Origin of the sequence: Aeromonas sp. FDAARGOS 1414 (assembly GCF_019047065.1) — a bacterium.
Classification (GTDB): domain Bacteria; phylum Pseudomonadota; class Gammaproteobacteria; order Enterobacterales; family Aeromonadaceae; genus Aeromonas; species Aeromonas veronii_A.
Genome location: NZ_CP077210.1, coordinates 2,985,038 through 3,098,851 on the forward strand (window position 1 = coordinate 2,985,038; position 113,814 = coordinate 3,098,851).

Annotated in this window: 106 protein-coding genes and 1 riboswitch (2 of these 107 only partly in view); of the genes, 47 read left to right on the top strand and 59 right to left on the bottom strand. The window is 58.9% G+C overall.

The window, feature by feature from the left end:
• Window positions 1-215, top strand: the 3' portion of a protein-coding gene (gene pqiB, locus I6L44_RS13340; protein WP_216952071.1) for an intermembrane transport protein PqiB. It extends 1,435 nt beyond the left edge of the window; 215 of the gene's 1,650 nt are visible here — the last part of the coding sequence; the start codon falls outside the window, past its left edge; its stop codon occupies window positions 213-215.
• Window positions 212-781 (top strand): membrane integrity-associated transporter subunit PqiC, encoded by a 570-nt coding sequence (locus I6L44_RS13345; protein WP_042656389.1) that lies wholly within the window; start codon window positions 212-214, stop codon window positions 779-781. The genes pqiB and I6L44_RS13345 overlap by 4 nt, the downstream gene beginning before the upstream one ends.
• Window positions 782-860: 79 nt before the next feature.
• Here the strand turns inward: I6L44_RS13345 and rlmD are convergent, their stop codons facing one another.
• Window positions 861-2,213, bottom strand: a complete 1,353-nt coding sequence (gene rlmD / locus I6L44_RS13350; RefSeq protein WP_216952072.1) for a 23S rRNA (uracil(1939)-C(5))-methyltransferase RlmD — start codon at window positions 2,211-2,213, stop codon at window positions 861-863.
• A gap of 273 nt (window positions 2,214-2,486) precedes the next feature.
• Between rlmD and I6L44_RS13355 the strand changes: the two genes are divergently transcribed.
• Window positions 2,487-4,211, top strand: a complete 1,725-nt coding sequence (locus I6L44_RS13355) for a proline--tRNA ligase (protein WP_216952073.1) — start codon at window positions 2,487-2,489, stop codon at window positions 4,209-4,211.
• 94 nt (window positions 4,212-4,305) lie between these two features.
• On the opposite strand, the gene I6L44_RS13360 is transcribed toward I6L44_RS13355, so the two are convergent.
• From I6L44_RS13360 to I6L44_RS13370, 3 genes are all read right to left on the bottom strand, one after another.
• Window positions 4,306-4,986, bottom strand: a complete 681-nt coding sequence (locus I6L44_RS13360; protein ID WP_201994735.1) for an SDR family oxidoreductase — start codon at window positions 4,984-4,986, stop codon at window positions 4,306-4,308.
• A 31-nt stretch (window positions 4,987-5,017) separates the two neighbouring features.
• Window positions 5,018-5,650, bottom strand: coding sequence for a TIGR04219 family outer membrane beta-barrel protein (locus tag I6L44_RS13365; protein WP_005354809.1), 633 nt, complete (start codon window positions 5,648-5,650; stop codon window positions 5,018-5,020).
• A 95-nt stretch (window positions 5,651-5,745) separates the two neighbouring features.
• Window positions 5,746-6,195 (bottom strand): copper chaperone PCu(A)C, encoded by a 450-nt coding sequence (locus I6L44_RS13370; protein ID WP_005335782.1) that lies wholly within the window; start codon window positions 6,193-6,195, stop codon window positions 5,746-5,748.
• A gap of 90 nt (window positions 6,196-6,285) precedes the next feature.
• On the opposite strand from I6L44_RS13370, the gene I6L44_RS13375 reads away from it, so the two are divergent.
• Window positions 6,286-7,035 carry an enoyl-CoA hydratase-related protein gene (locus tag I6L44_RS13375; RefSeq protein ID WP_157161485.1) on the top strand — a complete coding sequence of 250 codons (750 nt, stop codon included), beginning with the start codon at window positions 6,286-6,288 and terminating at the stop codon, window positions 7,033-7,035.
• Between the two features lie 18 nt (window positions 7,036-7,053).
• Here the strand turns inward: I6L44_RS13375 and I6L44_RS13380 are convergent, their stop codons facing one another.
• Window positions 7,054-7,482: a DUF2753 family protein gene (locus tag I6L44_RS13380; RefSeq protein ID WP_216952074.1), complete on the bottom strand. Its 429-nt coding sequence runs from the start codon at window positions 7,480-7,482 to the stop codon at window positions 7,054-7,056.
• Between the two features lie 284 nt (window positions 7,483-7,766).
• Between I6L44_RS13380 and I6L44_RS13385 the strand changes: the two genes are divergently transcribed.
• A complete protein-coding gene (locus tag I6L44_RS13385; protein WP_157161483.1) occupies window positions 7,767-8,426 on the top strand; it encodes a CatB-related O-acetyltransferase in 660 nt (219 codons plus the stop codon).
• Window positions 8,427-8,520: 94 nt separating this feature from the next.
• Here the strand turns inward: I6L44_RS13385 and I6L44_RS13390 are convergent, their stop codons facing one another.
• Complete coding sequence (locus I6L44_RS13390; protein WP_216952075.1) at window positions 8,521-9,228, bottom strand: ParB-like protein; 708 nt, start codon at window positions 9,226-9,228, stop codon at window positions 8,521-8,523.
• Between the two features lie 184 nt (window positions 9,229-9,412).
• Here I6L44_RS13390 and I6L44_RS13395 point away from each other — a divergent pair, with 184 nt between their 5' ends.
• Window positions 9,413-11,017, top strand: a complete 1,605-nt coding sequence (locus tag I6L44_RS13395) for an ABC transporter substrate-binding protein (RefSeq protein ID WP_216952076.1) — start codon at window positions 9,413-9,415, stop codon at window positions 11,015-11,017.
• 118 nt (window positions 11,018-11,135) lie between these two features.
• Window positions 11,136-11,450 (top strand): hypothetical protein, encoded by a 315-nt coding sequence (locus I6L44_RS13400; protein ID WP_216952077.1) that lies wholly within the window; start codon window positions 11,136-11,138, stop codon window positions 11,448-11,450.
• A 69-nt stretch (window positions 11,451-11,519) separates the two neighbouring features.
• Here the strand turns inward: I6L44_RS13400 and dusA are convergent, their stop codons facing one another.
• On the bottom strand, window positions 11,520-12,506 hold the full coding sequence (gene dusA, locus I6L44_RS13405; RefSeq protein ID WP_216952078.1) for a tRNA dihydrouridine(20/20a) synthase DusA: 987 nt from the start codon (window positions 12,504-12,506) through the stop codon (window positions 11,520-11,522).
• Window positions 12,507-12,643: 137 nt separating this feature from the next.
• On the opposite strand from dusA, the gene zur reads away from it, so the two are divergent.
• Genes zur through I6L44_RS13420 form a run of 3 tightly spaced genes read left to right on the top strand, consistent with a single transcriptional unit; the run spans window position 12,644 to window position 13,788 of the window.
• Entirely contained in the window at window positions 12,644-13,102 is a 459-nt protein-coding gene (gene zur / locus I6L44_RS13410) for a zinc uptake transcriptional repressor Zur (protein WP_160882369.1), read from the top strand.
• A complete protein-coding gene (locus tag I6L44_RS13415) occupies window positions 13,092-13,553 on the top strand; it encodes a chemotaxis protein CheX (protein ID WP_005343179.1) in 462 nt (153 codons plus the stop codon). The genes zur and I6L44_RS13415 overlap by 11 nt, the downstream gene beginning before the upstream one ends.
• A gap of 4 nt (window positions 13,554-13,557) precedes the next feature.
• Entirely contained in the window at window positions 13,558-13,788 is a 231-nt protein-coding gene (locus tag I6L44_RS13420) for a hypothetical protein (RefSeq protein ID WP_160882368.1), read from the top strand.
• 73 nt (window positions 13,789-13,861) lie between these two features.
• Here I6L44_RS13420 and brnQ (I6L44_RS13425) read toward each other — a convergent pair whose 3' ends face one another.
• From brnQ (I6L44_RS13425) to I6L44_RS13435, 3 genes are all read right to left on the bottom strand, one after another.
• A complete protein-coding gene (gene brnQ / locus I6L44_RS13425; protein ID WP_254204297.1) occupies window positions 13,862-15,139 on the bottom strand; it encodes a branched-chain amino acid transport system II carrier protein in 1,278 nt (425 codons plus the stop codon).
• A gap of 429 nt (window positions 15,140-15,568) precedes the next feature.
• Entirely contained in the window at window positions 15,569-16,828 is a 1,260-nt protein-coding gene (gene brnQ / locus I6L44_RS13430) for a branched-chain amino acid transport system II carrier protein (protein ID WP_019445729.1), read from the bottom strand.
• A gap of 236 nt (window positions 16,829-17,064) precedes the next feature.
• The gene (locus I6L44_RS13435; protein ID WP_216952080.1) at window positions 17,065-17,775 is read right to left on the bottom strand and encodes a tRNA1(Val) (adenine(37)-N6)-methyltransferase; all 711 of its coding nucleotides are present in this window, start codon (window positions 17,773-17,775) and stop codon (window positions 17,065-17,067) included.
• 119 nt (window positions 17,776-17,894) lie between these two features.
• Here I6L44_RS13435 and srmB point away from each other — a divergent pair, with 119 nt between their 5' ends.
• Window positions 17,895-19,118, top strand: a complete 1,224-nt coding sequence (gene srmB / locus I6L44_RS13440; protein ID WP_216952081.1) for an ATP-dependent RNA helicase SrmB — start codon at window positions 17,895-17,897, stop codon at window positions 19,116-19,118.
• A gap of 284 nt (window positions 19,119-19,402) precedes the next feature.
• Here the strand turns inward: srmB and I6L44_RS13445 are convergent, their stop codons facing one another.
• From I6L44_RS13445 to rnr, 6 genes are all read right to left on the bottom strand, one after another.
• Complete coding sequence (locus tag I6L44_RS13445) at window positions 19,403-19,858, bottom strand: GNAT family N-acetyltransferase (protein ID WP_042032604.1); 456 nt, start codon at window positions 19,856-19,858, stop codon at window positions 19,403-19,405.
• Window positions 19,859-19,914: 56 nt separating this feature from the next.
• The gene (locus I6L44_RS13450) at window positions 19,915-20,487 is read right to left on the bottom strand and encodes a Crp/Fnr family transcriptional regulator (RefSeq protein WP_139495086.1); all 573 of its coding nucleotides are present in this window, start codon (window positions 20,485-20,487) and stop codon (window positions 19,915-19,917) included.
• Window positions 20,488-20,489: 2 nt separating this feature from the next.
• The gene (gene rlmB / locus I6L44_RS13455; RefSeq protein ID WP_216952082.1) at window positions 20,490-21,239 is read right to left on the bottom strand and encodes a 23S rRNA (guanosine(2251)-2'-O)-methyltransferase RlmB; all 750 of its coding nucleotides are present in this window, start codon (window positions 21,237-21,239) and stop codon (window positions 20,490-20,492) included.
• Window positions 21,240-21,502: 263 nt separating this feature from the next.
• A complete protein-coding gene (locus I6L44_RS13460; protein WP_216952083.1) occupies window positions 21,503-23,902 on the bottom strand; it encodes a hypothetical protein in 2,400 nt (799 codons plus the stop codon).
• 26 nt (window positions 23,903-23,928) lie between these two features.
• A complete protein-coding gene (locus tag I6L44_RS13465; RefSeq protein WP_216952084.1) occupies window positions 23,929-26,769 on the bottom strand; it encodes a hypothetical protein in 2,841 nt (946 codons plus the stop codon).
• 740 nt (window positions 26,770-27,509) lie between these two features.
• The gene (gene rnr / locus I6L44_RS13470; RefSeq protein WP_042052453.1) at window positions 27,510-29,897 is read right to left on the bottom strand and encodes a ribonuclease R; all 2,388 of its coding nucleotides are present in this window, start codon (window positions 29,895-29,897) and stop codon (window positions 27,510-27,512) included.
• Window positions 29,898-30,031: 134 nt separating this feature from the next.
• On the opposite strand from rnr, the gene I6L44_RS13475 reads away from it, so the two are divergent.
• Entirely contained in the window at window positions 30,032-31,054 is a 1,023-nt protein-coding gene (locus I6L44_RS13475) for a GGDEF domain-containing protein (protein WP_019445736.1), read from the top strand.
• Between the two features lie 131 nt (window positions 31,055-31,185).
• Here I6L44_RS13475 and ompA read toward each other — a convergent pair whose 3' ends face one another.
• Entirely contained in the window at window positions 31,186-32,223 is a 1,038-nt protein-coding gene (ompA, locus tag I6L44_RS13480; protein WP_005335824.1) for a porin OmpA, read from the bottom strand.
• 265 nt (window positions 32,224-32,488) lie between these two features.
• Entirely contained in the window at window positions 32,489-33,526 is a 1,038-nt protein-coding gene (locus I6L44_RS13485) for an SGNH/GDSL hydrolase family protein (RefSeq protein ID WP_216952085.1), read from the bottom strand.
• Between the two features lie 254 nt (window positions 33,527-33,780).
• Between I6L44_RS13485 and I6L44_RS13490 the strand changes: the two genes are divergently transcribed.
• A complete protein-coding gene (locus I6L44_RS13490) occupies window positions 33,781-34,167 on the top strand; it encodes a YgiW/YdeI family stress tolerance OB fold protein (RefSeq protein WP_005335826.1) in 387 nt (128 codons plus the stop codon).
• An 85-nt stretch (window positions 34,168-34,252) separates the two neighbouring features.
• On the opposite strand, the gene mltC is transcribed toward I6L44_RS13490, so the two are convergent.
• The 3 genes from mltC to mutY form a co-directional block, all read right to left on the bottom strand.
• Window positions 34,253-35,356: a membrane-bound lytic murein transglycosylase MltC gene (mltC, locus tag I6L44_RS13495; protein ID WP_042052484.1), complete on the bottom strand. Its 1,104-nt coding sequence runs from the start codon at window positions 35,354-35,356 to the stop codon at window positions 34,253-34,255.
• A gap of 117 nt (window positions 35,357-35,473) precedes the next feature.
• A complete protein-coding gene (locus I6L44_RS13500) occupies window positions 35,474-35,746 on the bottom strand; it encodes an oxidative damage protection protein (RefSeq protein ID WP_005335828.1) in 273 nt (90 codons plus the stop codon).
• 8 nt (window positions 35,747-35,754) lie between these two features.
• Window positions 35,755-36,807 (bottom strand): A/G-specific adenine glycosylase, encoded by a 1,053-nt coding sequence (gene mutY, locus I6L44_RS13505; protein ID WP_100652745.1) that lies wholly within the window; start codon window positions 36,805-36,807, stop codon window positions 35,755-35,757.
• 237 nt (window positions 36,808-37,044) lie between these two features.
• Between mutY and I6L44_RS13510 the strand changes: the two genes are divergently transcribed.
• Window positions 37,045-38,283: a multifunctional CCA addition/repair protein gene (locus I6L44_RS13510; RefSeq protein ID WP_216952086.1), complete on the top strand. Its 1,239-nt coding sequence runs from the start codon at window positions 37,045-37,047 to the stop codon at window positions 38,281-38,283.
• 118 nt (window positions 38,284-38,401) lie between these two features.
• On the opposite strand, the gene I6L44_RS13515 is transcribed toward I6L44_RS13510, so the two are convergent.
• Together I6L44_RS13515 and I6L44_RS13520 are read right to left on the bottom strand one after the other, a co-directional pair.
• Complete coding sequence (locus I6L44_RS13515; RefSeq protein ID WP_005335834.1) at window positions 38,402-40,000, bottom strand: BCCT family transporter; 1,599 nt, start codon at window positions 39,998-40,000, stop codon at window positions 38,402-38,404.
• Between the two features lie 9 nt (window positions 40,001-40,009).
• On the bottom strand, window positions 40,010-40,537 hold the full coding sequence (locus tag I6L44_RS13520) for a hypothetical protein (protein ID WP_216954452.1): 528 nt from the start codon (window positions 40,535-40,537) through the stop codon (window positions 40,010-40,012).
• 163 nt (window positions 40,538-40,700) lie between these two features.
• Here I6L44_RS13520 and I6L44_RS13525 point away from each other — a divergent pair, with 163 nt between their 5' ends.
• The gene (locus I6L44_RS13525) at window positions 40,701-41,180 is read left to right on the top strand and encodes a MarR family winged helix-turn-helix transcriptional regulator (RefSeq protein ID WP_216952087.1); all 480 of its coding nucleotides are present in this window, start codon (window positions 40,701-40,703) and stop codon (window positions 41,178-41,180) included.
• Between the two features lie 71 nt (window positions 41,181-41,251).
• On the opposite strand, the gene I6L44_RS13530 is transcribed toward I6L44_RS13525, so the two are convergent.
• Window positions 41,252-41,833, bottom strand: coding sequence for a YjaG family protein (locus I6L44_RS13530; protein WP_216952088.1), 582 nt, complete (start codon window positions 41,831-41,833; stop codon window positions 41,252-41,254).
• 162 nt (window positions 41,834-41,995) lie between these two features.
• On the opposite strand from I6L44_RS13530, the gene I6L44_RS13535 reads away from it, so the two are divergent.
• Complete coding sequence (locus I6L44_RS13535; RefSeq protein WP_216952089.1) at window positions 41,996-42,940, top strand: D-2-hydroxyacid dehydrogenase; 945 nt, start codon at window positions 41,996-41,998, stop codon at window positions 42,938-42,940.
• A 72-nt stretch (window positions 42,941-43,012) separates the two neighbouring features.
• On the opposite strand, the gene mepM is transcribed toward I6L44_RS13535, so the two are convergent.
• Window positions 43,013-44,350: a murein DD-endopeptidase MepM gene (mepM, locus tag I6L44_RS13540; RefSeq protein WP_216952090.1), complete on the bottom strand. Its 1,338-nt coding sequence runs from the start codon at window positions 44,348-44,350 to the stop codon at window positions 43,013-43,015.
• Window positions 44,351-44,609: 259 nt separating this feature from the next.
• Between mepM and I6L44_RS13545 the strand changes: the two genes are divergently transcribed.
• Together I6L44_RS13545 and I6L44_RS13550 are read left to right on the top strand one after the other, a co-directional pair.
• Window positions 44,610-45,908: a LapD/MoxY N-terminal periplasmic domain-containing protein gene (locus I6L44_RS13545; RefSeq protein WP_216952091.1), complete on the top strand. Its 1,299-nt coding sequence runs from the start codon at window positions 44,610-44,612 to the stop codon at window positions 45,906-45,908.
• A complete protein-coding gene (locus tag I6L44_RS13550; RefSeq protein WP_216952092.1) occupies window positions 45,905-46,846 on the top strand; it encodes a TAXI family TRAP transporter solute-binding subunit in 942 nt (313 codons plus the stop codon). The genes I6L44_RS13545 and I6L44_RS13550 overlap by 4 nt, the downstream gene beginning before the upstream one ends.
• On the opposite strand, the gene I6L44_RS13555 is transcribed toward I6L44_RS13550, so the two are convergent.
• Together I6L44_RS13555 and znuA are read right to left on the bottom strand one after the other, a co-directional pair.
• A complete protein-coding gene (locus I6L44_RS13555; protein WP_042052461.1) occupies window positions 46,841-47,515 on the bottom strand; it encodes a transglutaminase-like cysteine peptidase in 675 nt (224 codons plus the stop codon). The genes I6L44_RS13550 and I6L44_RS13555 overlap by 6 nt on opposite strands.
• 67 nt (window positions 47,516-47,582) lie before the next feature.
• Window positions 47,583-48,521: a zinc ABC transporter substrate-binding protein ZnuA gene (gene znuA / locus I6L44_RS13560; protein WP_167557648.1), complete on the bottom strand. Its 939-nt coding sequence runs from the start codon at window positions 48,519-48,521 to the stop codon at window positions 47,583-47,585.
• Between the two features lie 93 nt (window positions 48,522-48,614).
• Here znuA and znuC point away from each other — a divergent pair, with 93 nt between their 5' ends.
• Together znuC and znuB are read left to right on the top strand one after the other, a co-directional pair.
• Window positions 48,615-49,391 (top strand): zinc ABC transporter ATP-binding protein ZnuC, encoded by a 777-nt coding sequence (gene znuC, locus I6L44_RS13565; RefSeq protein WP_216952093.1) that lies wholly within the window; start codon window positions 48,615-48,617, stop codon window positions 49,389-49,391.
• 21 nt (window positions 49,392-49,412) lie between these two features.
• Entirely contained in the window at window positions 49,413-50,192 is a 780-nt protein-coding gene (gene znuB, locus I6L44_RS13570; protein ID WP_005354863.1) for a zinc ABC transporter permease subunit ZnuB, read from the top strand.
• Window positions 50,193-50,201: 9 nt separating this feature from the next.
• On the opposite strand, the gene I6L44_RS13575 is transcribed toward znuB, so the two are convergent.
• Window positions 50,202-51,092 (bottom strand): LysR substrate-binding domain-containing protein, encoded by an 891-nt coding sequence (locus tag I6L44_RS13575; protein WP_040067029.1) that lies wholly within the window; start codon window positions 51,090-51,092, stop codon window positions 50,202-50,204.
• A gap of 91 nt (window positions 51,093-51,183) precedes the next feature.
• Between I6L44_RS13575 and I6L44_RS13580 the strand changes: the two genes are divergently transcribed.
• The gene (locus I6L44_RS13580; RefSeq protein ID WP_005335858.1) at window positions 51,184-52,041 is read left to right on the top strand and encodes a DMT family transporter; all 858 of its coding nucleotides are present in this window, start codon (window positions 51,184-51,186) and stop codon (window positions 52,039-52,041) included.
• A 3-nt stretch (window positions 52,042-52,044) separates the two neighbouring features.
• Here the strand turns inward: I6L44_RS13580 and I6L44_RS13585 are convergent, their stop codons facing one another.
• A complete protein-coding gene (locus I6L44_RS13585; RefSeq protein ID WP_216952094.1) occupies window positions 52,045-52,632 on the bottom strand; it encodes a uracil-DNA glycosylase family protein in 588 nt (195 codons plus the stop codon).
• A 99-nt stretch (window positions 52,633-52,731) separates the two neighbouring features.
• Here I6L44_RS13585 and rarD point away from each other — a divergent pair, with 99 nt between their 5' ends.
• Window positions 52,732-53,622, top strand: a complete 891-nt coding sequence (gene rarD, locus I6L44_RS13590; RefSeq protein WP_216952095.1) for an EamA family transporter RarD — start codon at window positions 52,732-52,734, stop codon at window positions 53,620-53,622.
• Here the strand turns inward: rarD and I6L44_RS13595 are convergent.
• The gene (locus I6L44_RS13595) at window positions 53,604-54,338 is read right to left on the bottom strand and encodes an ABC transporter substrate-binding protein (RefSeq protein WP_216952096.1); all 735 of its coding nucleotides are present in this window, start codon (window positions 54,336-54,338) and stop codon (window positions 53,604-53,606) included. The two genes, rarD and I6L44_RS13595, sit on opposite strands and share 19 nt — an antisense overlap.
• Before the next feature lie 45 nt (window positions 54,339-54,383).
• Between I6L44_RS13595 and I6L44_RS13600 the strand changes: the two genes are divergently transcribed.
• Entirely contained in the window at window positions 54,384-54,728 is a 345-nt protein-coding gene (locus I6L44_RS13600; RefSeq protein ID WP_216952097.1) for a GIY-YIG nuclease family protein, read from the top strand.
• 79 nt (window positions 54,729-54,807) lie between these two features.
• On the opposite strand, the gene pspG is transcribed toward I6L44_RS13600, so the two are convergent.
• The 4 genes from pspG to I6L44_RS13620 form a co-directional block, all read right to left on the bottom strand.
• Window positions 54,808-55,026, bottom strand: a complete 219-nt coding sequence (gene pspG, locus I6L44_RS13605; protein ID WP_216952098.1) for an envelope stress response protein PspG — start codon at window positions 55,024-55,026, stop codon at window positions 54,808-54,810.
• A 45-nt stretch (window positions 55,027-55,071) separates the two neighbouring features.
• Complete coding sequence (locus I6L44_RS13610; protein ID WP_124241612.1) at window positions 55,072-55,278, bottom strand: PspC domain-containing protein; 207 nt, start codon at window positions 55,276-55,278, stop codon at window positions 55,072-55,074.
• A 2-nt stretch (window positions 55,279-55,280) separates the two neighbouring features.
• Entirely contained in the window at window positions 55,281-55,943 is a 663-nt protein-coding gene (pspA, locus tag I6L44_RS13615) for a phage shock protein PspA (RefSeq protein ID WP_216952099.1), read from the bottom strand.
• Window positions 55,944-56,154: 211 nt separating this feature from the next.
• Window positions 56,155-56,883, bottom strand: coding sequence for a 1-acylglycerol-3-phosphate O-acyltransferase (locus tag I6L44_RS13620; protein ID WP_005343125.1), 729 nt, complete (start codon window positions 56,881-56,883; stop codon window positions 56,155-56,157).
• A 185-nt stretch (window positions 56,884-57,068) separates the two neighbouring features.
• Here I6L44_RS13620 and I6L44_RS13625 point away from each other — a divergent pair, with 185 nt between their 5' ends.
• Window positions 57,069-57,446: a hypothetical protein gene (locus I6L44_RS13625; protein ID WP_216952100.1), complete on the top strand. Its 378-nt coding sequence runs from the start codon at window positions 57,069-57,071 to the stop codon at window positions 57,444-57,446.
• Window positions 57,447-57,664: 218 nt separating this feature from the next.
• Window positions 57,665-58,408: a DsbA family protein gene (locus I6L44_RS13630; RefSeq protein ID WP_216952101.1), complete on the top strand. Its 744-nt coding sequence runs from the start codon at window positions 57,665-57,667 to the stop codon at window positions 58,406-58,408.
• A gap of 136 nt (window positions 58,409-58,544) precedes the next feature.
• Here the strand turns inward: I6L44_RS13630 and I6L44_RS13635 are convergent, their stop codons facing one another.
• Window positions 58,545-58,973 carry an EF-hand domain-containing protein gene (locus I6L44_RS13635; RefSeq protein ID WP_216952102.1) on the bottom strand — a complete coding sequence of 143 codons (429 nt, stop codon included), beginning with the start codon at window positions 58,971-58,973 and terminating at the stop codon, window positions 58,545-58,547.
• Between the two features lie 286 nt (window positions 58,974-59,259).
• Here I6L44_RS13635 and I6L44_RS13640 point away from each other — a divergent pair, with 286 nt between their 5' ends.
• The 7 genes from I6L44_RS13640 (at window position 59,260) to I6L44_RS13670 (ending at window position 65,895) form a co-directional block, all read left to right on the top strand.
• Window positions 59,260-59,544: a DnaJ domain-containing protein gene (locus I6L44_RS13640; protein WP_005343121.1), complete on the top strand. Its 285-nt coding sequence runs from the start codon at window positions 59,260-59,262 to the stop codon at window positions 59,542-59,544.
• Between the two features lie 23 nt (window positions 59,545-59,567).
• Window positions 59,568-60,110, top strand: a complete 543-nt coding sequence (locus I6L44_RS13645) for a hypothetical protein (RefSeq protein ID WP_128834221.1) — start codon at window positions 59,568-59,570, stop codon at window positions 60,108-60,110.
• A 12-nt stretch (window positions 60,111-60,122) separates the two neighbouring features.
• The gene (locus tag I6L44_RS13650; RefSeq protein ID WP_005343119.1) at window positions 60,123-60,890 is read left to right on the top strand and encodes a hypothetical protein; all 768 of its coding nucleotides are present in this window, start codon (window positions 60,123-60,125) and stop codon (window positions 60,888-60,890) included.
• An 11-nt stretch (window positions 60,891-60,901) separates the two neighbouring features.
• Window positions 60,902-61,804 carry a hypothetical protein gene (locus tag I6L44_RS13655; RefSeq protein ID WP_216952103.1) on the top strand — a complete coding sequence of 301 codons (903 nt, stop codon included), beginning with the start codon at window positions 60,902-60,904 and terminating at the stop codon, window positions 61,802-61,804.
• A 524-nt stretch (window positions 61,805-62,328) separates the two neighbouring features.
• Window positions 62,329-63,816, top strand: coding sequence for a peptide MFS transporter (locus I6L44_RS13660; protein ID WP_254204222.1), 1,488 nt, complete (start codon window positions 62,329-62,331; stop codon window positions 63,814-63,816).
• 693 nt (window positions 63,817-64,509) lie between these two features.
• Window positions 64,510-64,911, top strand: a complete 402-nt coding sequence (locus I6L44_RS13665) for a hypothetical protein (protein WP_216952105.1) — start codon at window positions 64,510-64,512, stop codon at window positions 64,909-64,911.
• 12 nt (window positions 64,912-64,923) lie between these two features.
• Window positions 64,924-65,895 carry an alpha/beta hydrolase gene (locus I6L44_RS13670; RefSeq protein WP_216952106.1) on the top strand — a complete coding sequence of 324 codons (972 nt, stop codon included), beginning with the start codon at window positions 64,924-64,926 and terminating at the stop codon, window positions 65,893-65,895.
• 36 nt (window positions 65,896-65,931) lie between these two features.
• On the opposite strand, the gene parC is transcribed toward I6L44_RS13670, so the two are convergent.
• The 6 genes from parC to nudF all read right to left on the bottom strand — a co-directional run bounded on the left by parC (window position 65,932) and on the right by nudF (window position 72,874).
• Window positions 65,932-68,226, bottom strand: coding sequence for a DNA topoisomerase IV subunit A (gene parC, locus I6L44_RS13675; protein ID WP_216952107.1), 2,295 nt, complete (start codon window positions 68,224-68,226; stop codon window positions 65,932-65,934).
• Window positions 68,227-68,297: 71 nt separating this feature from the next.
• The gene (gene parE, locus I6L44_RS13680) at window positions 68,298-70,208 is read right to left on the bottom strand and encodes a DNA topoisomerase IV subunit B (RefSeq protein ID WP_005363090.1); all 1,911 of its coding nucleotides are present in this window, start codon (window positions 70,206-70,208) and stop codon (window positions 68,298-68,300) included.
• A gap of 132 nt (window positions 70,209-70,340) precedes the next feature.
• A complete protein-coding gene (locus I6L44_RS13685; protein ID WP_139741668.1) occupies window positions 70,341-70,928 on the bottom strand; it encodes a YqiA/YcfP family alpha/beta fold hydrolase in 588 nt (195 codons plus the stop codon).
• A 12-nt stretch (window positions 70,929-70,940) separates the two neighbouring features.
• A complete protein-coding gene (cpdA, locus tag I6L44_RS13690; protein ID WP_041202814.1) occupies window positions 70,941-71,759 on the bottom strand; it encodes a 3',5'-cyclic-AMP phosphodiesterase in 819 nt (272 codons plus the stop codon).
• A 22-nt stretch (window positions 71,760-71,781) separates the two neighbouring features.
• Window positions 71,782-72,231 carry a DUF1249 domain-containing protein gene (locus I6L44_RS13695; RefSeq protein WP_005335899.1) on the bottom strand — a complete coding sequence of 150 codons (450 nt, stop codon included), beginning with the start codon at window positions 72,229-72,231 and terminating at the stop codon, window positions 71,782-71,784.
• A 1-nt stretch (window position 72,232) separates the two neighbouring features.
• Window positions 72,233-72,874, bottom strand: a complete 642-nt coding sequence (gene nudF / locus I6L44_RS13700; RefSeq protein WP_005335901.1) for an ADP-ribose diphosphatase — start codon at window positions 72,872-72,874, stop codon at window positions 72,233-72,235.
• 304 nt (window positions 72,875-73,178) lie between these two features.
• Here nudF and tolC point away from each other — a divergent pair, with 304 nt between their 5' ends.
• Window positions 73,179-74,501 carry an outer membrane channel protein TolC gene (tolC, locus tag I6L44_RS13705; RefSeq protein ID WP_216952108.1) on the top strand — a complete coding sequence of 441 codons (1,323 nt, stop codon included), beginning with the start codon at window positions 73,179-73,181 and terminating at the stop codon, window positions 74,499-74,501.
• A gap of 116 nt (window positions 74,502-74,617) precedes the next feature.
• Here the strand turns inward: tolC and hldE are convergent, their stop codons facing one another.
• Window positions 74,618-76,045, bottom strand: a complete 1,428-nt coding sequence (hldE, locus tag I6L44_RS13710; RefSeq protein WP_216952109.1) for a bifunctional D-glycero-beta-D-manno-heptose-7-phosphate kinase/D-glycero-beta-D-manno-heptose 1-phosphate adenylyltransferase HldE — start codon at window positions 76,043-76,045, stop codon at window positions 74,618-74,620.
• Window positions 76,046-76,274: 229 nt separating this feature from the next.
• Between hldE and lpxL the strand changes: the two genes are divergently transcribed.
• The 7 genes from lpxL (at window position 76,275) to I6L44_RS13745 (ending at window position 84,449) form a co-directional block, all read left to right on the top strand.
• Complete coding sequence (lpxL, locus tag I6L44_RS13715) at window positions 76,275-77,198, top strand: LpxL/LpxP family Kdo(2)-lipid IV(A) lauroyl/palmitoleoyl acyltransferase (protein ID WP_216952110.1); 924 nt, start codon at window positions 76,275-76,277, stop codon at window positions 77,196-77,198.
• Window positions 77,199-77,826: 628 nt separating this feature from the next.
• Complete coding sequence (locus I6L44_RS13720; RefSeq protein WP_216952111.1) at window positions 77,827-79,749, top strand: PTS mannitol transporter subunit IICBA; 1,923 nt, start codon at window positions 77,827-77,829, stop codon at window positions 79,747-79,749.
• A gap of 37 nt (window positions 79,750-79,786) precedes the next feature.
• Entirely contained in the window at window positions 79,787-80,932 is a 1,146-nt protein-coding gene (locus I6L44_RS13725) for a mannitol-1-phosphate 5-dehydrogenase (protein ID WP_216952112.1), read from the top strand.
• Between the two features lie 133 nt (window positions 80,933-81,065).
• The gene (locus tag I6L44_RS13730; RefSeq protein ID WP_005354914.1) at window positions 81,066-81,587 is read left to right on the top strand and encodes an MltR family transcriptional regulator; all 522 of its coding nucleotides are present in this window, start codon (window positions 81,066-81,068) and stop codon (window positions 81,585-81,587) included.
• 190 nt (window positions 81,588-81,777) lie between these two features.
• A complete protein-coding gene (locus I6L44_RS13735) occupies window positions 81,778-83,565 on the top strand; it encodes a sodium:proton antiporter (protein ID WP_216952113.1) in 1,788 nt (595 codons plus the stop codon).
• Window positions 83,562-84,134: a DNA-J related domain-containing protein gene (locus tag I6L44_RS13740; protein ID WP_216952114.1), complete on the top strand. Its 573-nt coding sequence runs from the start codon at window positions 83,562-83,564 to the stop codon at window positions 84,132-84,134. The genes I6L44_RS13735 and I6L44_RS13740 overlap by 4 nt, the downstream gene beginning before the upstream one ends.
• A 66-nt stretch (window positions 84,135-84,200) precedes the next feature.
• Window positions 84,201-84,449 carry a hypothetical protein gene (locus I6L44_RS13745; RefSeq protein ID WP_005343091.1) on the top strand — a complete coding sequence of 83 codons (249 nt, stop codon included), beginning with the start codon at window positions 84,201-84,203 and terminating at the stop codon, window positions 84,447-84,449.
• Window positions 84,450-84,609: 160 nt separating this feature from the next.
• Here I6L44_RS13745 and dmeF read toward each other — a convergent pair whose 3' ends face one another.
• The gene (dmeF, locus tag I6L44_RS13750; protein ID WP_216952115.1) at window positions 84,610-85,569 is read right to left on the bottom strand and encodes a CDF family Co(II)/Ni(II) efflux transporter DmeF; all 960 of its coding nucleotides are present in this window, start codon (window positions 85,567-85,569) and stop codon (window positions 84,610-84,612) included.
• 71 nt (window positions 85,570-85,640) lie between these two features.
• On the opposite strand from dmeF, the gene I6L44_RS13755 reads away from it, so the two are divergent.
• The 3 genes from I6L44_RS13755 (at window position 85,641) to I6L44_RS13765 (ending at window position 88,239) form a co-directional block, all read left to right on the top strand.
• On the top strand, window positions 85,641-85,916 hold the full coding sequence (locus I6L44_RS13755; RefSeq protein ID WP_216952116.1) for a metal/formaldehyde-sensitive transcriptional repressor: 276 nt from the start codon (window positions 85,641-85,643) through the stop codon (window positions 85,914-85,916).
• A 127-nt stretch (window positions 85,917-86,043) separates the two neighbouring features.
• Window positions 86,044-87,240: an amino acid aminotransferase gene (locus I6L44_RS13760; RefSeq protein ID WP_164536035.1), complete on the top strand. Its 1,197-nt coding sequence runs from the start codon at window positions 86,044-86,046 to the stop codon at window positions 87,238-87,240.
• Between the two features lie 66 nt (window positions 87,241-87,306).
• Window positions 87,307-88,239 carry a LysR family transcriptional regulator gene (locus tag I6L44_RS13765; RefSeq protein WP_216952117.1) on the top strand — a complete coding sequence of 311 codons (933 nt, stop codon included), beginning with the start codon at window positions 87,307-87,309 and terminating at the stop codon, window positions 88,237-88,239.
• A 63-nt stretch (window positions 88,240-88,302) separates the two neighbouring features.
• Here the strand turns inward: I6L44_RS13765 and I6L44_RS13770 are convergent, their stop codons facing one another.
• From I6L44_RS13770 to I6L44_RS13785, 4 genes are all read right to left on the bottom strand, one after another.
• Window positions 88,303-88,626, bottom strand: coding sequence for a DUF1820 family protein (locus I6L44_RS13770; protein ID WP_216952118.1), 324 nt, complete (start codon window positions 88,624-88,626; stop codon window positions 88,303-88,305).
• Between the two features lie 124 nt (window positions 88,627-88,750).
• Window positions 88,751-89,635 carry a YjjW family glycine radical enzyme activase gene (locus I6L44_RS13775; RefSeq protein WP_216952119.1) on the bottom strand — a complete coding sequence of 295 codons (885 nt, stop codon included), beginning with the start codon at window positions 89,633-89,635 and terminating at the stop codon, window positions 88,751-88,753.
• A 10-nt stretch (window positions 89,636-89,645) separates the two neighbouring features.
• Entirely contained in the window at window positions 89,646-91,172 is a 1,527-nt protein-coding gene (locus I6L44_RS13780; protein ID WP_216952120.1) for a YjjI family glycine radical enzyme, read from the bottom strand.
• 164 nt (window positions 91,173-91,336) lie between these two features.
• A complete protein-coding gene (locus I6L44_RS13785) occupies window positions 91,337-91,816 on the bottom strand; it encodes a murein L,D-transpeptidase family protein (RefSeq protein ID WP_031227763.1) in 480 nt (159 codons plus the stop codon).
• Between the two features lie 279 nt (window positions 91,817-92,095).
• On the opposite strand from I6L44_RS13785, the gene I6L44_RS13790 reads away from it, so the two are divergent.
• A complete protein-coding gene (locus I6L44_RS13790) occupies window positions 92,096-95,263 on the top strand; it encodes a S41 family peptidase (protein WP_203119331.1) in 3,168 nt (1,055 codons plus the stop codon).
• Window positions 95,264-95,278: 15 nt separating this feature from the next.
• Here I6L44_RS13790 and I6L44_RS13795 read toward each other — a convergent pair whose 3' ends face one another.
• Complete coding sequence (locus I6L44_RS13795; RefSeq protein ID WP_203119333.1) at window positions 95,279-96,571, bottom strand: ferric reductase-like transmembrane domain-containing protein; 1,293 nt, start codon at window positions 96,569-96,571, stop codon at window positions 95,279-95,281.
• 308 nt (window positions 96,572-96,879) lie between these two features.
• Between I6L44_RS13795 and I6L44_RS13800 the strand changes: the two genes are divergently transcribed.
• Window positions 96,880-97,113: a hypothetical protein gene (locus I6L44_RS13800; RefSeq protein ID WP_216952121.1), complete on the top strand. Its 234-nt coding sequence runs from the start codon at window positions 96,880-96,882 to the stop codon at window positions 97,111-97,113.
• 99 nt (window positions 97,114-97,212) lie between these two features.
• Here the strand turns inward: I6L44_RS13800 and I6L44_RS13805 are convergent, their stop codons facing one another.
• The 4 genes from I6L44_RS13805 to I6L44_RS13820 all read right to left on the bottom strand — a co-directional run bounded on the left by I6L44_RS13805 (window position 97,213) and on the right by I6L44_RS13820 (window position 103,404).
• Window positions 97,213-98,262, bottom strand: a complete 1,050-nt coding sequence (locus I6L44_RS13805; protein WP_216952122.1) for an HlyD family secretion protein — start codon at window positions 98,260-98,262, stop codon at window positions 97,213-97,215.
• On the bottom strand, window positions 98,262-99,602 hold the full coding sequence (locus I6L44_RS13810; RefSeq protein ID WP_216952123.1) for a glycosyltransferase: 1,341 nt from the start codon (window positions 99,600-99,602) through the stop codon (window positions 98,262-98,264). The genes I6L44_RS13805 and I6L44_RS13810 overlap by 1 nt, the downstream gene beginning before the upstream one ends.
• Window positions 99,595-100,938, bottom strand: coding sequence for a diguanylate cyclase (locus I6L44_RS13815; RefSeq protein WP_216952124.1), 1,344 nt, complete (start codon window positions 100,936-100,938; stop codon window positions 99,595-99,597). Before I6L44_RS13815 ends, I6L44_RS13810 begins: the two co-directional genes overlap by 8 nt.
• Window positions 100,939-101,559: 621 nt before the next feature.
• On the bottom strand, window positions 101,560-103,404 hold the full coding sequence (locus I6L44_RS13820; protein WP_216952125.1) for a M3 family metallopeptidase: 1,845 nt from the start codon (window positions 103,402-103,404) through the stop codon (window positions 101,560-101,562).
• 273 nt (window positions 103,405-103,677) lie between these two features.
• Between I6L44_RS13820 and I6L44_RS13825 the strand changes: the two genes are divergently transcribed.
• The gene (locus I6L44_RS13825) at window positions 103,678-105,360 is read left to right on the top strand and encodes a methyl-accepting chemotaxis protein (protein ID WP_216952126.1); all 1,683 of its coding nucleotides are present in this window, start codon (window positions 103,678-103,680) and stop codon (window positions 105,358-105,360) included.
• A 265-nt stretch (window positions 105,361-105,625) separates the two neighbouring features.
• A riboswitch (cyclic di-GMP riboswitch) is annotated at window positions 105,626-105,711 on the top strand.
• Between the two features lie 65 nt (window positions 105,712-105,776).
• The gene (gene gbpA, locus I6L44_RS13830) at window positions 105,777-107,198 is read left to right on the top strand and encodes an N-acetylglucosamine-binding protein GbpA (protein WP_216952127.1); all 1,422 of its coding nucleotides are present in this window, start codon (window positions 105,777-105,779) and stop codon (window positions 107,196-107,198) included.
• Window positions 107,199-107,356: 158 nt separating this feature from the next.
• On the opposite strand, the gene I6L44_RS13835 is transcribed toward gbpA, so the two are convergent.
• The 7 genes from I6L44_RS13835 to I6L44_RS13865 all read right to left on the bottom strand — a co-directional run.
• Window positions 107,357-108,193, bottom strand: coding sequence for a transporter substrate-binding domain-containing protein (locus tag I6L44_RS13835; RefSeq protein ID WP_040067363.1), 837 nt, complete (start codon window positions 108,191-108,193; stop codon window positions 107,357-107,359).
• Window positions 108,190-108,951, bottom strand: coding sequence for an amino acid ABC transporter ATP-binding protein (locus tag I6L44_RS13840; RefSeq protein ID WP_040067361.1), 762 nt, complete (start codon window positions 108,949-108,951; stop codon window positions 108,190-108,192). The genes I6L44_RS13835 and I6L44_RS13840 overlap by 4 nt, the downstream gene beginning before the upstream one ends.
• Complete coding sequence (locus tag I6L44_RS13845; protein ID WP_216952128.1) at window positions 108,948-109,610, bottom strand: amino acid ABC transporter permease; 663 nt, start codon at window positions 109,608-109,610, stop codon at window positions 108,948-108,950. Before I6L44_RS13845 ends, I6L44_RS13840 begins: the two co-directional genes overlap by 4 nt.
• A 90-nt stretch (window positions 109,611-109,700) precedes the next feature.
• Window positions 109,701-110,366 (bottom strand): amino acid ABC transporter permease, encoded by a 666-nt coding sequence (locus tag I6L44_RS13850; RefSeq protein WP_216952129.1) that lies wholly within the window; start codon window positions 110,364-110,366, stop codon window positions 109,701-109,703.
• A complete protein-coding gene (locus I6L44_RS13855) occupies window positions 110,363-111,574 on the bottom strand; it encodes a threonine synthase (RefSeq protein ID WP_216952130.1) in 1,212 nt (403 codons plus the stop codon). The genes I6L44_RS13850 and I6L44_RS13855 overlap by 4 nt, the downstream gene beginning before the upstream one ends.
• Before the next feature lie 194 nt (window positions 111,575-111,768).
• A complete protein-coding gene (gene cbl, locus I6L44_RS13860) occupies window positions 111,769-112,716 on the bottom strand; it encodes an HTH-type transcriptional regulator Cbl (RefSeq protein ID WP_040067353.1) in 948 nt (315 codons plus the stop codon).
• Between the two features lie 123 nt (window positions 112,717-112,839).
• On the bottom strand, window positions 112,840-113,814 hold the 3' portion of the coding sequence (locus I6L44_RS13865; RefSeq protein WP_216952131.1) for a sulfate/molybdate ABC transporter ATP-binding protein. The gene runs 93 nt beyond the window's last position; 975 of the gene's 1,068 nt are visible here — the last part of the coding sequence; its start codon lies off the right edge, out of view — the gene reads right to left on this strand; the stop codon is at window positions 112,840-112,842.

Below are 113,814 nucleotides of genomic sequence, written 5' to 3' on the forward strand. Positions count from 1 at the left end.
CGCTCAACGAGAGCCTCAAGCAGTTGCAGGAGACCCTGCAGGCCTATGATGCCCAGTCGCAGACCAATCAGGACCTGCGCCAGTCGGTGCAGACCCTCAATCAGTTGATGCGCGAACTGCAGCCGCTGGTGCACTCCCTCAACGAGCAGCCCAGCTCGCTGATCTTCGATCGCGCGCATCCATCGGACCCTGAGCCCAAGCGAGGCAAACAATGAAAAAAGAGATCCTGACGCTGGCCCTGCTGGGCCTGCTGGCGGGTTGCAGCAGCCAACCAAGCCTGCACTACTACTCGCTCGATGCCGATAGTCAGCAACCCGTGACGGCCCCGGCCCAACCGCAGCACCAGCTGGTGCTGCGCCCGGTGGCGCTGGCCAGCCAGCTCGACCGGATCAGTCTGGTCTATCAGCTGGAAGGACAAGAGCTCCACTTCACCGAGTACCATCGCTGGGCTGGTGCGCTGGACGATCAGCTCAACCAGCTCACCCTCAATGGCCTCTCCACCCGCCTGCCGGGCTGGGTGGTGCGGCAGGATGGCGCCCGCAAGGGGCCGGTGCTGACCATTCTGGTGGAGCGCTTTCAGGGCCGTCATGACGGCAGCGCCGTGCTGAGCGGTCGCTGGCGCCTGCTGGCGGAAGATGGCACCGTGCTGCGCGATGCTCCCTTCCGTCAGGAGCGGGTACTGCCGGCCGATGGCTATAACGCGCTGGTGAACGAGCTGGGTCAGGGCTGGCAACAGCTGCTCGACCAAATCGCCGCCGAAGTGCGCCAGAGCGCCAGCTAATCGGCCATCCGCCGATTGCAGAGATAAAAAAACGACGCCAGCTGGCGTCGTTTTTTTGTGGGCAAGAGTCGGGGGCGACTTATGCCTTGGCGGGCAAGCTCAGGCGGGCAACCGCTTCCACATGCATGGAGTGCGGGAACATATCGACCGGCTGCACCTCGTCCAGCACGAAGCCCTGCTTGACCAGCCAGGCAAGGTCGCGGGCCAGGGTCTGCGGGTTGCAGGAGACATAGACCAGACGACGGGGCGCCATAGCGACCAGGGTCTGCAGCACCGCCTTGTCACAGCCTTTGCGGGGCGGATCCATTACCACCACATCAGCGGTCACACCTTGGGCGTGCAGCTCGGGCATCAGCTGCTCGGCCTTGCCGACGTGGAATTCGGTGTGCTCGATGCCGTTGAGGGCGGCGTTGCGGCGGGCATCGCTGATGGCGCTCTCCACCGACTCGATCCCGACTACCTTGGCGGCCTTGCCAGCCAGGAACAGGGAGATGGTGCCGATACCACAATAGATGTCGAACACCGTCTCGTTGCCGGTCAGCTCGGCATACTCGAGGGCGCTGGAGTAGAGCACATCGGTCTGGGTCGGGTTGTTCTGGAAGAAGGAGAGCGGCGAGATCTCGAACTCGAGTTCGTGGATCTTGTCGCGGATCACCCCTTCGCCCAACAGCACCCGGTTGGTGGCGCCCAGAATGCGGTTGGTGCGCTCATCGTTGATGTTCTGCACCAGGGTAGTGACCGGCAGATCGCTCAGGGCTGCCAGCAGCTCGGCTTCGAACGGTAACTCCTCGCCCAAAGTGACCAGCACCACCATCAGTTCGCCGCTCTTGAAGCCCTTGCGGGTCATCAGGTTGCGCACGCAGCCGCTGTGGTTTACTTCGTCATAGGCGGCGATGTCATGCGCGCGCATCCAGTTGCGCACCCGGGCGTTGAGCTCGACATGCAACGGATCCTGCACCGCACAGTCATCGGCGGTGATGAGATCGTGGGAGTACTTGCGATAAAAACCAATCTCGGCACCGGCGTCACAGCCACGCACCGCATATTGCGCCTTGTTGCGATAGGCGAACGGGCTCTCCATGCCAAGGATATCCTTGACCGGGGTGTCACCCAGCCCGACCTGCTCCAGTGCGCTCTGCACCAGTGCCTGCTTGAGCTTGAGCTGGGCCGGATAGGCCAGCGGACGTACCTGACAGCCACCACACTCGGTGTTGGGGCAGAAATCGGCAACCCGATCGGCAGAAGGCTGGAGCAGCTCGGCAACCTTGCCGTGCAGATAGTTCGGCTTGACCTCGGTCAGCTCCACCAGCGCCTGCTCACCGGGCAGCAGACCTTCGACAAACAGGGGGCGATCGAACAGGCGTCCTTTGCCATCTCCTTTGTCGGTCAGTTCCAGGATCTCGATCTGGTGTTGATGTCCCACTAACGGCATGAGCGGCTCCAAAAGTACTAAAAATGGGGGGTGATGAACGCGGCAGAGCCATGCCCATCGAGAAAAGGTGGCAGAGTTTAGCGGAGATCCGGCCAAATTGCAGGCATAAAAAGCCTGCTTGTTGCAATGGTCATTGCCCTGACCATCTGCCGGGCGTTGCCACCTTTCGGGTTGCGGCAAATTTAGCCCTTGGGCCATAACGCCCAGCCTGTTAAAATTCCGCCCTTGAAATTATCCTGGGCCCCGCGCCCGTTCTAGCTAAGGTCTACCGCGATGCGTACCAGCCAATATCTGCTTTCCACTCTCAAGGAAACCCCCTCCGACGCTGAAGTTGTCAGCCACCAGCTGATGCTGCGCGCCGGGATGATCCGTAAACTGGCCTCCGGCATGTATGCCTGGTTGCCAACCGGTCTGCGGGTACTGAAGAAAATCGAGAACATTGTTCGCGAAGAGATGAACAATGCTGGTGCCGTCGAAGTCTCCATGCCGGTGGTACAACCCGCCGAGCTGTGGCAGGAGTCCGGCCGCTGGGATGACTACGGTCCCGAGCTGTGCCGTCTGACCGACCGTCACAACCGTCCCTTCGTGCTGGGCCCGACCCACGAAGAGGTGATCACTGCGCTGGTGCGTTACGAAGTGAACAGCTACAAGCAGCTGCCGCTCAACCTCTACCAGATCCAGACCAAGTTCCGCGACGAAGTGCGTCCCCGTTTCGGCGTGATGCGTGGCCGCGAATTCCTGATGAAGGATGCCTACTCCTTCCACATCGACAAGGAATCTCTGGTCGATACCTACGAGAAGATGCACGCAGCCTACTGCAAGGCGTTCACCCGCATGGGTCTGAACTTCCGTCCAGTGCAGGCCGATACCGGCTCCATCGGTGGTACCGGTTCCCACGAATTCCAGGTGCTGGCCGAGAGCGGTGAAGACTTGATCGCCTTCTCCGACAGCTCCGATTACGCCGCCAACATCGAGATGGCCGAAGCGCTGGCACCGGCTGGTGAGCGCGCTGCCGCCACCGCAGCCCTGACCAAGGTTGCCACCCCGAACGTCCACACCATCGACGAAGTGGCCGCTTTCCTGAGCGTGGCACCGACCGCCATCGCCAAGACCCTGCTGGTACTGGCAGAGGAAGATGAGCACGGCAAGCAGGCCGTCATCGCGCTGGTGCTGCGTGGCGACCACGAGCTGAACGAAATCAAGGCTGAGAAACTGGCTGGCGTTGCCAACCCGCTGACCTTCGCCAACGACGAGCAGATCAAAGCTGCCGCCGGTTGCGATGCAGGTTCCATTGGCCCGGTCGGCTTTGCCGGTCGCATCATCGTCGATCGCAGCGCCGCCCATCTGGCGGACTTCGTCTGCGGCGCCAACGAGACCGGCTTCCACCTGACCGGTGCCAACTGGGATCGCGACATCGCTACCTACGAAGTTGCCGACCTGCGCAACGTGGTGGAAGGCGACCCGAGCCCGTGCGGCCAGGGCAAGCTGCTGCTCAAGCGCGGCATCGAAGTGGGCCACATCTTCCAGCTGGGTACCAAGTACTCCGAAGCGATGAAGGCGAGCGTGCTGAACGAAGCTGGCAAGTCCGTCACCATGGAGATGGGTTGCTACGGTATCGGGGTTTCCCGTCTGGTGGCCGCAGCCATCGAGCAGAACAACGACCAGTACGGCATCATCTGGCCGGACGCCATCGCCCCGTTCGAAGTGGCCATCGTGCCGATGAACATGCACAAGTCCGAGCGCGTGGCCGAGCAGGCGCAACAGTTCTACGCCGAGCTGAAAGCCGCTGGTGTGGACGTGCTGTTCGACGACCGTAAAGAGCGCCCGGGCGTGATGTTCGCCGACATGGAGCTGCTGGGCATCCCGCACGCCATCGTCATCGGCGATCGCGGTCTGGACAACGGCGTGGTGGAGTACAAGTGCCGCCGCACCGGCGAGAAGCAGGAAGTGGCCATCAGCGACATCATCGCCATGCTCAAGGCCAAGCTGGGCCGTTAATTCCGCCCTCTTACCTGAATAGAAAAGCGCGCCGTTTGGCGCGCTTTTTGTTTCTGTATGTTCTGACGACGGCAACCGGATGGCGGTTTTCGCCTCAGGGATTACGACCGATAAAGAGATCGGTCACGTGGCAACTGCTTCTGGCTTCCAGCGCGTCGAGCATATAGGCCGCCGCATCTTCCGGGGTCATGAAGCCACTCGGGTCCACGTGATCCGAGTTGGCCCAGAATTCGCTGCGGATCCCGCTCGGATAGAGATTGACCAGCCGCAGTGGCGAGCCTTTCAGCTCGGCGCGCAAGGATTCGAGAAAGCCGCGCATCCCCCATTTGGAGGCGCAGTAGAGGCTCTCGTTGGCCTTACCCACCTGAGCGGCGGAGGAGAGCACATTGGCCAGCACTCCGCCTTTCTCACCGATAAGCCGCACCGTCTGCTGGGCCACCAGAATGGTGGAGATGAGATTGCTCTCCACCACCCGGCGGATCTGCTCGGCGGTGTAGACACCGACCGGGCCAAACTCGCCCACCCCGGCGCAGTGGATCACCATATCGGGCAGGCCGCCCCACTCCACCGCAGCAGCGAAGGCGACGTCAACCTCTTCATGGTGCGCCAGATCGGCGGCGATGCCGATCACCGCGCTGCCGAGCAGTTGCTCCTGCTCCTGCAGTCGCTGATAACGGCGCCCCATCATGGAGACCTGATGGCCCCGCTCAACCAGTCCGATAGTCAGCGCCCGGCCGAGACCGGAACCGGCACCTGTCACTATGATGTGGCCCATTATCGCTCCTCGTCGTCAGTCGACGGTCAGATTAGAAAGTGAATTCGCCGCCCATGAACCAGCCATCAACAGACTGGTCGATATTGGCGAAGTCGACCTTGGCTTCACGCCAGCCGGCACGCAGCTTGATCGGCATGGAGGAGAACTTGTAGGAACCACCCAGACGGTAGTCATAGTTGTCCGCATCGTGAGTACGCAGATCGCCGAAGAAGGCGATGCCGGTGCCCGGGATCTTCACTTCGCTGCCGGCATAGGCCATCAGGGTATCTTCGTCATAACCCTTGCGACCGAAGTAGACCTGCTCACCATCGTAGTGACGGCCGGTCATACCCAGATCGATCTTGAACAGATCGTTGTTGAACAGACGGTAGTAGAGGCTCAGATCGTAGGCAGTCAGATCGTTCTTGAAGTTGCCGCCGGAGGTGCTGAAATCGGAGACTTCAAACTTGGCGTTCGGCAGGAAGATGATGCCGTGTTCCAGTTGCAGATAGCCGTTCCAGTTGTAGCTGTCGTCATAGCTGCCATCAGCACTGGTGCCATAAGCCTGACCACTGCCCTTGGCGGCCCATACGTCGGCACCGGCGGCAAAACGCCAGTCGTCAGCGGCCATGGCACTCTGGCTGCACAGAGCCAGCACAAAACCGGCAATCAGCGTCTTTTTCATTACGTCACTTCCTCTTGCATACATGGAAAAGAGCACTATTTTACTCGGTGCAGCCAAAATACCCAGCGTCAATCCTGAACAAACGACGACAAATGTCAGTGCTTCATATGCTTCATCTCTGCCATCGGCTCAATCGGCTTCACCGGCAGTGACAGATCCAGCTTCTGACCATCGTCCATGGTGAGGGTGAGCGGGAAAGGGGTCTGCTCGGAGAGCGTGCCCACCTCGAACAACATGATGTGCAGGCTGCCCGGTTTCAGCACCGCTTCGCCCTTGGCCGGGATCTCGATATTCTCGACCTGACGCATCTTCATCACGCCATTTTCGTGCAGGTGAGTGTGCAGCTCGGCACGCCCCGCCGCAGCAGAAGCCGCCGCCACCAGCTTGACCGGCTGGTCGGCGTCATTCTTCAGCACCATAAAGGCGGCAGTGTTGGGGGAGCCCGGCGGCAACAGGCGCACATAACCGTCGACAGCCTCGACCTTGGCTAGTGCAGGCGCCGTCATACCCAGAACCAGCAGAGAATAAAACGCACGTTTAAACATGGTTGAAATCCTTTTATGATGTTGTTAAACGGCGCCAAGGTTACCCCAGCGGAAACCTTTTTTGCACCTTTCAATAACAAGGATTTAGACATGGCCCCCATTCTCATTGCCGAGCAGCAGGATGGCTTGCTCACCCTGACCCTCAACCGCCCCGACAAGCGCAACGCCCTCAATACCGAGCTGTATCAACAACTGGTGGCTGCGCTGCGAGAGGCGGCAGCCGATGAGGAGGTGCATGTCCTGCTGTTGCAGGGGCAGCAGGATTGCTTTACTGCGGGCAATGATCTGGCCGACTTTATGGGCAAGAGCTCGCTGGAGCCCGACGACCCCATCCTGCAGTTCCTCCACACCCTGGCCGATTTCCCCAAACCCGTGATCGCCGCTGTTGCAGGCCCGGCGGTGGGGATTGGCACCACCATTTTGCTGCACTGCGATCTGGTCTATCTGGCGGATAATGCCCGCTTGCAGCTTCCTTTCGTCGAGTTGGGGCTGGTGCCGGAGTTCGCCTCCAGCCTGCTGCTGCCGCGTCTGGTGGGACACCTCAAGGCGGCAGAGCTGTTGCTGCTGGCCGAGGCGATTGATGCCGAGGAGGCGCTGCGGCTCGGGCTGGCCAACAAGGTGGTGGCGGCCGATGGAGTGCTCTCCTTTGCCCGCGAGCAGGGGCTGAAGCTGGCGGCCAAACCGCCCAGAGCGCTGCAAAAGAGCAAGGCGCTGCTGAAACAGGAGCTCAAACAGGCGGTGCACTTTGTCATCGATCTGGAGGCGCGCGCCTTCGCCCAGGCACTGCAAGGGGAAGAAGCGCAACAACGGATCGCCCAGAAACTCAAACGGCGGAGCTGAGCTGCCGCTCAACGCCAGTCAGTTGAGTCGAAAACGGCCGATCAGCTCGCAGCCCTGCACCTTGTCCTGCAGCTGGATCAGCCGGGCAATTTCCGGATTGGGGTGGCGCTTGAGAAAGGCGAGCAGGGCCCCACGGCAGCAACCCAGCTCGCTGATCAGTGCCTCGCACTCCCGGTTGGGGCATTGTGGCACCAGCGCCGTCACCAGCTCGGAGGCGAGCTTCAGGTAGCGCAACTCGTAAGTCGGCTCATCCATCGCCCGCCAGAAGTCGGCCAGCCGATGACAGGTGGCGACCCGCATGGTGGCCAGTTCGGGCAGCTCGACCTGGGTCATCTCGTAAACATCCCCCAGCGCCTGCTGATAAAAGCAGATCGCCGCCCCCAGCGAACCGGCCTGCCAGGCACGCTCCGCCTCCAGCATGTATCGTTGCCAACTTTGCGGTGTCATCTCGCTCTCCCGAGTCCGTCATGGTGGGAGTGTTATCATGGCTAATTGAGAATAAATATCAACCAGATGGTTAGTGCAGGATCTCTGCGCAACCTTGGCAAACCCGGCGCCCGACCTTATGATCGCGCCCTTCCCTCTTCTTTGGAGCACACCACAATGCGACCTCGCCTCCCGCAGATGCTGGGCTGCTCCCTGCTCTGCGTGCCCCGCATGCTGGTCTGGATCTATTAGCTGCGCTCAAGCGAACGCAACCCATCCGATCCATTCAGCAAAGGAGTACCAGCATGAACACCTGCCAACACTGGTCGCAGGTCGAATACCTGCACCTGACGGTGACCAACCCCAATATCTGCCTCAAAGGGCAGCACAGCTACTACTCGGGTGCCTGGGATGGCCCCTTCGAAGAGGTGGCGGTGCGCTACCTCCATGGCGATCCCTTCAGCCGCAGCCCGGAAACCGGCTGGGAGCCGCTCTGGCATATCGACCGGCTCCATATCGGCGACTATGTGCAAATTGCCGCTGGGGTAAAGATCATCATGGGCGGCAACCACACCCACAACACGGCCTTCATCAGCACCTATCCGTTCGCCGATCTGGCGGCGCTCAAGCGCAGCTACCGCCCCGCTGGCGATACCCGCATCGGCAACGATGTCTGGATCGGCATGGAGGCGATGATCATGCCCGGCGTCACCATCGGCGACGGCGCCATCATCGCCGCCCGTTCGCTGGTCAATCAGGATGTACCACCCTATGCCATGGTGGCGGGCACCCCGGCCAGGGTGGTGCGAATGCGCTTTGGCGAGGAGGAAATTGCCCGGCTACAGGCCCTCGCTTGGTGGGATTGGCGGGATCAACAGGTCAACGATCTGCTAGCGCTGATCCAGCAAGGTGACGTCGCCCTGCTTGAACAGGCGGCTGCCCACTGGGCGGTGCGCCATGAGTGACCACCGCTAACCAGTAGCTGACAGCATAAGGGCGACCCTGGGGTCGCCCTCTTTTATCTCCGGCATGCTCTGGATGCCGTCATCGCACATCCACTCACTGCGCGCTTTTGGACTGGTTGAGGCTGCACTGCTTGCCGGGATAACCGGGCAAGTCACTGGCATCGCTGCCGCAGGCGAGCCGTTTGGCCTGTTGCAGGCGGGCGGTCAGATTGGAGTTATCGACAGGCATCCACTGCATCTGCTTGCCGAGCCAGCTGGCCCAGGCAAACTCGACGAAATAGACCTGTTTGTCCTTGCGAAAGTAGCCCGCATCCTGCAGCAGTCCGGCCAGGGTGCGATAGGGGTAATCAGGCAGCTTGTCGATACTGGTCGGCAACTGCTCCGGGGTCAGCGGCTGCCCCTTCTCATCCTTGAGCCAGGCCCAGTGGTTGTTCTGCATCTGGCTCCAGAAGTTGGCTTTGTCCTGCAGACGGCCAATCACCTTGACCCGCGCATCCTTGACGCCCTGCTGCCACAACGCCTTGGTGAGATGGTGTCTGTCCACCAGCCAGTAGCTGCCATCCGGTGCAATCACCACGGGGATCTCTTTCTTTTTCATCAACTTGTCGAGCTGCTTTGCGCTCATGCCCGCCAATGTGGCCTGGGTCTCATCAACCTGGATCTGGCCGACGCCCCCCTGAGTCGGGTGCAAGGCATCGATGCCGATCTCGCACCAGTTGCCCACCGCCGTGTCGCTCTGGCACGGGGCCAACGCCCAGGCACCCTGGCTCAACACACAGGCCAGCAATAACCATGCTTTCATCGTTTGACACTCCTCACCACATTGAACTGCACAGACGCCGGGAACGCTCTTCTACCCCGATTGGGAGTGAGAGTCGAATGCTGGCGGTCAGACCAGCAAACGGGATATCATGATTTCCCATCTGTCGGCGATATTTTCTCGCCGAGTTTTCTCCCCGCTTCACACTATTTGAAGGATCCGACCCATGAAAGGATGGACCCCCTTGCTGGCCCTGCTGGGCTGTGCTGCTGTCCAGGCTGCCGATATTCCCGCCGGAACACAACTCGCCGCCGAGCAGATTGTCGTTCGCCACCTCAAGGATGAACCTGCGAGCCTGAGCCCGCTCAAGCTGGTCGGCCTGCCGGAGTTGCAGGTACTGCGGGATCTGTTCGAAGGGCTGCTGACCCAGGGGCCGGATGGCAAACCGGTTGCCGGGGTGGCGGCCAGCTGGGAGAACAAGGGCAACCAGTTCTTTACCTTCCATCTGCGCCCGGATGCGCGCTGGTCCAACGGCGATCCGGTCAAGGCCGGCGACTTCGTCTACGGCTGGCGCAAGCTGGTCGACCCGAAAGAGGCGGCCACCTTCGCCTGGTTTGCCCAGCTGGCCCGTTTCGACAAGGTGGACGAGATAGTCGCTGGCAAATTGCCTGCCAGCGAGCTGGGGGTCAAGGCCCTCGATGATCACACCCTGCAGGTGACCCTCTCCCAGCCGGTGCCCTACTTCCTGAACCTGCTGAGCCACCCCAGCCTGTCGCCGCTCCATCAGGCCAGCATCGAGCAGTACGGCAACCTGTGGACCCAACCCGGCAAACTGGTGGGCAATGGTGCCTTTGTGCTGAACCATCGGGTGGTTAACGAGAAGCTGGAGCTGACCCCCAACCCTTATTACTGGGATCGGGCCCATACCGTATTGACCAAGGTGATCTTCATGCCGATCAATCAGGAGAGCGCGGCGACCAACCGCTACCTGGCTGGCGATCTGCATATCACCGAATCCTTCCCCAAGGAGCAGTACGACAAGCTGAAGCAGCAGATCCCGAATGAGGTCTATACCCCGGATCAGCTCGGCACCTACTACTACGCCTTCAATACCCGTCAGGCACCACTGAACGATGTGCGGGTGCGCAAGGCGCTCTCCTACACCATCGACCGCGCACTGATCGCCGACAAGGTGCTCGGTACCGGCGAGAAACCGGCTTATCACTTCACTCCGGATGTGACCGCCAGCTTTACCCCGGCCGCCAACCTGCTCTCCACCAGCAGCCAGCCGGAGCTGGACAGCAAGGCCAAGGCCCTGCTCAAGGCGGCCGGTTACGGCCCGGACAAGCCGCTCAAGCTGACCCTGCTCTACAACACCGCGGAAATTCACAAGAAGATGGCACTGGCGATTGCCAGCATGTGGAAGCAGAAGCTGGGCGCCGAGGTCGAGCTGACCAATCAGGAGTGGAAAACCTATCTCGACAGCCGCCAGAGCGGTCAGTTCGAGGTGATCCGCTCCTCCTGGGTCGCTGACTACAACGACCCGTCAGCGTTCCTCGGCCTGTGGGGCACCCGTCACAGCGGCAATATGGCAGGCTTTGCCAATGCCCGTTATGACCAGCTGCTGGTAGAGGCGGCCAGCACTCAGGATGCCGCCAGCCGCAGCAAGCTGTTTGGCGAGGCGGAAGCGATCCTGCTGGATCAGGCCCCCATCGCCCCCATCTACCAGTACACCAATGCCCGCCTCATCAAGCCATGGCTCAAGGGCTACCCCATCAACAACCCGGAAGATGTGGCCTACAGCCGCCAACTCTACCTCGTCAGACACTGAGACCGGCCACAACGATGCGAGGCCCCGCAGGGCCTCGCTATTGATACTGTTCACACCCCGATTTCCAGCCTAAAATGCCGCCCCTTCTGTTCAATTAATCTTCAATCCCCACTCAGTCATGCGCTACCTGATACTGCTCTCGTTGTTGTGGACCCTGCCTGCACAGGCCAATAGCGAATCCCAATGCCAGCAAGAGTTTGTCGGCTGGATGCTGCATCAGCAGCAACAGTTCAGTGATCGCAAGTCTGACAAGATGGAGCGGCGCCGGGCCGAGCGGGCCATCGATCTTGCCCGGCAGGAGTACGACAAGCAGGCCAGCTTCTGCAAGACCATGCAGCTTGTTCGTGAATACAAAGATGGCGATCCACGTTTTACTCCGCGCCCCGGAGAGATACACGACTACAGTACGGCTTCTGACAACACATCAGGGTGACCCTGACCAGAAAAACCAAAAGCGCGTCGATTGACGCGCTTTTTGTGGTTCTTGCCCTGACAAAGCGGCTTATTCGGCCGTCTCGCTGCTGGCAAACTCCGGCACCTTGGCCATGGCATCCAGCACCACCTGAATACCGGCGCCCGGCTTGCAGGCGTTCTCGCTCAGGTGACGGCGCCAGGCGCGGGCTCCCTGCATATTCTGGAACAGCCCCAAAATGTGGCGAGTCATGTGGGAAAGGTAGTTGCCCTTGGCCAGCTCCTGCTCGATATAGGGCAGCATCATCCGCACCACCTCGTGGCGGCTCGGCACGGCGTTGTTCTGACCGAACACCAGATTGTCCACCTGCGCCAGAATGTAGGGGTTCTGATAGGCTTCACGCCCCATCATGACGCCATCGACGTGTTGCAGGTGCTCCAGAGTCTGCTCCATGGAGGTGACGCCGCCGTTGAGGGCGATGGTCAGCTCCGGGTAATCCTGCTTGACCCGATAGACGCGGGGATAATCGAGGGGCGGGATCTCGCGGTTCTCCTTGGGGCTCAGGCCGCTCAGCCACGCCTTGCGGGCATGGACGATAAAGGTATCGCAACCGGCATCGCGCACCTGTTCGATAAAGGTCTGCAGAAATTCGTAGGAGTCCTGATCGTCGATGCCGATACGGGTCTTCACCGTCACCGGAATATCGACCACATCGCGCATTGCCTTGACGCAGTCCGCCACCAGCGCTGGTTCGCCCATCAGGCAGGCGCCAAAGCGACCGTTTTGCACCCGATCGGAGGGGCAGCCGACGTTGATGTTCACCTCGTCATAGCCGCGCTCCTCGGCCAGCTTGGCACAGCGCGCCAGATCGGCCGGATTGCTGCCCCCCAGCTGCAGGGAGATGGGGTGCTCCTGCTCGCTGTAACCCAGATAATCCCCCTTGCCGTGGATGATGGCGCCGGTGGTCACCATTTCGGTATAGAGCAAGGTCTGGCGGCTCATCAGTCGATGAAAGTAACGGCAATGCCGATCAGTCCAGTCCAGCATGGGGGCGATGGAAAAACGCTGCGCCTGCATAAAAATCATCCGGGTTGGCTAAAGAAAGGGGCGGATTTTATCACAACGTGAAGCAGCCCCAGAAAATGAATTTTGTCGCCGCGCCATGCGAGGCCCTGTGATAGTATCCGGCTAATAGAAAGGGTATCTGCGCGATCATGAATCAAGACCAACTTTTACAACGAGCCGAGCGACTCTGTATACAGCGAGGGATCCGCTTCACCCCGACCCGACGTCAGGTATTTCGCCTGCTGGCGGCACACGGCAACGCCATCAGCGCCTATGATTTGTTGGCCCAGCTGCAACAAACCGAAGCCAATGCCAAGCCGCCAACCGTCTATCGGGCACTCGATTTTTTGCTCGAACAGGGCTTTGCTCACAAAGTGGAATCGCTCAACGCGTTTATCTTCTGCTGCCACTTCGATCACGCTCACCCGATGCAGCTGCTGATCTGCGACGAGTGCGGGGATGTGGTCGAACTTCACGATAGTGCAATAGATAGCGCGTTTTCCGAGCAGGCCCACTTGCATGGCTTTACGATTACCAATAAGACAATAGAGGCACATGGCCAATGTGCTCGCTGTACGCCCACTGTAGGAAGTCATCATGAAGGCTGATTTTGTAAATCCGTTCCTGCTATCTCTGCTCAATGTGCTCTCGACCATGGCACAGCTGGAACTAAAACCGGGCAAACCGAAACGCAAGATGGATGAGCTGGCGCGCGGCGACGTCTCCGGTCTGATCGGCATGGTCGGCCCGCAGACCCGCGGCTCCCTCTCCATCAGCTTCGAGAAGGGGCTGGCGCTGGAGATCATGCGTCGCATGCTGGGGGAAGCTCCCGCCTCCATCAATGAAGAGGTGACCGACATGGTCGGTGAAATCACCAACATGGTGACCGGCGGAGCCAAGCGGATGCTGGGCGAGAAGGGCTACGAGTTTGACATGGCGACCCCCATCATCGTCTCCGGCCCCAACCACACCATCACCCACAGGGCCGATGGCACCAAGATAATGATGCCGTTCGAATCCGATTTCGGTCGCGCCACTATCGAAATTTGCTTCGAGTAATCCTATGTGGAAAGCATTGAAATGGATTTTCATCTGCTGGGCACTACTGTTGATCCTGTCGGACATTCAGATCAGCACCTCCCTCTACAAGTACGAAGATAACCGGGTTCTCATCAACTTCCCGCGCTGGGAAACCAAACAGCCCTGGGGCACCTTCGAGTGGCATGCCGGACGGGTAGAAACCCACTGGTATGGTCTGGATGGCAAACCCAAGCCAGCAGGCCCGCAAATCTGATCCGGTAACGGATCCGGCAGAAACAGAAGAGGCCAGCAGATGCTGGCCTCTTTGCTATCTCGTTGATCCTGAATCAAGCCGCTTCGGCAGCCAGCTTTCCGTTTGGTCGCATCAAGATGCCAACGATGCAGGCCAGCAGAGTTGGCAGCAGCCAGGCAAGTCCCTTGTCGAACAGCGGCAGGAAGGCAAAGCCGTCCATAGCCATACCAGCAGCGCCCAGTCCGTCCAGACAGCCAAACAGGAAGGCGACCAGCAGCACGCCACGAAACGCCAGCCGTGGCTGGGCAAACCACCCTTTGAGGAAGGTCACCAGCACCAGTGCAATGGCAACCGGGTAGATGGCTACCAGCACCGGGATGGAGAGACTGATAAGCTCACTCAGCCCCACATTGGCCACCAGCGCGCAGAGAGCCCCCAGCAGCATCACCCACTTGTGGTAAGTCCAGCCAGTCAAATCTTGGAAATAATCGGCTCCGGCACAGAGCAGGCCTACTGCACTGGTAAAACAGGCCAGAGTGATGATGGCCGCCAAAATAAGCTGCCCAGGCTGACCAAACAGGCTCAGGACGTAGGCATTGACGATGGCACCGCCGTTGCTGATGTCGCTCGCCACCCCACCGGCACTGTTGCCAAGCTGGAAAAGGGAGAGATAGACCGCCGACAACCCGACCGCCGAGATCAGGCCCGCAATGGTGAGGTATTTGAACTGGCTGCGATAATCCTCGATCCCCTTCTGGCGCAGCAACCCGATGATCAGGGCGCCAAACATCAGGGATGCCAGGGTATCCATGGTGTTATACCCCTCCAGCATCCCCTTGGTGAGCGGAGCGCTGATGTAGTCACCGCTGGCATCGGGCATGGTACCCTGCGGCGCGATAAAGACCCCGACCGCCAGAATAAGCAGCATCGCCATCAGGGCGGGAGTCAGGTACTTGCCAACCGCATCGAGCAGTTTGCCCCGATCGAGCGCCACCATGATCACCAGCGCAAAGAAACTCAGGGTGTAGATCAGCAGCCCCTCATGACCGGTATCGCCAAGCCAGGGCTTGAGGCCCATCTCGTAGGCGACCAGACCGGTGCGGGGAATGGCAAAGGCGGGCCCCATGATGATATAGATGGCGATGGCCAGCGCCGTCGCTGCCCCGGCGGGCAGATAGCGGGTCATTCCGGTCCAGCCACTCGCGCCGCCCCCCGAACTCCCCTTGGCCACCGCAATCAGGGTGATCAGCGGCAAGCCCACTGCCGTTAGCAAAAAGCCGCACATGGCGGCCAGCAGATGCTCACCGGCCATAAAACCGGCCAGCGGCGGAAAAATGATATTGCCAGCCCCCAGATAGAAGGCAAACGTCATAAACCCCAGTCCGAATACGTCGGACAACTTCAATGATTTCGTCAAACCCAACCTCATCTGCCTTATCAGCTTGTTATTGATTGCACCCACTGCCTGGCAGATAACCGGTAACAATGTCTCTTGCTTCTCTCTCGTACGGATACCGGACAAGAATTGCGCATTCAGCATAAAGAAAAGGAATCAAACCTCAATCGCAAATTAATATATTGAAACAATTTAAACAAACAGAATTAATCACCAACAAATTTGCCCCTCTCAAAATGATGCAAAGAGAGATTGAGCAAAGAGGCGAGAACAGGCAGCAAAAGCGCGGAACAGGCAAGCGTCACCGGCAGTGACCATCACAACCCGGCAAAACACAATGCAGAGTGACGGAAAACAAAAGAGCCTGCACGGGGCAGGCTCTTGGCAATATCAGATCGGGAGTGATCAGGCAGCTTCGGCAGCCATCTCGGTCGGACGCACCATCACACCAACTACGCAGGCCAGCAGGGTCGGCATCAGCCAGGCGAGGCCCTTGTCGAACAGCGGCAGGAAGGCAAACGCATCCATCTTCATACCGGCAGCACCCAGACCATCCAGGCAACCGAACAGGAAGGCAACCATCAACACCCCACGGAACACCAGACGGGGGCGGCCGAAGTAACCCTTCAGGAAGGTGACCAGCACCAGCGCCACGGCAACCGGATAGATGGCAACCAGCACCGGAATGGAGAGGCTGATCAACTGGCTCAGACCCACGTTGGCCACCACGGCACAGATAACGCCCAGCAACACCACCAGCTTCTTGTAAGCCATGCCGGTCAGATTGTGGAAGAAATCGGAACAGGCAGAGATCAGGCCCACGGCAGTGGTGAAGCAAGCCAGAGTGATGATGGCCGCCAGAATGAACTGACCCGGCTGACCAAACAGGCTCAGTACGTAGGCGTTGACGATGGCGCCACCATTGCTGACATCCGTCGCCACACCGGCTGCCGTGTTACCCAGCTGGAACAGGGAGACGTACACCACGCTCAGACCAACGGCAGAGATAAGGCCGGCAATGGCCAGATACTTGAACTGGCTCTTGTAATCGTTGATGCCTTTCTGGCGCAGCAGATCGACGATCAGGGCGCCAAACATCAGGGACGCCAGGGTGTCCATGGTGTTGTAGCCTTCCAGGATCCCTTTCACGAAGGGGCTGTTCTGATAGTCACCGGACGCATCAGGCATGGAGCCTTGCGGTGCTACGAATACACCGATCGCCAGAGTCAGCAGCAGCAGCATCAGTACCGGAGTCAGGTATTTGCCGATGGCGTCCATCAGCTTGCCCTGGTTCATGGAGACCAGAATGGCCACACCAAAGAAGATCACGGTATAGGCCGCCAGACCCGCTTGCCCCATATCACCGATGAACGGCTTGAGGCCCATCTCGTAGGCAACCAGACCGGTACGGGGCGCGGCAAAGGCCGGGCCGATGATGATGTAGATGGCAACGGCCAGCGCAGTCGCGACACCGGCAGGCAGCAGTTTGGTCATGCCAGCCCAGCCGTTACCGGCTTTCGCCACGGCCAGAATGGTCACCAGAGGCAGGCCCACGGCAGTGACCAGGAAGCCAAACATCGCCAGGGAGAGGTGCTCACCAGCCATGTAACCGGCCAACGGCGGGAAAATGATGTTACCGGCGCCCAAGTAGAAGGCGAAGGTCATAAACCCTAATCCGAGTACATCGGACAATGTGAGTGATTTCGTCAAGTTCAACCTCGTCTGTCTTGTAAATTATTGCTTGTTATAGTTTTTATCGGTCGCTGACCGGGTGTGTTCAGGGGGTATAAAAAAAGAGCCCCGCATGTTTTTTCATCGCAACCAGTGGTTTTAGCTGGTCTGGAGCGGGCGCTCGATCTGGAACCAGCATAATGGCGTGAAAAAATAGTTCAAGACGAAATTTACATCTTCAAATAGAAGGGGTTGGTCAGTTGGATATATCTGTCGGAATAGGCCCCATCAGCAGAATGGATCACAATTTCACCCCTCTCACACCTGTTTAATCCTCTGCCAAGTAGCAATAAAACACGATTTGCCTCTTTACCCTCTCTGGTGATAACAGCTGTATAACAAATGCCATGCAGATCATAATTCGCCGAAATGCATAAAATTTCATCGGCCATCGCCGTCGGCAGCACCAGCGCCACCTGCCCGTTCAGGCTCAACAAACGATCGCAGGCCGCCAGTAATGCGTGGCTGTCGAGGGCGCCGGTATGGCGGGCCAACGCCCTCGCCGGATCGCTAAATGACTGGCCTGCCACGAAATAGGGAGGGTTGGAGACGATAAGATCGTAAGGGGCAGCCTGATAATCCTGAATGGCACTCTCTATGACGGTTACCCGATCGGCCCAGGGAGAGGACGCCGCATTCTCCCGCGCCTGGCTGGCCGCATTAATATCCAGCTCGACCGCATCAAGACGACAGTCAGATCTGCTGCGCTGGGCCAGCATCAGGGCGATCAGGCCGCTGCCGGTGCCGATATCGAGCACTCGACGCGCCTGTTCGACCGGCGCCCAGGCACCGAGCAAAATGCCATCGGTACCCACCTTCATGGCGCAGCGATCGTGATTGATATGGAACTGTTTGAAGGTAAATCCGCGACTACGTCCCATCTGGTCCCCGTCATCTGCAAAAATGGTGGGCGATTATAGCGGCTAAGACACACTCACCAATAGGAGCCGACGAGATAATCGCCTATAATCTGCCGTTTCCTTAATGACCGAGTATTGCCATGAGCCAGTCCTTTGATGATTTCGACCTGCACCCAGCCCTCAACCGGGCCTTGGCCGAGATGGGATTCACCCGCCCCACCACCATCCAGCAGATGGTGCTGGAGCCAGCCCTGGACGGCCGCGATATTCTGGCATCCGCTCCGACCGGTACCGGCAAGACAGCCTCTTTCCTGCTGCCGGCACTCCAGCACCTGCTGGACTTCCCGCGCCGCAAGCCGGGCCCCTGCCGCATGCTGATCCTGACCCCGACCCGCGAGCTGGCGCTGCAGGTGACCGCCCACGCCAAGGCGCTGGCGGCCCATACCAACCTCAGCATCGAAACCATCATCGGCGGCGTCAGCCATGAAGAGCAGCTGCCTGCCCTGACCAAGACCACCGACATAGTAGTGGCCACCCCGGGCCGTCTGCTCGAATACATCGAGAAAGAGGAGTTCGAGAGCCACGACATCGAAGTGCTGGTGCTGGATGAAGCGGACCGCATGCTGGACATGGGCTTTATCAAGGATGTGAACCGCATCGTGGAAGAGGCGCGCTACCGCAAGCACACCATGCTCTTCTCCGCCACCCTGGAAGGTGCCGGCCTTGAGAAGTTCGCCAACGAGATCCTCAAGGATCCGGTGGAGCTGCACGCCGAACCGCCCCGCAGCGAACGTCGACCCATTACCCAGTGGATCCATCTGGCTGATGATGCCGCCCACAAGCTGGCGCTGCTGACCCATATTCTGAAAGATCAGGAAACCCAGAAAGCCATTATCTTCGTCAAGACGCGCGAGCGTCTGGCGGAGCTCTCCGGCCAGCTGCAGGCTGCGGGTATCTCCTGCGCCTGGATCCGTGGCGAGATGGAGCAGAGCAAGCGTATCGAGTCGATCCGCAAGTTCCACGAAGGGGAAGTACCCTTCCTCATCGCCACCGACGTCGCCGCCCGCGGCATCGACCTGCCGAACGTCAGCCATGTCATCAACTACGACATGCCCTACGGCGCCGATGTCTACGTCCACCGGATCGGCCGTACCGGCCGCGCCGGCAACCGTGGCTGTGCCATCAGCCTGGTGGAAGCCCACGACATGGCGATGGTCGCCAAGATCGAGCGCTACACCGAAGAGCGCCTCAAGCGCCGGGTGATCGACGAGCTGCGCCCGAAACACAAGGAAGCGCGGGTACCGGTGAAGAAGAAAAAGCCGGTCGACAAGAAGAAGTCCGCCAAGAAGAAAAAGAAGAAGTGATCGCCTGGCGATAAAGAGAAGGGCCATCCCGCGGGATGGCCCTTCTGCATTCTGTCTATCTGGCCAATCGGAGCTGTATTGCTCCGGGCTCGCCACCGCCGTTGCAGGGCTATTTGCAGCCAGAACGGCTCACTATAAATTTAATTTATGGGTTTTAGCTGAATGCTCTAACCAAAACTTATAGTGAACCTCATCCGATCATCAGGGCATCAATTTGCCCGTCAGACCCCCTGTCGGGCCATCGCCCGATCCGGGCAATGAATCACGCGAATGCTGCCGGCCTGTCAGGCCACCGTCTTGCGCATGCCGATATGGGGGATATCGTCCTCGACATACCCCTCCCCCTCGGCCACAAAACCGTGCTGGCCGTAGAAGCCTTGCAGATGGGCCTGCGCCCCCAACCAGATGCTGTGGGTCGGCCAGCGCGCCTCGCACGCCTTGACCCCCTCGCCGATCAGCTGGTGACCGAGACCACCGCCGCGCGCCTTGGGTGAGGTCACCACCCGACCGATGGCGGCGCCACTCTCGTCGCCGATGCCGGGCGCCATGATCCGCGCATAGGCGGCCAGCAGATCGCCCTGATAGCCGAGCAGGTGCCAGACCCCTTCGCGGCGATCGAGCCCGTCCAGATCCTGAAAGGGGCAGGTCTGCTCCACCACGAACACCTCGGCCCGCAGCGCCAGCAACTCATACAACTCGTCAGTGGTCAGTTCAGACCAGGGTTTCAGGATCCAGTTCATAGGCAACTCCTTATCAGTTCGGCCTGCCAGCATAATCGTGGCGCCAGCGCCCTGCATTAACCTTTGTTAAGTTCTTTCAGTCGCTTGCGAATGCGGCTCAGGCTGATGGGAGTAATGCCAAGATAGGCGGCGATCTGGTGGTCGGGCACTCTGGCATCGAGTGCGGGAAAGCTGTCGAGAAAGTGCTGATAGCGCGCCTGCGGGCTGCCGGTCAGCAGCAACTGCTCCTTCTCCTCCTTGATGCGCAACTGCACCTCCAACAGGTGCTGATACCAGCGCGGCCAGCCGGGCAGCTGGCGCAGGTCGGCCAGACTGAACAGCTGCAGATGGCAGGGTTCCAGCGCCTCCACGCTGTAGCGGGCTGGCTCGCCACTGAGCAGGTGGTGAAAGTCGAGAAACTCGTCCCCCTCCCAGTAGAACTCCTTGATGTACTCGCGGCCATCCTCCAACACCAGCTTGGCCCGCAGCAGCCCCTGCTCCACCCTGACCAGCAGATCCGGGCTGTCGCCAGCGTGCCAGAGGCAGCTTTTTGGGCTGAGGGTCAGCGGGCGGGCAAAAGAGAGGAGGCGCGCGGCCTCCTCTTTATCTGCGACCTGCGCCCAATCGAAGGGGGGTCTGTCAGTCAGCATGATTAACCGCGACGCTGACGCACGGCTTCAAACAGGCAAACGCCGGTTGCCACCGAGACATTGAGGCTGGATACCGCCCCCGCCATCGGGATGCTCACCAGCTCATCGCAGTGCTCGCGGGTCAGACGGCGCATCCCCTTGCCTTCAGCTCCCATCACCAGCGCCATCGGGCCGGTCAGTTTGGCCTGATAGAGGTCGTGATCGGCCTCGCCAGCGGTGCCGACAATCCAGACGCCGCGCTCCTGCAATTCGCGCAGGGTGCGGGCCAGGTTGGTGACCTGAATGAGCGGCACCACTTCGGCCGCGCCACAGGCAACCTTGCGCACGATCGGGGTCAGGCCGGTGGCCTTGTCCCGCGGCACGATGACAGCATGAGCCCCGGCAGCATCGGCGCTGCGCAGGCAGGCGCCGAGGTTGTGCGGGTCAGTAACGCCATCCAGCACCAGCAGGAAGGGCTGGTTCTCATGTGCCGCCAGCTCGTCCAGCAGGCTGGCCAGATCGTGCTCGGCGAGCTTCGGCGCCTCTTTCACCCGGGCCATGATGCCCTGGTGATTGTTGCCTTCCGCTTTGTCATCAAGGGTCTTGCGGTTCACACTCTGCACGCGCAAGCCGAGGGACTCCAGCTCGGCCAACAGGGGTTGCAGCCGGTCGTCATCGCGCCCCTTGAGGGCCCACACTTCGATGAAGCGCTCGGGAGTGCGCTCCAGCAGCGCGGTGACAGCGTGAATGCCGTAGATCAGTTCAGTACTCATGTTCAAGATCCGTAGGTCGGGTCGCATAAATGCGCCCCGAAGAAAAATGGCCGTACCGGCAGCCTGACCACCATGATGCTGGTCTCGTCACCGGTCGCTAAATGATGACGCATCATACCAGAGACGCCGGCATCTAGGGAGGAGGAAGCTGCTCGGCCAAGCGCCTGCCGCTATATCGAGCTCTTCAGTGGCTCGTGGCGACAAGCCAATCATGGCCTGTTAGCCGCTACGCGGTGCTCAAAACGGTGGGTATCCCAACTTCACTACCTGACATCGTGAAAGCGATAAATCCGCCCATTCTCGTTCACCTCCGCCACCTTTCTCAAAGCCTCCGCTGGCGACAAACCGAACTTTCGGGTTAACACAACGAACAGATGGTAGAACTCGGATTTCAAATCCGCGGCGAAGATCCCCGGATCATCAGATCCCAGACAAATAGACATAGGGACATCACCTTTAATTGCCTCACCCGGCAAACCCATCCAACGAAAGATATGATGCTCGCTAACATCTCGATACTGGCTGATACGGGTATTGCTGGTCGGAGGGCACTCAATCGCGATGTTTCGGTCTGCCATTTTTGCCATCACCGCCTGTTGCAACGAAACTAACGCCTCATCCGGTAAATATTCCAGGGTGACATCAATGTATTCATTTCGCTGCTTTCGCACATTGTCATCTGTCAGCCATTGCCGATACAGCTTCAGCGGCCTTTTCATGCCCGCCACTTTAGCCAACTCTCTAGCGCGCTCGTACTCTTCCAACCAGAGGGATTCGGGCTTTAATGGCCCATCCAATTCACCCAGCAGACCTTCCGATTCAGCCAACACGCCTCGCAAATCAAACACCTGCTCAAGGGTGGTAATCGAGATCTCGTCTTCCAGCGAAAACACCTTATGGGCCAAACGAACCGCTTCAATAGCTGCATCACTGGCGTAACGCAGTAGCTGTGGATGATTGCGAAGTTCCCGCCAGATAAATACCAAATCGAGCAATCGCGTCTCTTTAGTCATGGACAGAGACGATGGCAAAGAGCGTTTCCAGATGTTAGGCGTGATGCCAATGGCAGTGCAGTGACCAAGACGGTCACCATTACGCAACGGCAAAAACCTCAAGGCATCATCAATGGAGCGAATACCACTGATCAGATGCGGGAAGTCCTCGCCAACATGATAGGTAAAATGAGCAATACCGGATTTGGCCAGCACCCGAAACAAGGGACCAAACAATTCCGGTGGCGCGTGCATCTCATTGGCAGCGGCATCCACACCTCGAATCCAGCGGGTCAAACGTGGCTCATGATTCAGGATCTCCATCAGGATAGCTGCCTGATTTTTTACATCCTTGAACAGCAACGCGTAGGGATAGACTTCATCCTTTTGGGGCTTTTTCTTGATGAAGTGCGGCACCAGCGCTAGCTCGGCACATATACTGTCAGGCTTAACCTGCTCAAGATTATCTAGCACCTGGGTGATATTGAGTGGCTGGGGATGTTCCCAGTCTACGGTCATGTGACCTTTAAGGTATTCCCAATACCCACGCAAAACACTGAAGATCAGTTTTTGCATTTTGTCGGGGTCGCTCTTCGGAGCAAAACGCCCTTCCAGATAACGCACCTGAGAATACACGCCGGCACCATGTGCATGTTTGAAACGAGACAAATAAGATTTCTCGGTTTCTTCTCTCAGCTCAGTCATGGTGTATTTCTGGAACTGATCAAACCCGAAAAAATCGTCTCGCTGAACCAGCAGGGTCAGATACTGATTCTGAATTAGCAGGTAAATCCAAAGCAGTCGTTCCAATCCTTCTGGCGCACCATAGCGCCATTTTTCCAACAGCCCGCTTAGCCAGCAAAATTCAGACTCCTGACTGTATTTGTCATCTGTTGGCCAAACCGTCGTAAACCCGTACTCCTGGTCATTATGCAGAATGGTGCTGTCCGCCAACTGCTGCGGGTGCTGCAATGACACAATCCAATCAGGCAACACCATGCCCTGAGCTACCCGGCAAAGAATTTCGCGAATATTACAGGCGATCTGCAAACGATCCCTGAAGATGACAGGCGTCAGGGAGGGATCAATCTGGGCACAGAGTTGTTTCATCTCTTGAACCGCCCAGCCCTTCTCGAAATCTCTGACTGTCACTTCTGGGTGTTTGAGTGCATCCAACCAACACTCTTCCGCACTGGTACTGCCATTCAGATGTTGATGAGTTTCGTTCAGCCGCTCACGGGTAAGGTAATCCTCAACCGCCGGATGATAGGGATACAAAGGCCAGCGAAAGTTGTAATCCTGACTGGCAGGACCAGGATTAAACACATGATGGCACGCCAGAATCGGCAGACACGACACCCTACTCATCAAGGTTTGCCATTCCGAGAACAAAGCAAGATCGGTTTTGGGGCCACCTTTCTCGTTTTTAACAAATTTTTCAGCGATAAAACGCAAAGCCGCAATTGGGCCAAGTTTCATATTTCGCTGTTTGAGTTGTTGTGCCAAGGATGACCAAGCCGATTTGGCTACATGATCAGGCAAGCTACGCGTCTGCTCGTATTGAGCTAGGAACACAGATGACTCCACCCTGTCATCAAGTGATACCTCATCCAACGAGACGTTACTCAGCCGATGCAATAGTACTGTCGAGTTAAGAAGAAACCTTTCCATACCCAATCCTTAAACAATTACCAGCATTATTTATCTGCCACTGGATTAGCTGGGGTATTCTCACTTTCATTCTTCTTCTTTGATTCATATGGTGCAGCAGCAATACCTGAAACATTCAGAAATCTAAATCCCAATACAGGTTTTGAAGAATTTAAAGACTCCACAGCACTAAAGTTGACCTTATCATTAAATCCATCGCCAATAATTTCATCTAACAGAGCAAGAAGATTTTTTTCCTGTTGAGAGAGCAAATGATCCGCCGAATTAATACTACCCAAAGGAAAAATAAATGGATGCACTAATGGACACTTTAAAATAGAGTAAAAGATCGGATGAGTGCTGCTTATATTCGAGAGTTCTCCCATCGATTTCAATTTAGTCACTAACTGACCAACTGATGTAATCGGGTTCTGCTTAAAATTCACAGAAATACGCGAAACAGAACTATCGCAAACTCTATGATATGCATCCTCTTCCACTAAAACAGCATGAAGAAAAGCCAATACATTGAAGCGCATAATTTTTGCAGCATTAGTGTGCTTCGCATATTTACCCTCAAACGCCAAGGGATCATTACCCAGCAAAGACTTATGTTTTTCTGCAACGTTTGATAGATTGAAAAATAGCCGAGTCCAAATCTTACCTATGAGCATGGATGATGGTTTTATTTTGGAGGATATTCGTCTAACAAGGCGATTCCATTTTATTAGCTGAACTATGGATTCATTGACATCCTGCTCATCAACAACATCCAGCTCCTCAACCTCTTCGCCAGCTCCTTTTTCAGCATATTTAGACCACAACGGAGCAACACAAGTCGGTTTTGCAAGAACCTTTATAACGGCCTTTCTAAATTGTTCATTTTCAAAAGTTATTTTTTTATATATATCAGGGAGCTTTGAAGCATCTGTATCAGCTATTTCAATTTCAGAAACACCAGTGTCGACATCTGCAAGGTCAGCAATTGCACCAATGAGATTAAAGACGGACAGAAAATCAGTCGGAGACGGCGTCAAGGCGGAACTCAAAGATGCGGCAAGTGCAACCTTTGCAAGCCCACTCTCTGCATTAATATCAAGCGCACGGTAGTCTGCTTTTTTTTTCTTACTCATGTGAATCATACCAAGATACACACCGGGAGACGTATTCGGACTTCCATCATCAGAAATAACAGCGCAACTTCTATTAGCCCAATTTGTTACGCTTTCACGCCGCCCAATGGACATATATGATTTGAATTCAATATCCGGAGGTTGTCGATAGCGCCCCCCCTGATTTCCAACTGATTTTTGAACACTATCAAAAAGACTAACACTACCACAACCGACCAACATTAACTGAAGAAGCTGGGAAAGCCCCCCATCACATAGAGCACTCACTTGGGATGCTAGATATACAGAGCAATTTCTAAGAGCTTCATTACTCGATTGAGGGCGAAGATAAAATCCAGTATTAACCTCCTGATCTTGGAGAGAATATCTAAAAACATCATCACACAACGAATCCATCCCAATACGATGCTGCTCATAGTTCAACCCTGCTCGATATATACTACTAAGCATGGCACCATACAACGAATCCCGCAGGAGCATACTTTTAGAAAGCGTTGAAGCTTGCAACCGAGAATAGTAATCCTGCATAACTTGCATCAACAACCTGACAGGCTGCTTCAAAAGCTCATCAACATACATATCAAGATCGGAGCCAGTTCGTATGTTTAGACCATTCGAGACAATATTCTCTAAAGCACTCCGAACCGAATTAACCTTTACTCCATCCTCATCTTTACCGTATACAACGCTAATGTTTTCGCAACCATTTTCTCGCCCTTTTTCGCCAACCAGTTGCAACATAGTTTTGAGCTGTATTCGTTTCTGCACAGGAAACAGCTTCAACAAATACTGCTGTTCAAGATGCTCCACCATATATCCTCGCTCGGCTAGGCGGGCACTCTCTTTTTCCTGATCGAGCAAGGTTTTACTGTAATTTTCGTATTGCTTACCGCGGATCAACTGGGAATACAGACGCAAATCGCCAGTCGCCACCACCACCAACTTCTGACTATTTAAAAACCTGCGAATGGATTCAAGCACATCCCAACCCGTATCAAACTGGGTATCGATATCATCGAACGAGATCAAAATAGCCTTGCAGCCGAGGATCTTACACGCGCATTCAACAAGCAGGTCAAAAATCTCGGCTAAATCCTGACCACCGATGGAGTAGTCAAGCTGGGCATCCAGCTTCAAAGCGTCACTGAAATATTCTGGCTTGTATTCCTTGTCGGTCAGCAAATGCAACCCGCGCTTCAGTTGCCCCAGATGATTCTGCCAACGCTCTTTATGCTCTTTATGGTTATTAGATGACCAGCTCTCTTTTAACTTGTCTGATACCATCTTATTCAAGCGGGCTGTCACCGTGACCAGAATAGGTTCATGACGCGGCAACTTGGTTGGGTCGATGGTCGGCAGACACTTGATGCTCACGCTGGCACCACTTGTGTCACCATTTAGTGATTTGACCACGCTATTGATAAAAGTGGTTTTACCTGCACCACGAGTACCATCAACAAAGAACACATTACGGCCAGACTCATCAATAACCCGTGTTACATTCGTAGGCTTATCAGCATCTGCCGGGGTAACCGAATCTCGAATGCTCTCAACCAACTGATCACGCAGCGCTTTCTGGATCAGATCTCCGTCTTTGGTACTGCCAGGAAGATTGGAGGCGAACAAGTCGATGATGATGTCGTAATTTTCTTGATTTTCAGCCTGCTTGGTATCAGTCATATCGGTATCGATCCAGTCATTTTGTTTTTTGGCCAGTCTGTACATCAGAACTGGCGCTTTAAATTTAAACAGCATTGACTGCTGCAATGCTCAAGATGGAAAAATGGGGCACCCGCCTTGCTGAGCACCTCGTAGCAGCCCACAGACCAGCAACCAGTCACCCCAGTCACCCCAGTCACAGGTGGGCATGGTATTTTCCCCCTGTAAATCGCCGAGGCGGGTTGAGCGGGTCAGTAGTAATTAACATGGACACCCATCGTTGTTCGGCAATCAAATCGAGAGGGTTACATTTTGATGGGATGTAATGGGCATTAATCGCTTATCAATTCAATTTGATCTGCGTGACAGACTCCAGCCTGCAGCTTTTAACCTGCGATGTGGTGCTGGCCTGGCTCATGTTGCCAAACGGCTATGTTAGCGAGCAAAGCGGGGGAGGGAAGAAGGAGATGATAGTTTCCTGAGCAAGATCAATAAATTAATCGGCTTGGGGAGTACCGAAGTAGAGCAGCAAGACTAAAGGGGCAAAATGAAAAATAGGACACACCCACCTTTCCACGCGCCTCGTAGCGGCCAATAGCGTGGCAATCGCGCAGGGATTGTGTTCCTAGCCATAAGCACGGATCTTGGCCGAGCGCCGCCCAGAATCTGAGTCTCCCCTTCTCGCTGACCATAAAAAATCCGAACCCCGGTAACAGGGTTCGGATTTTTTTTTCGTTTCCGGGACTATCAGGCGCTAGGGAAGATAACCCGGGGCCATCACATCAGCCCCTTACTACCTCAGCCCGGGTCGCCGGACCTAGGCCATGGCCGAGGGCTTATCCCTTGGCCTTGTCGCGCGCTTTTTTGCTCGGTCGTCTGTTGCTCGGTTTGGCGCGGCCACCCTTGTCGGATTTGCCGTGATCCTTGCCCTCTTTACGTTTTTCGTGGCGTTGGGCGCTCTTGGCCTTCTCTTTCTTGATCTCGGCCTGCTTGCGCGCCATCTCTTTGGCGTTCTTGCCGGTGGCCTTGAGCGGCTCTTCCACCATCACGAAGTCGATCTTGCGATCATCCAGGTTCACGCCCATCACCTTGACCCGCACCTTGTCACCCAGACGGTAGCGACGGCGGAAGTTCTCGCCGATCAGCTGCATGTGCAGGGGATCAAACTGGTAGTAGTCGTTGGTGAGGGTGCTGACGTGCACCAGACCGTCGATGTGGATCTCCGCCAAACGGACGAAGAAACCAAAGCCGGTGACGCTGGCGATGACGCCGTCAAACTCGTCACCCACGTGATCCAGCATGTACTCGCACTTGAGCCAGTCGGCCACATCACGAGTCGCATCGTCGGCACGGCGCTCGGTCATGGAGCAGTGCTCGCCCATCGGGTCCACTTCTTCCAGCTGGTAGTGATAACCACCGCTCGGGGTCCACTTGTGGCGCAGGTTGCCCTGTTGCTCCTTGGCGGTCTGATACTTGATCGCCCGGTGCAGGATCAGGTCGGGATAGCGACGGATCGGCGAAGTGAAGTGCGCATAGGACTTCAACGCCAGACCGAAGTGACCGATGTTGTCAGCCTGATAGATGGCCTGACGCATGGAGCGCAGCAGCATGGTGGAGAGCAGCTCCGCATCCGGGCGACCTTCAAACTTGGCAGCCAGCTCGGCAAAGTCTTTCGGCTCGGGCTCAAGGCCGCCTTTAAGCTCCAGACCCAGTTCGGCCAGGAAGTCACGAAAACCGGTCAGACGCTCTTCACCCGGACGGTCGTGCACCCGGAACAGGGCTGCGGCTTCGTTCTTCTCGATGTAGCGGGCGGCAGCCACGTTCGCCTGGATCATGCACTCTTCGATGATCTTGTGGGCGTCGTTACGCACCAGCGGCACAATGCGGTCGATCTTGCGCTGGGCGTTGAAGATGAAGCGGGTCTCCTCGCTCTCGAACTCCACCGCGCCGCGCTGGTGACGGGCATGCTTGAGCGCCTTGTAGAGGTTGTTGAGCTCTTCGATGTGGCCCACCAGCGGATCATACTGCTGGCGCAGCTTGGGATCGCCGTCGAGGATCGCCGCAACCTTGGTGTAGGTCAGACGGGCGTGAGAGTTCATTACCGCTTCGTAGAACTTGTAGCCGGACATGCGGCCAGCGGCGGAGATGGTCATCTCGCACACCATGCAGAGGCGGTCAACTTGCGGGTTCAGGGAACACAAGCCGTTGGAGAGCACCTCCGGCAACATGGGCACCACGAACTCGGGGAAGTAGACGGAGTTGCCACGCTGATACGCTTCGGCATCCAGCGCCGTGCCGGGCTTCACGTAAGCGGAGACATCCGCAATGGCAACCCACAGACGCCAGCCGCCACCACGCTTGGCTTCACAGAAGACAGCGTCATCGAAGTCACGGGCGTCTTCCCCGTCGATGGTCACCAGCGGCAGGGCGCGCAGGTCGATGCGGCCCTCTTTGGCTTTCTCCGGCACCTGCTCGCCGAGGCCGGCAACCTCTTTGGTCACCTCTTCCGGCCAAGTGTGCGGGATACCGTGGGTACGCAGGGCAATTTCGATCTCCATGCCCGGCGCCATGTTCTCGCCCAGCACTTCCAGTACGGTACCGACGGCATTGATGCGGGAAGTGGCACGCTGGTTGATGCGCACAACCACGACCTGGCTCTGGCGAGCCCCTTTGTTTTCCCCTTCCGGGATGATGATGTCCTGGCCGATACGGCTGTCATCCGGCACCACGAAACCAACGCCATTCTCGACGAAGTAACGGCCGACAATGTCTGCCTCACGGGACTTGAGCAGGCGCACCAGACGCGCTTCCTGACGACCCTTGCGGTCAATCTCGGTCGGCTGCACCAGCACGTAATCGCCATGCATCAGGCGTTGCATCTCTCGGTTGTTCAGATACAGATCCGGACCACCACCTTCCGGACGCAGAAAACCGAAGCCATCCTTGTGGCCGATTACATAACCTTTGACCAGATTCAGGCGATCCGGTAGGGCATAACATTGGTTGCGAGTGAATACCAGTTGTCCATCACGCTCCATGGCGCGCAGACGACGACGCAAGGCTTCCAACGGCTCTTCATCTTTCAGCTTGAGGACCTTGGCCAACTCTTCACGGGACATGGGCTTTTCATGGCCCTTGATGAGTTCCAGGATCAACTCGCGACTGGCGATGGGGTTATCGTATTTTTCGGCCTCGCGTTCGAGGAAAGGATCTTTTTGAGACATAAGCAGGCCTTAGGGTAGGTGGTAACGGTGCCATTATATCGGAGGGGGGGGCGAATGGCATCCATCGGCTGCCTTTTGGCCAATCTCTCTGTCATACTATCTTCAGTTCGCTGGCATGATGAGACACAGAACTCATGAGTAAGGACACATTTGCCCAATCTGCCGCCTATCTCAAACAGGCGGTCCCTTTGATGATCAAGTACCAGATCCCCACGACGCCGGACAATTACCACCTGTGGTACAACTATGTCTCGGCCAGCATGCCCGAGCTCAACCAAGCGATCGATCAGGCAGTCAAAATGCAGGGAACCTGCTCGCTCACCACCTGCGAGCGACTCTATCACCAGTATCTGGCCGCTCAGGACGAGAAGCAGATGGAGGCGATGAAACTGAGCCTCGCCGCCATGGCCAACGAGCTAGGCCACTCCATGCAGGACGCCATCTCCGATACCGGCATGTTTCAGGAGATGCTCGACAAGAGTTTTGACAAGCTCAGCCGCATTGATGACGAGGGCTTCAGCCTGGAAGACACCATGGGGATCCTGCGGGAGCTGGTGCGCGAGTCGCGGGATGTGCGCATGTCCACCATGCACTTTCGCAACCAGCTCAGCAATGCAGAGAAAGAGATCAAAGAGCTGCGGGCCGCGCTCAACGAGACACGCAAACTGGCCAACGAGGATGCCCTCACCAACCTGCTCAACCGCCGCGCCTTCGATCTGGAGCTGGAGGGGTTGATCCGCAGCCAGCACCCCTTCTCGCTGATCCTCGCCGATATCGATCGCTTCAAAAACTTCAACGACGAATATGGCCACCTGCTCGGCGATCAGGTGCTGCGCGCCTTCAGCAAACGGCTGCGCGATGCCTGCAAGGAGGGGGTCACCGCCTATCGGCTGGGTGGGGAGGAGTTCGCCATGCTGGTCCCCCATCGCTCGCTGGCGCTGGCCAGACAGATGGCGGAGAGCATGCGCCGCGCCATCGAGCGGATGTCGATTCTGGATCGCAAATCGGGCCGCCGCATCGATCACATCACAGCCTCGTTTGGCGTGGGTGAGTTCAACGGTCAGGAGAGCGCAGACTGTCTGGTCGAACGTACCGACAAGCTGCTCTACAAGGCCAAGGAGCTGGGGCGCAACCGGGTGATGCCGCTTCCTTCCTGATTTAGTCCCCTGCCCGACCGCAATGCCAATGTAAAAAGCCAGTCAGATCAACTGACTGGCTTTTTGGTCTCTCTTGCTCCGACAGGGGCTGTTCATTCCAGCCCCAGTGGAACTCTGCTCAGTGTGAAGGATTACTCCTGTACCTCGCTGACACCTTCGACTTTCACATCAACACGGCGGTCCGGAGCCAGACAGACGATCAGCTCACGCTTGGACTTGCTGACGCAGCTGTCGCCGGTAACCGGTGAGGATTTACCACGCCCTTCCACATTGATCTTGGCGGCCGGGATCCCTTTACCAACCAGATAGTTGGCAACGGTCTGGGCACGCTGTTCGGAGAGCTTCTGGTTGTAGGCATCGGAACCGATACGGTCGGTGTGACCAATTACGGTTGCCACGCCATCTTTGGGTCGTGCTTCTTCAATCTGGCTATAGAGGCTATCCAATGCCTGACTGGCCTCTGGCTTGAGGGTCGCCTTGTTGAAGTCAAACAGCACATCGGAGCTCAGGGTAAACTGCTTCTCAACCATCACAGGTGCAGGAGCAGGTTCCGGAGCCGGGGCTGGCGCCACAGGGGCAACCTGACCAAAGCGATAAACCGCTGCCAGCGAGAGCAGGCCGTTATCCATTCTCAAACCGGTATCATCACGACTGCCATACGGGGTGGTGTACTGATACTCCAGGCGAGCTGCCCAGTCGAGGTTGAATGCATACTCGGCACCCAGTGCTCCGACCATGACAAAGCGGCTGTCATCTTTGTAGACATCGCTCTTGGTGTCAGCCCAGCCATAACCGCCACCGACACGACCATACAGATCCAGATTATCGGTAACCGGGAAGCCCAGTTTCAGGGTCAGTTGAGCCAGCTGTGCTTTTACTTCATCACTGAAAGCGCCTGCCGCCGTAGTGGCATCGTATTTGTAATTGCCCAGATAGTCGTAACCCAGCTCCAGTCCCAGATTTTTGTTGATCTGATAACCGCCAAACACGCCTGCACCCAAAGCATCGTTGGTCTCATTGCCAAGGGTCAGGGCATTGCTTTCATCAATGCCGTAGAAGTTGGACCAACCCAGTTTGGCACCGCCATACCAGGTGTTGTCCTGACCGGCAGCCTGGGCATTGGCCGCCAGCAAGCCGGTAACCAGCAAGGTAATCAATGATTTTTTCATGTTTGAGCCTCTGCAACTTTATGTAGGAGGAGGTTGATTGATATCACCTCGTCTTATAGGTGCAACCACCCAAAAGCGATCGCAGCATATCAACGTTAGCCTATTTTCAAGTCACTGATATCAATTAACAAAAAACACTCTAACGCAACCACGTTACAAAAACAGCAACAAACGTTTGTTATTTGAACTGAATGTGACGCAAAAAGACGCACAGATGAGGGCAGATAGGAGAAAAAGGCCAGCAACATGCTGGCCCGAAGCGATATCAGTGACGAACAAACTCGTAGTGCTGATCGATAAAGTCAGCAACACGCTGGCTCAGTACCTTGTGCACCGTCCTGGTCGGATGCACCTGATCCCAGAACATATGCTCATCGCAGTTGAGGGTCGCTGCTCGCCCTTTTGCCTGCCCGCTCACCACCGCCTGCGCCAGGATCGGGTTACCGGCAATAGCCACTCTTTCGGAGAAACTTAAAGCCGGGGTCGCAGCCACCTCGGCGGCGCTGCCGGAGAACGGCTTCCATGTATAGCCACCACCGTAGCAGGCGTGTTCTGTGTCACTCAGCCCGAACTGCTGAGGATCGCGCATCATCTCGTCAAACTGCTTGTCCACTTCGAACAGCTTCACGATGCCAAGGGGAGCCAGCTCGCGAGTGAGGTTCTGCAACTTCTGGTTGTGGTAACTGGCCACATGGCGCACCTTCTCCACCACCTTCATGCTGCGGGCTGACGGGGTCTGCCCCAGATCCGGGATGTTGAACAGCAGGATCTGCTGCGCGCCGTTGAGCACCAACCGGTTGGATGCCAGCCGGATGGTATCGATCACCCGATCCGCATCCCGCTCGGTGTTCCAGCCATAAGCCAGATAGTCGTTGGCACCGACCCAGATCACCACCAGATCATCGGGACGGAACTTGTCCTTTTTCAGGAACTGATCAATCTCGTAATCGAGGTTGTTGATCACCTGATATTTGGGGTCCCAGGACCAGAAACCGAGCCAGCCGTTCAGGGCCCCCAGATGGTTATAGGCCACCGCGGTTGCACCGCCTTCCGCCTCGTTGGCCACGACCAGACCGGGAAAACGCTCATCACCCAACTGCTCCAGCCACACCGGGCCGTTGCTGAAGCGCCCGTTGAAGTAAGGTGGGCTGGAGGGGAGATACCCCCGCATCTTCTTGTACATCTTGCCGGTGTCGGAGAGGCTGTCACCAAACATCACGACCCGGGAAAAAGGTTGGCGTCCCTCTGCCGCTTGCGCGGTCAATGCCATTAACCCCAATAAACAAACAAGCCATTTTTTCATATTGTTATGCTCTTCGATTAAGCAGGTGAGACCTGCGGACTTCTCCTCGAGTGGCGACAGGCATGGGAAGAGTCTGTAGCCACTGACTTCTGGTGAAGGCGACAGATTACAGTTCCAGATGAAATCACACATGTTCCGACACCGATGAAATCGCTTGCGCTCACAAAACAGACAATCACACCAGCCTATTTCTTTCACGCTTGTTTCACGCCCCCCCCGGCACAATGCCCCCATACCAACGACAGGAGTATGAAATGAACAAGGCAAGCGCAAGCGTAATCGGACTGTTGACCCTGATGTCTGTCTCCTCTTTTGCCATGGCGGCCTATACCGGCCCGCAGGAGCAGAACAAGGTTTCCGTTGCTCAACTGAAAGATCTGGCCGATGACAGCTGGGCCACCCTGGAAGGGAAACTGGTCAAGCACCTGGGCGGCGAGAACTATCTGTTCCGCGATGCCAGCGGTGAGGTGGAGGTCGAAGTGGATCAGGATGTGTGGCGTGGCACCGAAGTGGGCCCGGATGATCAGATCCGCATCCGTGGTGAAGTGGACCACAGCTGGAACAAAACCGAAGTGGAAGTGAAAACCCTGGAGAAAGTGGGCGCGGCCCCGCAGACCAAGGGCGGCTTTATTGCCAAATAAGGCCACTTCAACGACGAACTGGCCAGACGTTAAAAGGGCGCTTGATATCAAGCGCCCTTTTGCATGGTTAACCCAGCGTCACCGCTTAACCGGCCCGACTGGCAAAGGCTCTCTTGAACCCCTTCTCGGCCTGATTGACCTTGTAGAGGTAACGGCGCGCCTCCTCTTTGGGATGCTGCTCGGTCAACACCTGATAGACCGCCTCGGGGGAGAGCCGGTTGATCCGGCCCGGCGCCGCCTTGCGATCGCTGGAGAAGGTATTGAGCACCCCGCCAGCGCCACCGTTATAGGCGGAGATCACCGCATAGCGACGGGAGCGCGGGTCCTCGATATCCGCCAGATAGACGGTCTGCAACAGGTGCAGATAGGCGGTACCAACATCGATGTTGTAGGCCGGGTTGAACAGCTCCTCCCGCGTCGGCTGGCCGTTCTTGCCCTTGACCCGAACATAGACGTCACGACCGGCGGTAGCCGGGATCACCTGCATCAGGCCATAAGCGTTGGCATGGCTCACCGCATAGGGGTTGAAGCTGCTCTCGGTCTTGATCACCGCATAGATCAGGCTCTCCGGCACGCCGTATTTGCGCGACGCTTCCCGGATGATCCCCGCATACTTGTAGCCCCGCCTGTCTTCATGGTTGGCCACCATGGGAATATCGACGAAGAAGATGGTGCGAATCCCCAAAGTGCGCTTCTTCATCGCCGTGTTGAGCAGGTAATCGGCATAACGCTCGGCGCGCCAGGAGGCGCGGATTGGCTGGCGCTGATTGTCCAGCACCTGACCGTAGAGGAAGGGCTCGCCGCCGGTCAGAATTTCCCGGTCGGAGTAAAGATCCACTTCGGCCGGATCGTCCGGCGTCAGCAGGGTCTCGATGATGGCGCGACGCAGGTGAGCGCGGGGATCGATGCCCGAGACCGTCTCCACCATGATGTGACCGCTGGAGAAGTCGATGTGGGCCCGGCTCTTGTACTGATCCGTGTATTTGACGTAGTCAAACTTGCCCGCAAACAGCGCCTCCCGCCCCCATATCTCGTTCACGTTATGGGAGAGCGCGCTGATCATGTGTTCAAAACCGCGGATGTCCTTGCCGTTGACCAGATCGTCATCCTCACTCCCGCTGGGCTTGGGGGAGGATGAGCAGGCAGAGAGAAACAGCAGGGTGCACAGCAGCCAAAAAATTCGGCCCATAGGATCCTCAAACCGGGCAGCAGAGCTGCCCATCATTCATTTGCTGCGACTTCAGGAGCGGTCACGCCAGTGTGGCGCCATTCCCGCACCTGTTCACACGTACAACAGCCGGAGAGCTTACTGGGCAGGCGGGGTGTAACCTTCGATCTGCACTTCACCTGCATCAAACAGGTAGCTGACCATCTCTTTTTCCAGCAGTTGGCGATGCTCAAGATTCATCATGTTGAGCTTTTTCTCGTTGATCAGCATCACCTGCTTCTTCTGCCACTCGGCCCAGGCTTCCTTGCTGATGTTGTCAAAAATCCGCTTGCCGAGCTCACCGGGATAGAGTTGGAAATCCAGACCCGGGCCCTCTTTTTTCAGGCGTTGGCAAAATACAGTACGGCTCATGTTGACCTCTATGGTTGTAACTCTGGATAGGCGAGCAGACGGGCCGTGGCGGCCGCCAGCCCCACCTCGGCAGGATGGCGTAAGTTATACCAGAGTCGGTTATCTGCTTCCATGAGCCGCAGCGGCTGCGCCTCATCAATGTCAATCAGCAGCGGCTGAATATCGAGATGGAAGTGGCTGAAGGTATGGCGAAAACCGGCCAGTTCACGATAACCGTGATGGCTCAGGCCGAGGGATGCCAGCAGACCATCCACCTCCGCCAGCGAGGCCACCTGCGGGAAGCAGTAGAGCCCGCCCCAGATCCCCTGCGGCGGCCGCTTCTCCAGCAATAACTCGTCACCATGGCGGATCAACAACATGACGCCATCGCGGGCCGGAATGCTCTTCTTGGGCTTGCTGTTGGGATAAGCGGTAGGCTTGCCTTGCGACAGCCCCTGGCAATCGGCCCGCACCGGACAGCGATCACAGGCAGGCTTGCTGCGGGTGCAGATAGTTGCCCCGATATCCATCATTGCCTGATTGTATTGCGCCACGCCCAGCTTGGGAGTGAGCCGGATGGCGATCTCCCACAGTTCGTTCTCCACCTGTTTCTGGCCGGGCCAGCCCGGCAGCGCCAGCCAGCGGGTAAGTACCCGCTTCACATTGCCATCAAGGATGGCGTGGGGCTGACCCAGAGAGAGCGACAGCACGGCCCCGGCGGTAGAACGGCCAATCCCCGGCAGCGCCATCACCTCGTCAAAGCGCTCGGGAAAGAGACCATGGTGATGATCGCGGATCTGCTGGGCCGCCTTGTGCAGGTTGCGGGCCCGGGCGTAGTAGCCCAGCCCGGTCCAGTGGTGCAGCACCTCGTCGACGGGGGCATCGGCCAGCGCCACCACATCGGGGAAGCGCGCCATAAAACGCTGGTAGTAGGGGATGACTGTGGCGACTTGGGTCTGCTGCAGCATGATCTCCGAGACCCAGACCCGGTAAGGGGTCTTCTCCTGCTGCCAGGGCAGGGTTTTGCGGCCATGAAGCTCGTACCACTCCAGAACCCGGCTTGCGAAGGTTGATTGATTCACGTTGTTCTCATGTCGTTGATATATGGGGAACTCTGCGGTTCCTTCGGCTCATCTGGCCTGCGCGGGCATAAAGTCATCCCGCAGCACAGCGCCAGCTGTCTGGTGCGGCAGCGTAAGGCCTCGTCACGCCCAAGTCAAAGCCGCGCTGACTGACGCTGCGGGCAGGTGGTGGCCAGGCAGCAAAGCGGTAACAAAGACGATATACTCGGCCCCACGATTGATGACGGGAGAGATGGTTTGCAGACTTATCTGGTTGGGGGCGCAGTGAGGGATCGCCTGCTGGGATTACCGCAGGGCGACAGGGATCATCTGGTGGTCGGCGCCACCGTGGAGCAGATGCTGGCGCTGGGTTTTACCCAGGTCGGTCGCGACTTTCCGGTGTTTCTTCACCCCAAAACCCAGCAGGAATATGCCCTCGCCCGTACCGAGCGCAAACAGGGTCAGGGCTACACCGGCTTTGTCTGCCACGCCGCCCCCGATGTGACGCTCGAGCAGGATCTGCTGCGCCGGGATCTCACCATCAACGCCATCGCCGAAGATGATCAGGGCCAGCTTCACGATCCCTACGGTGGCATCGAGGATTTGGAAAAACGGCTGCTGCGCCACGTCTCCCCCGCCTTTGCCGAAGATCCGTTGCGCATCCTGCGGGTTGCCCGCTTCGCCGCCCGCTTCCACGCTCAGGGCTTTACCATAGCGCCGGAAACTCTCGCCCTGATGAGCGAGATGACGGCCGCTGGCGAGCTAACCCACCTCACGCCGGAGCGAGTCTGGAAGGAGCTAGAGAAGGTGCTGCTGGGGCCAACCCCGCAGATCTTTATCGAGGTGCTGCGCCAGTGCGGCGCCCTAAAGGCGCTCTTCCCCGAAATCGACGCTCTGTTCGGCGTCCCCGCCCCGGCCAAGTGGCATCCGGAGATCGATACCGGCATCCACACCCTGATGGTGCTGGAGCAGGCGTGCCGGATCTCCCCCGAGCTGACAGTCCGCTTTGCCGCCCTCTGCCACGACCTTGGCAAGGGAGTGACCCCCAAGGAGTTCTGGCCCAGCCATCACGGTCACGGCCAGAAAGGGCTGCCGCTTATTCGCGCCCTGTGCGAGCGGTTCCGGGTACCCAATGAGTGCCGGGATCTGGCGCTGCTGGTGAGCGATCTGCACACCCACATCCATATTGCCTTTGAGCTCAAGCCCGCCACCCTGCTCAAAGTGTTCGACAAGGCTGATGCCTGGCGTCGCCCCGAGCGCTTTGCCCAGTTGCTGGATGCCTGCCGCGCCGACTTCCACGGCCGCACCGGTTTCGAGGAGCGGGTCTACGCCGAGCCGGACTATGTGGCCGAAGCGCTGGCTGCCGCCCAGGCAGTGCCGGTGAAAGAGATAGTGGCGGCCGGTTACAAGGGAGAAGAGATCAAGGAGCAGCTCGCCAAAAAGCGCACTGATGCCATTAGCCGCATCAAGGATGAGTGGACCTTTATCGAGGAGTAACCTCGGCCCCATAACAGACGGCCGCCCTGATGATGAGCTCCGCAAGGAGAGCATCGCCAGGGCGGCCGTTTTGCATCCAAGTTTATATGTAAGGGGGCGCTAACCCCTGCTGGTGCCGTTATGCAGGACCAATTCGCTCCATCAGGCTCATATGGGATGAGCCATCGTGGCGCTTGAGATTCTGGCGATACTCGAACTGGCGCTGGCTCTCCTGCTTGAGCCCCAGCATCAGCGAATAGCACATCGCCAGCATGATCACCGAGAAGGGCAGCGCCGCTATGATGCTGGCCGCCTGCAAGGCTGCCAGGCCGCCAGAGACCAGCAGGATAGCAGCAACCAGCCCCTGCCCCAGACCCCATACGGCGCGGTGCAGTACCGGCGGCTCCTGATCACCGATGGAGAGCAGAGTGGTGATGACCAGCGTGCCCGAGTCACTGGAGGTGATGAAGTAGGTGCAGATGAGCAGGGTCAGCACGGCCTTGGCGATCCAGCCGAAGGTATCCCAGTGCAGCAGTTCGACCGTCTTGTAGAGCGCCAGCGTCACATCCTGATTGACCGCAGCGACCACGCCGCCACCGCCAAACAGCTCCAGATTCATCGCCGTACCGCCAAACACGGTGAGCCAGAACATGCCGAGCAGCGAGGGTACCAGCAACACACCGAGCACAAACTCGCGGATAGTACGCCCCTTGGAAATACGGGCGATAAACATGCCGACAAACGGCGCCCAGGCAATCCACCAGCCCCAGTAAAACGCCGTCCAGCTCGACTGCCAGGCCGAGGTGCCGTTGGCCTCGGTGTTGGTCCAGAAGCTCAGTTTGACGATGTTCTGCAGGTAATCACCGATGTTCTGTACATAGGCGTTGAGGATATAGGTGGTCGGCCCCAGCACCAGAAAGAGTGCGAGTACGAAGACGCTCAGCCAGATATTGAGCTCGGAGAGGATCTTCACCCCGCGCCCGACCCCGGAAACCGCCGAGAGGGTGGCGATCAGGCTGATACCGCCAATCAGCCAAAGCTGGTTGGACTGCGACACTGCCATACCGAACATCTGGTTGAGGCCGGTATTCATCTGGGAGACCCCCAGACCGAGGGAGGTTGCCACCCCGAACACGGTGCCGAACACCGCCAGCACATCGGCCGCATGGCCCCAGAAGCCGTAGATGCGCTCACCGAGAATGGGGTAAAGCACGGAGCGAATAGCCAGCGGCAACTTGCGGCGATAACTGAAAAAAGCCAGCGACAAGCCAACGATCACATAGATGGCCCAGGGGTGCAGGCCCCAATGGAAAAAGGTGAGGCGCATGGCGATCTGGGCCGCTTCCGGGGTCATCCCTTCGGTAATGAACGGATTGCCCTGCAGATGGTTCATCGGCTCGGCGATGCTCCAGAACACCAGACCGATCCCCATGCCCGCGCTAAAGAGCATGGAGAACCAAGCGAAGTAGCCGAACTCCGGTACCTGGTCGTCGTCACCCAGCCGGATGCTGCCAAAACGGCTGAACATCAGGTAGACAGCGAAGAACAGGAACAGGGCGACCACCAGAATGTAGTACCACTTGAACCCGGCAATAATCTGATCCTTGGCACCGACAAACCAGGCGGCTGCGGTATCGGGAACAAAAACGCCAAACAGTAAAAACAGGGTGATCACGGTGAGGGCCGTCATGGCCATGGTGGGGTTGAGGCCTTTCAATAGCCCTTTGCTTGCTCGCATCCAGCCTCCTTAGTCGTTGTTGAAAAAGTCTTCGCCCACATGATCACCGGCCCCGCCGATGGCGCGATAGACCAGTTTGCCGGCTGCCTGTTCGCGGTGATCCACCAGCGAAACCGAGGGCTGGCCGTTCACGGCGTGACGCTTGCCGAGGAAGATGGCCATGGGGACACCCTGATTGGAGACACCGCTGGTGATCCAGAGGCGGTTGAAGTCGTAAGAGCCGCCGATGAACTCCAGCTGGGCCAGGCCGGTATCGAGGCCGGTCAGATAGAAGTTCATGGCGCTTTCGTCAGGAAAGAGGTGCACCAGCACATAGGCGTAGCGTAATTCATTCACCAACTCCTTTAGGTTGAAAGTACCTGTCTCACTGCAAGAGAGGGGTAACTCACCATCATAGTGGTGTACCTTGAGGTTGTTGGGGTCTTCATCATAGGCAGGCTGATAACGCACAAAAGCCGAGGTGTCCGGCAGTTCATAGCGCACTCTAACCACACGTAACTCGGCCACCAGAGACTTGATATCCAGCTCGTCATTCATCATCTCGCTCCTCAAATGTCAGGGTGAATTCCGTGAAATGCCCGACAACCTAACACAAAATTGATTAGAGCAAAAACCATTACAACAAAAACAATATTGACCTTGTAACGAATTAGGCGGAAAATTTTGCGCCTCTCCATAGCCCTTAAATGACGCACACCCCATGGAAAAACATGATGAAGTACTGGTCGCCCTGCGCCAGATTATTCGTGCCATCGACATGCACTCCAGGCGCTTGATCAAAGAAGCCGGGCTCACTTCCCCGCAACTATTGCTGCTAAAAGGGATCGACGAGCTGGGACAGATCTCCATGCGTCAGCTGGCCGATCACACCAACATGAGCCAGGCCACCGCCACTACCATCATGGACCGATTGGAGAGCCGTCAACTGGTGCAGCGCGTTCGCAGCAATACCGACAAGCGCAAGGTTCACGCGACACTGACTGACGCAGGCCGCGCCCTGCTGGCCCAGGCCCCGACCCCGCTGCAAGAGCGCTTCATCCAGCGTTTTCAGGCGCTGGAAGCGTGGGAACAGACCCTGCTGCTCTCCTCCCTGCAACGCATCTCCACCATGATGAATGCAGACGAAATCGACGCTGCCCCGGTGCTGAGCGTCAGACCCCTGACCGAAGAGCAAGCTTAAACAGCCACAGAATGACAGACATAAAAAAAGCTCCCGACCGGGAGCTTTTGTCTATCAGGCACCGGAGATAATTACTCTTCCAGGCTGATACCGATATTGGAGACGCCATCCTGAGAGGCGAATGCTCTGATAGCCAGGATACGATCGCTGTCGCGCTCATGGGCAACCCGCTTGAGCAACTCGACCTGAAACTCCAGCTCGGCCTCCATGTACTCGTGCTCGTAGAGCTCCTCTTCTGTCAGATCCCGCTCCTCCAGCAGCTCGATAAAACCGGCCACAGTGCCAACGGAGGCATGGCTGGCATCGTTGGCCTCTTCGCCAACCCGGCAGATCACCGAGTTGTAGGCGCAGCCCAGTGCCACACAGGCATCCAGCGCCGGATAGGCGCCGTAGGATTCAAACTTGCGGGGATCCGGGATATGGGCTTCTAACTCTTCGAGAATGGCTCCCAGATTGACACGTGAGCCCTTGACGGTCAGATAGTTCCACATCTGATCCAGCGCGTGCCGGAAGGCATCTGCATTGCCAAAACCGGAAGCCTGGCTGAACAGGGCATAGTTGGGGTACATGCGCTCTGCCAGCGCCAGGGTGTAGACGGTCTGTTGCCAAGGCTGTAGCTCGGCCAGTCGCTTATAAAACTTGTCACCAAACACTGGAGTCGGATCCTTTGCAAAATGTGGGGCAGATTGTAGCCCACGAGGGGCGTGGCGAAAACGAAAAAGCGCCCTGGTCGGCTATGTTGCGCTGGCAACTCGGGTAAGATGGGACGAGAGCGGCATCTTGTCGCGCCGCAAATTCTGATAAGGAACAAGAGTATGAGCCAACGTACCCTTCTTTTGCTCAGCCAGGATAATGCTCACTACGAACGTCTGCTCAAGGCGGCCAACCTCCCTCATCTGCGCATTCTGCGGGCCGACAACCCGAGCGATGCCGAACAACTTATCGGCGAGGCCCATATTCTGCTGGCAGAGCCAGCCCGCGCCAAGCCACTGCTGCCCAAAGCCAACAAGCTGAGCTGGTTCCAGTCCACCTATGCCGGGGTCGACGTGCTGCTCGATCCGGACAGTCGTCGCAACTATCAGCTCACCAACGTGCGCGGCATCTTCGGCCCGCTGATGAGCGAGTATGTCTTTGGTCATCTGCTCAGTCTGACACGCCAACTTCCTCTCTATCGGGAACAACAAAGACAACGACTCTGGCAGAGTCACCCCTATCAGGGGCTCAAAGGGAAAACCATGCTGATCCTGGGTACCGGCAGCATTGGCCAGCATATCGCCCACACCGGCAAACATTTTTGTATGAAGGTGCTGGGCATCAGCCGCAGTGGTCGGGAACGTGCCGGGTTTGACCAGGTTTATCAACTGCCTGCGCTCAACAAGATGCTGGCGCAGGCCGATGTCATCGTCAGCGTGCTGCCTGCCACCCGCGATACCCGTCATCTGTTCAATGCCGCGCGCTTCGAACACTGCAAACCGGGCGCCATCCTGTTCAACGTCGGTCGTGGCAGCGCTGTACACTCGGGTGACCTGCTCACAGCGCTGCGTACCGGCAAGCTGGCAATGGCGGTGCTGGATGTATTCGAGCAGGAGCCGCTGCCCGCCGACAGTCCACTGTGGGGACAACCCAACCTAATCGTCACCCCCCACAACAGCGCCTACAGCTTTCCAGAGGATGTGGCCCAGATATTTGTACGCAACTACATTCGCTTTATCGATGGCCAGCCACTGGATGGCAAGATTGACTTCGACAAGGGTTACTGACCAACACTGCTCATGCAAAAAAGCCCCGCCAGTCTGGCGGGGCCTTTTCATTTCAGCTAGTGGCTACAGCGATTAACCGGCGGCCAGCTCCTTGCGGTAGCTCTTCACCTTGGCCAGGAACTGGCGACGCTCCTTGCCACTGAGCGGTTCAGCCATCGGCAGCTTGGCGGTCATGGCATTAACCGGACGGTTGTTGATCCGCAGCTCGTAATGCAAGTGAGCACCAGTCGAGCGACCGGTATTGCCGGAGAGGCCGATCTTGTCGCCCATCTTCACCCGCTGACCGGTTTTGACCAGCAACTTGCTCAGGTGCAGATAACGGGTAGAGAGGGTTCGACCGTGCTTGATGACGATATAGGTACCCGCCAGCGGGTGGCTGGTCGCCTTTTGGACCACACCGTCACCCGTGGCCAGTACCGGGGTACCCACCGGAACGGCAAAGTCGGTCCCCTCGTGGGGACGGATAGCACCAGTCACAGGATGCTTGCGCGCGGGGTTGAAGTTTGAGCTGATCCGGTAACGACTGTGGGTCGGATAACGGCGGAAACCACGCTCCAGGCTGTTGCCCTGACCATCGTAATAGTTGCCATCATCGGAGAGCCAGGCCGACACCGTCTTGCCCTGACTGATCATTTCCACACCCAGCAGCTGGCTGTTACCGGTGCTCTTGCCCTCGACTGTCTCCTGGCGTACCAACACCTTGAATTTATCGCCCTTTTTCAGATCCTGGGCAAAGTTCATCCGCCACTGGAACAGGTTGGCAATCTTCTGGATATGATTGGCAGGAATGCCAGCATTGCGGGCACTGACATAGAAACTGCCGTTGATCACGCCACTGTAACGCTGCGGCTGCCACTCGACCTTCTCGTTGATCATGGAGGCAGTATAAGCATCGTCACTGCGCGCCATCACCAGCGTCTGCTTGATGTTCAAGCGGATCTTGAGTTGTTGCAGAATGTTGTCCTGATCGATCAGCAGCTCTATGGTCTGGCCCGGTTTCAATCTGGCCAGATAGTTCTTGCTGTCCGCATCAAGTACCTTGTAGAGAGTAGTGGTAGAGAGTCCCAGATTGTTAAAAATGGCGGTCAGGTTCTCACCATTACGCACTCGGTAATCCTGCCACTGCGGTGCGGTATCAACAGGGATATCGTCCTCTGCCGCACTCTGATCAACCAGTTCGTGGTCTGGGATTTCGTTAAAATCGGTGTTGTTTTCGTTGGTTGCCGTACCGGCGGTATCAATGGGCAACTCAAGGCGAAGAGGCCGCTCCAGGATATCCCCCGGCGCTGGCAGCAATGCCACTGCTGACAAGGTCATGGCCGTCAGCATCAGCATGGCGTAAAAATGTTTGCGGGGAACCGGTGGTTCCCAATTGGCAGCCTGTGCTACCAAGGGACGGAGACGTTTCATCCGCTATCCTGTATTTAGATCCAAGAGAGAGTATTGCGATGTCAGTTGTGACAAAACCGTATAAAACTGTTTTTTGGACAAAACAAATTACAAATAGTTCATCACAATCTGCATGAACCTCACATTTTATGCATAACACGCCCTGATGGGCAGAAATGATCGCCTTTTTTAACTATTTTTTCCTATTTTTAAGAGCCGGGTCGGACTCGATTCGGCATTAAAAATTCAAATGTTGCGATAATTTTTCCATGGAGTGGATATGACGTTATCAAAACTGTTGCGCTGGATAATCCTTGTACTGTTCCTGATTGGTGCAGTTATGTTGTTCGTTCTTGAAGTCTCCACAGTCCGCCAGTCAATCCTTGATCAGATGTCGGCCAATCTGGAGACCGCCATCACAGCCCTTGGACTGGTACTGCAAGGCACCCTGCTCAATGATGATCAGGTGCTGGCCGAAACCATCGTCAATGCCATGTTCGATGGCGGTTTCGTCAGCTCGGTCATGCTGGTGGATCCGGATGGTCAGGTGCTGTTTCAGAAGGTATTCCACTCTACCCAGCAGAATGTTCCCGGCTGGCTTCCCTCGGTTATCGGCATGCCCCCCGTCAAGATTGAGCAAGAGTTGACCGATGGCTGGCGCATGCTGGGCACTCTGACCCTTGAGGGACATAGCGGCTACGCCTATCAGCATCTGTGGAATGCCATCAGTCGCACCGGCATAGCCCTGCTGGCGGGGCTCGTCGTATTTACCCTAGTCATCTCTCTGGTCTGCAAGCGCCTGCTGCAACCACTGGAGCAGATCAATGTGCAGCTGATCCGGCTGCGCAAACACCAGTTCAACAGCACCCTGCCCACCCCTTGGTTGCAAGACCTTAAAGAGGTGGCACTTTCCATCAACCAACTGGTCTCCGAACGCAAGCGGGATCTGCTGCAACAACGGCTCAAGATCACCCAACTGGGAAAACAGCTTGCCCCAACCATGCCACAGCCACTGCAAGGGCTAAGCCCGCTGCCAGAAGGCGGGCAACTGCAAAAATTTGTCTCCACACAAGGGGAAATCGCCCTCTATCAGCGTTTCTTGCCCAGCCAGCCCCTCGGTGCCGACAGCGATCTCGCGACCATCCAGAGCGCCCTGCAACAGTGGCAGCACTCTCATATAGAGGGGATCTTGCTGCCCCTCTCCCTGCTCAATCACCCGCAATGGTCCGAAATCGCCCCTCTGCTAAGCCAGGGGCGAGGAAAAACACTGGATTGGCGCTGGGATGTAGCCACATTCCCCGCCCACGGCCAGTCTACCTTGGCTGCGTTGCAGGAACAGGGGTGTGAGCTCGCCTTCAGCGCCATTCCCCTCAATGCGGATACCTTCAATCAACTTGACCCGCTCAATCCCATTTTTATCAGCTGCCAGCTGACCGATGCACCGCTCTACTGGAATCTGCTCTCCCAGACCATGCATGCCGCTGGTTATACCCTGCTGGCAGAATCGGGAGAGTGTAACGACATCGACAAACTGCGGACCTGGGGTATCGATGGTTATGCCAAGGAGGCGCAATCATGAAAAAGCTCGCCATGCTGTTGCCCCTGCTGTGGCAACCCGGCCTGATGGCTGAAACCGTCACTATCACCACCGGGGGTGAGCAGGGGATTTATCACCAGATAACCAAAGAATTTTGCCGTCTGGCCCATGAGGTCGATGAGCAACTTGCGTGCACATTGCAGAGCTCATCGGGTTCAATAGAAAACCTGAAGCGGCTGAAGAGTGGCGAGACCTCCTACGCCATGGTGCAGTCAGACTGGCTGTATCAGGCAAGCAAAGGCTTGGGCCCTTTTGCCACCCAGCCGCAACCTGAGCTGCGCGCCCTATTTGCCACCCATGCCGAGCCCTTCACCATAGTGATCCGTGCCGATGGCGATATCACTTCACTGGAACAGCTCAAGCTCGCCCCCATCGATATGGGGTTGAAGAACTCGGGTACCCGCCAGACGGCGCTGGCCCTGTTCAACATCTTGGGAGCGAAAGAACAGGATCTCGATCTGAAGAGCATGGCCAACCTGCCGGATGCGCTCTGTAGCAAGCAGATCGATGCATTTGCACTGGTGATGGGACACCCTAACCGGATTGTGCTCGACACCGCCAAACGTTGCGCGGTCACTTTCCTCCCCATCGATGGGGCCACCCGGGATCAGCTACTCAAGGGTGTCAAATATTACCAACGCAGTCAGGTGCCTGCCCGCATCTACCCCGGCAATCTGAAGGCGACGCCCACCTTTGCTATTGCCGCCACCCTGGTTACCAATGCCACCATGCCGGAAGAGTCTGTCTATCGCCTGACCAAGGCCATGCTGACCCAGCAAACCAAATTCAATGAGCAAACTTATGGCTACGCCAATATGTTTCACCGGGCACGCAATAAAACCGGCCCTGTGCTGAGCATTGAACAGCATCCGGGCGCGGCGAAATATTTCGATGAGTTGAAGGCGGCGGGCAAGCTATAGCTGACGACGAGGAGAGCGCAGTTGCTCGCTGGAGAAACGGGTCTTCATCGATGTCCACTGCGCCAGCCGATCGGCACTCCCCGCCAGCGTCCCTTCCCGCCGTGACTTCATGATCCAGATGCTTTTGGCATCGAAACTGTAAACGGGAATGAGATCGGTACGCTTGCTACCCGGCAGGATCCGGCTGTTGATGTTGTCGAGCACCAGTGGATCAGCCTTGGGTGTCGGGAAGTAGAGCGTCACCATGTGGAACTGGTTGTAACGCACCGCCTTGACGTAGGCCAACCGCAGCTTCTTCTCATCCACCCCCAGCTCCATCAGGGTGTAGTACTTGGAGATGCTGTAATCCTCGCAATCCCCACCCCGGGCACCGATGAACTCCAGCGGATTGGCCCAGTAATCCTCATCTCCCCACAGCTTGGGGTCTTCACTGTAGGTGAGATTGTTGAAGTAGTTGTTCACCAGCTCGATCTTCTGCTGGTCGGTTGTACCCGCTCTGGGGGTGAGCAAGCGAGAAAATGCCTCGGCCCGCTGGATGGCCCGGCCACCATACACTTCCTGCAGCTTGGCCCGCAGGTCCGGACTGGCAATATATTCGGAAAGACGCGAAGCCTGCACGCTGGCGCAACATAGCGCCAGTGTGCAGGCCGGGATCAACAACCATTTCATACCGGACACTCCATGTCAGATGCTGGAGGTCAGTATAGTCCGTCCGGATGAGAGACTCAGCCGCTAATCAGCGACATTGGGCAAATGCGTCTGCCAGTTGTTGCATGAATTGGGGATAACCATCCGGGCCGAGCGGCACCTGTTCACCCACCTCATCAAGCAACAGCACCTTGGCGCCAGTATTGCGAGCCACCGATTCGATCACTGCCGGTGAAAATTGCGGCTCGGCATAAATGCAGCTCGCCTGCTTCTCTTCCAGTGCCTTGCGGATATCCACCAGGGTCTTGGCGCCCGGGCGACGCTCAGGGCTCACGGTAAAGTGACCTTTTGAACTCATGCCGTAATGGCGCTCCCAGTAGCCATACGCCTCGTGGAAGACAAAGTACCCCTTCTCATTCACTGCCTTCATCTGGCCGGCAATCACCTTGTCCTTGGCATCCACCTTGGCATCAAATGCCGCGAGGTTGGCGTCATAGCGAGCCTGATTGGCCGGATCCAGCTTGCCCAATTCACTTGCGATCGCCTTGGCAATCACCTTGGCCTGCGTCGGGCCAAGCCAGATATGGGGATCGACCCCTTCGTGATGATGTCCCTCATGCCCTTCATCATGATCATGGTTACCGTGCTCGTGGGCGGCATGATCGTGATCATCATGGTCATGGGAGTCATGACTATCCTGAGTCGCGTAGTTGAACAGCGGCATTCCCTCAACCTGAGTCAGGGCCAAAGCATGGGGATGATTGGCCAGCGGCTTGGCCATAAACCCTTCCAGCTCGGGGCCAACCCACACCACCAGCCCAGCACTGTTGATGCTGCGAATATCGGAGGGACGCAGGGAGAAATCGTGGGGAGAGGCGCCGGTCGGCAACAATACCTTGGGCTCACTCACGCCGTCAGTGATCGCCGCAGCGATGAAGCCAAGGGGCTTGATGGTGGTCAGTACCTCAATGGCACGAACAGGCAAACTCACCGCCAGCAGGACAGTGAAAAGCGCAATAATTCTCATTGGTGAATCTCGTCAGGGGGTGAGTATGTGATAATATAACAGCCGCTTTTTGTTATATTATAACTCTCACTGGCTGTAAACCCCGGAGTTGTCATGAGCCAACTGGTAGAGCTGAAAGAGGTCTCTCTCTCGTTTGATGGACGCTCTGTGCTCGACAAGGTCTCCTTTACCCTCAATAAAGGCAAAATCACCACGCTAGTCGGCCCCAACGGGGCAGGCAAGAGCACCCTGAGCAAGCTGGTGCTGGGCCTGCTCACCCCGGATTCGGGCAAGATCTCCCGCAGCCGCGACCTGAGAGTCGGCTATGTACCGCAGCGCCTCTATCTGGATCCAACCTTGCCGCTGACGGTGCGTCGCTTCCTGCAACTGGGCAAAAATAGCCGCCTCTCCATCGAGGAAGCTCTGGCCCGGGTGGGCGCAGAGGGATTGCTGGAAAACCGGATGCAAAAACTCTCCGGCGGTGAGATGCAGCGGGTGCTGCTGGCCCGCGCCCTGCTGGTCAAGCCCGAGCTGCTGGTACTGGACGAGCCGGTGCAAGGGGTCGATATCACCGGCCAGATAGAGCTCTACGCCCTCATCGGCCAGCTCGCCGCCGAGTTCAATTGCGCCGTGCTGATGGTCTCCCACGACCTGCATCTGGTGATGGCCAGCACCCACGAGGTGATCTGCCTCAATCGCCACGTCTGCTGTCATGGCGAGCCGGAAAGCGTGGCCCGCCACCCCGAATTTGCCCGTCTGTTCGGGCGACCGGAGCAGGAGGTGCTGGCTGTCTATACCCACCATCACCACTGCGACGGCGAACACCATCATCATGAACCGCAGGCCCCCGTCATCCGCCTGCCTTCTCGCAACAACGCTCACAGCAAATAGCGCAAGCAACAGGACATTCAAGTGGACAGCTTTCTGTTATACGCCCTCGCGGCCGGTCTCGGCATCGCCCTGCTGGCCGGCCCCCTCGGCAGCTTCGTGGTATGGCGAAAAATGGCCTATTTTGGCGACACCCTCTCCCATGCCTGTCTGTTCGGCATCGCGCTGGGCATCCTGCTGCAGGTCGATCTCACCCTGGCGGTGGTGGTCTGCTGCCTCGCCATGGCGATGCTGCTGGTGATCATGAGTCGCAACCAGCAGGTGGCGACCGATACCCTGCTCGGCATTCTGGCCCACAGCGCCCTGTCGCTCGGTCTGGTTACCTTGAGTTTTATGGATAACGTGCGGGTGGATCTGATGGCCTACCTGTTTGGCGACCTGCTCTCGGTACAACCGATGGACCTGCTCTGGATCTACGGCGGTGGCGCACTGGTGCTGCTCACCCTGTGGCGACTGTGGGATCCCCTGCTCTCCATGACCATCTCGGAAGAGTTGGCACGGGTAGAGGGGATCCGGGTCGATGTGCTGCGCTGCGTATTGATGCTGCTGATCGGGCTGGTGATTGCCGTGGCGATGAAGTTTGTCGGGGCGCTGATCATCACCTCCCTGCTGATCATCCCTGCCGCCACCGCCCGCCGCTTTAGCCAGACACCGGAGCAGATGGCCGGCTTTGCCGCGCTGATTGGCTGTCTCGCCGTGCTGGGGGGGCTGACCCTCTCCTGGTATCAGGACACCCCGGCTGGGCCTTCGGTCGTCGTCTGTGCCACCAGCCTGTTTGTGCTGAGCCAGTTCAAGAGAGCGTAACGGTGCAGGCTAGAGCGGCATGCTCTGGCGTGTCTCCATCATCAGCCACTGGCGCAATCGGCTGATGGCGGGCTCATGGGCCCGCGAGCGCTTGCAGGTAAAGTAGAAGGCATCCCCCGTCTCCAGCTGGTGTACCGGCAAGGCCACCAGCTGGGGATCATCGGGCCGCAGCATGTAATCATTCACGAACGCAACTCCCTGATCCCAGGCCGCCGCCTCCATCGCCAACAGCACATGGCTGAAGTGGTGCATCCGTGCCTCGTCCGGAATAACCAGCCCGCCGGCCTTGGCCCAGCGCTGCCAATCTTCCCCCCGCGCCTTGTAGATGGACTGCACCGACAGCAGCGGCAACTGCCAGATGGCCTCAGGCCACTCCCCGCTGATCTGCTGCAACAGGCGGCGACTACAGACCGGAAAGAGCCGCTCCTGATAGATAAGATCGTGGCAGTAGCCCCGTCCGTGGGGTGAGACTGTGATAAAGCAGTCCGCCACCCGATCGGAAAGTTCGGGATCTTCCGCCACCATCTCCAGACTCAAATCCAGCTCGGGGTAGAGCTGGCGCAATCCAGCCAACCGCGGGATCAGCCACTTAACCGCAAACGAGCTGTAGACCGCGAGGCGCAACCGCATCTCGCCGCCACCGCGCAGCTGTTCGCTGCTCTGGGCAATCTGGCTAAGCCCGGCAGCAATCCCTTCGAAGTAGCTCTCCCCCTGGGTTGTCAGCGAGAGCAACCGCCCCTGACGCAGCAGCAAGCGCTCACCCAGAAAATCCTCCAGCAGACGGATCTGGTGGCTGACCGCACTCTGGCTGACGTTCAGTTCCAGAGCGGCGCGGGAGAAGCTGAGCAGCCGGGCCACCACCTCGAAATATTGCACCGCACGCAGGGGAGGAAGCTTCATTATCTAAATATCTCATGAATGGTCATTTTTTATCATTTTACTGGATATCAACCGGCACGCTACCCTCCCCTCATCTGAAGTGGGAGGTGGTATGAATGCAGTAGGGATCGGCATCCTATATCTGGTGCTGGGCAATATGGTGGCGGTTTTTTCCGATGCGCTGGTCAAGGTGCTGGAGCCGGATCAGCCCATCTTCCAGTTTGTCTTTTTCCGCCAGCTCTCGGCCGCCATTCTGCTGATGCCCTGGCTGCTCTGGTCATGGCGCCGCAACCCGCCGGTGGCCATCAAGTGGCACCTGCTGCGGGCCCATATCTGGGCGGTCGGCGTCTGCCTGATGGTGGTGGCCCTCACCCGCTTGCCGCTCGCTACCGCCAATGCCCTCTTCTATGCCGCCCCCCTGATGATGGTGCCGCTGGCGGTGTGGATGGCGGGGGAAGCGATCTCGCGCCAGAAGGTGCTGACCGCAGTCATCGGATTTATCGGGGTTTTGATCGTGCTGCGCCCGACCGAGGTGAACTGGGCCGCTCTGGCGGCGCTTGGGGTGGCGCTGTCGATGGCGCTCAACAACCTGCTGATCAAGCGGATCCCGCTCAAGCAGCCCATCGCCCAGACCCTGTTTTTCACCAACGTGCTGAGCATGCCCTTCATTCTGGCGCTGGCACTGTGGGAAGGGGGCGACTGGCAGTGGCAGATGTGGTGGCCCGCTTTCGGCTCCTCGGCGCTGATCATGGTCTATGCGGGATTGTGCGTGGTGGCCTATCGCAAGGCGGAGGCTAGCAAGATCGCCTCGGCGGAGTACACCGGTCTGCTGATGGCAGTGGCCATCGGGGTATGGTTGTTTGACGAGCAGCCGGGCCTGCCGCTGCTGCTGGGCTGTATCTGCATCGTCCTGCCACTTATCGCCATGGCGCGCAGCAAGCCAAAACCGCTGGCCGAGCCAGCGCTCTAATACTCAGGGTCTCCCCAGAAGCGGGGCGACCCTTTGCTGCAGATGGGGGACGATCTCCTCCTCGAACCAGGGATTCCTCCTGAGCCAGAGGGTATTGCGCGGGGAGGGATGCGGCAACGGCAGCCAGCCGGGGCCATAGTCGGCCCAGCTGCGCACCGTGTCGGTGAGTGACCCTTTGGCTGCCCCCCGCAGATAGTAGGCTTGTGAATATTGGCCGATCAGCAGGGTCAGTTCGATATTGGGCAACAGCATCAATACCTTGTCGTGCCAGGTGGGTGCACATTCGGGGCGCGGCGGCAGATCGCCGGATTTTCCCCTGCCGGGATAGCAGAGCCCCATCGGCATGATGGCGATGCGGGATTCGTCGTAAAAGGTGGCCTTATCGACACCGAGCCAATGGCGCAGCCTGTCACCGGAAGGGTCATCCCACGGGATACCGCTGGCATGCACCCGGGTGCCGGGCGCCTGACCGATGATCAGCAAGCGGGCACTCTCGGCCCCGCGGATCACCGGACGAGGCCCCTGCGGCAGATGAGCCTCGCACAGACGGCAGGCCCTGATTTGCTCAAACAACTTATCGATTCGCTGCATGACGTTGATAGTACCAGCATTTCCCTGTTTTCCCTCTTGTGGAAACAGGGCGCGCCCCCTACTATCGCCATGATCGTTTAATTTAATAAACGGATAATAATGAAAAACTGGCTAGGTACCGGCACCGCGACCCTCTCCTTCATCCTGTGGGGGATGCTGCCGCTCTATTATCAATTCATGCCCGAGGTCAACATGTGGGAGCTGATCTCCCACCGGGTGCTCTGGTCTGTGGTGCTGCTGGGTGCCCTGTTTTTGCTGCTTGGCCACAAGGTGCCCTGGGCACAACTGCGCAGCGAGCCGCGCCAGCTCGGCCTCATTCTGCTGGCGGGCCCCGTGATGTCCATCAGCTGGTGCATGTTCACCTGGTGCCTCACTACCGGGCAAGTGCTGACCACCAGCCTCGCCTTCTTTATGACCCCGCTGTTCAATATCGTATTCGCCGTCATCTTCCTCAAAGAGCGACTCACCCCGCAAAAGCATCTGGCGGTCGCCCTGGCGCTGGCGGGGCTCGCCTACATGCTCTTCTGCTACGGCCAACTCCCCTGGTTCTCCCTCATCATGGGGGCCAACTTCGCCTGCTATGGCCTTATCAAGAAGAAGATCCACTACGACACCGGCACCAGCCTCTATCTGGAAGCCATGGTGCAACTGCCCGTCGCGCTGATCATCATCGGCACACTGGGGTGGCACGGGGAAGGGGCATTCGTGAACGGGGATTTGGCCGACAAGCTGCTGCTGATGGGCAGTGCGCCCGCTACTCTGCTGCCGGTGGGGCTCTTCTGCTATGCGGTGGCGAGAACCCGGATGAGCACGGTGGGGCTGCTGCAATATATCGAGCCCAGCCTCGCCTTCCTGCTCGCCATCTACTGGTTTGGTGAGGCGCCGGACCCCATCAAGGCGGTCGGTTTCGCCTTTGTCTGGGCAGGTCTGCTGGTGAGCCTGTTGCCGCTGCACCGACTCAAGCGCCGCCCTCAGGGCTTACCGCGATAGGACTCCAGCACCTTGTGCCAGCGGGGATCCTTGTCCATCTGCTCGGCGATGTCGTTGAGGGTGGCATGCAGCTCTGGGCGAGATTTGGGCAGCAGGATATGGCGGGTATAGCTGGATTGGGGGAATGGCGAGATAAACAGCTTGCCCTGATAGTGGTTTGAGTCGATGAAAAAGCCCAGCGCGGAGCCAGGCACCATGGTCACATCGATGCGGCCGCGCACCAGCAGCTCAAGATTGGTCTTCACCTTCTTGGCATCGTGACGCTCCAGCTCTCCCCTTGCTGCCGCATCGTCGATCCCCTGATAGCGGTAGCCCTCCACCCCGCCGAACACCAATCCCTTGAGGGAGTCGGGTCCGCGATAGGTGATCGGCTTGTCGATGTTCGAGATTAGCTCGTTGGTGTCGCGCATCACCGGAAAGGTCCAGAGATAACGCTCGCGATGGGGATCCCCTACCCAGGCGGGATTGACCCAGACCACCAGGCCATCAAAGTCGGGATCCGCCATCTCCAGCGCCAGCCGGGCGCGATTGACCAGCCAAAGCTCGATTCTGGGTTCCCCCCCCAACTTTTCATTGAGATACTTGACCAGCTCGCGGCTCAGTCCGGCATCCACTCCGGTATTGAAGGGCGGATGCTGATGGTAATCGTAGAGACGGATCGTCTCCCCCAGAGCCGGAACCGACAACAGTAACCACAACCAGAACCAGACTCTCATCGCACCTCCTTGCACTGCTTTTGAGTTTGGCACAGAGAAGTACAAATGATAAAACCTCCTGACGGGATATCCCCGCACGCCTCTCCCCCCTCTTCTCGCTGGTTTATCTATATGGTGCGCACCGCCACCGGCCTGCTCTATACCGGGGTCAGCACGGATCCTCAACGTCGTCTGCGTCAGCACCAGAGCGGCAAGGGGGCTCGCGCCCTGCGCGGCAAGGGCCCCTTGACGCTGGCTTGGCAGCAGGAGGTCGGCGAGAAGGGGGCTGCCCTGCGCCTCGAATATCGCCTCAAGCAGCAGCCAAAATCCTTCAAGGAGCAGCTGATCCACAGCCCGGCACTCTGGCAGAGCTGGAGCCCGCAGTGGTTACCCGAAACGACCCGACCTTAAGGGTTACAGCTAAAAAAAGGCCACTCGATGAGTGGCCGAAAAGGGGAAATCAGGGAGCATTTCATAACTTGTTGCACAACTACAGATAGGTATTGTTGCGCTGACGACGGTGGCTGATGAGCCAACAGACTGCCAGCGCGACCAGCAGCCAGGGGGCCAACTTGACGATCAGGGCAAGCATGCCGCTCAGCAGCCCCAGTAGTACAAACACGCCGCTGACCAGCAGCATGGCCACCAGGGTAAAGCCGGTCAGCGCCATGACCAGCAACACTCCCAGCAAGATGAAAAATTCCAGCATAACTTGCTCCTTACGGGCTCTCTGTGCCGCCGGGCTGCCTTGCGGTCAATCCAGCCAGCGTTTCAATTCATAACGGGGCGGCATCACCAGCACCGCCAGCAGATAGGCAGCCAGTGCCAGCGGTGGCACCAGGATCAGGGCGAGCAGGGCTACCACTCGCACCGTCACTCTGGAGATCCCCAGCCGTTGGGCAATGCCGGCGCAAACGCCAGTCAGCTTGCGATGGACAAGATCCTTGGGCCAGGGAGTCATGGTTATACCTCCACCTTCTGCCCCTTGAGACGGGCCAGCTCGCGCTCTATCTCGTCATTGAGCTCCAGCTCGCGGAACTGGGCCTCCAGCGAGGGATTCTGCCCCAAAATGGCCGCCTCCAGCTGGGCTTCCAGCTGATCGACCCGGCCTTGAAAACCGTCAAAGCGCGCCATCAGCTCATGCATGCGCTGGTTGTCCACCTGAGCGCGAGCACGAATGCGGCTGTGGGCCGTCTGCTCGCGCAGGGTCAGCAGTTTCTGCTTCTCCCGCGCCTCGGTCAGCTTGGCTGCCAGTCGCTCGCTGTCGGCGGTAAGCTGGGCCAGCACCTCGGCCACCCGGGCCTTGTCCTGTTCCAGCTGTTCACATTTCCTGGCCTCCGCCAGCTTCTCGGTGAGGGCGGCACGGGCCAGATCCTCACGGCCTTTCTGGATGGCGAGCTCGGCCTTGGCCGACCACTCCAGGATCTGCGCCTGCAACGCTTGCTGATGACGCTCCAGCTGCTTCTGTTCGGCAATCACGCGGGCGGCCTGGGTACGCATCTCGACCTGCACCTGCTCCATCTCTTCGATCATCAGGCGCAGCATCTTCTCCGGCTCTTCACTCTTGTCGAGCAGGCTGTGCAGGTTGGCATTTATCACGTCGGTCAGGCGGCTGAATACGCTCATGGTCTGGCTCCTTGTTCATGGGATGGCTATCTCTTCCCATTGCATTACAAGAGCCGTGCCAAGAAAAATTATTGTTGTTTTACATATAGATGAGAGTTTCACAAAGAAATTAAAGAAAGGTTTGTTGGTGAAAATAGCCAACCATGTGGTGATTTTCACCAACAAAAAAGGGAGCCTGAGGCTCCCTTATCGATTCATCTGCGATATCTAGTCAGACTGCGTGGCTGTGGCCCAGCTTGCTGTCCAGTTCAGCCAGCTTGGCCTCCATCCGGGCACGGCACACTTCGGAGAGCTCGCGAATGCCGGCGGCACCGTGCTCCTTGCTGCAGACTGGCGCCATCACCTCCACCAGCACTTCGCCGTTGTCCCAGCGATTGAGGTCGATCTGGCCGAAGTAGCTGGAACAGACGATGGGCACTACCGGCACTTCAGCCTGTACCGCAGTGTGGAAAGCGCCCGCCTTGAACGGCAGCAGGCCACGCCCCTGGGAGCGGGTCCCTTCCGGAAACATCCAGATGGAGGTGCCACGGTTCTTGATGCGATCCACCACCTGACCAATGGTGCCGATGGCACGGGAGCGGTTGGAACGGTCGATCAACACGTTGCCGGAGAGCCAGAAGATAAGGCCGAAGAAGGGGAGCCACAGCAGGCTCTTCTTGCCCACCGCCACCACACCGGGCTGCACCGCACCGGTCACGGTGAAGATGTCGAAGTTGCTCTGGTGGTTGCAGACGTAGACCGCCGGGCCGACCGATTTCACCTCGTCGGCCACCGTCACCTTGACTCGCAACCCGATCAGCGGGCAGACCGCGTGATACATACGGGCAAAGACATAGACGTTGTTGGGGTGGCGCGGACGAACCAGACAGAGCAGCAAGCCGAACAGGAACCAGAAAATGAGCAGCAGACCAAGCAGCAGCACACGGGCAATTTTGAGCATCGAACACCTCGAGTTTTAACTCGGCGCAGTATACTGATCCCCCTTTTAGCGAACAAGCGTTCGCCAAACAGAACCGACCACCCTCCCCGTCACGCCACCCACAGTGCTGCTCATCAATACGCCGCCGACTTGCCCCACCCGCCATTGGTCGTTAGGATGGCCCCATCTTGATGGACGGGGCGAACATGATGTTGCAACAACGGGTAGCGAAACATCTCCTGCTGCTGGTCTGCCTGCTGGTGCTCAATTGTGCGGCCCAGCCGCTGGCCCGGCTTGCCCTGCTCGATCACGCTCTCAGCTGTCAGGCACTGCCCGTTCCAGGCTCGGCAACGGATCAAGAGGATGCCAAACCGGCCAGCCCGCAGCTAGGCAGTTGCCAGCTCAACGGCAAGTGGCTGAGCGCCGCCCCCCTGCTCTGCATCGAACAGCTCTTCTTTGCCGTGGCGGTGCTGATCGCCCTGCTGGCCCCCCTTTGGCGCTACACACCGCCACTGCCCCCACCCATAGTCATCTCGCCACCCGAACGGCGTCTGCACCTCACCCTCTGCATCTGGCGGGAATGATTCCGGCTCTTTGCCATTGGTCATGACTCATGTTTGCGAGACCATCGCCGCCTTCTTGCACCAACGGGGCACGACTGCGGCGTACTGAAAACAGATTTACGGCATGGCGTTGTTGCAGGGGAATACCTTGCTGCCCCGACGCAACCACGACGACTGCCGACTAGCTTGCACAAGGCTGGCCACTTCAGGCTGGCACTACCCGATTTTAAGGAGTATCCATGAAACCGACTCTGAGCGCCCTGCCCCTGCTGGCCTCTCTCTGCGCAACCCTGCTGGCTCCGACCCTGCACGCGGCCCCCTTCACCCCTGAACAGGAAGCACGCATCAAGGAGCTGATCCGCGAGACTCTGATCGCCAACCCCAAGATCCTCGACGAGGCGGCCGAGTCCTGGGAGAAGCAGAATGCCGCAGCCCAGGAGGCCCAGCTTGGCAACTTCATCAAGGGCAACAAGGATGTGCTGTTCAACAGCGCAACCAGCCCGCGCCTGGGTGCCAAAAACCCCAAGCTGACGCTGGTGCTGTTTACCGACTACAACTGCCCCTACTGCAAGCAGTTCGATCCCCAGCTGACCAGGCTGCTCAAGGCCTATCCGAATGATCTGGGGCTGGTGATCAAATTGCTGCCGTTCAAGGGGCAGAGCTCCGCCAAGGCAGCCCAGTACAGCCTGACCCTGTGGCAACAGGATCCCGCCCGCTTCTTCGCCCTGCACGACAAGCTGATGAGCAAGCAGGGGATGCTGACCGAGGCGGACATCAACAAGGCGCTGGCGGCCACCGGCAATGTGGCACTCAAACCGGAGGGTAAAGCCACCGAGGAGCTGCGCAACAGCCTGCGCATTGGCACCCTGCTGGGTGTACAGGGCACACCGGCGACCCTGATCGGCAACCAGCTGGTGTCGGGCGCCATCCCCTATGAGGAGCTGGAGCAGCTGGTGAAGGCCGAGCTGGCCAGGCAGAGCTAAGGTCGGGGTCGCCCGCAGGGGCTGGAGGCGCTCGCACTGCGGCAATGGTGAGCCCTCAGGTCACCCCGTCTCCATGCAAAGAGCCCGGTATCACTACCGGGCTCTTTTTTCAGGAAGGAAAGGTGACAAACCAGCTCTATTGGGCGGGCGCCATCATCCCCTGCCCGAGCCGCCCTCTGGCACTGGTACGCTCGGCTTCGTCAAGCACACCATCTCCGTTCTTGTCCATTTGGGTAAAGAGGGCCTCATGATGCGCCATGAACTGTTCCCTGGTCGTGTCCTGCATCGGCCTCATGTTGCCCATGTTCCCCATCTTGCCAGGCATGGCCTTGCCTGACTGCTGCATTGCCTCGTGCATCTTGGCCATGGCTGCCTCTCTCTCGGCAATCGAGAGGGTGCCATCCTTGTCACTGTCCTGCCGGGTGAAACGCTGCTCGGCTCTTTCCATAAACTGTGCCTTGGTAATGTCCCCCTTGATGAACATCAAGGGCTCATCGATGCTCTCATCGGCAGCGATGGCGAAACCGCCAAGCAGCACCATAGGCAGAAGATAAAATTTGAGCATGGCTGTCCATTCCTTAGTAAGGGTCTCGGTACGGCCGAGGCCAACTGACGATCGCCAAGATAATCCCCGGCGCCTCCTGTAGTGTAGTCCCTGGACTATTCCCGACAGGGAGACAGATCCCAAGGTGCCCCGTCACGCTTTTCTGCCAGTGACCTTGCGTCCTATTCATGGCGATGGCAGGAGGTTTCCGTTAAAATGACGGGTTTTTGCCGTGCCTGATTTGCCAATCCCCACCATCAGGCACTCGCAGCGTGAATCCTATGATGCCAGTGATGCAGGATCTGCCATGAACAACTACTTTCGGGTGCTGGGCGTCAAGTCCAACGCCAGCGAAAACGACATCAAGAAAGCCTATCGTCGGCTGTCGAACCAGTACCACCCCGACAAGCTGCACGGGGCCAGTGAAGAAGAGAAAGAGCAGGCAGCCATCAAGCTGCACCAGGTAAAGCAGGCCTATGAAGTGCTGTCCGATCCGAAACAGCGGGCCGCCTTTATCAAGGATTTCAACAACGTCATCGTGACCGACCCCGCCTCCGCCATGCAGGAGATGTGGGATCAGTTCTACCCCTGAAACAGCAGGCAGAAAGAGCAACTATGCAAAAGAGATGGGACCAGGCGCGGCTCAAGTCGCTGCAAAGCGATGCCAGCGAAAACATCGAATCCTACCGGGATCAGGACGACCCCAAGGGGCTGGAACAGTTCACCGACCAGATGAAGAGCCTGCTGCTGGCCGATATGAGCATGCTGGAGTTTATGCCCGAGTATCTGCCGCTGGCCCTCTATGGTCGGGTGCAGTTCCCGGCCAAGGCCAAGTCGCAGTGGAACAAGTGGCTCACCAGCGGCGAGCAGCCAAGCTGGGACGAGTTCAAGGTGAGCGTCGGCTTCAACAACGCCGCCCTGCCGCTGGTCAAGGCGGTGCGGGCCCAGAGCGAAGATCAGCTGATGGAAGCCTGCGCCGTGCTGTTCCTGCTCGACAACCCGCTACCGCGCGGTAGCCACCGCAGCGATGACGACTATGAGCTGCGCGACGAAGAAGATGAAGACGGGGAAGATGCCGACGCCGACTACCATGGCGGCAGTGACCGCTATGGTGATGACGACGGCGATCAGGATATGTACGACGAAGTCCGTTTCTAATTGGGGCAAGGCATGAGCAACAGTCTGATAGAAATTACCGCCATCGAGATCAAAGAGCTGGCCGTTATCGAGCCGAAGCAGGCCAGCGAGAAGTTCGAGCTGATCGCCAAGACCATGTCTGACGACCAGCTGGCAGAAGTGATTGAAAACATTGATATCGTTACCCTGACCCAGATTAACGGCCAGCACGATATCTCCTTCCCCTCCATCATCTCCGAGCTGATGACCCCGGAGCGGATCCGCGACATCGTCTGCCAGCAGCCGCTCTACTGGGAAGAGGCGATCAAGAACAACGCCGACGAGCTGCAACAGCACACCTTCGACTTCCTCAACTACCTGATCCGCACCCAGGATAGCGAAGCCAAGCAGCGCGAGATCCTCGAGTGCGTGGCCGAAGATCCGGCCGGTCTCTTCTACCTCGCCATCCCCTTTATCGAGTTCTATCGCGGCGATCGCTATGAAGAGGACGAAGGCTATCGCGACGTGCTGCACGCCGAAGAGGAAGATCTCGAAGAGTCCCTGCGCTACAGCGAGCGCCAGCAGAGCGAAGATGTCCACGACTATGCGCTGGATGACCCGCGCAGCCTGTTGATGCTCATTCGCGAGCTGGCCCCCGAGGTGGAGAAAGCCATCAAGGCATTGCTGCGCAACGAGCACTCCAGCTGGGACGGCATCATCAACAAATTTGCCGCCGAGCTGGTGATGCAGGCCAAAGAGAAGAACAAGGTCGAGGAAGACGAGTACGGCGACGTCGACGACATGTTCAGCTTTCTGGATTAAGGAGCCCATTCATGCAGTTAGTCATTCGCGATGCCAACCAGGGCCCCTTTCTGAGCCAGGTGCTGCGCTTTGGCCGCGACAACGAACTCTTGAGTCAGCAGCAGCTCGCCGCCATCAAGGGCAAGGCGGTGCTGATGAGCCTCAAATTCGCCGACAAGTACTACAACAAGTACAAGATGCACCTGCTGGAGCAGGCGGCCCACGACGTCATCGGCGTGGTGAGCCTCGGCCTGCAGGAGCTCTCGGCACGGGATCCGGCCAAGGCGCTGGCGCTGCTGCAGGCGCCGGAAGGCCCCATCAAGCCGTTCCAGAAGGGCTGGTCGATGCTCATTACCGTCAGCCCCAAGCAGGCTGGCAACAGCCTCTATGGTGATGTGGATGCGCGGCTCTTGGACAAGATCTCGAGCCCGCCCGATGTGGAGGAGTGGCAAGGGTGGCAGGAGTACGAGAAGGCGCTGACCGAGCACAACAAGAGCCACCTGATGGAGCTCATCGACCAGCACTTCTTCGCCTGCGAGAGCGACCACCCCACCATGGAGGACAAGCTGGCCGAAGCGCTGCTCTACCGCATCCTCTGCGGCAAGGGCAGTGGCGCCGCCCCGCTCAAGGTGAAGCAGGATCTCAAGCGCAAACTGGCGCGGGAGATTGAGCTCGACGAGAGCTGGTATGACACCGACTACCTCGCCGCTCAGCTCGCCCTGATGCTGAACGCGCTGCCCGCCGACATGGCCGCCGCCCTGCGCCAGGAGCTGAGCCCGGGCTTTGTGCCCAATCTGCTGCACACCCTCGGCTTTGTGCGCCAGTACCAGCTGCTGCAAAAAGAGAACGCCTCGCCGGAGAAGCTCGACAACGTCGAGATGCGCGCCGGTCTCAAGCACCCGCTGCTCGGCTGGCCGCTCTACCACGACTTTTAAGGCCGCTTTCGCCGCCCATCAGTCGCACCACAACGCCCGGCCCGCCGGGCGTTGTTCTATCCTCCCCTTCCCCTCTCGACAGCAAAGAGAGAACACACGCAAGTCACCCGGGGCTGCCCCTTATCTTCCCGATATTTATTCACTCAATGCCCAGGGATGAATAAACAACCTGCAATACAACAACTTGGCGCCAGCTGCGTTTCGGGGCAAAAAAGCGGGACACAGATCCCGCTACAGCGCCATAATCGGCACCAAATAGCCGACTGTATCACATCAACCGTGCCGCAATCCCGTGGTAAGCCGAGCTACAACCACGGCTCAATCACGCATAAAAAGGCGGAATAGATCAATAAAAAGCAATTAATCGCGCCGGATTAAATTTCAGGTATGGCTATTTGCACCGCTTGGCCGCTAAATGACAGACCGGCCTTCAGACCAGCATGGAAGCGCACAAGGCTAGCCGGCAGCAGACCGGTACGCTCTCAGGACGAGTAATGACTTTCTTCTCTCACAGGAGACAGACCGTGAGCGCTTCGAATCAACACCCCACCATTCCCCCCGGCTCCGGGGCGCTGTTCTTTATCCAGACCTTCTCGACCCTGGGGTTTGCCGTGCTCTACTCCACCCTGGTGCTCTACGCCACCAAGCGGCTCGGCTTCAGCGAATCCCAGGCCAACGCCATGATGGGGGTCTTCGGTGCCTTCAACTATGGCCTGCACCTGTTTGGCGGCTATCTCGGCGGGCGCTACCTCAGCAACCGCAACCTGTTCGTGATGGGGATGGTGCTGCAGGTGATCGGCTGCTACTTCATCGCCGAGATGGGGATCACCGGCCTCTACTGGGGGCTCGCCATGTTCCTTACCGGCAGCGGCCTCAACGTCACCTGCCTCAACATGATGCTGACCCAGCGCTTCGCCCCGGATGATCACCGCCGCGAGAGCGCCTTCCTGTGGAACTACGCCGGGATGAATCTGGGCTTCTTTATCGGCTTCACGGTGGCGGGCTACTTCCAGCTCACCGAGGATTACCGCACCCTGTTCCTGTTTGCGACGCTGGGCAACATCATCGCCATTATTGCCACCTTCGCCTGCTGGCCGATTCTGGCGGATATCAGCACCCCGCTGCGCCACGTCAAAGGGAGCGGCTTCTACCGCCGCATGCTGGCAGGTATCGCCATTCTGGCCATGCTGGTGCCGGCGCTGCGCCTGCTGCTGACCCACGCCAGCTTCAGCGGCAGTTTTGTGCTGATCCTGGGGGCCGTGGTGCTGGTGCTGCTCTGCGTGATGACCGCCCGCCACCCGGACGCCGCCGAGCGCAGCCGCATGGTGGCCTACCTGATCCTCGCCCTCGGCTCCCTTATCTTCTGGTCGCTCTACCAGCTGGCGCCCATGGGGCTGATGCTCTTCTCCGAGCACAACATCAACCTCAACGTGTTCGGGCTGCGGGTCGCCCCCCAGTGGATCCAGAACATCAACACCCTCGTCATCGTCATCGGTGGCCCGCTGATGGCACTGCTGTTCAAGCGACTGCGCGAGCAGGGCTGGAATATCGACATCCCCTCCCAGTTTGCCGCTTCCCTGTTCTGCATGGGGCTCGGCATGCTGGTGCTGCCGCTCGGCATCCATCTGGCGGGGGCCGACGGGCTGGTCGCCTTCAAGTGGATCGCCATCAGCTATGTGCTGCAGAGTTTTGGCGAGCTGCTTATCTCCCCCATCGGCTACGCCATGATTGGCAAGCTGGCCCCCGCCAGCCTGCAAGGCCTGCTGATGGGCTGCTGGATGATGGTGACCGGCGTTGCCTCCGTGCTGGCGGGCTATGTCTCCAGCGCCATGCCGCAGAATATCGGCAGCTCTCCGGTGGCCACCAACCCGGGCTACAGCTCGGTGTTCAACATGCTCGGCTGGGGCTCGATGGCGGGCGGCGTGGTATTGCTCCTGCTGGTGCCCCGCCTGCGCCAGCTGATCGCCTCGAAAATCACCCCGCCTCCGGCGGCGACAGCCATTCCTGTCTAATCGGGTTCGGGCCAACCATTTCACTGGCCCCTGCCAGTGCGAACGGTTAAATCAGCAACGCGGCTGATAATGCAAAGGGCCCCGCCATCATGGATGGCGGGGCCCTCTCTTTTGGCGGGTTGGATGGTTCTTTTCAGGTTGGCAACCTTGCGCTTGCTATGGTGTTTACCCCTATCGTCGGCTCCCCTCACCCTAACCCTCTCCCAAGGGGAGAGGGGATCTGCACCTGCCACTCTGTAGCCGTAGCTGTCACGCTTAGCTATCACGCCATTCCACAGTCACTATCAATGGCTGCGATCTCTGCTCCCTTCTCCCACTCTTCGCCATAGATAAGGGGAGAAAGGTCGGGGATGAGGGAGGAGCAAACCATCGACAAGCAGCAGAACGTTAAAGAAAACAGAGAGAAGTAGGGTCGATTAGCGAAACGTAATCGTCCGCACCGCAATCTCGGTGGCTATGGACATAGAGATCAGCTGGAATGCATAAAGGAAGGCTACAACTGGTTTTCTCGATCATCTAACTACTCTTCGTTAATAAAACCTATAGCCCGTTCAGTAACAATTTTTTAAAGGTGAGCAACTCCATATTAAGTTTGAGTAAACATGACGTAACTCACACTTTAGCCTTTATACATTACATGATGGCTGACTATACTTATAGGCAGCATGTCTAAATAATAAAATGGGGGGGATAATGGAAAATATAAACATAGCATTTGATGCAATCAAGTTATATCAAGAACAATATGCTCAGGTCGATAAATTATGGGGATACTTCAGTGTTATCACTCTTGCGGTTGTGGGGTATGTTATTGGAGCAAAGGAAAAAGTACATTCTTTATTTGAAACCACCGTAATTGTTATTGCTTATTTAACTTTTTGCATTGGAAATCATTCTGCTCTTATTCTTGGGCAAGAGCAGTTACATCAATTCGCATATTATGCAGTAGAGATATCAAAACAGTCAGGAATGGATTTTTCTAAACTAAACCCTCTTGATGTCATATGGATAAAAACTTTCCATATTGTGGTTGCCATATCTGTTTCGATATCAGTATTTATTTTGACATTAATTAGAGCCAAAGGAAATAAATAGAGGAGACTATATATGCTATTTATAACCAACCGTTTTCCCAAAGGAAGTATTCAGAGCAAAGAAGGAAGAGCTTTTGATTTTGACTTGAAAAATAACGCTCCAAGTAACTCTGTTTTTTACTGTGAGAGGGATGATTCCAATGGTGACATCCATGAAATAGGAAGTAATAACTTACTAAAAAAACTTAAGACCTCAAAATACAGACAAATTCTCATTTATATTCACGGGTATTCTAATCTACCTAATGATGTATTTTCTGCTGCAGATGAATTCCAATCACTATGTAATATTAACAATGAAAATGAAGTGCTCGTTTTACCAATAATTTGGCCATGTGATAATGACATGGGAATTGTAAAAGATTATTGGGATGATCAAAAGTCAGCTGATGGGAGTGCTCTATCACTATCTCGAGCTTTAAATAAATTTATCGATTGGCGTAAAGGTAATGAATTGAGTGATGATCACTGTCTAAAGAGAATAAATGTGCTTGCTCATTCAATGGGAAATAGAGTGCTCAGAGAAACTTTATTTTCATGGAATAAATATGATTTATCCAATGGCGTACCACTTCTGTTCAGAAATACATTCCTCATTGCTGCAGATATCGAGAACGAATCGATACATCGCAATGAAAGGGCTCAGTACATATGCCATGCATCACGTAATGTAATTATATACTTTGCATCTGATGATTTGGCCTTACGCTCAAGTAAAATAGCAAATCTAAAAAACAATATAGCTTCAAGAAGGCTAGGGCACACAGGGCCAGAAAATATGTCTCTCACCCCCAACAATGTCTATGTTGTTGACTGTGATGATGTAAATACGAAATATGACCCACCAAAAGGCCACAGTTACTTCCGCAGTGGTGATAAAAAAGGTGTACCAGGCAAAGTCTTTGAACATATCTATTCTTGTCTCAAAACTGGCCGGGTTTTATCCAACGATGAAGAAAAAAGAATGACGATAATCAGAGATTAAAAATATTAAGGGCGCTTTTGCGCCCTTCTATATTAATCACCCTTCCTGATTTTCCCCGGCTACCGGCTCGGTGCCGGCGGCGGTTTCAATCTCGATGCGATCGACTCGCTGCAAACCGCGGGGCAATTTGGCGCCGCGGCGGCCGCGCTCGCCGCGGTAGTAGTCGAGATCAGATGGCTTAAGAGTGAGCTTGCGCTTGCCGGCAAACAGGGTGACCGACTGGCCCTGCGGGATGACGGCGGCCATCACCACAAACTCCTCCCGAGCCTTGACGCGCGCCGACGGGATGCTGATGAGCTTGTTGCCCTTGCCCTTGCCGAGCACCGGCAGGGTGTTCATCGGGAACAGCAGCATGCGCCCCTCGTTGGAGATGGCCATGCAGAGATCGGTCTCTGGCGAGCCAATCTTCTGGGGTGCCATCACCAGCCCCCCTTCCGGCACGGTGAGCAGCGCCTTGCCGTTCTTGTTTTTGCCGATCAGGTCGTCATAGGTGCAGACAAAGCCGTAACCGGCGTCGCTGGCGATCAGATACGGCTCGCTTTCATTGCCCATCACCAGATGACGCACCTCTTCACCGGCACCCAGTGCAAAGCGGCCGGTGAGCGGCTCGCCCTGACTGCGGGCGGAGGGCAGGGTGTGCGCCTCCAGCGAGTAGGTGCGGCCAAAGCTCGACAGGAACACCGCCTGCTGGTTGCTGCGGCCGCAGGCGTGGGCCAGATAGCTGTCCCCAGCCTTGTAGGAGAGCCCCTCGACATCCACGTCGTGGCCCTTGGCGGCGCGCACCCACCCCTTGTCGGAGAGGATGACGGTGACCGGTTCGCTGGGAATCAGCTCTTTCTCGGTCAGCGCTACGGCGGTAGCACGCTCCACCAGCGGGGTGCGGCGATCGTCGCCGTACTTCTCGGCATCGGCCAGCAGCTCTTTCTTGAGCAGGGTGTTGAGGCGACGCTCGGAGCCCAGGATCAGCTCCAGCTTGTCGCGCTCTTCGGCCAGTTCGCTCTGTTCGGCGCGCAGCTTGAACTCTTCCAGCTTGGCCAGATGGCGCAGTTTCAGCTCGAGGATCGCTTCGGCCTGGGTCTCGGTAATGTTGAAGCGCTCCACCATCACCTTGCCCGGCTCATCCTCGGTACGGATGATCTCGATCACCTCGTCGATGTTGAGGTAGGCGATCAGCAAGCCTTCGAGGATGTGCAGGCGAGCCAGCACCTTGTCGAGGCGGAATTGCAGACGGCGACGCACAGTCTCGCGGCGGAACTGGATCCACTCGCTGAGGATGGTCTTGAGGCACTTCACCTGCGGCCGGTTGTCGAGGCCGAGGATGTTGAGGTTGACCCGGTAGTTCTTCTCCAGATCCGTGGTGGCGAACAGGTGGGCCATCAGCCCCTCCACGTCCACCCGGTTGGAGCGCGGCACGATCACCAGACGGGTCGGGTTCTCGTGGTCAGATTCATCGCGCAGGTCGGTGACCATCGGCAGCTTTTTGGCCACCATCTGGGCGGCGATCTGCTCCATGATCTTGGCGCCGGAGGCCTGATGAGGCAGAGCTGTGATGACGATGTCGCCATCCTCCTCGCTCCAGACCGCCCGCTGCTTGATGGAACCCTTGCCGGTCTCGTAGATTTTGCGGATATCGTCGCGCGGGGTGATGATCTCGGCGTTGGTCGGGTAGTCCGGCCCCTGAATGTGCTGCATCAACACATCGAGCCCCGCATTGGGGTTGTCGAGCAGCTCGGCACAGGCGTAGGCCACTTCCCGCGCGTTGTGGGGCGGAATATCGGTCGCCATCCCCACCGCGATACCGGTCACCCCGTTGAGCAGGATGTGCGGCAGGCGGGCAGGCAGCACCACCGGCTCCTTCATGGTGCCGTCGAAGTTCGGCGTCCACTCCACCGTGCCCTGTCCCAGCTCTGAGAGCAGCAGCTCGGAGAAGCGGGACAGCCGCGCTTCGGTATAACGCATGGCGGCGAAGGATTTGGGATCGTCCGGCGCACCCCAGTTACCCTGACCATCCACCAGCGGGTAGCGGTAGGAGAAGGGCTGGGCCATCAACACCATGGCTTCGTAACAGGCGCTGTCGCCGTGGGGGTGGTACTTACCCAGCACGTCACCCACGGTACGGGCGGACTTCTTGTGCTTGGAGAGCGCCGACAACCCCAGCTCGCTCATGGCGTAGATGATGCGCCGCTGCACCGGTTTGAGGCCGTCGCCGATATGCGGCAGGGCCCGATCCATGATGACGTACATGGAGTAGTTCAAGTAAGCCTGTTCGGTAAAGGTGCGCATTGGCTGGCGCTCTACCCCGTCCAGACTGAGCTCGATAGCATCACTCATATGTTTTTCTCTTGCTATGGCGCGCCCCAGGAGGGCACGCCTGAAATGCGGGTCGGCAGGTGACCGACGGCTTAGATGATGGCGAGGTTACCCTTCTCTTCGAGCCATTCACGGCGATCACCCGCCCGCTTCTTGGCCAGCAGCATGTCCATCAGCTGCAGAGTCTCGTCAGCCGCATCCCCTTCACTCTCTCCTGCCGGCTCCATGGTGAGCTGCACCAGACGGCGAGTGTTGGGATCCATGGTGGTTTCCCGCAGCTGTTTCGGGTTCATTTCACCCAGACCCTTGAATCGGGTCACCATCACCTTGCCCTTCTTCTTCTCGGCTTCGACCCGCTGCAGCACACCGTTCTTCTCGTCCTCGTCGAGGGCGTAGTAGACCTCTTTACCGATATCGATCCGATAGAGGGGCGGCATGGCGACGTAAACGTGCCCCTTCTCCACCAGCGTGCGGAAGTGCTTCACAAACAGGGCGCAGAGCAGGGTGGCGATGTGCAGACCGTCCGAGTCAGCATCCGCGAGGATGCACACCTTGCCGTAGCGCAGGCCACTGAGATCCTCGGAGTCGGGGTCGAGCCCGATGGCGACCGAGATGTCGTGTACTTCCTGTGAGGCGAGCACCTGACCGGCTTCTACCTCCCAGGTGTTCAGGATCTTGCCGCGCAGCGGCATGATGGCTTGAAACTCGCGATCCCGCGCCTGCTTGGCACTGCCGCCTGCGGAGTCACCCTCCACCAGGAACAGTTCGCCCTGCATGGGGTCGGCGCAGTTACAGTCGGTCAGCTTGCCGGGCAGCGCCGGGCCCTGGGTAATCTTCTTGCGCACCACCGTCTTGGCGGCGCGCATCCGGCGCTGGGCGCTGCTGATACAGATCTCGGCGATCTGCTCCGCCAGCTCGGTGTTGCTGTTCAGATAGAGGCTGAAGGCATCCTTCACCACGCCGGAGACGAACGCCGAGCTCTGACGGGAGGAGAGGCGCTCCTTGGTCTGACCGGCAAACTGCGGATCCTGCATCTTGATGGAGAGGATGTAGGCGCAGCGATCCCAGATATCTTCCGGGGTCAGCTTGACCCCGCGCGGCAGCAGGTTGCGGAACTCGCAGAACTCGCGCATGGCGTCGAGCAGGCCCTGACGCAGGCCGTTGACGTGAGTACCGCCCTGCGCGGTGGGAATGAGGTTCACATAGGATTCGGCAAGGCATTCGCCCCCTTCCGGCAACCAGCAGAGCGCCCAGTCCACCGCCGACTGTTCGGAGCTGAACGAGCCGATAAAGGGCTGCTCCGGCAGGCAGGTGAACTGCTTGACCGCATCGACCAGATAATCCTTGAGGCCATCTTCGTAGCACCACTCCAGCTTGATGCCGGTGTTCTTGTCGAGGAACTTGATGGTGAGGCCGGGGCAGAGCACGGCCTTGGCTTTGAGCAGGTGCTCCAGCTTGGTGACCGAGAATTTGGGCGAATCGAAGTAGCTCGCCTGCGGCCAGAAGCGCACCCGAGTGCCGGTGTTGCGACGACCGCAGGTGCCTGTGATGGTCAGCTCCTGCACCTTCTCGCCACGCTCGAAGGCGATGTCGTAGACCTGACCGTCGCGACGCACCGTCACCTCGACCCGATCGGAGAGGGCGTTTACGACCGAAATACCCACCCCGTGCAAACCGCCGGAGAACTGGTAGTTCTTGTTGGAGAATTTGCCGCCCGCGTGCAGCTTGCAGAGGATCAGCTCCACCCCGCTGACCCCCTCTTCCGGGTGGATATCGACCGGCATGCCGCGGCCGTCGTCGATCACTTCGAGGGACTGGTCTTCATGCAGGATCACCTCCAGATTGCGGGCGTGACCTGCCAGCGCTTCATCGACGCTGTTGTCGATGACCTCCTGGCCGAGGTGGTTGGGCCGGGTGGTGTCGGTATACATGCCGGGGCGGCGACGCACCGGCTCAAGGCCATTGAGGACCTCAATGGCATCCGCATTGTATTGAGTAGACATGGAGGGCCTTGCGAATTGACGTTTGGAGGGAATCTTAACTGCTAGGCGGGGGTAGAACAAACTCCCCGCACCGAAAGCTTGATCTGGAGAAGAACAAGCAGGGCGAGACCGCCCTTATTGACTCAAACCTGACTATAACCCGAGGAAACGGATGATCTGGGCGGGGTAGCGCTCGAACGCAACAAAGGCATGGTTGCCACCGCACTCCAGCGAGAGGCGGGCAAAGCGGTATTCATCCAGCGCCTTGCGATAGTCGAGCACCTCATCCCCCTGCTGTTGCAGGATCCAGAGCCGCTCCGGCGCCGTCACCGGTACCGCCAGTGCCCGCAGCTCATCCATATGTTCAGGCCGCAGTTCGTACTGCTCCCCGGTATAGGGATTGGTCTGGGGGCCGAGGTAGTCACAGAGCAGCTCGTGGGGGCGCACCGCCGGATTGATCAGCGCCGCGCGGCAGCCGTACTGCTCGCTCACTCGGGTCGCCATAAAGCCGCCGAGGGAGCTGCCCACGGCGCCGAGCTTGTATTCACTACCATAACGACGCTGCAGATCGGCAATGGTCTGCTCGATGGCCGCCCAGGCCGCCGCTGGCGTATTGGGCTGGGCCGGAATGATCACTTCGATGTCGGGCCGGTTGGCGGCCACCCAGGCAGCCATCTGCTGCGCCTTGGCGGAGCCCGGTGAGGAGTTGAAACCGTGCAGATAAAGGAGAACCGACTTCATGGGATGCTCTCCTCAATAACCGGTGGCGTTGGGGTCGGGCACAAACTGCCCCACCGGCAGGCGCCACACCTCGCTGGCCACCCGCCCATCCGGATAGAGGGTGAGATAGCGCCAGCCCGGGCCGGACTCGTCCAGCGCGAAGCCATCAGAGAGCGGTTTGAACTGAATGCAGGTGGAGGGGCTGGCAATCAGCCGCACCCCGCGGTGCACCTCGTCAAACTCCTGATGAACGTGACCGAACAGGATGGTCTTCTGCTGTGGATGACGGGCCAGTACGGCAAACAGATCATCAGCATTCTTGAGATTGTGCTGATCCAGCCAGGCGCAACCCACCGGCACAGCCTGATGGTGCAGGGTGATAAGAGCGTGGCGATCAGGATATTGGCGCAGGGCGCGGTCGAGGGCGGCCAGCTGGTGATCACCGATCATGCCGTGAGGTTTGCCGCGCACCTGGGTATCGAGCAGGATCACCTGCCAGTGGTCGCCCACCAACTGTTTGGATTCACTGATCCCGGCGGCATGGAGATATTCGGTCATCAGCGGGCTGTCATCGTGATTGCCGGGCAGCCAGTAGATGGGGCGGCCCAGGGGCGCCATCATCGAGGCGAAACGCTGATAGGATTCCGGACTGTGATCCTGCGACAGATCGCCGGTCGCCAGAATCACCTCGTAGGGGTGTTCATTGGCCTGCACCTGTTCCAGCACGGCGGCCAGACTCTCTGCGGTGCGCACAGCCAACAGCCGCCCTTCGGCACTCGCGAAGAGGTGGGTGTCGGTAATTTGCAACAGGCGCACACTGCCGTCCTGCGCCTGGGGGAGCTCTGTTTCCAAAATCACGCTTCTTTTTATTTGTTCAACTGGAGATATTGATCGGGCTGGTACCATGTCTGAGACAAAATTTTAGCCATTCGGCCAGAAACAGATTTACCTGCTCCTTTTCGTCCCGCTGGTGCATCTTTTTATTGGGATAATCATAACGTGGTTGCAAACGGGAAATCTGTTGCGCTGCACACACTTCCGCCATCCTCACATCATGATACAAACGAATCTCTATCTGAGCTTGTAAATATTCGGGCAATTCGGGGTTGTGCTGGCTCAGGATCACCTGATTGGTGAAGCGACTCTCGCCAATGATGGTGAGCTGGAACTGCAGATCGTTGCCGACCCGATAGCGGCGCTCGGCTCCCACCTCCCCATCTGGCGGCAGCAGTTTCATTAATGCCATGTAGTTGACCTCGCAGGTACGCTGCAAGGACATCAGATCAGGCACATAGCGCCTGCTCTGTTGCAGGGTCAGCGCCACCTCAGCGATCCGCCAGCCAGCGGGCGCGCAGCTCGCCATGGTTGAGGGCTAACCACTGCAGGGCAATGACCGAGGCCGCATTGTCGATGCGCCCCTCTTTGAGCCAGGCATAGGCCTGTTCGCGGCTCACCACGTGCACCCGGATATCCTCACCTTCATCCGCCAGACCGTGCAGCCCCTCGGCCTTGCTGGCATCCACCTCGCCCACAAAGACCTCGATCCGCTCGGTGCTGCCGCCCGGGCTCACCAGATAGCTGATGGCATGCTCGCAGCGGGCCACCTCGATCCCGGCCTCTTCCACCGCTTCGCGGCGCACCACCGCCTCGGCGGTTTCCCCTTCGTCGATGATGCCGGCCACCAGCTCCAGCAACCAGGGGGTCGGGCTGGTCTCCATGGCGCCGATACGGAACTGCTCCACCAACACGATCTGGTCGCGCACCGGATCATAGGGCAGCAGCGCGGCAGCATGGCCCCGCTCGAACAGCTCGCGCACGATGGGCTGATTCCAGCCGCCAGCAAATAACCGATGCTGCAGACGATAGACATTCACCTTGAAGAAGCCGTTATATCCAGCTGATTTTTCAATGATTTTCACATCATCGGCGGCGTAATGCCGATCTTGCGGCAAGGGTTGCTGCGACATCCGGGGCTCCCGTCAGCTTGACTTGTATCAGTTTGACCATAAAATCCGAGGAACATGAATGAACGTTCATTCACTCGGCGTGCCATGGTAATGAGGGGTGGATTTTAGCAGCCACAGACCATTTGGCTAGGCGCGCGGGGAGAAAACTGCGTCCGGTTCTTGACGTTCCCGTCACCGGACCTGAGACTCTTAGCATTAAATTTTGCTTATAGTAGAGTGATTAAGCTGCAATCAAGCTTGGTCGGTGACAATATTTGCCTCTCCAGCAACCAGTTTGGGTTACTACATAAGGTTAAAACGATCTATGAAAAGAACACTTTTGTCAGTCATGGTGTTGCTGGGCGTCAGTGCCGGTGCCCATGCCGAAAACCTGCTCGACATCTACCAGCAAGCCCAGATCAAAGACCCGCAGTTGCTGCAGTCCAAAGCCGTTCGCGACCAGGCCTTCGAGAAGATCAACGAATCCCGTGCCCCTCTGCTGCCCCAGATCGATCTGGGTGCCGGGCTCAATTATCTGCAAAACAAGAACGATACCCAGAGCAATACCAACGCCAAGGGTGAGGTGACGCTGTCGCAATCCCTCTATCGTCGCAGTAACTGGGTCAATCTGGATATCAGCGAGAAGCAGGCCACTCAGTCAGATGTCGCCTACAACCTCGAAATCCAGAACCTGATGGTGCGCACCGCCAAAGCCTACTTTGATGTGCTCAAGGCGATGGATACCCTGGAGTTCGTCCGTGCCAACAAGGTTGCGGTAGAGCGTCAGCTGGAGCAAACCCAGCAGCGTTTCGAAGTGGGCCTGACCGCCATCACCGACGTCCATGAAGCAGAAGCCTCTCGCGACCAGGCGCTGGCTGACGAGATCAATGCAGAAAACTCGCTGGACAACAGCTACGAGACCCTGCGCGAGCTGACCGGTGTTGATCACCGCAACCTGGACATCCTCAACACCGATCGCTTCAGCCCGCAAAAGACTGCCTTCGGTTCCGACAAGTGGCTGGAACTGGCGCTGGACAAGAACCTGCAACTGCATAGTGCCCGCATCAGCAAGGACATTGCCAAGGAGCAGATCGATCTGGCCAAAACCGGCCATGAGCCGACTCTGGATCTGGGTGCCGGACTGCAAACCAGCAATACCGATTACAAGCTGGATAGTATTCAGAGCGGCGGCAATGACAATCAGGCCAATATCGGTCTGACCTTCAAGCTGCCCATCTACAGTGGTGGCGCCACCAGCTCCAAGGTAAAACAGGCTCAATACAACTACGTTGCGGCCAGTGAACTGCTGGAGAAGAACTTCCGCTCGGTGCAGAGCACAGTGCGCTCCTCCTACAACAACGTGAACGCCAGCATCGGCTCGGTTCGCGCCTACAGCCAGTCTGTGGTCTCCGCCGACAGCGCCCTGAAGGCAACCGAAGCCGGTTACGAAGTGGGTACCCGTACCATCGTCGACGTGCTGGACTCTACTCGCAAGCTGTACGAGGCCAAGCAGAAGCTCTCCGAAGCCCGTTACAACTACATTCTCAATATCCTGAGCCTGAAACAGGCTGCCGGTATTCTGGAAGCGCAGGATCTGGTGGAAGTGAACCAGGGTCTGATGCCTGCCACGGCAAAAGCCAAAGGCTGATAGCCGCTATCGGACATGAAAAAGGCGACCGCAAGGTCGCCTTTTTGTTATCCGTATTTCTGCCGGTTTGCTACCGCCGATAGTGAGCCCCGCCAGATTGCGGGGCTAGCAGAACGTTAGCCGCGCTCGCGGATCGTCTTGATGATGTCGGTGGTGGAGCAGCCATCCTCGAAGTTGAGGACGCGGACCTCACCGCCGTTGGCAGTCACTTCGGCGTAACCGGCGATATCTTCCGGCTTGTAGTCGCCGCCCTTGACCAGCAGATCCGGCAGGATCTCGGCGATCAGGCGCTGCGGGGTATCCTCGGAGAAGGGCACAACCCAGTCCACCGCGCCCAGCGCAGCCAGTACGGCCATACGGCGCTCGGTCGGGTTGACCGGACGACCCGGCCCTTTCAGACGGCGAACCGACTCGTCGGTGTTGACCGCCACGATCAGGCGATCCCCCAGCTTGCCGGCGTTGGCCAGATAGGAGACATGGCCGGCATGCAGGATGTCGAAGCAACCGTTGGTCATCACTACCTTCTCGCCGCGCAGACGGGCGGCACGAACCGTCACTTTCAGCTGGGCTTCGGACATGACGCCGAAGCCGGTCTCCTGCTCGGTGTAGAGGGCATTGGCCAACTCGACCGGGCTGACGGTAGAGGTACCCAGCTTGCCGACCACGATACCGGCTGCGGTATTGGCCAGCGCACAGGCTTCGTCCAGGCTCTTGCCTGCCGCCAGCGAGGTAGCCAGAGTGGATATGACGGTATCACCGGCACCGGTCACATCATAAACCTCGTGAGCCTGAGCCGGCAGATGCAGCTCCGGCTGACCTTCGCGGATCAGGGTCATGCCGTTCTCGGAACGGGTGACCAGCAGAGCATCCAGCTCGAAGCGTTTGACCAGATCCAGCCCCTTGGCGACCAGCTCCTCTTCGCTCTTCACCTTGCCCACCACGGCTTCGAATTCGGACATGTTGGGGGTCAGCAGGGTGGCGCCGCGGTACTTCTCGAAGTCGGTACCCTTGGGGTCGACCAGCACCGGAATACCGGCGGCTCGGGCGCGCTGGATCATGCCGGGCACGTCGTTGAGAGCACCCTTGCCGTAGTCGGAGAGGATCATCACGTCGCTATTCGGCAGCGCCTGCTCGACCTTGCTCATCAGCAGGGTGGCATCGACGGAGTGGAAGGGCTCTTCAAAGTCCAGACGCAGCAGCTGCTGGTTGCGGGACAGCACCCGCAGCTTGGTGATAGTCGGGAAGTCGGCCAGACGAACGAAATCACAGGCCACCTTGACGCCAGCCATCTGGCCAGCCAAGGCATCGGCTGCCTCGTCCTGACCGGTCAGGCCAAGCAGCACAGCGTGAGCGCCAAGGGCGGCGGAGTTGAGGGCCACGTTGGCCGCGCCACCCGGGCGCTCCTCAATGTGTTCAACCTTGACCACGGGCACCGGCGCCTCGGGGGAGATCCGGCCGGTGGGGCCATGCCAGTAACGGTCCAACATGACATCGCCAACGACCAGAACGCGGGCTTTTTCAAACTCGGGCAGGGTGATCTTCATCTGTATCGACTCTCAAAACCTGAAAAATCAGTCGCCGATTTTATCACACTCTTTTATTTGAGGGAGAAAAAGCAAACCTGCGGTTTCCATTTAAAGGAAACCGATAGTTAGGATTCCCGTAACACCAGTGAACCACAATCAGCCCCTCTGACCAGCACATAGCCATTCGCCCCCGCCCCCCCTTTTCGGCTAGAATCCCCCGATTGTGTTTGCGAACAAGAGATTAGCCATGGCCCACGACAACGCTCCCCGCCTCGAGCCCCGCCTGTTTCATCCCCGTTACTGGGCCAGCTGGTTCGGCCTCGGCCTGCTCTGGCTGCTGACCCTGCTGCCGTGGCGCAGCCAGATGTGGCTGGGCCGTCAGCTCGGTCGCCTCGCCGCCAGGATATTGAAGTCCCGGGTGAAGATTGCCCGTCGCAATCTGGAGCTGGCGATGCCCGAGCTGACCCGGGATGAGCGGGAGAAACTGCTCAAGGCAAACTTCGAGAGCGTGGGCTGTGCCGTGTTCGAGGTGGGGATCGCCTGGTTCTGGCCAGACTGGCGGATGCGCAACCTGATGAAAGTGGAAGGGGAAGAACACGTCATCGCCGCCATGGAAAAAGGTCAGGGCATGCTGCTGCTCTCCTGCCACTTCCTGACGCTGGAACTCAACGCCCGCTGTTTCGGGCTGGTGCGCCCCGGGGTCGGCGTCTATCGCCCCAACACCAACCCGGTGCTGGAGTATGCCCAGTACCACGGTCGCTGCGCCTCCAACAAATATCTGGTGGACCGGATGGATGTGAAGGGGATGATCAAGGCGCTGCGCAACGGCGACGCCCTCTGGTATGCACCGGATCACGACTACGGCAGCCACGCCAGCGTGTTCGTGCCCTACTTCGCGGTAGAGCAGGCGGCCACCATCACCGGCACCGCCACCCTGGCTCGGGTGAAGAACACCGTTACCCTGCCCTGCTACAACATCCGTACCAGCGAGGGTTACACCCTGCATATCGGGGCGCCGCTCGCCGACTACCCGAGCGGAGATGACATGATTGATGCCGCCCGCGCCAACCGCGAGATTGAAGCTGCGGTGCGCAAGGCGCCGGAGCAGTACATGTGGCTCCATCGCCGCTTCAAGACCCGCCCCTCCTCCGAGGATGCCGGCTTCTACTAAGCCGCAGCCCCCGACTGGGGCCAGATCACCAAAACCGACAAACCGCCTGCTGGCGGTTTGTTTTTATCTGCTGTCTGCCCTGCGCGGCAAGCAAGCACCCCGAACATCTGCCGCTCGATAACATCCTGCATGTTGGCGCCCATTCCCATCAATCAGCCGCAAAAGAGTCCTAGCCGCCGACCGTAAAAACTGAAAGCGGGTTACAAATTTATTGATTCATTGATAAGCAATGGAGTGTTTCGATAGATCCATCGTCACTACCCGCTGATGAGTGACTGAGTAATTTGTCCCATTCGAATACAAAAATCGAATTTGTGACGCTAATCACCATTCCACAAGGGGGCCACAAAGTAACTTTAGTGATTTAAATCACAAAAAATGACCATGCAAAACAGAAAAGATCGAAATGTAGCCGAATTACAGCTCTCGAACGTGATCAGGATCACTGGTTTGGGAGGGGGTATCGCTGGGTATCTGAGAGGTGGATCACAAGACACCCCGTTTTCAGCCTAATTTGATATCAAGCTGGTAGATTGAAGTTGCTTAGACGACCGGGATGGCGGTTCGGCAAAACCGGCCATCCCGAACTACCACTTTTAATCAAACAGGCTTAAAACGGGGTCCCGACATGTTATCACCGGATACCAAAGTCAAGATACAGAATTTTGGACGCTTCCTGTCCAATATGGTCATGCCCAACATAGGCGCCTTTATCGCCTGGGGCTTTATCACCGCCCTCTTCATCCCCACCGGCTGGCTGCCCAATGAAACCTTGGCCAAGCTGGTCGGCCCCATGATCACCTACCTGCTGCCGCTGCTGATTGGCTACACCGGCGGCAAACTGATGGGCGGTGAGCGCGGCGGCGTGGTCGGTGCCATCACCACCATGGGTGTCATCGTGGGGACCGACATCCCGATGTTTATGGGTGCTATGATGGTCGGCCCGCTCGGTGGCTGGGCCATCAAGCGCTTCGACAAGGCGATGGACGGTCGCGTCAAGAGCGGCTTCGAGATGCTGGTCAACAACTTCTCCGCCGGCCTCATCGGCATGCTGCTGGCCATCCTCGCCTTCTTCGTGATTGGCCCCTTCGTCAAGGTGCTCTCCGGCCTGCTGGCCGGTGGCGTCGGCTTCCTGGTAGAAAACCACATGCTGCCGCTCACCTCCATCTTCGTCGAACCGGCCAAGATCCTGTTCCTCAACAACGCCATCAACCACGGCATCTTCTCGCCGCTGGGGATCCAGCAAGCCACCGAGCACGGTAGCTCCATCTTCTTCCTGATTGAAGCGAACCCGGGCCCGGGCATGGGCGTGCTGCTGGCCTACATGGTGTTCGGTCGTGGTGCGGCCAAGCAGTCCGCGGCTGGCGCCTCCATCATTCACTTCTTCGGTGGCATCCACGAGATCTACTTCCCGTATGTGCTGATGAACCCGCGCCTCATTCTGGCGGTGATCGCCGGTGGCATGACCGGGGTCTTTACCCTGACCCTGTTCAACGCCGGTCTGGTCTCCCCTGCCTCACCGGGCTCCATCTTCGCCGTGTTGTTGATGACGCCGAAAGCCTCCCTGATCGGGGTCGCCCTCTCCATCATCAGCGCGACTCTGGTCTCCTTCCTGGTCGCCGCCGTGTTCGTTCGCGCCCATCAACCGGAAGCCGACGAGGCCGATGCCCTCGGTGAAGCCACCCGCAAGATGAAAGCCATGAAGGGCGGCAAGCCCGAAACCGCAGCGGCCAAGAAGCCGGGCGGCGAACTGATGGCGGTACGCAATATCGTGGTCGCCTGCGATGCGGGCATGGGCTCCAGCGCCATGGGCGCCGGCATGCTGCGCAAACGGGTGCAGGCCGCCGGGCTCGATATCAGCGTCACCAACCGCGCCATCGATCAGCTCGACGATCAGGTGGATTGGGTCATTACCCACAAGGATTTGACCGAGCGGGCCCGTCGCCATGCGCCGAACGCTCACCATATCTCGCTCACCAACTTCCTCGACAACGGCCTCTATCAGGAGCTGGTACAGAGCCTGAGCCGCGCCGCCAACGATGACGTCGCCAACCCACAATTGCTGGTGGCCGCCAACGACGACAGCTACGAGCCGCAGGCAGCCGAAGTCTTTACCCTGAGCCGTCATGACGTGCATCTGGGACTGAAAGCGGACAACAAGGAGGCCGCCATCCTGACCGCTGGCCGACTGCTGGCAGAGCGCGGCTACGTGGCGCCCGACTACGTCAACGCCATGCTGGAGCGCGAACAACTGGTCTCCACCTACCTCGGCGAATCCATCGCCGTGCCGCACGGCACCATCGCCGCCAAGGAGTTTGTGAAGCGTACCGGCATCGTCATCTGCCAGTACCCGGCCGGGGTCGCCTTTGGCGAGGCTGCCGATGAGGTAGCGCGGCTGGTGATCGGCATCGCCGCCCGCAACGACGAACACATGCAGGTAATAACCCGCCTGACCAATGCACTGGATGAACCCGGTCTCATCGACCGGCTGGCCAGCACCACGGATCCCCAGGCCTTCCTGGATCTGCTGGGTGCCGAACAGGCTGCGTAATCATCTTTCATCGTCTTTGGTTCAAGAGGTTAATATCATGAAAACATTACATTTTGGTGCTGGTAACATCGGTCGCGGCTTTATCGGTAAAGTGCTGGCAGATGCCAGCCATCAGGTCACCTTCGCCGACGTCAACGACATCCTGATCGACCAGCTCAACCACCGTCAGGAGTACAAGGTTCATGTGGTAGGGGCGGATCAGAAACTGGACGTGGTGCGCAACGTGGCGGCGGTCAGTTCCGCCGGTCACGAGGTGATCGCCCGCATCATCACCGCCGATCTGGTCACCACCGCCGTCGGCCCCAACATTCTGGACAAGATTGCCAGCACCCTGGCCAAGGGGCTGCAAGCTCGCTTCGATGCCGGCAACCTGACACCGCTGAACGTCATCGCCTGTGAAAACATGGTACGCGGCACCAGCCACCTCAAGCGGGAGGTACTCAAGTACCTGCCGGTCGCGTATCATGCCACGCTCGAATCCTGTATCGGCTTCGTCGACTCGGCGGTGGATCGCATCGTGCCGCCCTCCGCGGCTGCCAACGATGATCCGCTGGAAGTGACGGTCGAGAGCTTCAGCGAGTGGATCGTCGACCAGACCCAGTTCAAGGGAGAGCTGCCACAGGTGGCGGGCATGGAGCCCACCGACAACCTGATGGCCTTCGTCGAGCGCAAGCTGTTCACCCTCAACACCGGCCACATCGTCACCGCCTACCTCGGCAAACTGCGGGGCTACCGCACAGTGCGCGAGGCGATCGAAGATCCGGTGATCCGCAGCAAGGTACGCCGCGCCATGGAGGAGAGCGGTGCCGTGCTGGTGAAACGCTACGGCTTCGACCCGCGTCTGCACGCCGCCTACATCGAGAAGATCCTAGCCCGCTTCGCCAACCCCTATCTGGTGGACGAGATTGACCGGGTCGGTCGTCAGCCGCTGCGCAAGCTGGCGGCGGGAGATCGACTGGTGAAGCCGCTGCTGGGCACCCTGGAGTACGGCCTGCCGAGCGATCAGTTGCAGGAGGGGATCGCCGCGGCGCTCCACTATCGCAATGCCGATGACCCGCAGGCGGTGGAGCTGCAAGCCCTGCTGGCGGAGCTTGGCCCGGCCAAAGCGCTGGCCCGCGTCACCGGACTGGATGAAGAGAGCGAAGTGGTTCGCGCCATCGTCGCCCGTTACGAAACCCTGTAATAACCCTGCTTGCGGCGCATTCAGCCACCACTGATAGCGCGCCAAGCGCTTGAATGGCAAGGGAATGTGCCCCATATGATAAAAACCGGGAGAGAGGCTGACTCTCTCCCTGTCAGCTGGACCCAATGCACCTATGACCACACACCAGGAAGATGAAGTACTGGAACGACTGAACGAGCAGGATGGCCCACGCGGCTTCTTTCTCGAAGCCGTGACCATCCTGGAAGAGGCGGTCGACTCCCTGATGCGACGCGCGTTTCGTCAGGAGGAGTATGCCGTCAAATACGCCATCGAACCCCTGCTCAACCAGAGCGGCCCCCTCGGCCAGCTGGAGGTGCGCCTCAAGCTCATCTTCGCCCTCGGCCTCATCTCCCTTGAGCGCTATCAGGATCTGGAAGCCTATCTCAAGATCCGCGACTTTCTGGTGCGCGACCCCAAGGATTACCGCTTCAGCGACAAGCCGATCCGCGACCTGCTCGACCGCCTGCACGGAGTCAATCAGGGCGGCATGATGAAGCTGGAGCCCCCCGCCAGCGAAGAGGATTGGGCCTTCTACCAGATGCAGCTCAACCGGCTCGATCAGATGGTGCGCTCCGCCCTGGTACTGGCGCTGGCCGACTGTGTCGGCGAGCTCCACAAGGAGAGCCCCATCTAATCCGGCCCTGAGGCCACCCCATCACCACGGTTGGCGTCTGGCTGGCGCCCTTCACACCACCGCTAGCCACCATGACGCCGACTGTCGCACATCTCCCCATCCCGGCCATGATGCACGCGCCTTCAGGTGTCAATCTGACCAACTTAGCCACTACACTAGCTCCATACTCACTGCCTGAATCGAGGTCTGCATGATTGCCCTCTCTCTGGCCGGGATCGCCCTGGTCTCCGTGCTGGCCCAATGGCTTGCTTGGTCGCTGCGGGTGCCCGCCATCCTGTTTCTGCTGCTCACCGGCCTGACTCTGGGCCCGGTCAGCGGCCTGCTCGATCCCGATGCCCTGCTCGGGGATCTGCTGTTCCCGCTGGTCTCCCTGTCGGTGGCCATCATCCTGTTCGAGGGGGCGCTGACCCTCCATCTGGCCGAGCTCAAGGGGATCGGCAAGGTGGTACGCAATCTCTGCTCCACCGGCATGCTGGTCAGCTTCGCCGTCATCGGCAGCGCCGGTTACTTCCTGCTGGGGCTGGACTGGCGGGTCGCCACCATGCTCGGCGCGGTACTGGTGGTAACGGGCCCGACGGTGATCGCCCCCATGCTCAACGTGATCCGCCCCACCCGGGAGGTGGACCGCATTCTGCGCTGGGAGGGGATCGTCATCGACCCCATCGGCGCCCTGTTTGCGGTGCTGGTATTCGAGGCGGTACGCCTCGGCAGTCAGGGAGATCTCATCAGCCATACCCTGCTGGCGCTGGGCAAGACAGTGTTGGTCGGTTCCCTGATCGGGGTGGCGGCAGGCTGGCTCACCACCCTGCTCATTCGCAAGGACTGGCTACCGGTCAGCCTGCACAAATTCGGCGTGCTGGCGCTGGTGCTGGTCACCTTCAGCCTCTCCAACTGGCTCAGCCACGAATCTGGCCTGCTGGCGGTGACCGTGTTCGGCATCTGGCTCGCCAATCAGGAGGGGCTGGATCTGGAGGAGGTGCTGGCGTTCAAGGAGGATCTCGCGGTCATCCTTATATCCAGCCTGTTTATCCTGCTGGCGGCCCGCCTCGATCTGGCCCAGCTCTGGCAACTCGGCCCCATGGTGCTGGCGCTGCTGTGCGTGGTGCAATTCGTGGCGCGTCCGCTCTGTATTCTGGTCTCGACCTGGGGCTCGGATCTCTCCTGGCGGGCTCGCGCTCTGCTGAGCTGGATCGCCCCGCGCGGCATAGTCGCGGCGGCGGTCAGCGCCTCGTTTGCCATCAGCCTGCATCAGGCCGAGATCCCCGATGCCGACAAGCTGGTGCCGCTGGTATTTGCGGTGATCATCTCCACCGTGGTGTTGCAGAGCCTCACCTCGGCACCGCTGGCCAGCCTGCTCAAGATGCGCCAGAGCGCCCCCAACACCTGGCTCATCATAGGGGCCAACTCGGTGGCGCGGGCTATCGGCAAGGCGCTGGCGGATCAGGGTGTGCCGGTACAGCTCTGCGATCCCGCCTGGGAGTTCTGCAAACAGGCGCGGATGAGCAACCTCCCCTGTTATTTCGGCAACCCCCAGTCGGAACATGCCGAGCTGCACCTGCCGCTTACCAGCATCAGTACCGTGCTGGCGCTCTCCCCCAACCGTCACAACAACGCCCTCGGGGTACTGCACTTTGCCCACCTCTACGGCGAGGAGCAGGTCTACTCCCTGCGCTCCAGCGAGCAGCACGGCAAAGCCAACCGGGAGAGTGCCACCTTCCGCGCTCGCCAGAACCTGTTCGGCCCCGACATCAACTATGCCCGGCTGAGCAGCCTGCTGAGCCGGGGCGGCCAGATCAAGGCGACCCGCCTGAGCGAGGCGTTCGACTGGGCCCAGTATCAGACCGCCAATCCCGGCGCCATCCCTCTGTTCATCATGGATGGCAAGGGCAAGCCCCAGATCGTCACCGGCCCCGTCACCCCGCAGGCGGGTGAGCTGCTGATCGCCCTGCAGCCGCCCAGAGAGCAGGGAACCGAATGAGCGAGGCCAACCACAATCCGCTGATCACCCCTCTGCTGGTGCTGCTGCAACAGGCGGCGGGCAGCTACAAGGTGCATGAACTGATGGCGGCTCTGCGCCAGCAGGGGGAGATCCCCCGGCTGGCCGACGACGAGCAGTTGCAGCTGTTTCGGGTCAACTTCCTGATCATGAACGCCCTCTACCAGTTGCAAGCCGAGCTTTATGAAGAGGGTTGGTGGCTGGTGATCAGCACCCTGGATATCCGGCTCGAACCGCTGGTCGGGAGCTCGGAGGCCAGCCACGGCTTTGCCCTTGGCGAAAATCTGCGTAGCTACTATCTCGACTGGCAGGTGTTCTGGCAGACCGACCGTGCCGAAGTTGAAGCCCTGCTCAACCGCTTCTGGCGCGCTTATGACGGTGAGGGGCACAAAGCCGAGGCGCTGGCCCTGTTCGGGTTGAATGAGGGGGCGAGTCAGGAGGCGATCCGCCGCCGCTGGCGGGAGCTGGCATTGCAGCACCATCCAGATCGGGGTGGCAATGCCGAGACCTTTATCCGCATCCGCTGGGCCTGGGAGGTCCTGCGGGGATGATCCGGTTGCCGTCCGCACAAAGAGAGGCATAGACTGGAGCTGAATCCCCCTTCACAGGAGAGCATCATGACAGTCAGTGAACTTCGCAAGCTCTATCAACAACAGATCCTGCAAGAGGCCGAAATACTCCACGACGTGGCCATCCCCGGCTGGATCATCGAATTCAGAGGCAATGATGGCGCCCTCTACGAGCTGACCGATACCCTCGGCTGCCCGGTCAGTTTCGATACGGTCGAACAGGCCCGCGATCATGTGCATCTGGTAGCTGACTGCCCGATGCAGGTAGAACACCTCTATCGCTTCTTCGAACGTTAACTCAAACCGTCACATCTCACCCCTAGCCCCGGTGAGGCTTGTACCAGGCACATAGTCAGCACGTGCCTGCCACAGGCCTCCCCAGAAAAAACTGCTTCGATTTACTCGTGTTGCAGAGTACAAGTTGCACGCTATCTGGCATAGACAGCCATAAATCTGGCTATGGAGTGGCTATCTCTATGGTCACATGGACCAGCTCTTCATGTATCGCCAACCGCGCGCGGATCTCGCTGGCGGAGACAGGCGCAGTCATCAGCAGGGAGAGCACGCAGGCATACTGCTGCTGGCCCACCCGCCAGACGTGCAGATCGCGGATCTCGGCATCCGGCAGGTCGGCAATCACCTCACGGATCTCTCCCACCAACGGGGTATCCATCTCGGCATCCAGCAGCACCCGACCGGAGTCGCGCAGCAGACCCCAGGCCCACACCGCCACCAGTACGGCCCCCACTATGCCCATCAGGGGATCCAGCCAGTCGGCCCCCCACAGCATGCCCCCCACCAGTGCCAGGATCGCCAGCACGGATGTGGCCGCATCAGCAAGCACGTGGATATAGGCGGCGCGCAGGTTGAGATCCTGATGGCCGTGGTGAGCGTCATGGTCATGATGATCGTGGTCGTGATGCCCATGATGGTGGTCATGCCCATGGCCGTGGTGATGATGGCCGTGATCATCCTTGAGCAGCCAGGCACAGGCCAGGTTCACCAGCAGCCCTACCAGCGCGATGGCGATCGCCTGTTGATAGTGGATCGGGCTGGGATCGAGCAGCCTGAACACCGACTCGAACAGCATCAGCCCGGCCACCCCCACCAGCAGGAGAGCACTGGTGAAGCCACCTAGCACCTCGATCTTCCAGGTGCCGAAGCTGAATCTGTGGTCGCGGGCAAAGTGGCGGGCGGCGCGGTAGGCCAGCACCGAGAGACCGAGCGCCAGCGCGTGGGAGCTCATGTGCCAGCCGTCGGCCAGCAGCGCCATGGAGTTGTAAAACCAGCCGCCGCCGATCTCCGCCACCATCATGATGACGGTCAGCAGCACGGCCCAACGGGTTTTCTGTTCAGCCAGCGGATTCCCTTCGTGGACGACGGGTTGGTGGCAGTGGGATGAGACAAGGGATGACATGGATTTCTCCTGAGGACGATAATGCAATATACTATACCCCAGTATAGTTTTATTGATCGAGAGGATCCTGCATGTCACACACCATTCACGGTAAAAAGAAGCTGCTGGCACGGGTACGTCGCATCAAGGGGCAGGCCGGTGCGCTGGAGAGCGCGCTGGAGCAGGAGAGCGACTGCGCCGCCATTTTGCAGCAGATCGCGGCCATTCGCGGTGCCGTCAACGGCCTGATGCTGGAGGTGCTGGAAGGGCACATGCGTGAGCATCTCGGCGCCCCCGATGCCACCCCGGCCGAGCGGCTGGAGGATCTAGATCAGGTGGTCAGCATCCTGCGATCCTATTTGAAGTAAGCAGGATGGCGGCGCCATCCCTTCAGGCTCGACCAGCGTCGGGCTTGAGCCACCGCCAGCTTTGCGCCATGATGTCCAGCCCGGCTGACCGCCGGTTTTACTGGACAGTCAATTTCAAGGATCCCCCATGTTTGAACACGTCGATGCCTATGCTGGCGACCCTATCCTGACCCTGGTCGAGACCTTCCACAAAGACACCCGCGAGCAGAAGGTGAACCTGGGGATCGGCCTCTATTACGACGAGCAGGGCCGCATTCCGCTGCTGGCCTCGGTACAGCAGGCCGAAGCCCAGCGCGCCGCCGCGCCAGCCCCGCGCCCCTACCAGCCGATGGAAGGCGCCGCCAACTACCGCACTGCGGTGCAGCACCTGCTGTTTGGTGCCGACCATGAAGCGGTCAAGGCGGGACGTATCGCCACCATCCAGACCATCGGCGGCTCGGGCGCGCTGAAGATCGGCGCCGATCTGCTCAAGCGCTACTTCCCGACCTCCGAGGTATGGGTCAGCAATCCCACCTGGGATAACCACAAGGCGATGTTCGAAGGCGCCGGCATCAAGGTGCACGACTACCCCTACTACGATGCGGCCACTGGCGGCGTGCAGTTTGATGCGATGATCGACTGCCTGAGTACCCTGCCGGCCAAGAGCATCGTGCTGCTGCACCCTTGCTGCCACAACCCGACCGGGGTGGATCTCTCCCGTGCCCAGTGGGATCGAGTGATCGCGCTGGTGGTCGAGAAGAACCTGATCCCCTTTATGGATATCGCCTATCAGGGCTTCGGCGACGGGCTGGAAGAGGATGCCTACGCTATTCGCGCCATGGTGGCCGCCGGCGTAAGCTTCTTCGTCAGCAACTCCTTTTCCAAGAACCTCTCCTTCTACGGCGAGCGGTGCGGCGGCCTGTCGGTCATCTGCAAGGATGCCGAAGAAGCCAGCCGCGTACTGGGTCAGATGAAGGCCACCGTGCGTCGCAACTACTCCAGCCCGCCCACCCACGGTGGCCAGATCACCGCGGCGGTGATGAGCCAGCCCGAGCTGCACGCCATGTGGGTCGACGAAGTGACCGAGATGCGCACCCGCATCAAGGCCATGCGCCAGAAGCTGTTCGAGGTGCTGAGCGCCAAGGTGCCGGGCCGCGACTTCAGCTACTTCATCAACCAGCGCGGCATGTTCAGCTACACCGGCTTCACCCCGGAGCAGGTGGACAGGCTGCGCGAGGAGTTCGCCGTCTATCTGGTGCGATCCGGTCGCATGTGCGTGGCGGGCCTCAACAGTCGCAACGTCGACTACGTAGCCGACGCCATGGCCGCGGTGCTCAAGGGCTAATCCGCACTAGCCCCGCTTTGGCGGGGCTTTCTTGTCTTGTCTCTTCCCTTCGCTTGTGGAGTACTTATGGATCTGATCGCACTCTCTCGGCTGGGAGGTCGCCATCTGGTCACCCTGCATCTGCTGCTCGACAACCAGAGCGTCACCCGCACCGCCGAGCGGCTCTGCACCACGCCTTCCACCGTTAGCAAGACCCTCAACCAGCTGCGGGGTCTGCTGGGGGATCAACTGCTCTACCGCCAGGGCAACCAGCTGCTGCTCACCCCCATGGCCGAGCGACTGGCTCCCACCCTGCACCGGTTGTTGGGGGAGCTGAACGGCCTCACTCGCCAGAATGCCTTCAACCCCCAGCAGTGGCAGGGCTGCTTGCGGCTGGGATTGCGCGAGAGCGTGATGACCTGGCCGGTGGGCCCCATTCTGGGTCAGCTGATGAAAGAAGTGCCGGGCATGGTGCCGGAGATCTGGAACAAGGATGAGCAGGGGCTGGAGGCGCTGGCAGCGGGCAAACTCGACTTCGTGATCCTGCCCCATGACCAGAGCCAGCCATTACCGCGCCAGCCCGGGCTGGTGTGGGAGACCCTGCGGGAAGAGAAACTGGTCTGTCTGCTACGCAAAGACCACCCGGCGCTGGCCAAGCCCTGGGATCTCGATGCCTACCTGAGCTGGCGCCATATCGCCATCCGGGATCAGGAGCTGGCCAACCCCTTCTTCGAGCAGAGCCTTGCCCAGCAACAGGTGCGTCGCCAGATTGGCGCCACCCTGCCCGATTTTGCCAGCGCGGCGGCCCTGCTGCCCCAGACCGATCTGATCCTCACCGCCATCGGTGGCTGGGCGGCATGCATCGCCAGCCAGCCGGATCTGGAGCTGCGTCCGGCACCGTTCGATTACGGCAAGGTGAGTCACAGTCTGGTCTGGTATGGCCCGGCCGGTGATGGCTCGGCCCGCCACTGGTTCCGCCAGCGGATCCTGCAACTGGGTCGCGAGCTGGTCGAGCCCTGAGCCAGGTGACAGCGAGAAGAGATGGATGTTTCGCCACGGCGAAACATCCATGGCAATGAGGGATCAGGGACGTTTGGTATAAATGGGACTGGGGAAAGAGGCGACATTGCTACCCAGATCCGTAATGCGGGCAGCCCCCTGCTTTTTCACCTGATCGATGCGCAACACCTGATGCATGGGGATAAGGGTGTGACGCACATCGGCAAATTCGCTCTTGAGCTTTTCATGGCTGGGATCGACGATAAGCGCCGTGTGGTTGTCCCAGACAAAATCGGCGATCTCGATAAAACCGAACAGTTGGCCCTGATTCACCTGGCGCACATAGACCTCGTAGCGCTCGTTGTGGCAAATAAACTGAACCCGATATAACGCCTTGCTTTCACTCATGATTTATCTGTGATGGAGGAGGGACGGATGGGCAATATCATAACGAGCCCCAAGGCCCCCTCCAATAGACAGAAGTCACAGTTGTGTGCTTTTACTACACAGCAAGGGAATCGATCAGACCTCTTTAGATCAGCGGTGGCAAGGTCACCGCCCCCACTCCCGCAGCACGCAACCGACTCGCCAGCCACTCCAGCTCGCTGCGGGTCGCCTCTGGCCATTGCGCCGCCTCCCCCCGCACCCCGTGGTGGCGAAAACCGTTGAGGCGAATGGGCACAGGCCCAAGCTGCTGCAAGAAGGCGGCGAGATCCACGTCCAGCTCACCACTCGCATCCAGAAAATCGCTTTTGCCCGGCACATGGAGCAGCCGCAGTTCGGTCAGCTTGCCGTGGCGTGCCAGTAGTTGCAGCGACCCCAGCACCCGCTCGCGGCCATAGCCGGTCAGGGTGTGATGGACCGAGTCGCGCCAGCCCTTGAGATCGAGCATGGCGCCGTCGAGCACCGGCAGCAGCCGCTGCCAGCCGGTTTCGGCCAGAGAACCGTTGCTGTCGAGCAGGCAAGTGAGATGGGTCAGATCCGGCGCGCCCTTGATGGCAGCAAACAGCGCAACCACAAAGGGGAGCTGGGTGGTCGCCTCACCACCGGAGACGGTAATGCCGGTCAGCAAGGGGCCGTAGCGTCGCAGTAGAGCCAGCACGTCGGCCACCGTCATGGTGGCCGTCTTGGGGTTGGCGCTGCGCGGGCAGGCCTCCAGACAGGCGTCGCAGTCGGTACAGAGCATCGCCTGCCAATGAACCTTGCCTTCGCTCATGGATAGGGCGCCGCTCGGACAGACCGCAAGGCAGTCGCCACAATCGTCGCACAGCCCGATGGTGTGAGGGTTGTGGCAGCCGGGGCAGCGAAAGTTGCAGCCCTGCAGAAACAGCACCAGCCGGTTGCCCGGCCCGTCGACACAGGAGAACGGCAGCACCCTGCTCACCAGAGCGCTGCGTGTTGGCAAGACATCAGCCATCGGTGAGAACTCAATACTCGCCGATGGTCGATTCGTGGGCGACTACCCGCGGAGCCCGCTGACGAATGGCGGTCACTTCACTCGCCTCGGCACCGAGACAGGTGGTCTGCAAGCGCGATCCCTCCTCTGCGAAGCGAGCCACGTCGCTCTTGCGGATCATGTAGCCGGTCACCCGCACCAGATCGCTGTCGGCCACGTTGGCGGTGAACTCGCGCATACCGATAGCGAGCGCTCCCTTGCAGAGCTGCAGCAGTGCCTGCGGGTTCTGGCGGATGGTGGGATCCAGCGTGAGGATCTCGCTGATCCCCGAATGGTAATAAGTGTGGTGCGGCGCCAGCGCCAGCACATGGCTGGCCGGATCCGGCTCCTGCCCGTAGGGGATGCGCACCCCGGGGGTGACTGCCACATCGATGCTGAGGCCACCTTGCGAGTGCAGCAGGGCGCGACCACCCCAGGCATGGGTTTGCGGCGTCGCAGTGACATATTCCGAGAGCTGGGCCGAGATGCGATAGCCAAGCTGGTTCGCCTCCTCGCCGTGACCATAACGATCCGGCAGATTCTCTTTATCCATCAAGACATTGACCGCTTCCGCCATGCCGTAGATGCCGAACATGGGGACAAAGCGATCCTCATCCAGCAGCCCCTCCTTGACCAGGAAACTGTCGAAGAAACCTGACTCATCATGGAGGAAAGCGGCGCGCGCTTCGATCAGCTGAGAGGCCAGACGGCAGTAATGGGGCAGCAGGCAACCGAGGAAGTCATCGATCCCCTGACACTGCTCGGCGACCCGCTTGAGGGAGATGCGCACCAGGGTATTGGCGCCACCCGCCTGCGGCAAGGCGTTGTAGCAGCTGACGATGCCAAAGCCGCGATTGTCGAAGGTGTCGCGGTGGATCGGGTAGTTGGCGATGTGCGGCTTGCTGCACTCGGCGATGTTCTTCACCGCCTGCAGCAGCAGATCGTCCGGGGTCTGCTCCGGATCGTGGAAGAAGGTGAGGTTCGGCGCCACCTGCTTGAGCTCGTTGTCGATGCGCAGGAGCAGACGGCAGATGCGGTTATCATCCGGCCCGATGTTGACGTGCATGAAGGCGTCCGGCAGCACCCTGTCCAGATAGACCCAGAACCCCTTCAGCTTGCGATAGAGGGTCTCGTCATCCAGTTCGCCGACAAACGGCAGCAGCAGATGGTCGAGCCGACCCAGCCAGACCGGCATGCCGGTGACGGAGGGGACATGGTGATACAGGATGCGCAGGGCGTTGAGCGCCTCGTCGAAATCCTGCGGCGCCGCCAACTCCAGCCAGGCAGAGCCCTGAGTCAGGAATTTTTCATAGTCCGGCAGTACATAACGTGGCTTGTAAGGGGCGTGCCCTTCGAACATGTCGCAGATAAATCCCTGCTCCATCGCCTCGGCGACTGCGGCAGGCAGGTCGGGGTAGGGCAACGCATTCTCGGCGGCCAGCGCCAGCGCGTGGCTCTTCTGGGCGGCGGAGAGATGGGGATCGCGCACGATGCGCTGACAGGTTTCGATCAAAGACATGGGACACTCCTTCACGGACAGAGCCCATATCCTCACCATTTTCAGGCTTTTTTTGAAGTGACATTCACAACAATACGAATGTCTCAAAAAGACATCCGTGAGAGAGGATCACACCCCAAACAGAACGGGGGCCTTGTCTGCCGACAAGGCCCCCGTTGTGCGGATCAGGGCTCGATGACGATGGGCGTACCCGGGTCAACGGCGTCCCACACTTCATCCAGCTCGTGGTTGAGCATGGCGATGCAACCGTTGGTCCAGTTGGAAGGCTGAACCCTGCGGTTGCCAATGCTGTTGCGCTGGCCGTGGATCATGATCATGCCACCCGGACGAACACCCAGCTCATTGGCGCGCTTGATATCATCCAGGTTCGGATAGTTGATATGGATGGCTTTGTAGTAGCCGGAATTGGTCTTCTTGTAGTCGAGGGTGTAGCGCCCTTCCGGCGTACGCTGATCCCCTTCCTGCTGCTTGTGCCCCTTGGGCGCCGGGCCCAGAGCAATCCAGTAGCGCTTCAGTTCTTTGCCATCCTTCATCAGGGTCAGGCTATAGGTCGACTTCTTGACCACCACCAAATCGGCTTTTTCGGTCAAGGCAAAACTCAATGCGGGCCAAAGCCCCAACAAACACAGTAATACGGCTCTCATTCCATCCCTCGACAAGCCTCTGGTGCGGGCTTTTCTTGTTACCAGATCATCTGAACGATGCCCGCCGAGCGGCGAGCGAGCGCCATGATATTGGATCGCCATCAATACTCAATATGCCCGGCAAAACATATCTTGCCGCAGCCAGGCCATCTTCCTTGAACGCCGTCATTTGGCATTGGTAATTAACAGTTAAAACAACAAGATACAAAAAATTATCGCGCTGGCACCCGGGGCAATGATCGGCGAAGATAACACTCCACTCCCCGACAGGATCATGCCATGCGCTCTTCGTGCCGCCTCGCCACCCTGCTGTTCTCGCCACTTCTGCTCTGGCTGCCCGCCAGTGTCGCCGCCGATGCGCTCTGGCTGCGCGAGCCCGCCCTCTCCCCCGATGGCAAGCAGCTTGCCTTCACCTGGCAGGGGCGCATTTTTGTCGCCAGTGCCGAGGGTGGCCCAGCCACGGCGCTCACCGGCAGCGACTACCTGAGCCAGCGGCCGATCTGGTCGCCGGATGGCAAACGGCTCGCCTTTGCCGCCAATCTCTACGGCAACGAGGATGTGTTCGTGGTGCCCGCCAGTGGCGGCGAGATGGTGCGCCTCACTCGCGATTCGCGCACCGATCTGCCGCAAGCCTTCAGCGCCGATGGCAAACGACTGCTGCTGAGCAGCCAGCGCCTGGGTGCGCCCGATGCCGACCATTTTGTCGCGGAAGGCTACCAATGGGGCGAGCTCTACTGGACCCCGATCACCGGCGGCACCTTGCAGGCCGATCTGCCGCTGCCTGCAACTCTCGCCCGCCCCCACGGGGAGCGGCTCGTCTACCAGATGCCCGCGGCGGATCAACCCTTTCGCAAGCATCAGCACTCGTTCGCGGTGCCCCGTCTCTGGCTGTTTGATGGCAAGCAGCACAAGCAGCTGACCGAAGATCGGGTGGCGGCCACCGATCCGGTCTGGAGCGACAAGGGAGATACCCTCTTTTACCTGAGCGAGCGCAGCGGCGATTTCAACGTCTGGCGCCGGGATCTCGCCAGCGGCAAGGAGCAACAGCTGACCCACTATCAGGGCCATCCGGTGCGGGGGCTCAGCGCCTCTCGCAATGGCGATCTGGTCTGGTCATGGCTGGGCGAGCTCTATCGCCTCGATGCCGGTAGCAGCGAGCCACGCAAGCTGACCCTCAGCCCGCAAGTGGCGAGCGCGCCGGATGAGGCGAGCGAGGCCCTGACCCTGGCAGACGAAGCGCTTGTCAGCGAAGAGGCGGACGAGCTGATCCTGGTGAGCGAAGGCAACCTGTTTGCCGTTGACCCCGAGCGGGAGCGGGTGCGTCAGCTGACCCGAGATCCGAGCGAGCAGTCCAGCCCCCTCTTCGCCGAGCAGGGCCGCGCCCTCATCTATCTGTCGGAGCAGCAGGGGCACGCCGCCCTCTATCGCCTACGCAAGGGGGATCCGGATCTGCTGTTCAGCGATCCCGGCACTTTGACCGAGAGTCTGCTGCTGGCGATTCCCGACAAGGGGATCAGCCGTCCGGTGCTCTCCCCCGACGGCAAACAGCTCGCTTTCGTGGTGGATGGCCAGGCCATCCATCTGCTGGATCTGGCGAGCAACAAGCAGCGGGAGCTGGTGCCTGCCAGCTTCAACCCCTCGCGCCACGAAGTGCATCTCGCCTTTGCCCCCGACTCCCGCCATCTGGCGCTCACCTTCCGCCCCGATGCGGCAGAGCAGGAGATCGCGGTGATCGACACAGCCAACCCCAAGGCCAAACCGGTCAATGTCAGCCTCAACGGCTATCAAGATGGACAACCGGGCTGGAGTCAGGATGGCGCCATCCTCTACTGGCAATCGACACGGTTTGGCGCACTGGGGCCCGATGGCGAGCCCCTCGTCACCAACCTGCTCGGCATTTACAGCAGCCGCGCCGCCAGAGCCGATGCGATTGCCGAGCTGGAGCCGCCGAAAGGGGGATACGGCTTTGAGAGCGATCGTCTCAACCATCGCGAAGCGCTGCTGCTGCAACCCACCGGCACCCTGCTCTCCAGCCGCATCATCGGCGACCAGCTGATCTATCTGGTGGAGGAGATGGGGGTCAACAGCGAGAGCGAGATCAAGGGCTACAGCCAGGATCTGCGCAAGGGCAAAACCAGCGAACTGTTTGGCGAGCAACCAGGCCCAGCGCTGGCAAGCCTCAACCAGCAGGGCACCCTGGCTACCCTGGTGCGGGATGGGGAGATCACCCGGATCCACCTCGACTCCAGCGAGGCCACCAGCGCCCCCTTCGCCTTGCAACCCACCGGGCGCTGGCAGGAACGCATAACCGCCGCCTTCGATCAGATCGCCCGGCTTACCCGGGACGAGTTCTATCTGGACGACATGAGCGGGGTGAACTGGGAAAGCTATGTCGCCGCTTATCGCCGCCTGCTGCCGGGCATCGGCAACCCGCGGGACTTTGGCAACCTGTTGGCGGAGCTGGCTGGCGAGCTCAATGTCTCCCACACCTGGGGCAGCGGCCCTGCCCCCTTCCCGCGCATGGCGGACGAGACCGCCAGCCTGGGCGGCTACTGGCAGGATGGCGAGCAAGGGGTGATGCTCACCGCCCTGCTCTCTGGCGGCCCGCTGGATCAGGAGAGCGATATCGCCCCGGGCGCCCGCCTGCTCGCCATCAACGGCGTCCCGATTGCCAATCTGGCCGAACTGGATCGGGCCCTCAACCATCAGGCTGGCGCCCGGCTCGCCCTCACCTTCCAGCAAGAGAGCAACAGGCAAAATGACGAGGTGGTGCTCACCGCCATCGACAAACAGCAGGAGTACCAGCTGCAACAGGATCGCTGGATTGAGAAACGGCGGGAGCTGGTGACCAGCCTGAGCGGAGGACGGGTCGGCTATGTATATCTGCCGGCAATGAATAGCGAGGTCTACGATGCAGTGGTGGCGGATGCCCTCGGCAGACAACGTAATCGCGATGCGCTGATCGTCGATGTCCGCTTCAACAGCGGCGGCTATCTCGCCAATACCTTGGTGGAGTTTCTGACCGGCAGCGGCAGCACCAAGGGGATGGCCAGCAGCTGGCCCCGTCAGGGCAAGGGTGAAACCGACGCCGCCACTCGCCAGTGGACCAAGCCCTCGGTGGTGCTGGTCAACGCTGGCAGCTACTCGGAAGGCTCCGCCTTCCCCGAGTACTACCGCGCCCTCAAGGTCGGCCCCATCGTCGGCGATCCGGTGCCCGGCACCGGCACCATGGTCTACAGCCACGACTCCAGGCTGATCCCGGGGCTCTCCTACGGCATTCCGACCCTGGGGCTGCGCAAACCGGACGGCACCTTCTACGAGAATCAGGAGCTGATCCCGGACCTGCAGGTGCCCCTCACCCCCGCCGACATGGTGGCTGGGCGCGACCCGCAACTGGAGGCGGCAGTACAAGCCGCCCTCAAGCAGTTGTCAGCCAGCGCCAAATAACGGCCCCCATCGAGCTCAACGAAAGCGAAACAGCTCGCGATGCAGATGCCCGTCCGGCAACAGCCGGGTCAGGGCATCTGCCATCCCCTCCGGCCCGCAAAACCACACCTGCTCGGGGGCATCCTGCGCGATGCGGGCAAGATCCAGTCGCCCGGCCGCCTTGTCCAGATGCAGCTGATAGCGCACGCCGGTGCGATGACAGAGCTCGGCCAACCGCCGGTGGTAGACGGCGCCTGCCAGATCCGGCGCACACTGGATCAGGGTGATCCCCTCGCTGCGCTCCCCACGGGCAGCCAACCCCTCCAGCCAGGCGACGAACGGTGTGATACCGATCCCGGCCCCCAGCCAGAGGGCTCTACCTCCCCCTTGCGGGGCGACAAAGGCGCCATAGGGCCCGGTCACCACCACCCCATCCCCGGCGCGCGCCTCTGCCACCAGCTGACGGGTATGATCCCCGAGCGCCCGCACCGCGATCACCAGCTGGCGCCGATCCGCTGACACCCGCACCAGGGTAAAGGGGTGCGGCCCCTCCTTGGCGTCAAACTCGAAGAAGGCAAACTGGCCCGGGCGGTAATGGGCGAGCGGCCGATCCAGCTGCATGGTCAGCTCGCAGGTGTGATCTGCCAGCGTGCGCACCGCAACGACCAGGCCTGGATGGCGATCCCGCGCCCCCACTTGTCCCAACAGGGAGTAGAGGGCCCCGATAGCACCGATCCCGCCGATCAACCAGATCGATACCCCAACAGGCGTCATGGCTCCCACCTGAGGCAGCAGGCAGAGCCCGTGCCCCCAACCCGCAAGATAGATGAGCGGCGCCAGACGGTGGATCAGCCGAAAACGGCCATAACTCACCAGCGCCAGCAAGCTCACTACCACCAACGCGATCAGTAGATAGAAACTCCACTCACCCAGGGTATTGCCAAGGGCATGGAGCGAGATGCCATTACCTGCACCAGCTCCAGCTGCACTGGCCCCACGCCGGGCGGGACGACTCAGCCAACCCGCCGAGACTGCCCACTTGGGCACCTCCACCACCAGCCAATGCGCAGTGAGCGCCAATGCACCGCCGATGGCCGTCTGACGGTGCAATCGCAACATCCGGTCCAGACCGCCACACCACACCTCCAGCTGCGGCAGGCGCAACGCCAGCAACAGCGAAATGGCCATATAGGTCATCCCCAGTAGGCCGGTCAGCAGCAACATCTCATGGCGCCAGGGCCACACCCCGTTGGCATCCCCCGCATACCCGAGCCACCAGACTCCGACCGCCAGCAATGGCAACAGCCACCACATCCATTTGTTCGTCATAACATGCTCCCTGGTTCCATCGCGGCAGGGCCTCATCTCCCTGCTGATGGCACCATTGCACACCTGTCTGGTCACAAAACTTTGCCAGTGGGGGAAGCTTGTGTGGCAATGTGTGACAAACGGAAACAAAAGAGGGGCCGACTGGCCCCTCATGATCACCCTTGTTGGCTCGCCCCTTTTCACAGGAGATGGCGCACAATTCGCCTCCGCTGTGATTGACGACCCGCCAGAAAAAGGAATCAAATGAGGACGTTATATATCTGCGGCGGAAAACCTGCTGCCCACTCTTCCGGACAAGGAGATCCCCCTTGCTTTCATCCACCGAACAACGCGTCTGCCCCAGTTGTCAGCGCGAGACCAACCATGTCGTAGTGCTGGTCGACAAATCCTTTGGCCAACAGCCGACACCGGAGCAAAAGCGCACAGCATTTATCAAAGACTTCATTACCGGCTGGGCCGCCGGCCCCTTTCTGGCCAACATGGATCGCTTTGAACGACATGCCATCTGTGAAAATTGCGGAAATAAAGTCATTGATGAATGAAAAAGGGAGAGGCAATCGCGGGCTTCCATACACCAGCCACCTTTTATGGCCGAAACCCAAAAGAAGGCGTTGCGATTCAGGATCACAACGCCATAGACGTCAATCAAACAACACGGTCACCGGCAACCCTTCCACTTGCAGGTTCGGGGGTAATTTTTCATCCAGCGAGAGTGCGACCTTGAGGGTTGCTTTCTCCCCTTCAAACGGAGCGGCTAACTGAGCCGGCAACTTGTCCGCCAGCTCGACCTGTCTGGCGACCCTGGCAGCCAGACGCTCCCCGCTGGGCAGCTTGACGACAGCCTTGTGTCCAGGAGCCATTGAAGAGAGATATTTGGGCTGCACATAGGCTATCACCAGCGGGTCTTCTCGCTTCGAGATAAGTGCCAGAGGAGCCCCCGAGAATACCCAGTCCCCCTCCTGTACCAGCACATCTGAAACCTTGCCAGTCGCCGGAGCTCTTGGCTGTTGATGGTACGCCATCGCTTCCATCTCGGTCAGCTCCTGATCGAGCAAGTGACGAGCACTGGCTAGCGGTCCGGTCAGTTGGTCCTCACTGATTTGCAGTTCCTGCGCTATCTTCTCTGCCCTTGCCTTCTGCAGAGCTATGCGTGACTGAGTCCAATTCAGCAGGGCCGTTGCGTACTCTGCACTGGATACCAGCTTCTCTTTTTTATAACCGGCATACTCCTGATAGATGACCTCCTGCTCCCGGCTCCCCCGTTCGGCAATACCAATCTGTTCGTCCAGATTGCGCAAGATAGCCTGTTCAGCCTCAGCCTTGCTCAATTCGATGGCCGCTCTGCGCGCTTTTCGTTCCGCCATGTTGGCCTTGAGGGTTGGAGATTCGAACTGCATCAGGGCATCGCCTTGTGACACCCCCTGGCCGGGAGCTGTGTAGATGTGTCGAATAAAGCCATCCCCATTGGCAACAACCAGTTGCGGCTCGGTGGTAATGATGGCTGGCGCCTGGGTCAGCCACCACTCGCGCCCCAGATACCACAGCAGAATAATAACGGGACTGAATGCCAGTAACAGGATGAGATACCAGCGAGCCTTGAAGGCGACACGCTTGGCGGGGGCATACAATACCCGGATCCCTTCATCCGACGTGGCATCCTGCTTCTTGGGGGGATTGAATGTGACTTTCATCAGAATTTATTTCCTCGTTTTAATACCCACCAGGGGGCCATGCTGCTCTCTTCATGACCGCGCCGGAACATCTCATTCAACAGTGCGATGGCGCACCACAAGCGCATCAGCAAGGTGTACACCGGGTAAAGACACAACCATGGCAGCAGACGTAGATCTGCCTTCGGGCGTTCAGATATAGCCAGCAAAAACACGGCGAAATTAACCAGGGTAAGAAACAGGTAAACCAGATAGAGACAGATCATCAACGCAGCGACAAACTGCCCCGGATAGCTAAGCACCAACCACCAGCTATAACCCATGACCAGCAGGGGCAGCACCACGTTTTGCGCCACCCCGTAGATCAAGGTAAACAAAAAGGTCTTCCAGCCCAGAATACGCGGCGTCAGGGAGAGCTTGTGCTTGCGCAGATAGAGAAACAGCAGATCTCCATCCCAGCGTAAACGCTGCTTGGCAAGCGTGATCACGTCTGCGGGCGCATCGGTGTGACCGATGGCACGAGGGGCGAACCCTATCTTTAAAGCCGGATGGCGTTTGAGGTAATGCTTAATACGGACTGTCAGATCCAGATCTTCTGCGGTATGGGTATCCCACCCACCAATCTGGCGCAAAAAATCACGACGAAACGCACCGAAGGCTCCCGAGATATTGTTGATGAGGTTCCACTCGCTCAGTCCCGTCTTGCCCCCCTGCATGGAGATCATGTACTCAATGCTCTGCATCCGGGTCAGTACGCCATCGTTCAGATTTCGCACCCTTAATGCCCCTCCCACAGCAGGCACATCAGGATCATCGAAACAAGCCACGATCTCATCGATCATGTTGTTGTCAAAGGAGGTATCTCCGTCCGCGTTCATCACTATCTCGCCAGTCGCAGCGGAGAGACCGGCATTGAGAGTGGAGACCCGGCCTCCCCTCTGCCATTTCGGTAGCAGGACCAAACTTCTGTTCTCGCACCCCTCGAATTCACGAACACAATTGAGCGCAGCCTGATAGGTATGCGCGTTGGCCTTGGCGCCATCAATCACAGCAATGATTTCCATTTGACCGCGATAAAGCTGTTCCTTGAGCGTCAATATGGTGGAGCGGATCGCCTCACCTTCCCCATAACAGGTGATGATGCAAGACACTTTGGGACAGCGCCGAGCGCGCGGCAGTTCAGATGCCCTGGGAACCTGGCGCGCATACCATTTCAGGATCCCGGTCAACGTCAGCGCCATCAGTGGCACCTCCATCAACAGCAACATGGGCAACAGCAACAGAATCATCCGGGGAGAAAACTGGAGGCTACCCAGTATCTCTATCAGGATGTAGTGCACCGTATTCATCCACTCATGCATCCGGGCTATCTCCATCCAGCCACTGGCCGAGCCATACCGCTGTATCGTCGCCCAACAGGGCGGGCAAAGGTTGTACTTTCACCGCCAGCGTCAGAGCATCCAGTCCCTCGATGAGATTCAATGCCTGAATGCGCTCCTGCAGAATGCGCCAGTCGTCGGCATCCGTATGCGGCAACAGCAATAACAATCGGTCATCGGCATACTGGCAAACGACATCGGTATCACGGAATAGAGCTTGCAAACGGTTGAGCAGAGCGGCCAGTCGCTGCTGAGTCTTTAGCATGCCCAACTCGGCCCGCAACTCAGCCAGATGCTCAACCCGAATAGCCAGCAAGGTATGGCAGCCACCATGGCGTTGCAGCAAGCTGTTGTTCCATTGCAGCAACCAGGGGAAGTGCTCCATGGCCATAGGGGTACCCCAGGTCAACGGCAGATGCAGTTGTTGAGTTCCTTCCCGTGCGATGTGGCGGGCCAGCTTGCCGATGCGATATTCATAGATGGGCGCAACCACCAGATCATCGGGTTTGTGCGCCTGGCCACATTCATGGCAACGCGCCTGGACGGCAGCCTCCATAAAACGGGCATGGCATGACAAACAACGGAATTTCTCAAGGGGCCTGTCATAGTCAACACCGATGTGACGCAGAGTCGTGACGCACTTGGGACAACGCAGCACACCCTGTCGCATGAATGCATCCTGATCATCCACGTGCCCGCAGGTGAAGCAGTGCACAGCTGGCTTGGCCTGGATGGCGATATGAGCGCATTCGGGACACACATCGACAAAATTGAGATGTGCCGAGTTGCAACTGTGACAAAGACGTACCCGGTCCACCAGCTGCTCACTCTGCAATAAACGCTCTGCAACCAGCTGCGGGAGGGCATCCCCTGCTTCGCTGCCCAGCAGGCAATCCAGCAGGGGATAGCTGTACCCCTGACGGCAACCAGCCTGCCAACGTGGCAACAAGCGAAAATGGGAGCGAGGCCAGCTGTACCAAGCCAGCTTTTCCATGTCATCCGGATGCTCTCGAGGGGTCAACAACGCCAACCGTTCAAGCATGTCAGAGGCCCGTTCATCCAGCTGTGTCAGGAGACCGTCGGCCAACATGGGAGAGAGCGGGCTCTTTACAACACAAAATACCGGCTGCAAATAGCGTATCGGGTCACGCCGCACAGCCTGCAATACCCTGTCCTGCTCATCTGCAGGCAGGTTGAGCAGTAATACCGGCTGCTGCAATGGATCCCAGCAGGACAGATCGAGAAGTGGCAAGGCAACACGATCCACCGAGCCTCCCAGCAGCGCAATCTGACCGGGGTGTTCACTCGTGCTCATCATGGGGAAATAACCTCTTTCCATTCACTGACAAATAGATACCAAGCCAATAAAACGGACCCGCCTGTTGTCATGCATCGGCAGACTCAGGCAATGTCGCGAGATGCGCATTGCCCTGCACGGACAGCACAACAGCAGTGTCAACGTTATCGACGGATAGCATGAAGCAGGCGAACGCGCAGAAAGAGTTGAGAGCTGACGCCATTTTCATGTGCGGCTCAGCCATCTCGGGGGGAAGAGATCTGAAGCTTTCCGAGCCCGACTCACATCGGGGGTGGCAAGGTGGGCGATTTTGCAGTTGTGGACAATTTAGTCAACCCGGAAAGATGAGAATAACTAGCAGATAGTTGAATGGATCAATCTTTATGCACAAAGATGACTACAAAAAGCACTATTAACAGAAAAGACAAAAGAGCGTAACTCAGTGAATCTACTATCTTGCAGCCTGCAATTCCTATTCATGTTCATATGAATACATATCTGATGGCAAAATGCGGACCCAATCGGCAAGGCGACAAACTATGTCGCGCACCTGCCAATAATATGGCAGCGTCTGCCACGGTTACGACAACGAATAACCATGAAAAGCACAGCTCCCGGCCTGATCACCGGGAGCTGTGCGGATTATTCGGCTGAAACCGGTTGGTAATGGTTGACGATCCACGCCTCGAAGTCGGCCAGCATGCGGGTTTCCGACTCGTTGTTGTCGGCGATAAGCTCGGCGCCGTGGACCACCCGGATATGGGCATCGAGCGGGCTTCCCTCGCCAGCCGCGGGGCGCTGCTGGGCTGCGGCCATGCAGGCTTGCGCCTGTTGCCACGCCTCAGCGGCGCTCAGGTTGCACGCCTCGGCCAGAGGCACGGCACTGAAGCCTTCACCAGTCAGGCTGCGCAGGGTCTCATCATGAGTCATGCCGTTGCCCGGCCCCCAGTAGTGGGCGGCCAGATCCGGCCCGATGCGCGGGTTGTCGGTGAGGTAGCCATCGCGCTTGAGGAAGTAAGCGCGGGTCTGCTCCACCGCCATCAGCGCCAGCAGGTAGCCGTGATAGGCGCAGGCCGACTCCTGATTAAGGAGGTGCGGAATGGCCAGCAGCGGGCGCGGGCTCTCGACACCGAGGATCTTGCGCTCCCACTTGCGGGCCAGCGCCAGCACAGCCTCGGGAGTACGTTCAGCCTCATCCATGGCGTAGAGATCCCGCTCGAAGTAGGCCACCAGCGCGATCTGACGTTCGTTAAAAGCGCGAAACGGCTGACGGGCGGCGATCATCTCCTTGATAAGCGCATCGGGGATCGCCTCTCCTGCCGCATTTCTGGCGTAGCGTTTGAGCCAGTCGGCATCGTCCAGCAGGCTGTCGCAGAACATCGACTGGGTCTCGGCATAAGCCATAGAGGTGGGCGGAAACTCCTGTGAGAAGCAGGGGGCATTGCCGGTGACATTGGCAAAATGCGCGGCGTGGCCCCCCTCGTGGAACAGGGTGTTGAGCCCGCTCCAGCCGCTGCCCACCTGCGCCGGATCGGCCAGGCTGGTGAAATTGACCACCGCAGGTATCCACTCCCCCTGCTGGAAGAAGCTCGGCACCGGGCCGTGGCAGAAGCCGTTCTCGTATTTCCCCTCCCGGGTCAGCAAGTCCAGGGTGAGGGTCGCCCCGCGATACTGGATGCCGAGACGACGGAAGCTCTCGACCCAATCCTTCAGCGCCCGCGAGAAGGGCACATAAGGATCGAGCTGGCGGGTTACATCACCACTGATGGCGTAGCGCAGGTTATGGGGCATCAGGGCCGCCTCCCCCTTGGCCGCTTTCAGCTCGGCAAGGCTTTGCTGCAGCCGGGCGTCGGTGCGGGAAATGAAGTCGTCGAGAATGGAGAACAACTGCTCCGGGCTCATCTGCTCGTTCTTGCGCACCTTGTAATCGAAGTAGTCGCGATAGCCCATGGCTCTGGCAAAGCGGTTGCGCAGCGCCACCACCTCGAGAAAACCATTGCCGACCACCCACTGCTCCAGGGTGTGGAACATGGCGAGCGCGCTCTGGCGCACCGCCTCGCTCGGGCTGGCGGCAAGGGAGGTACTGGCGGCGGGTAGGCTACCAGCCACCTGCTGGCCATGCTCATCCAGCAGGGTCAGTTTCAGCCCCTTGCGGCGGGCGAACAGCGCCGCCTCGGCAGCCACCAGCTCATCCATCAGGGCGGCAGCGGCGGGATCTTCAATCACATTGCACTCGAAGAAGGCGATCCAGCCTTGCAGACCGCGCTTGATATCATCCTCGTCGGCCTGCGCCAGCATCTCCCGCAATTCGGGCAGACGGGCCGGATTGGCGCAAAAAGCCTTGTAGGCCTGCTCGGCCGCGGTAAAACCGGCCTGATCGTCGCTGGTGCCCATATAGGTGGACCAGAAGAGATCCTCCTTGCGCCTGTGTACCTGCAGATAGTCGGCGTTGAGCTGGTTGAAGTAATTCCTGGCAATGGAACTCATAAATTCCCTCTTGTTATGGGGTCACCCGCAGCGGGGCCCACTCCTTTTTTAGTGAAATGCCAAATGATTCACACTCTTTGGCAAAAATTGCGCAGGGATGCGCCTGAACACGCTACCAAAAAATGGGGAGTGCTGTCTGCTGGCTATACTGTTGTCAAAACGCTCATTTAAGGGCGCGCGACCACTGGTTAATAGTAAATAAGTTGTTACATCAAGCAATTGGCTGCCGCAGTAACGAGCCATAGAAAATCAACAGGGAATGAGGGTTTCGTCATGTTCAAGCTCGGTGATATCACCGTGAGCCGCAAATTGTTTTTGCTGCTCACGTTGGCGTTTGTCGGTTTTGTCTCGCTGCTGTTCATCTCGGCCAACGCGCTCCAGCGCAATCTGATGAGTGAGCGAGAGGCGCGGCTCAATGCGGTATTAAGCCAGGCCATGAGCCAGATCCAGTTTCTGGCCAGCACCCTGCCTATGGAGCAGGCGCAGCAAGAGGCACGCAAGCTGCTGACCAATATGCGCTTTGACGACAACAACTATCTGTTCGTGATCAATGAGAACCGCCAGATGCTGGTGCACCCCATCCGGCCGGAGCTGGTCGGCCAGACCATGGGGGAAGGAACAGGTGCCACCGCCGGGCAGTTCTGGCTGCAGATGGTCGATATTGCCAAGGGAGGCAAACAGGGCACCCTGCAATATGTCTGGAGCGGCCCATCGGGCGAAACTGCTGACAAGCTCTCCATGGTGTCAGGCTATCAACCCTGGGGCTGGATCCTCGGTTCCGGCATGCTGCTGCAAGATATCCAGCAGACCATCTGGGCCCAGTACATGAAGATGGGTAGCGCCACCGCCATTGTGACCCTGCTGATGGGGCTGCTGGGCTGGCGCATCACCCGCTCCATCGTCTCCCCCCTCAACCAGATCAACAACGCCATGCAACGGGTCGCCCAGGGGGATCTGGTGGTGAGCATCCCGGTACATGGCAAGGATGAGCTGGGCATGGTCGCCCGCTGTACCAATCAGAGTCTCGATGCCATTCGTCACGCCCTGCTGGAGGCCAGTCTGGGTGCCCGCAACGTGGCCGATGCAGCCCTGCGCATCGCCGCCTCCGCCGAGCAAACCAATCAGGCGGTGAGCAGCCAGCGGGATCAGCTGGCCCAGCTCGCCACAGCCATGAATGAGATGAGCGCCACCATCTCCGATGTGGCCGGGCATGCCGAAAATACCGCGCGGGATACCCAGGAAGCGACCGGAGAAGCTGGCCTCGGCAACCGTGACGTTCACGCCAGTGTGCACGGCATCAAGGCGCTGGCTACCGAGGTGGAGCAGGCCACCCTGCAGGTCAACCAGCTCAAAGAGGGGGTCATGCAGATCGGTGAAGTGACCGCCGTCATCAGCTCCATCTCGGATCAGACCAATCTGCTGGCTCTCAACGCCGCCATAGAGGCCGCCCGTGCTGGCGAGCAGGGGCGTGGCTTTGCCGTAGTCGCCGATGAAGTGCGCCAGCTGGCCAGTCGTACCCGCCAGTCCACCGAAGAGATCCAGAGCACCATCGCCCAGTTGCAGCAACGGGCCGTCACTGCTGCCAATGCCATGGATGCCAGCCGAAAACTGGCCGAAAGCAGCGTCAACCAGTCACAACAAGCGGGTCAGGATCTCACTCTGATCGTCAACCATATCCAGCATGTGAGCGACATGGCGACCCAGATCGCTACCGCCGCCGAACAGCAGAGCATGGTGGCCGAGGATATGAATCGCAACGTCAGCGGCATCAACGACTCGGCGCTCGAGATGTCCCAGTCCGCCTCGCAACTGGCGCAGGAGAGCGAACTGCTGGCCGGTCTCTCCCGCAGCCTGGATGAGCGGCTTGCGGTGTTCAAACTGGGCAAGGAGTCCAGCAAGACTCCTATGATGCCAACTCTACATCACTCCAATAGCGAGCAGCGCGCCCGCCATTGATGGCGTCAATCCGTGTCGCCTTGTCACTCGACCTGCCAGCTCGGCTGGCAGGTTTTTTTAAGCCGAAAAACGCGCAGCAAGCATGCATCTTATCGGCATATTCAACGGCATTCGACGCCATTCATAAACAAGAGAACAATTTAAAAACAGCCAGTTAGAACGTTTTTTGTGCCACCGGATTATGCATTTAAACATTCAACTTCAAATAATTAATCAATGCGGTGCACAATGCTGATGGCCGAACATTTGGCCCATCACTAACCATCTAGTCATTTGGCAAACTGACCGAAAGGTCGGGACGCAAAGCCTCCGGTCTACAGACGTTTTGTCCAGGATAGCGGGGTTGCCACACGCAAGTGTGCATCGGGGAACTCCCTGGCCAACTGACTGCCCACATCTATCGAACAGAGGAATGTATGGCAGCAAAAATCCAACTCAATCACATCGCGGCGGTGCTGGCCCTGCTGGCCAGCGGCAGCGCCCTGGCTCATGGCTACATCAGCCAGCCCGAGAGCCGCAACTACCTGTGCAAAACCGGCGGCAACAGCCAGTGTGGAGGCGTACAGTGGGAACCCCAGAGCGTGGAGGGGCCATCAGGCTTCCCGCAAACCGGCCCGCAGGATGGTCAAATCGCCTCGGCGGGCAGCCCGCGCTGGAGCGAGCTGAACATCCAGACCAGCGACCGCTGGACCAAGCGTGAAATACAGCCCGGCCCCTTCGCCATCAGCTGGACCTTCACCGCCAACCACGTCACCCGCAACTGGCGCTACTACCTCACCAAGCAGGACTGGAACCCCAATCAACCGCTCACTCGCGACTCGTTCGACCTGACCCCCTTCTGCGTCATCGACGGCAACATGGTGCAGCCGCCCAAGCAGGTGACCCATAACTGTGTCCTGCCGGAGCGCACCGGTTATCAGGTGATCCTCGGCGTGTGGGAAGTGGGCGACACCAGCAACAGCTTCTACAACATCATCGATGCCAAGTTCAAAGATGGTAGCCAGCCGCCGCTGGAGTGGAGCCAGGCCGGCACCATCTACCCCTCCATCGACCTCGCGGTGGGTGACAAGGCGATGACCCGGGTATTCGATGCCAACGGCGAGCGCCCCGATCTGCAGACCGTGCTGACCATCACCAATGCCGAGCAGGGCCAGAAGAACAACTGGGCCCATGCCCTCGCCGGCAAGCTCAACGCCGAGCAGAGCCTGATCCGCGCCGGTCAGCAAGGAGCCGATGGCCAGTTCAATCCGATCTACGGCATGAACCCCGTCTATCTGCATCGAGACAGCAAACTGGATCGAGTCGAGATTGATCTGCAACAGCTGCAGCCGCCGGTAGTGGACAGCATCAGCGTCAGCGGTCTGGCCAGCGACTATGTGCTGGACAACGGCAAGGCAACCCTCGATTTCACCGTCACCACACAGGGCGATCTGGCCGTCACCAACACCCTCTATGACCACGGCGGCGTCGCCAAGGGTGAAAGCAGCGCTGACATCAAGGACAGCAGCCACACCTTCACCATGGCGCTGGAAGGGCTCAAGGCCGGTCACCACCAGCTGGTGATCAAGGCCACCCCGAAAACGGGCGGCGAGACCATTCAGCAGACCATGGATCTGATGTTCAAGGAGCAGAGCAGCGGCGAATACGACTTCGTCTTCCCGAACTCGCTCAAATCCTATGCCGCCGGCACCAAGGTGCAGCAGCCGAAAAATGGCAAGATCTATCAGTGCAAGCCCTTCCCCTACAGCGGCTACTGCCAGCAGTGGACCACCACTGCCACCCAGTACGAGCCGGGTTTCGGCTCCCACTGGCAAATGGCGTGGGATGAAGTGCACTAACCCACGCTTGGCCACATAAAAAAGGGCGTCCTCTCTAGCAGGGGACGCCCGGAAAAATCAAACCTTGCGGTTTGCATACCAACGGAACCAAGACCTCACTCTTCACTTACTTCACACACTCAACACACTCAACACACTCTTCAAACAGGATTTGTCCATTAACCCTGCCATTTTCCTCCTTCGACAATCACATCATTCGGATCGGTATCAGGGCTCAGCTTGTCACGCACATACTGGTCATAGAGTTTCAGCAGGTACTTCTCCTCCCCCAGCTTGGCGAGACGGTCGTTGACCCAGTCACGCAGCTCGATATTGCCCTTCTTCACCGCCGGGGCGATCGGGTCTTCCGAGCCCAATTTTTCGGGCAATACCCGGTAGCCCGGATTCTCCTTGGCCCAGCTGAACAGCACCAGATTGTCCTGGGCGTAGGCGTCACCGCGCCCTTGGGCCAGTGCCTGCAAAGATTCGGTGTTCTTCTCGAACTTGAGAACCTTCCACTCTGGGTGGTTACGGGTCAGCCAGATGTCGGCCGTGGTGCCGGTGGTCACGATCAGGGTCTTGCTGGCCAGATCATCGAGCTTCTTGGCCGGACTCCCTTCCGGCACCAGCACCTGTACCGCCACTCGCAGGTTCGGGTTGGTGAAATCCACCACCTCGCGCCGCTCCGGGGTCACCGTCATATTGGCGAGGATCAGATCCACCTTGTCGCTCTGCAGGAAGGGGATGCGGCTGGCTGGCTCCACCGCCACGAACTCGATCTTGTTCTCGTCCCCCAGCAGATCCTTGGCGAAGCGGCGGCCGAGATCGGTGTCAAAACCGACGTAGTTCCCCTTCTCGTCCACGTAGCCAAACGGCGGCTTGTCGGTGAAGACGCCGACGATGAGCTTGTCCCGCGCCTTGATCTTGTCGAGGGAACCGTCCGCCGCATGGGCGGCGCCACTGGCAATACCCAGTCCCAATAAGGCACTAAGCAGAACCGAGGTGATTTTTTTCATGCTGACTCCTTTCGTTTGATGACATTTGTATAAGAAAACTTGGCGAGGAACTGGCGCGCACGCTGGCTCCTGGGATTGTCGAAAAATTGGTGAGGTGCTGCCTGCTCCAGAATGTGGCCGCCATCCATGAAGACGATGCGATCCGCCACCGCCCGGGCGAAGGCCAGCTCGTGGGTGACGATAAGCAGGGTCATGCCGCTGCCGGCGAGATCGCGGATCACCTCCAGCACCTCCTGCACCATCTCGGGATCCAGCGCAGCGGTCACCTCGTCAAACAGCATCACCTGCGGGTTCATGCACAGCGCCCGCACGATGGCGATGCGCTGCTGCTGGCCGCCGGAAAGCTGGCGCGGATAGTCATGGCGCCGCTCCCACAGGCCGATGCGGGTCAGCAGCTGCTCGGCTTGCAGCAGTGCCTCTGCCCGCTCCCGCTTTTGCACCTGCAGGGGGCCGAGCAGCACATTTTCCAGCACCGTCAGGTTGGGGAAGAGGTGATAGCTCTGGAACACCATGCCGATCCGCTGGCGCACCCGCTGCCAGTCGGTGGCACCATCCAGCAACACACCATCGAAGCGGATCTCGCCCCCCTGAATGGGTTCGAGCCCGTTGAGAGTGCGCAGCAGTGTGCTCTTGCCACAGCCGCTAGGCCCCAGGATGACGATCACCTCCCCGGCTCGCACGCTGAGGCTGATCCGATCCAGCACCAGATTCGGGCCGAACTGTTTACTGACAGAACCGAGTTCAAGCAGAGGTGTCATACCGCATTACCCCATTGTTGCTCCAGCCGGCGCGAGGCGAGCGAGAGCGGATAGCAGACCAGAAAAAAGAACAGAAACAGCAGACCGTAAATAAGCAGCGAGCCATAGGTGCGCTCGATGACCTGCTGGCCCACCTTGATCACCTCCACCACCCCGATCAGCACCGCCAGCGAACTGGTCTTGATGATGCGGGTGTAGATGTTGATGGTCGGCGGCGTCAGCCGCTGCAACGCCTGCGGCAGCAACACATGGCGATAGAGCTGCCAGGTCGAGAGCCCGAGCGCCAACCCGGCCTCCTGCTGACCACGGGCGAGGGAGTTGAGGCCACCGCGCACCACCTCTCCCACCTCGCTGGCGCCCCAGAGGGCGAGTACCAGCACGGCGCACCAGAAGGCCGGAATATCGAGGCCGAAAAAGATCGGCAACCCGAAGAAAAAGAGATAGAGCCACACCAGCACCGGCACTACCCGAAACAGCTCGAGATAAAGCCGCAGCAGGCCCCGCACCAACCGGCCGCCCTGTTGTGCCAACACGCCGTAAGCGACACCGCCGAGGGTGGCAAGCAGGATGGCCAGTAGCGAGATGGCGAGGGTCTGACCCGCGCCCACCGCCAGCAGTGGCAGCGCCTGCGTCAGCTGCTCAGTAACGGAATTGACCATATTGAGCCCTCCTTTCCTGCGCCTCGGTGGCGAATCTGCGGCAGCTGGAAGATAAGTGCCCACATCGGGATCCTCGCCTGCATCAGCGATTCAGTGACCGAACTGACCATGTTGCAGCCTCCTTTCAACGACGCGCAGAGCGAGCGAGAGCGGCAGGAAGATCAGCACGCACATCAAGGTCAGCACCGCCAGCATCTCGTAGGTCTTGTAGTAGAGGGCGATGTAATTCTTGGTGGTGTAGAGCAGCTCTGGCACCGCCACCGCCGAAGCCACAGTCGTCTCCTTGAGCAGAAAGATGAAGTTGGCAAACAGCGCCGGCAGGCTGGCGAGCCAGGCCTGGGGCAACTGCACGTGGCGCAGCAGTTGCCAGCGGGAGAGGCCGATGGCCCTGCCAGCCTCCAGCTGACTGGCGGGCACCGCCTGAATGCCTGCACGCAGCGCCTCGGTCAGATAACCACCGCCGAGGAAGGTCATGGCAATCACCGCAGTGGTAAAGCCCGACAGCGACAAGCCGAGCGCAGGCAGCCCGAAATAGAGGAAGAAGAGCTGGATAAGCAGCGGCGTGTTGCGAGCCAGCTCGACATATCCGCGGATCAGTGCGCTGAGCTGCCGCTTGTGCAGGCTCAACAGGGCGACGTTGAGCAGGGCGACCGCCAGCGAAGTGAGGATCACTATGGCTCCCAGTTGCAAGGTGACCCAGACCGCCTTGCCGAAGGCGGGCAGCGTCGTGAGGATGAAAGGCAGATCCAGATTCATGCCGGGATCCTCCCGTCACGCTGCAGACGCTGGGGCAGCACAGTGATCGCATCCGGGTACTTGATGCCGGCACCGGTATTGAGCACCACGACCTGCTCTCCCCCACGGATCCAGCCAGCCTCGCGTAGTTGACGAGCAGCAGCAAACGCGGCGGCCCCCTCAGGGCAGACAAAGCTCCCTTCGCGAGAGGCAAGCTGGCGGATCTCGCTCTGGATGGCCTTGTCATCCACCGCGATGGCGCAACCCTCGGTGCGATAGAGGGCGTCCAGCACCAGAAAATCTCCCAGTGCCTTGGGTACATTGATGCCGAAAGCCAGCGTTTGGGAGTCGGGCCAGAAGCTCGATTCGGTGGCTCTCTGTTGCCACGCCTGCACAATGGGCGCGCAGCCACTCGCCTGTACCGCGACCAGTCTGGGCAACGCGCCCTTGACCCAGCCCAGCTCCTGCAGCTCGCGCAGCGCCTTGTAGATACCGATGAGGCCGACCCCGCCACCGGTCGGATAGATGATCACATCCGGCAGGGTCCAGCCCAGCTGTTCGGCAATCTCCAGCCCCATGGTCTTCTTGCCCTCAATCCGGTAGGGCTCCTTCAGGGTTGAGGCGTCAAACAGGGATTGCTCCGCCACCGCCTGCGCCACCTGACGACCGGCATCGCTGATCAGGCCATCCACCAGATAGAGGCGGGAACCGGCGAGAGAGGTCTCCAGTCGAGTGATGGCGGGGGCTGCCTGCGGCATAACGATGGTGCTGCGCAGTCCGGCACGGGCACCGTAGAGCGCCCATGCAGCGCCTGCGTTGCCGTTGGTCGGCATGGCGAAGTGAGTGACGCCGAGTTCACGCGCGCGGGAGATGCCCACCGCTGCACCACGAGCCTTGAAGGAGCCGGTGGGGATGACGCTCTCATCCTTCATCCAGAGATCCGGAATACCGATCTGCTTGCCCAGCGTAGGCAGCCGTAGCAGTGGGGTGAATCCCTCCCCCAGCGTCACAACGTGGGCGGGATCTCGCACCGGCAGCAACTCGTGATAACGCCACAGGCTGGCCGGGCGCCCCAGCAATGCCGCCGGGTGCCATGCTCGCTTCAGCGCATCGAGATCGTAGCTGGCCAGCAGTGGCGCACCAGCCCGGCTCAGTTGCCAGGGCTGGTCAGCCTCATGGATCTCGCCACTCTTGCTGCAACGCAGATGTGATAGGTAGCTATACGGCATGCTTTATCCTGAATGGATCGACTTTGGTCAGTCACTTATTCCATCCTGCAACCCAAGTACCGGATAACAAACAAAATTAACTGGCAAACCTAAGTGAAAAAATTCATATGAAGCCGTCTGTTTTTGCTGGCAATCTCATCTGCCAGCAATAAAGAGGGGGAGCCAATGGAGCCCCTTCAGTCATCTCTTCCTATTCAAATCTGGAAGTCGAGGGCAGGCTCGCTGCCCATGGCGCGGGCTTGAATATCCGCCAGTGCCAGTTCGGGGTTGCAGAGCTGAATGAACTGCCAGGCAAAGTTGTGCTGGAACTGCCCCTGCTTGAGGCCAATCCAGGCGGTATGGGGGGCAAACAGATGGCTGCCATCAAGCTGTACCAGCCCCTGATCGCGCTGTGCGTCGAACGCCATGTCGGCCAGTATGCCGACCCCCATCTCCAGCTCGACATAGGTCTTGATGACATCGGAGTCCTGCGCCGTCAGCAGGATCTGCGGTTCAATGCCAGCCGCAGCAAAGGCTTCATCCACCCGCACCCGCCCGGTCAACCCGGCTTGATAGGTGACGATGGGCCAGTTGGCCAGCGCCGCCAGCGTCAGATCCCGCTCGCCTGCCAACGGATGTTGCTCGGGCACCACGATATTGTGGTGCCAGCGGTAGTAGGGGAATGCCACCACCCCTTCGCTCTTGTCGAGCTGCTCGCTGCTGATGCCGATATCCACCTCGCCGGTCTGCACCAGCCGCACTATCTCCTCCGGGCTACCCTGACGCAGCTCCAGCTGCACCAGCGGAAACTGCTCGCGAAACGCCTTCACCACCCGCGGCAGGGCATAGCGGGCCTGGGTATGGGTGGTCGCCACCAGCAAGCGGCCCGAGTCGCGGTTGGCAAAGGTGCTGGCCAGTTTGCGGATGTTGTTGGCGTCATTGAGAATGCGCTCGGCAATCACCAGCAGCTCCTTGCCAGGCTCGGTCATACCGAGCAGCCGCTTGCCGTAGCGGATAAAGAGCTCGATACCGAGCTCCTCTTCCAGCTCGCGGATATGGCGACTCACCCCGGATTGCGAGGTAAAAAGGGCGTTGGCCACCTCGGTCAGGTTGTAATCCCGCCGCGCTGCCTCCCGGATAATGCGTAACTGCTGAAAATTCACCTTGTCGCCTCCTGCGAAGAGTGGGCGACACAATCTGTTCGCCCCTCTCATTTTTGTTATTTGGCCGGATCATGCCCCGGCAGAGCGCCTGAACCGGGCGGCCACACCGCCCGCAACACAGCATCAAATCTGATAGTCGGGATAGAACTGCGCCTGTCTGGCCACCAGCCGTACCCCCTGTCCCGGGGCAAACAGCTTGGCCGCCTCCTTGCTCAGCTCCGCCTCATAGTGAGCCCCTTTGGTCTCACCGTCACCACGCAGCTCCACCCGAATGCGTGGCCCCATGGGCAGCAGACGGGTGATGGTGGCACGGATCCCGCCCGGCGCATCGGCAGGCAGAATCTCCAGTTCATGGGGACGGACATAGGCGATGGCGGCACTGCCGTGGGCCAGATGAGAAGCCGACGGCCCGCCGAGCAGCTGCTCACCAACACCGAATCCCTGCTCCGCCACCCGACCGCGGAACTGGTTCACACTGCCGAGGAAGCTGTGGACGAAGGAGCTGGCAGGCTGGTCGTAGACCTCGGCCGGGGTGCCGATCTGCTCGACCCGTCCGGCGTTCATCAGCACCACCCGATCCGCTACCTCCAGCGCCTCTTCCTGATCGTGGGTGACGAACAGGCTGGTGACGTGCAGCTCGTCGTGCAGCTCGCGCAGCCAGCGGCGCAGCTCCTTGCGCACTTGAGCATCGAGGGCGCCGAAGGGCTCGTCCAAGAGCAGTACCTTGGGCTGCACCGCCAGCGCGCGGGCCAGCGCGACCCGCTGACGCTGACCGCCGGAGAGCTGGGTCGGATAGCGTTCGGCCACGTGGCTGAGCTGCACCAGATCCAGCAACTCCTTGACCCGGGCGCGAATGGCCGCCTCGGCCGGGCGCTCGCTGCGCGGTTTGACCCTAAGGCCAAACGCCACGTTTTCGAATACCGTCATATGGCGAAACAGGGCGTAGTGCTGGAACACGAAGCCGACGTTGCGCTCGCGCACATGGAGACCCGAGGCATCCTCGCCACGGATGATGACGCTGCCACTGTCGGCCTGCTCCAGCCCGGCGATGATCCGCAGCAGGGTAGTCTTGCCGCAACCGGAGGGGCCGAGCAGGGC

Coding starts and splice junctions, on each gene's coding strand:
- I6L44_RS13345 (WP_042656389.1), top strand. CDS start 212: ATGAAAAAAGAGATCCTGACGCTGGCCCTGCTGGGCCTGCTGGCGGGT.
- rlmD (WP_216952072.1), bottom strand. CDS start 2,213: ATGCCGTTAGTGGGACATCAACACCAGATCGAGATCCTGGAACTGACC.
- I6L44_RS13355 (WP_216952073.1), top strand. CDS start 2,487: ATGCGTACCAGCCAATATCTGCTTTCCACTCTCAAGGAAACCCCCTCC.
- I6L44_RS13360 (WP_201994735.1), bottom strand. CDS start 4,986: ATGGGCCACATCATAGTGACAGGTGCCGGTTCCGGTCTCGGCCGGGCG.
- I6L44_RS13365 (WP_005354809.1), bottom strand. CDS start 5,650: ATGAAAAAGACGCTGATTGCCGGTTTTGTGCTGGCTCTGTGCAGCCAG.
- I6L44_RS13370 (WP_005335782.1), bottom strand. CDS start 6,195: ATGTTTAAACGTGCGTTTTATTCTCTGCTGGTTCTGGGTATGACGGCG.
- I6L44_RS13375 (WP_157161485.1), top strand. CDS start 6,286: ATGGCCCCCATTCTCATTGCCGAGCAGCAGGATGGCTTGCTCACCCTG.
- I6L44_RS13380 (WP_216952074.1), bottom strand. CDS start 7,482: ATGACACCGCAAAGTTGGCAACGATACATGCTGGAGGCGGAGCGTGCC.
- I6L44_RS13385 (WP_157161483.1), top strand. CDS start 7,767: ATGAACACCTGCCAACACTGGTCGCAGGTCGAATACCTGCACCTGACG.
- I6L44_RS13390 (WP_216952075.1), bottom strand. CDS start 9,228: ATGAAAGCATGGTTATTGCTGGCCTGTGTGTTGAGCCAGGGTGCCTGG.
- I6L44_RS13395 (WP_216952076.1), top strand. CDS start 9,413: ATGAAAGGATGGACCCCCTTGCTGGCCCTGCTGGGCTGTGCTGCTGTC.
- I6L44_RS13400 (WP_216952077.1), top strand. CDS start 11,136: ATGCGCTACCTGATACTGCTCTCGTTGTTGTGGACCCTGCCTGCACAG.
- dusA (WP_216952078.1), bottom strand. CDS start 12,506: ATGCAGGCGCAGCGTTTTTCCATCGCCCCCATGCTGGACTGGACTGAT.
- zur (WP_160882369.1), top strand. CDS start 12,644: ATGAATCAAGACCAACTTTTACAACGAGCCGAGCGACTCTGTATACAG.
- I6L44_RS13415 (WP_005343179.1), top strand. CDS start 13,092: ATGAAGGCTGATTTTGTAAATCCGTTCCTGCTATCTCTGCTCAATGTG.
- I6L44_RS13420 (WP_160882368.1), top strand. CDS start 13,558: ATGTGGAAAGCATTGAAATGGATTTTCATCTGCTGGGCACTACTGTTG.
- brnQ (WP_254204297.1), bottom strand. CDS start 15,139: ATGACGTTTGCCTTCTATCTGGGGGCTGGCAATATCATTTTTCCGCCG.
- brnQ (WP_019445729.1), bottom strand. CDS start 16,828: ATGACCTTCGCCTTCTACTTGGGCGCCGGTAACATCATTTTCCCGCCG.
- I6L44_RS13435 (WP_216952080.1), bottom strand. CDS start 17,775: ATGGGACGTAGTCGCGGATTTACCTTCAAACAGTTCCATATCAATCAC.
- srmB (WP_216952081.1), top strand. CDS start 17,895: ATGAGCCAGTCCTTTGATGATTTCGACCTGCACCCAGCCCTCAACCGG.
- I6L44_RS13445 (WP_042032604.1), bottom strand. CDS start 19,858: ATGAACTGGATCCTGAAACCCTGGTCTGAACTGACCACTGACGAGTTG.
- I6L44_RS13450 (WP_139495086.1), bottom strand. CDS start 20,487: ATGCTGACTGACAGACCCCCCTTCGATTGGGCGCAGGTCGCAGATAAA.
- rlmB (WP_216952082.1), bottom strand. CDS start 21,239: ATGAGTACTGAACTGATCTACGGCATTCACGCTGTCACCGCGCTGCTG.
- I6L44_RS13460 (WP_216952083.1), bottom strand. CDS start 23,902: ATGGAAAGGTTTCTTCTTAACTCGACAGTACTATTGCATCGGCTGAGT.
- I6L44_RS13465 (WP_216952084.1), bottom strand. CDS start 26,769: ATGCTGTTTAAATTTAAAGCGCCAGTTCTGATGTACAGACTGGCCAAA.
- rnr (WP_042052453.1), bottom strand. CDS start 29,897: ATGTCTCAAAAAGATCCTTTCCTCGAACGCGAGGCCGAAAAATACGAT.
- I6L44_RS13475 (WP_019445736.1), top strand. CDS start 30,032: ATGAGTAAGGACACATTTGCCCAATCTGCCGCCTATCTCAAACAGGCG.
- ompA (WP_005335824.1), bottom strand. CDS start 32,223: ATGAAAAAATCATTGATTACCTTGCTGGTTACCGGCTTGCTGGCGGCC.
- I6L44_RS13485 (WP_216952085.1), bottom strand. CDS start 33,526: ATGAAAAAATGGCTTGTTTGTTTATTGGGGTTAATGGCATTGACCGCG.
- I6L44_RS13490 (WP_005335826.1), top strand. CDS start 33,781: ATGAACAAGGCAAGCGCAAGCGTAATCGGACTGTTGACCCTGATGTCT.
- mltC (WP_042052484.1), bottom strand. CDS start 35,356: ATGGGCCGAATTTTTTGGCTGCTGTGCACCCTGCTGTTTCTCTCTGCC.
- I6L44_RS13500 (WP_005335828.1), bottom strand. CDS start 35,746: ATGAGCCGTACTGTATTTTGCCAACGCCTGAAAAAAGAGGGCCCGGGT.
- I6L44_RS13515 (WP_005335834.1), bottom strand. CDS start 40,000: ATGCGAGCAAGCAAAGGGCTATTGAAAGGCCTCAACCCCACCATGGCC.
- I6L44_RS13520 (WP_216954452.1), bottom strand. CDS start 40,537: ATGAATGACGAGCTGGATATCAAGTCTCTGGTGGCCGAGTTACGTGTG.
- I6L44_RS13525 (WP_216952087.1), top strand. CDS start 40,701: ATGGAAAAACATGATGAAGTACTGGTCGCCCTGCGCCAGATTATTCGT.
- I6L44_RS13535 (WP_216952089.1), top strand. CDS start 41,996: ATGAGCCAACGTACCCTTCTTTTGCTCAGCCAGGATAATGCTCACTAC.
- mepM (WP_216952090.1), bottom strand. CDS start 44,350: ATGAAACGTCTCCGTCCCTTGGTAGCACAGGCTGCCAATTGGGAACCA.
- I6L44_RS13545 (WP_216952091.1), top strand. CDS start 44,610: ATGACGTTATCAAAACTGTTGCGCTGGATAATCCTTGTACTGTTCCTG.
- I6L44_RS13550 (WP_216952092.1), top strand. CDS start 45,905: ATGAAAAAGCTCGCCATGCTGTTGCCCCTGCTGTGGCAACCCGGCCTG.
- I6L44_RS13555 (WP_042052461.1), bottom strand. CDS start 47,515: ATGAAATGGTTGTTGATCCCGGCCTGCACACTGGCGCTATGTTGCGCC.
- znuA (WP_167557648.1), bottom strand. CDS start 48,521: ATGAGAATTATTGCGCTTTTCACTGTCCTGCTGGCGGTGAGTTTGCCT.
- znuC (WP_216952093.1), top strand. CDS start 48,615: ATGAGCCAACTGGTAGAGCTGAAAGAGGTCTCTCTCTCGTTTGATGGA.
- I6L44_RS13575 (WP_040067029.1), bottom strand. CDS start 51,092: ATGAAGCTTCCTCCCCTGCGTGCGGTGCAATATTTCGAGGTGGTGGCC.
- I6L44_RS13580 (WP_005335858.1), top strand. CDS start 51,184: ATGAATGCAGTAGGGATCGGCATCCTATATCTGGTGCTGGGCAATATG.
- I6L44_RS13585 (WP_216952094.1), bottom strand. CDS start 52,632: ATGCAGCGAATCGATAAGTTGTTTGAGCAAATCAGGGCCTGCCGTCTG.
- rarD (WP_216952095.1), top strand. CDS start 52,732: ATGAAAAACTGGCTAGGTACCGGCACCGCGACCCTCTCCTTCATCCTG.
- I6L44_RS13595 (WP_216952096.1), bottom strand. CDS start 54,338: ATGAGAGTCTGGTTCTGGTTGTGGTTACTGTTGTCGGTTCCGGCTCTG.
- I6L44_RS13600 (WP_216952097.1), top strand. CDS start 54,384: ATGATAAAACCTCCTGACGGGATATCCCCGCACGCCTCTCCCCCCTCT.
- pspG (WP_216952098.1), bottom strand. CDS start 55,026: ATGCTGGAATTTTTCATCTTGCTGGGAGTGTTGCTGGTCATGGCGCTG.
- I6L44_RS13610 (WP_124241612.1), bottom strand. CDS start 55,278: ATGACTCCCTGGCCCAAGGATCTTGTCCATCGCAAGCTGACTGGCGTT.
- pspA (WP_216952099.1), bottom strand. CDS start 55,943: ATGAGCGTATTCAGCCGCCTGACCGACGTGATAAATGCCAACCTGCAC.
- I6L44_RS13620 (WP_005343125.1), bottom strand. CDS start 56,883: ATGCTCAAAATTGCCCGTGTGCTGCTGCTTGGTCTGCTGCTCATTTTC.
- I6L44_RS13625 (WP_216952100.1), top strand. CDS start 57,069: ATGATGTTGCAACAACGGGTAGCGAAACATCTCCTGCTGCTGGTCTGC.
- I6L44_RS13630 (WP_216952101.1), top strand. CDS start 57,665: ATGAAACCGACTCTGAGCGCCCTGCCCCTGCTGGCCTCTCTCTGCGCA.
- I6L44_RS13635 (WP_216952102.1), bottom strand. CDS start 58,973: ATGCTCAAATTTTATCTTCTGCCTATGGTGCTGCTTGGCGGTTTCGCC.
- I6L44_RS13640 (WP_005343121.1), top strand. CDS start 59,260: ATGAACAACTACTTTCGGGTGCTGGGCGTCAAGTCCAACGCCAGCGAA.
- I6L44_RS13645 (WP_128834221.1), top strand. CDS start 59,568: ATGCAAAAGAGATGGGACCAGGCGCGGCTCAAGTCGCTGCAAAGCGAT.
- I6L44_RS13650 (WP_005343119.1), top strand. CDS start 60,123: ATGAGCAACAGTCTGATAGAAATTACCGCCATCGAGATCAAAGAGCTG.
- I6L44_RS13655 (WP_216952103.1), top strand. CDS start 60,902: ATGCAGTTAGTCATTCGCGATGCCAACCAGGGCCCCTTTCTGAGCCAG.
- I6L44_RS13665 (WP_216952105.1), top strand. CDS start 64,510: ATGGAAAATATAAACATAGCATTTGATGCAATCAAGTTATATCAAGAA.
- I6L44_RS13670 (WP_216952106.1), top strand. CDS start 64,924: ATGCTATTTATAACCAACCGTTTTCCCAAAGGAAGTATTCAGAGCAAA.
- parC (WP_216952107.1), bottom strand. CDS start 68,226: ATGAGTGATGCTATCGAGCTCAGTCTGGACGGGGTAGAGCGCCAGCCA.
- parE (WP_005363090.1), bottom strand. CDS start 70,208: ATGTCTACTCAATACAATGCGGATGCCATTGAGGTCCTCAATGGCCTT.
- I6L44_RS13685 (WP_139741668.1), bottom strand. CDS start 70,928: ATGAAGTCGGTTCTCCTTTATCTGCACGGTTTCAACTCCTCACCGGGC.
- nudF (WP_005335901.1), bottom strand. CDS start 72,874: ATGTCGCAGCAACCCTTGCCGCAAGATCGGCATTACGCCGCCGATGAT.
- tolC (WP_216952108.1), top strand. CDS start 73,179: ATGAAAAGAACACTTTTGTCAGTCATGGTGTTGCTGGGCGTCAGTGCC.
- hldE (WP_216952109.1), bottom strand. CDS start 76,045: ATGAAGATCACCCTGCCCGAGTTTGAAAAAGCCCGCGTTCTGGTCGTT.
- lpxL (WP_216952110.1), top strand. CDS start 76,275: ATGGCCCACGACAACGCTCCCCGCCTCGAGCCCCGCCTGTTTCATCCC.
- I6L44_RS13720 (WP_216952111.1), top strand. CDS start 77,827: ATGTTATCACCGGATACCAAAGTCAAGATACAGAATTTTGGACGCTTC.
- I6L44_RS13725 (WP_216952112.1), top strand. CDS start 79,787: ATGAAAACATTACATTTTGGTGCTGGTAACATCGGTCGCGGCTTTATC.
- I6L44_RS13730 (WP_005354914.1), top strand. CDS start 81,066: ATGACCACACACCAGGAAGATGAAGTACTGGAACGACTGAACGAGCAG.
- I6L44_RS13735 (WP_216952113.1), top strand. CDS start 81,778: ATGATTGCCCTCTCTCTGGCCGGGATCGCCCTGGTCTCCGTGCTGGCC.
- I6L44_RS13740 (WP_216952114.1), top strand. CDS start 83,562: ATGAGCGAGGCCAACCACAATCCGCTGATCACCCCTCTGCTGGTGCTG.
- I6L44_RS13745 (WP_005343091.1), top strand. CDS start 84,201: ATGACAGTCAGTGAACTTCGCAAGCTCTATCAACAACAGATCCTGCAA.
- dmeF (WP_216952115.1), bottom strand. CDS start 85,569: ATGTCATCCCTTGTCTCATCCCACTGCCACCAACCCGTCGTCCACGAA.
- I6L44_RS13755 (WP_216952116.1), top strand. CDS start 85,641: ATGTCACACACCATTCACGGTAAAAAGAAGCTGCTGGCACGGGTACGT.
- I6L44_RS13760 (WP_164536035.1), top strand. CDS start 86,044: ATGTTTGAACACGTCGATGCCTATGCTGGCGACCCTATCCTGACCCTG.
- I6L44_RS13765 (WP_216952117.1), top strand. CDS start 87,307: ATGGATCTGATCGCACTCTCTCGGCTGGGAGGTCGCCATCTGGTCACC.
- I6L44_RS13770 (WP_216952118.1), bottom strand. CDS start 88,626: ATGAGTGAAAGCAAGGCGTTATATCGGGTTCAGTTTATTTGCCACAAC.
- I6L44_RS13775 (WP_216952119.1), bottom strand. CDS start 89,635: ATGGCTGATGTCTTGCCAACACGCAGCGCTCTGGTGAGCAGGGTGCTG.
- I6L44_RS13780 (WP_216952120.1), bottom strand. CDS start 91,172: ATGTCTTTGATCGAAACCTGTCAGCGCATCGTGCGCGATCCCCATCTC.
- I6L44_RS13785 (WP_031227763.1), bottom strand. CDS start 91,816: ATGAGAGCCGTATTACTGTGTTTGTTGGGGCTTTGGCCCGCATTGAGT.
- I6L44_RS13790 (WP_203119331.1), top strand. CDS start 92,096: ATGCGCTCTTCGTGCCGCCTCGCCACCCTGCTGTTCTCGCCACTTCTG.
- I6L44_RS13795 (WP_203119333.1), bottom strand. CDS start 96,571: ATGACGAACAAATGGATGTGGTGGCTGTTGCCATTGCTGGCGGTCGGA.
- I6L44_RS13805 (WP_216952122.1), bottom strand. CDS start 98,262: ATGAAAGTCACATTCAATCCCCCCAAGAAGCAGGATGCCACGTCGGAT.
- I6L44_RS13810 (WP_216952123.1), bottom strand. CDS start 99,602: ATGCATGAGTGGATGAATACGGTGCACTACATCCTGATAGAGATACTG.
- I6L44_RS13815 (WP_216952124.1), bottom strand. CDS start 100,938: ATGATGAGCACGAGTGAACACCCCGGTCAGATTGCGCTGCTGGGAGGC.
- I6L44_RS13820 (WP_216952125.1), bottom strand. CDS start 103,404: ATGAGTTCCATTGCCAGGAATTACTTCAACCAGCTCAACGCCGACTAT.
- I6L44_RS13825 (WP_216952126.1), top strand. CDS start 103,678: ATGTTCAAGCTCGGTGATATCACCGTGAGCCGCAAATTGTTTTTGCTG.
- gbpA (WP_216952127.1), top strand. CDS start 105,777: ATGGCAGCAAAAATCCAACTCAATCACATCGCGGCGGTGCTGGCCCTG.
- I6L44_RS13835 (WP_040067363.1), bottom strand. CDS start 108,193: ATGAAAAAAATCACCTCGGTTCTGCTTAGTGCCTTATTGGGACTGGGT.
- I6L44_RS13840 (WP_040067361.1), bottom strand. CDS start 108,951: ATGACACCTCTGCTTGAACTCGGTTCTGTCAGTAAACAGTTCGGCCCG.
- I6L44_RS13845 (WP_216952128.1), bottom strand. CDS start 109,610: ATGGTCAATTCCGTTACTGAGCAGCTGACGCAGGCGCTGCCACTGCTG.
- I6L44_RS13850 (WP_216952129.1), bottom strand. CDS start 110,366: ATGAATCTGGATCTGCCTTTCATCCTCACGACGCTGCCCGCCTTCGGC.
- I6L44_RS13855 (WP_216952130.1), bottom strand. CDS start 111,574: ATGCCGTATAGCTACCTATCACATCTGCGTTGCAGCAAGAGTGGCGAG.